Source organism: Flavobacterium sp. JAS, assembly GCF_020991455.1.
GTDB lineage: Bacteria > Bacteroidota > Bacteroidia > Flavobacteriales > Flavobacteriaceae > Flavobacterium.
The window spans coordinates 1-115,343 of record NZ_JAJMOX010000011.1 but is presented as its reverse complement, the minus strand read 5'-3'; the positions used below and the strand labels follow the sequence as shown (position 1 = coordinate 115,343).

General features: G+C 33.5%; 95 protein-coding genes, 1 tRNA gene and 1 other RNA gene (1 of these 97 running past the window's edge). 52 read left to right on the top strand and 45 right to left on the bottom strand.

Going from position 1 to position 115,343, the window contains the following annotated elements:
• Positions 1-1,005, top strand: the 3' portion of a protein-coding gene (locus LPB88_RS17440) for a DUF6493 family protein (RefSeq protein WP_230716927.1). It extends 2,088 nt beyond the left edge of the window; 1,005 of the gene's 3,093 nt are visible here — the last part of the coding sequence; the start codon falls outside the window, past its left edge; the stop codon is at positions 1,003-1,005.
• Between the two features lie 5 nt (positions 1,006-1,010).
• Positions 1,011-2,339, top strand: a complete 1,329-nt coding sequence (locus tag LPB88_RS17435) for an SWIM zinc finger family protein (RefSeq protein WP_230716926.1) — start codon at positions 1,011-1,013, stop codon at positions 2,337-2,339.
• A gap of 126 nt (positions 2,340-2,465) precedes the next feature.
• Here the strand turns inward: LPB88_RS17435 and LPB88_RS17430 are convergent, their stop codons facing one another.
• Together LPB88_RS17430 and LPB88_RS17425 are read right to left on the bottom strand one after the other, a co-directional pair.
• Positions 2,466-3,014 (bottom strand): hypothetical protein, encoded by a 549-nt coding sequence (locus LPB88_RS17430; protein ID WP_230716925.1) that lies wholly within the window; start codon positions 3,012-3,014, stop codon positions 2,466-2,468.
• On the bottom strand, positions 2,977-3,339 hold the full coding sequence (locus LPB88_RS17425; RefSeq protein ID WP_230716924.1) for a hypothetical protein: 363 nt from the start codon (positions 3,337-3,339) through the stop codon (positions 2,977-2,979). Before LPB88_RS17425 ends, LPB88_RS17430 begins: the two co-directional genes overlap by 38 nt.
• A gap of 999 nt (positions 3,340-4,338) precedes the next feature.
• Here LPB88_RS17425 and LPB88_RS17420 point away from each other — a divergent pair.
• A complete protein-coding gene (locus LPB88_RS17420) occupies positions 4,339-5,214 on the top strand; it encodes a chloride channel protein (protein WP_230716923.1) in 876 nt (291 codons plus the stop codon).
• Here the strand turns inward: LPB88_RS17420 and LPB88_RS17415 are convergent.
• The 10 genes from LPB88_RS17415 to LPB88_RS17370 all read right to left on the bottom strand — a co-directional run bounded on the left by LPB88_RS17415 (position 5,211) and on the right by LPB88_RS17370 (position 14,502).
• Positions 5,211-5,735, bottom strand: a complete 525-nt coding sequence (locus LPB88_RS17415; protein ID WP_230716922.1) for a nucleotidyltransferase domain-containing protein — start codon at positions 5,733-5,735, stop codon at positions 5,211-5,213. The two genes, LPB88_RS17420 and LPB88_RS17415, sit on opposite strands and share 4 nt — an antisense overlap.
• Before the next feature lie 154 nt (positions 5,736-5,889).
• A complete protein-coding gene (locus LPB88_RS17410) occupies positions 5,890-6,702 on the bottom strand; it encodes a hypothetical protein (RefSeq protein WP_230716921.1) in 813 nt (270 codons plus the stop codon).
• A gap of 139 nt (positions 6,703-6,841) precedes the next feature.
• Positions 6,842-7,642 (bottom strand): TatD family hydrolase, encoded by an 801-nt coding sequence (locus LPB88_RS17405; protein WP_230716920.1) that lies wholly within the window; start codon positions 7,640-7,642, stop codon positions 6,842-6,844.
• 160 nt (positions 7,643-7,802) lie between these two features.
• The gene (locus LPB88_RS17400; protein WP_230716919.1) at positions 7,803-8,675 is read right to left on the bottom strand and encodes an AAA family ATPase; all 873 of its coding nucleotides are present in this window, start codon (positions 8,673-8,675) and stop codon (positions 7,803-7,805) included.
• A 1-nt stretch (position 8,676) separates the two neighbouring features.
• Complete coding sequence (locus tag LPB88_RS17395; RefSeq protein WP_230716918.1) at positions 8,677-9,693, bottom strand: T4 RnlA family RNA ligase; 1,017 nt, start codon at positions 9,691-9,693, stop codon at positions 8,677-8,679.
• A 42-nt stretch (positions 9,694-9,735) separates the two neighbouring features.
• Positions 9,736-10,476, bottom strand: a complete 741-nt coding sequence (locus LPB88_RS17390) for a hypothetical protein (protein WP_230716917.1) — start codon at positions 10,474-10,476, stop codon at positions 9,736-9,738.
• Position 10,477: 1 nt separating this feature from the next.
• Positions 10,478-11,248 carry a hypothetical protein gene (locus LPB88_RS17385; RefSeq protein WP_230716915.1) on the bottom strand — a complete coding sequence of 257 codons (771 nt, stop codon included), beginning with the start codon at positions 11,246-11,248 and terminating at the stop codon, positions 10,478-10,480.
• Between the two features lie 64 nt (positions 11,249-11,312).
• Positions 11,313-11,840: a hypothetical protein gene (locus tag LPB88_RS17380; RefSeq protein WP_230716913.1), complete on the bottom strand. Its 528-nt coding sequence runs from the start codon at positions 11,838-11,840 to the stop codon at positions 11,313-11,315.
• A gap of 59 nt (positions 11,841-11,899) precedes the next feature.
• On the bottom strand, positions 11,900-14,140 hold the full coding sequence (locus tag LPB88_RS17375) for a hypothetical protein (protein ID WP_230716911.1): 2,241 nt from the start codon (positions 14,138-14,140) through the stop codon (positions 11,900-11,902).
• Positions 14,141-14,385: 245 nt separating this feature from the next.
• Positions 14,386-14,502, bottom strand: a tRNA-OTHER gene (locus LPB88_RS17370).
• 466 nt (positions 14,503-14,968) lie between these two features.
• Here LPB88_RS17370 and LPB88_RS17365 point away from each other — a divergent pair.
• From LPB88_RS17365 to LPB88_RS17340, 6 genes are all read left to right on the top strand, one after another.
• Entirely contained in the window at positions 14,969-15,583 is a 615-nt protein-coding gene (locus tag LPB88_RS17365; RefSeq protein ID WP_230716910.1) for a hypothetical protein, read from the top strand.
• 267 nt (positions 15,584-15,850) lie between these two features.
• Positions 15,851-16,864, top strand: a complete 1,014-nt coding sequence (locus LPB88_RS17360) for a YafY family protein (protein ID WP_230716909.1) — start codon at positions 15,851-15,853, stop codon at positions 16,862-16,864.
• Between the two features lie 246 nt (positions 16,865-17,110).
• A complete protein-coding gene (locus LPB88_RS17355; RefSeq protein ID WP_230716908.1) occupies positions 17,111-17,569 on the top strand; it encodes a MarR family winged helix-turn-helix transcriptional regulator in 459 nt (152 codons plus the stop codon).
• Positions 17,570-17,621: 52 nt separating this feature from the next.
• Entirely contained in the window at positions 17,622-20,012 is a 2,391-nt protein-coding gene (locus LPB88_RS17350) for a 3-hydroxyacyl-CoA dehydrogenase/enoyl-CoA hydratase family protein (protein WP_230716907.1), read from the top strand.
• A gap of 72 nt (positions 20,013-20,084) precedes the next feature.
• On the top strand, positions 20,085-21,266 hold the full coding sequence (locus LPB88_RS17345; RefSeq protein WP_041515965.1) for an acetyl-CoA C-acyltransferase: 1,182 nt from the start codon (positions 20,085-20,087) through the stop codon (positions 21,264-21,266).
• Positions 21,267-21,417: 151 nt separating this feature from the next.
• Entirely contained in the window at positions 21,418-23,223 is a 1,806-nt protein-coding gene (locus LPB88_RS17340; protein WP_230716905.1) for an acyl-CoA dehydrogenase family protein, read from the top strand.
• A 197-nt stretch (positions 23,224-23,420) separates the two neighbouring features.
• Here LPB88_RS17340 and LPB88_RS17335 read toward each other — a convergent pair whose 3' ends face one another.
• Positions 23,421-25,433: a BCCT family transporter gene (locus LPB88_RS17335; RefSeq protein ID WP_230716904.1), complete on the bottom strand. Its 2,013-nt coding sequence runs from the start codon at positions 25,431-25,433 to the stop codon at positions 23,421-23,423.
• A 283-nt stretch (positions 25,434-25,716) separates the two neighbouring features.
• On the opposite strand from LPB88_RS17335, the gene LPB88_RS17330 reads away from it, so the two are divergent.
• Positions 25,717-26,811: a glycoside hydrolase family 18 protein gene (locus LPB88_RS17330; RefSeq protein ID WP_230716902.1), complete on the top strand. Its 1,095-nt coding sequence runs from the start codon at positions 25,717-25,719 to the stop codon at positions 26,809-26,811.
• A 71-nt stretch (positions 26,812-26,882) separates the two neighbouring features.
• Here LPB88_RS17330 and LPB88_RS17325 read toward each other — a convergent pair whose 3' ends face one another.
• From LPB88_RS17325 to LPB88_RS17310, 4 genes are all read right to left on the bottom strand, one after another.
• Positions 26,883-27,371 carry a hypothetical protein gene (locus LPB88_RS17325; RefSeq protein ID WP_230716901.1) on the bottom strand — a complete coding sequence of 163 codons (489 nt, stop codon included), beginning with the start codon at positions 27,369-27,371 and terminating at the stop codon, positions 26,883-26,885.
• Between the two features lie 97 nt (positions 27,372-27,468).
• Positions 27,469-28,386, bottom strand: coding sequence for a transporter (locus tag LPB88_RS17320; RefSeq protein ID WP_230716900.1), 918 nt, complete (start codon positions 28,384-28,386; stop codon positions 27,469-27,471).
• 35 nt (positions 28,387-28,421) lie between these two features.
• Positions 28,422-28,940 carry a DUF4251 domain-containing protein gene (locus LPB88_RS17315; protein WP_230716898.1) on the bottom strand — a complete coding sequence of 173 codons (519 nt, stop codon included), beginning with the start codon at positions 28,938-28,940 and terminating at the stop codon, positions 28,422-28,424.
• A gap of 37 nt (positions 28,941-28,977) precedes the next feature.
• On the bottom strand, positions 28,978-29,415 hold the full coding sequence (locus LPB88_RS17310) for an META domain-containing protein (protein ID WP_230716896.1): 438 nt from the start codon (positions 29,413-29,415) through the stop codon (positions 28,978-28,980).
• Positions 29,416-29,625: 210 nt separating this feature from the next.
• Here LPB88_RS17310 and LPB88_RS17305 point away from each other — a divergent pair, with 210 nt between their 5' ends.
• Complete coding sequence (locus LPB88_RS17305) at positions 29,626-30,153, top strand: superoxide dismutase family protein (protein WP_089354302.1); 528 nt, start codon at positions 29,626-29,628, stop codon at positions 30,151-30,153.
• Between the two features lie 107 nt (positions 30,154-30,260).
• Positions 30,261-31,463, top strand: coding sequence for an LETM1-related biofilm-associated protein (locus tag LPB88_RS17300; RefSeq protein WP_230716894.1), 1,203 nt, complete (start codon positions 30,261-30,263; stop codon positions 31,461-31,463).
• A gap of 40 nt (positions 31,464-31,503) precedes the next feature.
• Here the strand turns inward: LPB88_RS17300 and can are convergent, their stop codons facing one another.
• The 4 genes from can to LPB88_RS17280 form a co-directional block, all read right to left on the bottom strand.
• Positions 31,504-32,139, bottom strand: coding sequence for a carbonate dehydratase (gene can, locus LPB88_RS17295; RefSeq protein ID WP_089354300.1), 636 nt, complete (start codon positions 32,137-32,139; stop codon positions 31,504-31,506).
• A gap of 121 nt (positions 32,140-32,260) precedes the next feature.
• Entirely contained in the window at positions 32,261-33,910 is a 1,650-nt protein-coding gene (locus LPB88_RS17290; RefSeq protein WP_230716893.1) for a SulP family inorganic anion transporter, read from the bottom strand.
• 82 nt (positions 33,911-33,992) lie between these two features.
• Positions 33,993-34,277 carry a hypothetical protein gene (locus tag LPB88_RS17285; protein WP_230716892.1) on the bottom strand — a complete coding sequence of 95 codons (285 nt, stop codon included), beginning with the start codon at positions 34,275-34,277 and terminating at the stop codon, positions 33,993-33,995.
• 132 nt (positions 34,278-34,409) lie between these two features.
• Positions 34,410-34,889 (bottom strand): Dps family protein, encoded by a 480-nt coding sequence (locus LPB88_RS17280; protein ID WP_230716891.1) that lies wholly within the window; start codon positions 34,887-34,889, stop codon positions 34,410-34,412.
• 107 nt (positions 34,890-34,996) lie between these two features.
• Between LPB88_RS17280 and LPB88_RS17275 the strand changes: the two genes are divergently transcribed.
• The gene (locus tag LPB88_RS17275; RefSeq protein WP_230716890.1) at positions 34,997-35,938 is read left to right on the top strand and encodes a LysR substrate-binding domain-containing protein; all 942 of its coding nucleotides are present in this window, start codon (positions 34,997-34,999) and stop codon (positions 35,936-35,938) included.
• 34 nt (positions 35,939-35,972) lie between these two features.
• Here LPB88_RS17275 and LPB88_RS17270 read toward each other — a convergent pair whose 3' ends face one another.
• Together LPB88_RS17270 and mnmD are read right to left on the bottom strand one after the other, a co-directional pair.
• A complete protein-coding gene (locus tag LPB88_RS17270) occupies positions 35,973-36,170 on the bottom strand; it encodes a hypothetical protein (protein WP_017496117.1) in 198 nt (65 codons plus the stop codon).
• A 166-nt stretch (positions 36,171-36,336) separates the two neighbouring features.
• A complete protein-coding gene (gene mnmD / locus LPB88_RS17265) occupies positions 36,337-37,002 on the bottom strand; it encodes a tRNA (5-methylaminomethyl-2-thiouridine)(34)-methyltransferase MnmD (RefSeq protein ID WP_230716888.1) in 666 nt (221 codons plus the stop codon).
• A gap of 306 nt (positions 37,003-37,308) precedes the next feature.
• Here mnmD and LPB88_RS17260 point away from each other — a divergent pair, with 306 nt between their 5' ends.
• Complete coding sequence (locus LPB88_RS17260; RefSeq protein WP_230716886.1) at positions 37,309-38,379, top strand: branched-chain amino acid aminotransferase; 1,071 nt, start codon at positions 37,309-37,311, stop codon at positions 38,377-38,379.
• Between the two features lie 235 nt (positions 38,380-38,614).
• On the opposite strand, the gene LPB88_RS17255 is transcribed toward LPB88_RS17260, so the two are convergent.
• Positions 38,615-38,995, bottom strand: a complete 381-nt coding sequence (locus LPB88_RS17255) for a nucleoside triphosphate pyrophosphohydrolase family protein (protein ID WP_230716885.1) — start codon at positions 38,993-38,995, stop codon at positions 38,615-38,617.
• Between the two features lie 441 nt (positions 38,996-39,436).
• On the opposite strand from LPB88_RS17255, the gene LPB88_RS17245 reads away from it, so the two are divergent.
• The 4 genes from LPB88_RS17245 to LPB88_RS17230 all read left to right on the top strand — a co-directional run bounded on the left by LPB88_RS17245 (position 39,437) and on the right by LPB88_RS17230 (position 42,112).
• A complete protein-coding gene (locus tag LPB88_RS17245; protein ID WP_230716884.1) occupies positions 39,437-40,570 on the top strand; it encodes an SRPBCC family protein in 1,134 nt (377 codons plus the stop codon).
• 72 nt (positions 40,571-40,642) lie between these two features.
• Positions 40,643-41,185, top strand: a complete 543-nt coding sequence (locus tag LPB88_RS17240) for an RNA polymerase sigma factor (RefSeq protein WP_230716883.1) — start codon at positions 40,643-40,645, stop codon at positions 41,183-41,185.
• A 33-nt stretch (positions 41,186-41,218) separates the two neighbouring features.
• On the top strand, positions 41,219-41,638 hold the full coding sequence (locus LPB88_RS17235) for a hypothetical protein (RefSeq protein ID WP_230716881.1): 420 nt from the start codon (positions 41,219-41,221) through the stop codon (positions 41,636-41,638).
• Between the two features lie 15 nt (positions 41,639-41,653).
• Complete coding sequence (locus LPB88_RS17230) at positions 41,654-42,112, top strand: sensor of ECF-type sigma factor (protein ID WP_230716880.1); 459 nt, start codon at positions 41,654-41,656, stop codon at positions 42,110-42,112.
• A 96-nt stretch (positions 42,113-42,208) separates the two neighbouring features.
• Here LPB88_RS17230 and LPB88_RS17225 read toward each other — a convergent pair whose 3' ends face one another.
• A complete protein-coding gene (locus LPB88_RS17225) occupies positions 42,209-43,270 on the bottom strand; it encodes an oxidoreductase (RefSeq protein ID WP_230716879.1) in 1,062 nt (353 codons plus the stop codon).
• 122 nt (positions 43,271-43,392) lie between these two features.
• Here LPB88_RS17225 and LPB88_RS17220 point away from each other — a divergent pair, with 122 nt between their 5' ends.
• The 3 genes from LPB88_RS17220 (at position 43,393) to LPB88_RS17210 (ending at position 48,157) form a co-directional block, all read left to right on the top strand.
• A complete protein-coding gene (locus LPB88_RS17220) occupies positions 43,393-44,673 on the top strand; it encodes a hypothetical protein (RefSeq protein WP_230716878.1) in 1,281 nt (426 codons plus the stop codon).
• Positions 44,674-44,807: 134 nt separating this feature from the next.
• On the top strand, positions 44,808-46,781 hold the full coding sequence (locus LPB88_RS17215; protein ID WP_110835666.1) for a KUP/HAK/KT family potassium transporter: 1,974 nt from the start codon (positions 44,808-44,810) through the stop codon (positions 46,779-46,781).
• A gap of 146 nt (positions 46,782-46,927) precedes the next feature.
• Entirely contained in the window at positions 46,928-48,157 is a 1,230-nt protein-coding gene (locus LPB88_RS17210; protein ID WP_230716877.1) for an RsmB/NOP family class I SAM-dependent RNA methyltransferase, read from the top strand.
• A gap of 341 nt (positions 48,158-48,498) precedes the next feature.
• Here LPB88_RS17210 and LPB88_RS17205 read toward each other — a convergent pair whose 3' ends face one another.
• Both LPB88_RS17205 and LPB88_RS17200 read right to left on the bottom strand, forming a co-directional pair.
• Positions 48,499-49,539, bottom strand: a complete 1,041-nt coding sequence (locus tag LPB88_RS17205; protein WP_230716876.1) for an AMP-binding protein — start codon at positions 49,537-49,539, stop codon at positions 48,499-48,501.
• Positions 49,540-49,546: 7 nt separating this feature from the next.
• Positions 49,547-50,476 (bottom strand): CPBP family intramembrane glutamic endopeptidase, encoded by a 930-nt coding sequence (locus tag LPB88_RS17200; RefSeq protein ID WP_230716875.1) that lies wholly within the window; start codon positions 50,474-50,476, stop codon positions 49,547-49,549.
• A gap of 148 nt (positions 50,477-50,624) precedes the next feature.
• On the opposite strand from LPB88_RS17200, the gene arsC reads away from it, so the two are divergent.
• The 3 genes from arsC to fumC all read left to right on the top strand — a co-directional run bounded on the left by arsC (position 50,625) and on the right by fumC (position 55,692).
• Positions 50,625-50,969, top strand: coding sequence for an arsenate reductase (glutaredoxin) (arsC, locus tag LPB88_RS17195; protein ID WP_230716874.1), 345 nt, complete (start codon positions 50,625-50,627; stop codon positions 50,967-50,969).
• A 96-nt stretch (positions 50,970-51,065) separates the two neighbouring features.
• The gene (locus tag LPB88_RS17190; RefSeq protein ID WP_230716873.1) at positions 51,066-53,531 is read left to right on the top strand and encodes an outer membrane beta-barrel family protein; all 2,466 of its coding nucleotides are present in this window, start codon (positions 51,066-51,068) and stop codon (positions 53,529-53,531) included.
• 775 nt (positions 53,532-54,306) lie between these two features.
• Complete coding sequence (gene fumC, locus LPB88_RS17185) at positions 54,307-55,692, top strand: class II fumarate hydratase (RefSeq protein WP_230716871.1); 1,386 nt, start codon at positions 54,307-54,309, stop codon at positions 55,690-55,692.
• A 159-nt stretch (positions 55,693-55,851) separates the two neighbouring features.
• Here fumC and LPB88_RS17180 read toward each other — a convergent pair whose 3' ends face one another.
• Positions 55,852-57,054, bottom strand: a complete 1,203-nt coding sequence (locus tag LPB88_RS17180; RefSeq protein WP_230716869.1) for an NAD(P)-dependent oxidoreductase — start codon at positions 57,052-57,054, stop codon at positions 55,852-55,854.
• Between the two features lie 240 nt (positions 57,055-57,294).
• Between LPB88_RS17180 and LPB88_RS17175 the strand changes: the two genes are divergently transcribed.
• Both LPB88_RS17175 and ssrA read left to right on the top strand, forming a co-directional pair.
• The gene (locus LPB88_RS17175) at positions 57,295-58,497 is read left to right on the top strand and encodes a serine hydrolase (RefSeq protein WP_230717039.1); all 1,203 of its coding nucleotides are present in this window, start codon (positions 57,295-57,297) and stop codon (positions 58,495-58,497) included.
• A gap of 67 nt (positions 58,498-58,564) precedes the next feature.
• Positions 58,565-58,960: a transfer-messenger RNA gene (ssrA, locus tag LPB88_RS17170) on the top strand.
• A gap of 571 nt (positions 58,961-59,531) precedes the next feature.
• On the opposite strand, the gene LPB88_RS17165 is transcribed toward ssrA, so the two are convergent.
• The gene (locus LPB88_RS17165) at positions 59,532-61,001 is read right to left on the bottom strand and encodes a DUF1254 domain-containing protein (RefSeq protein ID WP_230716868.1); all 1,470 of its coding nucleotides are present in this window, start codon (positions 60,999-61,001) and stop codon (positions 59,532-59,534) included.
• Positions 61,002-61,536: 535 nt separating this feature from the next.
• Here LPB88_RS17165 and LPB88_RS17160 point away from each other — a divergent pair.
• A complete protein-coding gene (locus LPB88_RS17160) occupies positions 61,537-63,144 on the top strand; it encodes a DUF1254 domain-containing protein (RefSeq protein WP_230716866.1) in 1,608 nt (535 codons plus the stop codon).
• A gap of 555 nt (positions 63,145-63,699) precedes the next feature.
• On the opposite strand, the gene LPB88_RS17155 is transcribed toward LPB88_RS17160, so the two are convergent.
• From LPB88_RS17155 to LPB88_RS17115, 9 genes are all read right to left on the bottom strand, one after another.
• Positions 63,700-64,251 (bottom strand): hypothetical protein, encoded by a 552-nt coding sequence (locus LPB88_RS17155; RefSeq protein ID WP_230716865.1) that lies wholly within the window; start codon positions 64,249-64,251, stop codon positions 63,700-63,702.
• Positions 64,252-64,270: 19 nt separating this feature from the next.
• Positions 64,271-65,290: a relaxase/mobilization nuclease domain-containing protein gene (locus LPB88_RS17150; protein ID WP_089350554.1), complete on the bottom strand. Its 1,020-nt coding sequence runs from the start codon at positions 65,288-65,290 to the stop codon at positions 64,271-64,273.
• Positions 65,287-65,664, bottom strand: coding sequence for a mobilization protein (locus LPB88_RS17145; RefSeq protein ID WP_089350555.1), 378 nt, complete (start codon positions 65,662-65,664; stop codon positions 65,287-65,289). Before LPB88_RS17145 ends, LPB88_RS17150 begins: the two co-directional genes overlap by 4 nt.
• Before the next feature lie 122 nt (positions 65,665-65,786).
• On the bottom strand, positions 65,787-66,719 hold the full coding sequence (locus LPB88_RS17140) for a toprim domain-containing protein (protein ID WP_230716863.1): 933 nt from the start codon (positions 66,717-66,719) through the stop codon (positions 65,787-65,789).
• A 271-nt stretch (positions 66,720-66,990) separates the two neighbouring features.
• Complete coding sequence (locus tag LPB88_RS17135) at positions 66,991-68,217, bottom strand: primase-helicase family protein (protein WP_230716862.1); 1,227 nt, start codon at positions 68,215-68,217, stop codon at positions 66,991-66,993.
• A gap of 80 nt (positions 68,218-68,297) precedes the next feature.
• Positions 68,298-68,576 (bottom strand): helix-turn-helix domain-containing protein, encoded by a 279-nt coding sequence (locus LPB88_RS17130; RefSeq protein WP_095928957.1) that lies wholly within the window; start codon positions 68,574-68,576, stop codon positions 68,298-68,300.
• Between the two features lie 104 nt (positions 68,577-68,680).
• Positions 68,681-69,346, bottom strand: coding sequence for a hypothetical protein (locus LPB88_RS17125; RefSeq protein ID WP_230716861.1), 666 nt, complete (start codon positions 69,344-69,346; stop codon positions 68,681-68,683).
• 1 nt (position 69,347) lies between these two features.
• On the bottom strand, positions 69,348-70,601 hold the full coding sequence (locus LPB88_RS17120; protein ID WP_230716859.1) for a tyrosine-type recombinase/integrase: 1,254 nt from the start codon (positions 70,599-70,601) through the stop codon (positions 69,348-69,350).
• A 234-nt stretch (positions 70,602-70,835) separates the two neighbouring features.
• Positions 70,836-74,303: a patatin-like phospholipase family protein gene (locus LPB88_RS17115; protein ID WP_230716858.1), complete on the bottom strand. Its 3,468-nt coding sequence runs from the start codon at positions 74,301-74,303 to the stop codon at positions 70,836-70,838.
• 471 nt (positions 74,304-74,774) lie between these two features.
• Between LPB88_RS17115 and LPB88_RS17110 the strand changes: the two genes are divergently transcribed.
• Entirely contained in the window at positions 74,775-75,593 is an 819-nt protein-coding gene (locus tag LPB88_RS17110; protein WP_230716857.1) for a helix-turn-helix transcriptional regulator, read from the top strand.
• On the opposite strand, the gene LPB88_RS17105 is transcribed toward LPB88_RS17110, so the two are convergent.
• Entirely contained in the window at positions 75,590-76,039 is a 450-nt protein-coding gene (locus tag LPB88_RS17105) for a hypothetical protein (RefSeq protein WP_230716856.1), read from the bottom strand. The genes LPB88_RS17110 and LPB88_RS17105 overlap by 4 nt on opposite strands.
• 177 nt (positions 76,040-76,216) lie before the next feature.
• Positions 76,217-76,900 (bottom strand): S24 family peptidase, encoded by a 684-nt coding sequence (locus LPB88_RS17100; protein WP_230716855.1) that lies wholly within the window; start codon positions 76,898-76,900, stop codon positions 76,217-76,219.
• A 235-nt stretch (positions 76,901-77,135) separates the two neighbouring features.
• On the opposite strand from LPB88_RS17100, the gene LPB88_RS17095 reads away from it, so the two are divergent.
• The 10 genes from LPB88_RS17095 to LPB88_RS17050 all read left to right on the top strand — a co-directional run bounded on the left by LPB88_RS17095 (position 77,136) and on the right by LPB88_RS17050 (position 85,105).
• Complete coding sequence (locus LPB88_RS17095) at positions 77,136-77,273, top strand: hypothetical protein (RefSeq protein ID WP_230716854.1); 138 nt, start codon at positions 77,136-77,138, stop codon at positions 77,271-77,273.
• Positions 77,266-77,541: a hypothetical protein gene (locus LPB88_RS17090; protein WP_230716853.1), complete on the top strand. Its 276-nt coding sequence runs from the start codon at positions 77,266-77,268 to the stop codon at positions 77,539-77,541. Before LPB88_RS17095 ends, LPB88_RS17090 begins: the two co-directional genes overlap by 8 nt.
• Before the next feature lie 22 nt (positions 77,542-77,563).
• A complete protein-coding gene (locus tag LPB88_RS17085; protein ID WP_230716852.1) occupies positions 77,564-78,280 on the top strand; it encodes a DUF3164 family protein in 717 nt (238 codons plus the stop codon).
• 122 nt (positions 78,281-78,402) lie between these two features.
• The gene (locus LPB88_RS17080; protein WP_230716851.1) at positions 78,403-78,603 is read left to right on the top strand and encodes a hypothetical protein; all 201 of its coding nucleotides are present in this window, start codon (positions 78,403-78,405) and stop codon (positions 78,601-78,603) included.
• Between the two features lie 85 nt (positions 78,604-78,688).
• Entirely contained in the window at positions 78,689-78,931 is a 243-nt protein-coding gene (locus LPB88_RS17075; RefSeq protein ID WP_230716850.1) for a hypothetical protein, read from the top strand.
• 342 nt (positions 78,932-79,273) lie between these two features.
• Complete coding sequence (nagA, locus tag LPB88_RS17070; protein WP_230716849.1) at positions 79,274-80,413, top strand: N-acetylglucosamine-6-phosphate deacetylase; 1,140 nt, start codon at positions 79,274-79,276, stop codon at positions 80,411-80,413.
• 272 nt (positions 80,414-80,685) lie between these two features.
• Positions 80,686-81,933, top strand: coding sequence for a hypothetical protein (locus tag LPB88_RS17065; RefSeq protein WP_230716848.1), 1,248 nt, complete (start codon positions 80,686-80,688; stop codon positions 81,931-81,933).
• A 14-nt stretch (positions 81,934-81,947) separates the two neighbouring features.
• Positions 81,948-82,955: an RNA-binding domain-containing protein gene (locus tag LPB88_RS17060; RefSeq protein ID WP_230716847.1), complete on the top strand. Its 1,008-nt coding sequence runs from the start codon at positions 81,948-81,950 to the stop codon at positions 82,953-82,955.
• A 371-nt stretch (positions 82,956-83,326) separates the two neighbouring features.
• On the top strand, positions 83,327-84,205 hold the full coding sequence (locus LPB88_RS17055) for an AraC family transcriptional regulator (RefSeq protein WP_230716846.1): 879 nt from the start codon (positions 83,327-83,329) through the stop codon (positions 84,203-84,205).
• Between the two features lie 72 nt (positions 84,206-84,277).
• Positions 84,278-85,105 (top strand): NmrA family NAD(P)-binding protein, encoded by an 828-nt coding sequence (locus LPB88_RS17050; protein WP_230716845.1) that lies wholly within the window; start codon positions 84,278-84,280, stop codon positions 85,103-85,105.
• Between the two features lie 317 nt (positions 85,106-85,422).
• On the opposite strand, the gene LPB88_RS17045 is transcribed toward LPB88_RS17050, so the two are convergent.
• The 5 genes from LPB88_RS17045 to LPB88_RS17025 all read right to left on the bottom strand — a co-directional run bounded on the left by LPB88_RS17045 (position 85,423) and on the right by LPB88_RS17025 (position 91,348).
• Positions 85,423-86,715 (bottom strand): MFS transporter, encoded by a 1,293-nt coding sequence (locus LPB88_RS17045; protein ID WP_230716844.1) that lies wholly within the window; start codon positions 86,713-86,715, stop codon positions 85,423-85,425.
• Positions 86,716-86,735: 20 nt separating this feature from the next.
• Positions 86,736-86,963: a hypothetical protein gene (locus LPB88_RS17040; RefSeq protein ID WP_230716843.1), complete on the bottom strand. Its 228-nt coding sequence runs from the start codon at positions 86,961-86,963 to the stop codon at positions 86,736-86,738.
• 6 nt (positions 86,964-86,969) lie between these two features.
• Entirely contained in the window at positions 86,970-87,566 is a 597-nt protein-coding gene (locus LPB88_RS17035; RefSeq protein ID WP_110835621.1) for a TetR/AcrR family transcriptional regulator, read from the bottom strand.
• Between the two features lie 212 nt (positions 87,567-87,778).
• Positions 87,779-89,233 carry a glycosyltransferase family 2 protein gene (locus LPB88_RS17030; RefSeq protein ID WP_230716842.1) on the bottom strand — a complete coding sequence of 485 codons (1,455 nt, stop codon included), beginning with the start codon at positions 89,231-89,233 and terminating at the stop codon, positions 87,779-87,781.
• Positions 89,234-89,746: 513 nt separating this feature from the next.
• Positions 89,747-91,348 carry a Na+/H+ antiporter gene (locus LPB88_RS17025; protein WP_230716841.1) on the bottom strand — a complete coding sequence of 534 codons (1,602 nt, stop codon included), beginning with the start codon at positions 91,346-91,348 and terminating at the stop codon, positions 89,747-89,749.
• Positions 91,349-91,757: 409 nt separating this feature from the next.
• Between LPB88_RS17025 and LPB88_RS17020 the strand changes: the two genes are divergently transcribed.
• The 14 genes from LPB88_RS17020 to LPB88_RS16955 all read left to right on the top strand — a co-directional run bounded on the left by LPB88_RS17020 (position 91,758) and on the right by LPB88_RS16955 (position 115,264).
• The gene (locus LPB88_RS17020; RefSeq protein ID WP_230716840.1) at positions 91,758-94,133 is read left to right on the top strand and encodes a mechanosensitive ion channel family protein; all 2,376 of its coding nucleotides are present in this window, start codon (positions 91,758-91,760) and stop codon (positions 94,131-94,133) included.
• A 91-nt stretch (positions 94,134-94,224) separates the two neighbouring features.
• Complete coding sequence (locus LPB88_RS17015; RefSeq protein ID WP_230716839.1) at positions 94,225-95,142, top strand: bestrophin family protein; 918 nt, start codon at positions 94,225-94,227, stop codon at positions 95,140-95,142.
• Between the two features lie 31 nt (positions 95,143-95,173).
• A complete protein-coding gene (locus LPB88_RS17010; protein WP_230716838.1) occupies positions 95,174-95,866 on the top strand; it encodes a response regulator transcription factor in 693 nt (230 codons plus the stop codon).
• Positions 95,856-97,223 carry a HAMP domain-containing sensor histidine kinase gene (locus tag LPB88_RS17005; RefSeq protein ID WP_230716837.1) on the top strand — a complete coding sequence of 456 codons (1,368 nt, stop codon included), beginning with the start codon at positions 95,856-95,858 and terminating at the stop codon, positions 97,221-97,223. Before LPB88_RS17010 ends, LPB88_RS17005 begins: the two co-directional genes overlap by 11 nt.
• A 586-nt stretch (positions 97,224-97,809) precedes the next feature.
• A complete protein-coding gene (locus tag LPB88_RS17000) occupies positions 97,810-101,025 on the top strand; it encodes a TonB-dependent receptor (RefSeq protein WP_230716836.1) in 3,216 nt (1,071 codons plus the stop codon).
• Positions 101,026-101,564: 539 nt separating this feature from the next.
• A complete protein-coding gene (locus tag LPB88_RS16995) occupies positions 101,565-102,155 on the top strand; it encodes a TetR/AcrR family transcriptional regulator (RefSeq protein ID WP_230716835.1) in 591 nt (196 codons plus the stop codon).
• 65 nt (positions 102,156-102,220) lie between these two features.
• Positions 102,221-102,670: a PaaI family thioesterase gene (locus LPB88_RS16990; RefSeq protein ID WP_176427490.1), complete on the top strand. Its 450-nt coding sequence runs from the start codon at positions 102,221-102,223 to the stop codon at positions 102,668-102,670.
• Positions 102,671-102,814: 144 nt separating this feature from the next.
• Positions 102,815-104,365 carry a DHA2 family efflux MFS transporter permease subunit gene (locus LPB88_RS16985; RefSeq protein ID WP_230716834.1) on the top strand — a complete coding sequence of 517 codons (1,551 nt, stop codon included), beginning with the start codon at positions 102,815-102,817 and terminating at the stop codon, positions 104,363-104,365.
• A 131-nt stretch (positions 104,366-104,496) separates the two neighbouring features.
• Positions 104,497-105,051: a GNAT family N-acetyltransferase gene (locus LPB88_RS16980; protein WP_230716833.1), complete on the top strand. Its 555-nt coding sequence runs from the start codon at positions 104,497-104,499 to the stop codon at positions 105,049-105,051.
• A 427-nt stretch (positions 105,052-105,478) separates the two neighbouring features.
• Entirely contained in the window at positions 105,479-107,041 is a 1,563-nt protein-coding gene (locus LPB88_RS16975; protein WP_230716832.1) for a histidine kinase, read from the top strand.
• A 105-nt stretch (positions 107,042-107,146) separates the two neighbouring features.
• The gene (locus LPB88_RS16970; protein WP_230716831.1) at positions 107,147-109,747 is read left to right on the top strand and encodes a zinc-dependent metalloprotease; all 2,601 of its coding nucleotides are present in this window, start codon (positions 107,147-107,149) and stop codon (positions 109,745-109,747) included.
• Positions 109,748-109,779: 32 nt separating this feature from the next.
• The gene (locus tag LPB88_RS16965; RefSeq protein WP_230716830.1) at positions 109,780-113,115 is read left to right on the top strand and encodes a SusC/RagA family TonB-linked outer membrane protein; all 3,336 of its coding nucleotides are present in this window, start codon (positions 109,780-109,782) and stop codon (positions 113,113-113,115) included.
• Positions 113,116-113,126: 11 nt separating this feature from the next.
• Positions 113,127-114,446, top strand: coding sequence for a RagB/SusD family nutrient uptake outer membrane protein (locus LPB88_RS16960; RefSeq protein ID WP_230716829.1), 1,320 nt, complete (start codon positions 113,127-113,129; stop codon positions 114,444-114,446).
• A 59-nt stretch (positions 114,447-114,505) separates the two neighbouring features.
• Positions 114,506-115,264: a LytTR family DNA-binding domain-containing protein gene (locus LPB88_RS16955; RefSeq protein WP_230716828.1), complete on the top strand. Its 759-nt coding sequence runs from the start codon at positions 114,506-114,508 to the stop codon at positions 115,262-115,264.
• Positions 115,265-115,343: the final 79 nt, after the last annotated feature.

Sequence of the window (115,343 nt, the reverse complement as noted above, 5' to 3'; positions counted from 1 at the left end):
CAGGTTAAAGGAGATATAAAACAGCTTTTATCGTTTTGTCTTGGTGTCGATGAAAAACTTAATTTAGATTCAACATCTTTATTCTCAAAACTATTGGCAACGATGGGTAAAACCACCAAAGAAACCGGAAACTTATCTCTGTGGGCTGTTGCCGCAAGAACGTTTTATCCAAACGATACTTTCCCTGAATTCGAAAATACGTACCTAAAAGACATTCCGTTTGTGGTTGCTCCTTTTAAACCTGAGGTTCAGTTTGAAGAAAAATGGAACGAATGGACGAATTATCAAACCAAAGAAAAAGAAAGAACGCCATCGTGGTATGAACTAGGATTTGACTTGCCGAATTATTCTAAAATCCCGAATTATTTGTTGTACAGCCAGGATGTTTACAAGAGATCAAACACTTGGGATTATAATATAAATTATGCAGGAAACACCTATTTCTGGCACAGTCTTACCCCGCAAAATTCAGATGCACTTGCATTGACTTTATTACATAATTGTAATATTGCCGATGGTGCAAAACCAGAATTAAAAGGTTTTCTCGACGTTATTAATAGACCTGAATTTCGATTCTCAGATATTAGTATACTTGTATATGCATGCTGCTTCTTTCAGGAAAAGAAAGATTTACGATTACTGGCATCTGAAGTTTTGATTCAGCTAATCGAAAAACAAGCCATTGATATTAAAACTCTTGCAAAGAAAATTGCGTATCTCGCAACCGAAAAATATGGAGTATTTTTAAGACTAGTCGACGGATTAATTGCCATAAAAGATGTTTCGCCATTGCACAATAATGCTTTATTGAAGTTGTTAAATTCCTTTTTTGAAAATCTTGATTTAAAAGAAAAATTGCCAACCAACTTCAAAAAAATAGTAGAAAACTATCTTGATATTTTAACGAAAACCAATCAGAAACCATCTGCAGAAGCAATTGTTTTCTTCGAACAATGGAAAGACAACGCATCGCTTAAATCATTGATTAAGCAAATTTTAAAATAAAGAAAATGACAGATCTAGAATATAATTATAAAGGAATTTCTACTTATAGTAAAACCAAAGGCATCAACAATCTGGTTCTCGCCCACCAAACTGAAATTGAAGAAGTCAATAACATTCCGTGTTTTTTCTGGGGAAGTCTGACTGATCCTTATGTTACCGCAAAATGCTGGACTACGATTGCTAAAGTCGTTCGTTCCAGTTTTGGGCCAATTCCGCCAAGTCTTCGTGATCCCATCGTTTCGGCAGGATCTGAGCGATTGCGTTTTGAAGGGTTTTCGTCTTGTAATGGTGTTTATGTAAGACTGGATATGAAACCTGAAGCGATTGACGGAGAATTTATCGCTAATGGAACTACGAATGTTGATTTTAATGATCCGATGCTGAATGCCTTAAATGCGATTCAGAAAAACGAAAAAGTAACACTTGCCGTTGGTCAGCAGGCCGTTCAGGTTATCACCAGCAAAGCGAAAGTGACGGAGAAAAAAGTGACTTTACCAATGCGCTGGATAAAAGGTTTAACGAGCGTTCAGTTATATCTGGCAGATATGGATATTAAGTTTGAATTGAATAAAATTCAAACGATCCAATTGTTTCAAAGTTTACCAAAAGGAACCGTAAAAGGCGATTTTTTCATTACCAAAAGAGCCGGAAAATTTATGTTTTCGACTTTGGCTACAGCTGACAGCGTTAGAATTGGAGGCGTACAAAGATTACGTTTGTTAGAAGGAATTCTGGCAATTGTAGATAAAATTTATATTTATGAATCATCAGACCAACAAACGTGCGCAATAGTGGCTGAATTTGGAAAAATGCAGCTTTTAATGGCTTTTTCCCCTGATTCTTATCGCGGATTCTCAGGTGAAGGAAATGTACTTGAAACCATGACCGAAAGCTTACCAATAGAATGGGTTTATGGTTTGAACAGTTTACTAAAATCGAATGAAACTTTTGACCCAACGATGCTTTCTATCGAAAATGATATCGATTTTGGCACCATGGACAATCTGACTTCGAATTTATCTTCTATGGGATTATTGGGTTATGATTTAAGTGAAAAAGCACATTTTTATCGTCGTCTTCCGTTTAAAACCGAACGTATTTTGTCGCTAAACCCAAGACTTAAAAATGCTAAAAAACTGATCGATAATGAAGACATCGAAATTGTAGAACGAAGAGCCAATTATATCGAAGCCAAAGTAAAAGGTTCAGGTGTTTTACACAAAGTCATTATCGATGATACATCACAAAAATGTACTTGCGATTGGTTTACCGCTTATCAGGGCAAAAGAGGAATTTGTAAGCATATTTTGGGAGTTAAGATGATGATTTCTTAAAATAACTTTTCAAATCAACTTGAAATAAAATAACGTAAAAAAGCCGTTTCATTATTGAAACGGCTTCTTTTTTCACCTCTACTAAAAAGTAATGAATACGATTTCTTTTAATTGACTAATGACACTTCAACTGCCTGAAATTGTAATTATTCTTCCGGGATGTATCTTCTCATCTATTTTTTTAGAAATTGCAGCTGCAAAATTTAGAAAAAGATTTCCTTTTTTGAGAACTGTTTTTGACTTTTTACTGTCAATTAATTTCTCTTTTTCAATGACTTCCTTCTTTGTTTTAGCAGTTTTCTTTGCCGGCTCAGCCGTATACTCTTCATGAAACTTTTTAAAAGGACGCGGATGGAAATCTACCATAATCGCTGCCAAATTGATAGCATCAATATTTGACGGATCTGTTTCGCCTTTAAAGAACGTTTCAATAGGTCTAAACTTATCTTTTTTTTCCTTAAACTTATTCTTTTTGGTATGATCAAAATCCAAACTCAATAAATTTCTGAAAACATTTAAGTCATCCTTAGTTGGGTTATTTTCGAAAATAAGCCAGCACAAATCACGTAGTTTTCCACGAGAAGGACTGTACAAATAATCAAAGTATTTTCCTTTTTTCTCTATCTCATATTTAATTTTAATCGCTTTTTTGTATTCTTTTAATATATTGCTCATAGTATATTTTTTTAAGAATTCCTGGGAACCTCAGAAAAACGCAATAATTCTGAGAATTAGGTTTTACCTGAATTTTAGTTCCGTATAATTCGTATGTTGTATTAATTTTATTTTTTAAATCTGCTTCCTGACACGAACTCTCGTTGGCAGGAATTGTATATTCTTTCGGGACATAGAATCTTTTATATAATCCTCCATTAATAATAGCTGAAAATCTAAAATCGATGGCGCCCAGGCTTCTTAGCCCTATATGTTCTACATTTATTTTATCTATTACTCTTGCTAAAAAAATTTGATTCTTAGCAGACTTGTGTATCTTTTCCATAAGTAATTCTTTTTAATTTATTTTGCCCCGAAGACGCAAAACACTAAGTTCTTTTTTCTTTGCAACTTTACACCTTTGATCCTCTAAGCCTTTGTCGCTTTGAACCTATGAACCTTTGAACCTAAAATAATTTTTTGACATAAAAAAAAGCACCCGATAAAAGGTGCTTCATAACAAATACGATAATAATTATCCTATTGCTTATATTGATGCACCGACATGTTAATCCATTCACGACCCGAATAGGCGTTTAGAGATTTGGCTATATTTATCTTAGTATTAAAATCCATTTTATATCTACTATTATATTTTAAAATTATTCTTGTTGTATGAAATCTTTGTTCACATTTGTTTGGCAAAGATAAAGTCTAAAAATTCAATTATCCAAATACTTTTTAAGATTATTTTTCTGACTATCAATTAGTTATACTTAAAATTAAAACAAAGAAATTCCTGTCCGCATACTAGTGCAGATCTCTTTTATTATCAAATGACTGTTTCTCAATCAGATTACTTTCCAAGATTATATTTGGCTATTTGGCTTAATCATTAAACATTTGGTTAATTATTTTTTTACTATTTTTAGTTAACGGTTATTTTTCTTTCATTTTTAAATATCTTCTTGTCCTGTTGAGTGTAGTCGAAACACTCATAAAATTGTCACACTGAGCAAAGTCAAAATGCTTTAAAACAAAAAAAGCATCCTCAAATAAGGATGCTTTTATATATTTATGTTGAGTTTAAACTCTAAAATCTAAATTTCAATTTCATAAAAATACTTATTGCATCCTGCCACTTCAGCTGGAAAATCTCCGGCTAAAAGTTCAAAACTTAGGATTGCTGAAAGTATCATCTTTATTTTTTGTTTCTATTATGAGTACAAAAGTAATTTATTTTTTTAACTAAAATACTATTGTTAAAAATTAGTTAAAGAAAAATTGCTTAGTATTTTAATTTGAATAAAAGTTTTGATTATTTTTATGACACTTAAATCAAAATATGAAAGAATATATCGATAGTATTGATTGGTCAGAAATTTGGGAATTTTCAAAACAATTTATTTTACCCAATATTGGTTGGTTTATTTTTTGGCTCGTTTTATTTATTATTCTGGGACTTATTCTCGGAATCGTTTTTAATGTGTTTCTCTACCGAAAAAACATTTTCACCCGTGACAGGAAATACTACAATTGGATTGCCAAACTCTGGATTCCGTATTTTATGATCGTATTTCTGTATTTCTCGGCTATGATTGGTCTTTTTTACGGAGGCCATTCAGTTTTGAAATCAGAAAACAAAAACATAACGGCTAATATTTATTCGAAAACTATTGGAACTACATTTTCATCTGAAAAAGAGAAGAAAGATTTTTTACATACACTTCAAACGCTATCCAATTCGTCTGAAGATGTGAGTAAATCCATGACCGAAGCATTGGCAATTTATATCAAACAAAATAACAGCGGTTTCTCTTCTGTAGATAATTTTAAAAATTCTTCGACTTCGTATTTGCTCAAAAAATATGAGTCAGAAGTTTACAGTGCGTGCGTATATGGTTTTATGAAAGTGGTTGACGATAAAGCGAACATGAAAAACGTAAAAGATATTGATTATACCGAATTCAAATCGCTTTTGCAAAAATTAGATCAAATCGAACCTCAACGAATTGAACTTTCGATTCAATCAGAAATGGGACGCAAATTGCAAGCTGTTTTAGATTATATTTTTAAGGAAATCCTGAAACATGAATTGTTCTTTTTCTTGTTGTTTCTGATTATTCCGTTTATTGAATATTTTATTTATTTGAAGTTTATAAAAACTAAGGAATCTGATTTAAACGGGCCGAAACCTGTTGACAATATAATTGTTCCCTAATTTCGATTAAAGTTTTTTATTGCTTTTTCTTCGTTAGGTTTTTCAGGCAAAATTGAAGTTTCATAATAATTTTCGATTGAAGCGATTAAACTATATGCCATTTCACTCAAATCATCGTATTCTTTATTTCCTGCTTTTATGTCGAGTAATTCTTCACGATTTGGAACTCTAATATTTAATTTTCCAGTTGAAAGAACTTGTTCAGAAGTGTGCAAAAGTCTTATCGTGTGCATCATGTTTTTGCTATCATAATTTTTATCATGTTTCTGATTCGTATTGTAACGATCTTCATTTCGCTTCTCGATCCAACTCCAATATTCTGTGTATTCTTTGCAATATTTAGAATATCCATCCTGGTTACAGGATAAATAACCGATTAACTTTTCGTTTTTAGGAATTGACGAAACCGAAACTTCATTGGAGTTTTCTTTTTGAATAATTCCTTTATAATCTAAAATTTTATTGTGATCATAAAAACAAAACAAACATTCCTTTTGAACTCGGTAAATTAACCAAACCACATTGTTCCTGATTTAGATTGTTTTCAAATATAAATAAACAAAAAGCCTTTAAACCCAGTAAAAAACACCTGATTTAAAGGCTCGGATAAAGTCATTCATAGACTTATCTTCTTCAATTTTTAGCTAAAAGAATCTATTAAAAGCAGTCCGGTTTTCAAACTAAAAAATCTGAAATCAGTCGTTGTTTGAATCGGTCTATAGGTTTCAAATCGACATTGGTATCTCCATTATGAATATCAAAAGGATCGTCTAGACCGCTAATTAATAAATACAAATAGCAAAATATAAATGTGATCGCAGAAGTCACCAAATAATCGGCTGAGGGGCTTTTGAATTTGGTAATCAGTAAAAGCGACATCACTATAAACAATATACTTTGTAGCAAAATATAAGCCGGCTTGATAAAGTTGTTTCTCGAAATCGTATAGGCACGCGTAAGTTGTTTTCGCATTGCATTGGTATTTTCCTGTATACCTTTTATGGCTTCTTTGTCGACACCTCTTTCTGCAAAATAATAGGCGATCTCATTTGATTTCCGAATTAAGGGAAAGATAACGGTAGAATCTTTTCCGCTGGAATATATCCATTCAATAATGCCATTGGTAATGGAAATCATTTCCTCGCGTAGAAAAGTGCTATTTAATTCTTCTTTGCACAAATCAGAAGTTCCAGTTCTTGGCGCTCTGAAAGCGAGATAAATCCAATCTTTAATCGCTTCTAAATTTGAAGCAACTTCTCCCGGGATTTTTTCACTTTCTTTAAAATCGGTCATGGTTGCAGCCAATAATAATCCAAACACAAAAAATGCTCCTGTGAAAATAATCGTAATATCTGATAATTCGATCAAATCGTGAAAATCCTGTCTGTAAAAAGAAAGATTTTTAAATACAAAATTTTTAATTACTAATATGGTTAATGCGGCAATAAATGACTTTATGATTATGGTTCTGTGCAGTACGAATTTCATTATTATTTTTTTAGGCAAATTAAATAATTTTTTATATCTCCCACTCTATTCTGATATAAATAGTGGCACATTAGGTATGAATCGGGATTTATAATTTCTTTCAACCCCAACTCACCAATTCAAAAGCGATCCCGAAACGCTAAATCCCAAAAAAGCTTTTCGCATTCTTCGTAGTTTCTTCCGCAACTATAATTCCCGAAACTCCCTTGAACTGTGCAACCATTGCTGCGACAAAAGGCAGAAAAACAGGTTCGCATCTTCGTTCGTGGTATTTCTTTAAAAGACTATTTGGAACATTCTTCGGGAGCATAAATGGCGCATCGGTTTCGATCATCATTCGGTCAAGGGGTACGTATTGAATCACTTCTTTTAAATGATCAAAACGTTTACTGTCTGAAATTGCTCCGGTAAAACCAAGGTAAAATCCGTTATCGAGATAGGTTTTGGCTTCCTGCAAATTTCCTGTAAAACAATGCACAACGACTTTTGGTAATTGTGGCAAATACTCTTTTGTAATGCCCATAAACTTTGTAAAAGCAGCTCTTTCGTGCAAAAACAAAGGTTTCTGAACTTCGATTGCCAATTCTAACTGAGCTTTATAACACGCTTCCTGTACATTTCTGGGCGAAAAGTCACGATCAAAATCGAGTCCGCACTCGCCTACTGAAACTACGTGTTTCTGCTTTAATAAATTTCTCAGTTTCGAAATGCTTTGCGCATCAAAACTCTTCGCATCATGCGGATGAATTCCTGCCGTAGCATATAATATTCCCGGATATTCTTTTGCTAATCGAGCAGATTCTTCGCTGTTTCTTATGCTTGTTCCGGTTAGTATCATTTGCGATACATCGGCATCTAGTGCGTTTTGTACGACATCGTCTATGTCGTTTTGGAATTGTTTATTGATTAAATTAATTCCAATATCTATGTATGCATTCATTTTTTTTAAGTTTCTAAGATTCTAAGAGGCTAAAGTTCTAAGTTTTTTTCTCGTTGAATCTTTATATTGTATTTTGTTATTTTTTTTGCCACTAAGGCACTAAGACGCAAAGTTTTTTTGCCTTAGTATCTTAGCAACTTAGAACCTCAGTACCTTCAAATTAAAAATCTCCGTAATAAACCTGAAAGCAAGGTAATTTCAGGTCATTTCTCCAGGTATCAACTACTTGATTTCTGTCGTCCAGAACAAATTCTACAAAGTATTTATCTTTGATGGATTCGTTGTAGATTTCGGTTTTTATAATGGAATCTTTTCGGCTGTCTTTGGTTTTTCTCATGATCAAAGCATCATATTCGATTTCATGTTTTTCAAGAAAACGCAACGTTGGATCTTTGTATCGGTCTTCTCTTCCCGAAACCAGCAATATTTCATAACCCAGTTTCTTGTAATTTCTCAAAACATTCGCCACCGGATTATTGATTTCGTCCTGATCACATTTACTGGCATCAAATGGATTTCGTCCGTTCATTAAAGCCAACGTTCCGTCAAGATCACAAATTATTGCTTTTGGTAAATCAGGATTTTGATCACGGTACTCAGGAGAATCTTTAAAGAATTGTCGGTGCATTTTCAGGATTACTTTTTCTCCAACAGGTCTCTCTCTCAAAGCATCTCTTTCGATACAAACCGCAACATCTGTATTGACTTCCATAACCTCAACTTCGACCTTTTCATTGAATTTTATGTTGTATTCCTGGACCAATTGTGAAACTCGTCTAAGATTTGTATCCGATAAATTGGTATCATCAATCACAACGCTTTTCCCTTCTTCCAGAGCTTTTGCGATCAATAAATCACGTACTTTTTTAACGAATTTTTCGTTGCTTTGACTGGTGTTTCCGTTGTCAAACATCGCACGCAAATCGTCTCTATTAATTCTTTTATAAGTTTCAGGATTATCTGCAATTATCTTTTTTGCCAAAGTAGATTTCCCACTTCCCGGCAATCCTTTCATTAAAATTACTTTTCTCATTTTATTCTTCTTCTCTATTAAACGGTTTTTCAAATGTTGGCCGAATCATTTTCCATATAATCACCGAATAATCTTTATTATTCAACATGGCAAACAATACGCCCGGATGTTGACAAGTCAGGAAATACAAAGCGGTTTCTTTGACCGTTTCTAATACTTTAAAATCCTTTTTGGCTTGATCTTTTATTACCGCATATTTAGTTTCTAAATCTTTTTTAGTTTCTTTTACCCAATCAAAGAACTCATCCGGAACACGTTCCAGGATTTCTTCCATTGGCTGATTGGTTTTCAAATATTCCCAGATATTCAAGTTAGAAACCTGAGTAATAATTCGGTGTAAACGAAGATACTCTTCAAATTTAATTTTCACTCTAAAATTGTTTGAATATTTAATAATAAAACCTTCTTTGTTCGCAATATCCATTTCTTTTAAAAGCGAAAGATCTTTGATTCCGTTATACTTCTCAACTACAGGAAAACCAAGATCTTCAAGGTCAAATTCTTCTCCAGATTGTGTATCAATAATCGCCAGTAAAACCAATTCTTCGGAAGCTCCATAATCTAAAACAATTCGGTTTTCAGGATAAATAATTTCGAACATATAGGTTTTGTTTTTATCCAAAAGCTCCCATGTTGTTTTGTATTTTCCGTGCAACATTTCATTCGCTTTATCCGATTGATCGCTCGAAAAAGAACCTCGGCTTGCGATAAAAGGAACGTCCTTTATCCAATACAAAATCCCTAATGAACCATCCATTTTATCGTAAACTTCAAAAGTGGTATCCGGAAGAACCTGATTTTCCATTTCGCCCAAATTGAAAAACTTAGGAAAAGGTCTTGCTATTACATTTCCGTTTCCGTCCAAAATTAAACCTCTGCAAGCTAAAGTAATCTCATTCCAGATTCTCTCAAATTGTGCGCTTTGTGTATAATTGTATATGTATAAATCATGTTTAGGATGTTTATTTATCCTTACATAATTTTTGAAAATCATCTCGTTTAAAAGTACTGTATTCATAAGTTCTAATCTTTAAACAAAGATTCAAAAACTACTGCGCAGTTAATTTGCGTAATTAAAATCATTTTCGTCTTCATACTTATGTCCAGACGTATTATTCATCGATAACATTCTTATTTTCAATAATTCAACAAATATTGAAAGCCATTTTTGCAAATCATTCAAATCGACATTTTCTTCTCTGGAAAGATATTTTCTTAGATCTGGAAAAGAAGCTGCAATTTGATTTTTAGTGTAAAGTTCTTTTCCTTCGCTAAGTGCAATTGTCTGCCCCAATTGAAAAGCAATTGATTTTAAAATATCCTCTTTCGCATTACCTTTTCCAAAAGAGGTTATTGTATTTAAATCTATAGTTTCTAAAGCCTGAATCTTTTCATCCAGATTTCCTTTTAAAGCTTTTTTTACCAAAACTCTGTATTCTGTTTTGCTTACAAAAGACAAGATCATCCTGGTACATCTCAAAAATTTCAGATCAATATCCCTTACCAATAGTTTTGTTATTTGATTCTCAAACTTTTGTTCGTGAAAATGATAAGTATAAAATAATGCATTGTTTAATTCGTCAGTTGTTCCTTTGTAAACCTCAACTAAATGATCGTTTTTACAAACAGCAAGATTGGCATTGATTTCTTTTTCAGGAAAGAATGACTTTATGGATGCGCTTAGTTCTTTAGATATTATTAATTTTTCTAATATCGTTTCCGGCATTTCTTCAACAAAGAAAACCAGATCAACATCAAGAGAATTTTCAGAACCAAATATTTGATAGATTGGTGATTTCATTTTAAAATTTTTCATTTAACATATCGATGCATTCATTATTACAAGTCAAAAAACCATTTGCCGATTTAAATTCTCCAAAATTATGAAGCAGTTTCAGCCAATGTTTGATATATTTTTGTAATATCATTTTATCTTCTGCCGAAATTGTTTTTCTATATATAAATGCATCCAAATCATCGAAATGGTTTACGAAATTCTTTTTGGTATATATTTCAATATCATTTTCGATTAGTGCGATATTTTGTCCGACATAAAAAGCTATAATTTTCCAAATATCTTCATCTCTCGTATTCTTCTGATGAAACTCTGAAAGTGAAAGAAAATCTATTTTGTCCAGTACTTCCAGTTTCAAATTAAAATCATGTATTCCTTTTATAATTGGTCGAATCCGAGTTCTATATTCTGTTCGTGTCAACATGGTCAAAACGGTACGAACGGCTTTGTAAATAGCCAGTGTTTTGTTTCTGATTTGTTTTTTGGTTATCGATAATTCATATTCCTGCTGATGTAGACTATAGGTTTCAAGCAATGCATTATTGAGAGAATCAATCCAGGATTTAGTGTAAATTGTATCCGAGATTATTCCTTTTTCGATTACCGCCAATGTTGCATTCCAATTCAGATTGTATTCTTTCAAAAGAAAAAAGACCTTATTTTTCCTTTCTTCCTGCGTTCCCGGCATATCTTCTTTTGGAACTATAATAATAACATCCTGATCTGTAGAATCATCAGAACCATAAATATAATACGGATAAGGGAAAGCATTTTTCATTTTGTAATTGCATTAAATGATGGCATAAATTGTTGCATCATTGTATGATTATTTCATATAATTATTAATATCTCAAAAATTCGTTCTTTAAATATTCCTCTAAATTGTTTCCATATACAATTATATCGGACCCCCAAGCCGAAATAACCGGTGAAAGATTTTTATTTTCAAAAACAACTAATGCTCTATGACTATAAATTGGAACGTAACCAACAATCTTAGAAACATCAAAACCTGATTCACAAAGAGCAGATTCTGCATATATCTTGTTTTCATTTATTTCTTCAACCAGCCATTTAGATTTCTCAATATCTCGCGGATATTGATAAAAACAATCATTAAATTTTATCTCATCTCCATCTGGATCTATTGAAATTTCTTTAATGTCAAATCCACCAATAACCAACAGTATTTCATGATAAATCTTTGGAAAAACAAACCCAAATAATATTTCCAACTTATCAATTTCTTTTCTGCTAATGCCTTTTAAAAATTTAGTATTTGGTTGAATTTGAAATCCATAAATATCATTTTGAAGTTTTATCTTTCTAAAATTCTTTTCAATCTTATATTTTAAATCATTAATTGTCATAATCTCTTGTTTATAAAGTTCAAAAACCACGAATCCAATTAAGAATCCGTGGTTTAAATTTAATCAATTAATAATTGCGTAACTGCCGCAGCATTTATTGCCCATTGTGCATCGTAAACCTCATCGGCATTTTGATCTTTGGTAATTGTTAAACCTTGGGCTTCCGCTTTAAGTTGTAACAAACTACCTATGTTCAATTTGCTGTTTAGTTTTGATAACAACGCCTGAACTCCTTTAAAATCCAAACCTTGAACAACTTGTCCTCCGAAGGTCATCTCTAACCAAACGATTTCTCTTTTGGCTACATCCAAAACTCCGAAAACCAAACCTTTCGCCACATTCTGCGTTACACGAACCTGATGATCTACACACGACGGATCGTATGCCACACCTGTTCGCTCCGAAATTTTCATCGGGTATTTGCTGTTCATCCAACCAACAATCAAATTTGGCGTAATACTTCCGTTGCTGTATGCATTGCAAGTAAAAGTTACAAATTTTGCATTGGCTTTCGCCAATTCGTCGATGTTGATGTTGATATATTCAGCTGTTCCAATTTTATTCGGAATACTTCTGATATCACCGCTATGCTGACATCCAGTGGTTGTCAATCGGCTGAAAGAACAGATATCCGACTTGTCTTCGTAAGCAATATGACAGCTTAAATCCATATCTAAATGCTGTGCAGGCAAATCCTTTCCCCATTGCATAAACAATCGCACTTCGTTTCCTTCAATTGGGAAACGTGTTCCCATTAAAGCAACTGGCAAATCCTGAACGGTATCACTTCGATCTCCTATAGAAACCGGAATATTAAATAATTGCGGATCGATATACATTGTTTTGTTTGTGTTAGAAACTGCTGCAAATCGTTTTTTCATGGCCAAAAGACATAATTTTTCGATTTGGTTTTTCATTTCTTCCAACTGAAAATCTTCGTACAATTTTAATAAACCGTTTGGTTCAACTCGCTTGTTTGTTCCGCCCAAAGGTTTCACGCTTCGCTGCATGTTTTTATCAAAATAATTTTGAGCATACATATTTAAGGTAAACACCAATCGAGCCGGAACTTTATCGATGATTTCTTCAAAATGTGCAATTGTTTCTTCGGCTCCAAACCATAGCATATTCGAAAATAACGAACGTGCAAACAATCCCGGACGTTGTTTCAATAATGCAAATGTTTTATCTGCATCAAATTTTAATCTTGAAGTGTTTACTTTACTTTGCCAAACATCATAAACCTGATTGTAAAATACATCCATTAAAAAAGCTAATTTTTCAAAACCTTTTCTTTTGCTGTATTCTGCCAAACGCAATGCTCGGATAAAACGAACCCACATTCCTCTTTTTGGATGCATGATTTCGCACATTGCTTCCACTTCTATATCCATATTATTCAACCAGGATGCGACCATCAAACATTCTTTTCGGGAATATTTAAGTTTCAAATCTTTTTGAGAGGCAACTCTCGCCTGCGCGCTTGTATTTAGAACATGGTGAAAATGCTGCGCATTTTTTGATACTCGTTTCACAATCGTTTTTGGCTCAATAATTTGAAGCATTCCGGTATTTTTATACCATAAGTATCTTAAGATATCTGTTGGCGTTTTTAAAAATTGAGACGCTTCGTCTTCTTTACCGTTTTCAATCAAAAGATCGATTACCAGCATTAAAGTTTCCTTCATTGCTATATCTGTTTTTGGCAAAGCCAAATATTTCATCGCTGTTTTTAAACTCTCTACCTGCGTAGCGTCTAAAGCAGTTTTAGATTGTAACAATGACTTGTAGAAATCTTCCAATTCTTTTTCTGTCCACAATTCAAGCATTTTTAATTTGCTTTCTTGTCCGAAGTTTTCGATTTTACCGAATTCAAATGGAGTTCCGCAAAACGGACATCCATTATATCTTTCTAAAGGAAAAGTATTATCTGGAATAATGTGTCCGCATTGTAAAGTTGTTCCGTTTTTAGTCTGGAAAATATTTCCGAAATACGTGATTATATGGTCCAAAACAGATTCTCCTGTTGGAACATTCCATTCTTTTACCAATGGTGTCCAGTTTTTATCTGTTCCTAAAACTTCTCTTAGAACTTCTAAAACCTCAACTTTATAATTCGGGTTTACATTGTTTAAAGCGTGTAATAACGATTCAGAAAATGTAAATCCTAGTTTTGAAACATTGGCTAATAAAACCGATGTTGTTCCTGATAAATTTTTAATGTCATTCGCAATCATTTCTGATGGAATGAAAATTGCGTTTTGACGCAGACTGATTTTTAATAATTCTTTTGTTTTCATTTTTTTTAATTTTTAAAATTTAGATAATTGTGTTTCTAGTTCTACCTAAAAGATTTGAAGTAAGAAACACTTGACCTTAAATCTGAGTGTAATGAATTAGCTAATTCAAAGTGACAGTTTGTTGGGTTTCCCCAGAAGTAAGCTAATCTTGACCCTCATTTTATTAATGATGATTTTAAAACTATGTTCGGATTCGAACCGAAATTAGCCGTGTTCTGAAGTAAGTTTTAATTGACCATTAATAGTGAAGCAGATGGGATTCGAACCCACGACACGGACATTAAAAGTGTAAGAAGTAAGTTTAGATTGACCTTTTAAGGATAATTTCAAAACTACCTGCTCTACCGCTGAGCTACTGCTTCAATTTAAATTGCGTTAACCGGTAATGGTATAAGTGTGTACGTGGAAAGTTTTTCGAAGTAACTTATACTTGACCTTGTTAACTCAATTTTTTATTTCAATGAACTTGTTGTTCCTTTTTGACATTACAAAGATTTCAATACCACTACGCAATTATTCTGCGCAGTAAAAAAATCTTTATTTTTTTGTGACCCTGATGAGATTCGAACTCATATTCCCTTTCGGGCATTGCGGCTCTAAATACGCTTCCCTACTTTCCTTAGCGATTTCGGTGCTTCTGTAAATTCTACCCATTAGTCCGCTCGGGTCTAACCGGAATATCCGCAAACTCTACAGCTCGTATTTTTCTGTAGGCTTTTCCTTTTAAGCTACAAGGCCTTTCGTTTTGACATTACAAAGATTTCAAAACCACTACGCAATTATTTTGCGCAGTAAAAAAAGAATTCTATATTTGAGTAAAACAAGAATATGAATCTAAAGGAAAAATATACCGAATTGCTTGCAAATATTGGCTTTGATGAAAAAGCAATTGAAAAAAAATGGTTTGATTTAGAAAAGGCATATTCTAAAAAATCTAGACATTATCATAATCTGACGCTTATTAAAGATATGATTGAATGTTTTGAAATGTATTTTGATAATCTCAAATTCCCAAATGAGGTTTTGTATTCGATCTTTTATCATGACTACATCTATATAAGCAGTAAAAAAGATAATGAACTCAAAAGTGCCGAGTTTGCGGTTAAGATTCTGCCGAAAGATTCTAATCTTAATTCGAAATTAGTATTTGATATAATTTGTGCGACGCAACTGCATCAGCATAATACGGTTGAAGATATTAATTGGCTGATTGATTTTGATTTAAAGATTCTCGCCAGAGATTGGTCGGAATATCAAATTTACTTTGAACAGATTAGAAAGGAATATCGCATTTATCCTGATTTTCTCTATAAACCGGGACGCGCAAAGGCTTTGAAACATTTTCTGGAGTATGAGTTCATTTTTCAAACGGATGAATTTAGGAATTTGTATGAAAAGAAAGCGAGATTTAATATTGAAAGGGAGGTTTTGTTCTTGACGTAAACGCGTGAGGCATAGAGGCGATATCCTTTTGTAAAGTGGAACGGAACAAAAGATAAAGCCGAAAGCCCGATTCGCCGCGGCGAAACACGCCCAAAATATACTAAGCTGAATTAATCGCGCAATCCCGATAGCTATCGGGAGCGAAGTCACCAAGTTTTTTTTATGCCACAGATTAAAGGATTAAAATGATTAAAAAAAATCTGCTCAAATCTGCATAATCTGCGAGAAACAAAAACTTCGCGACTTTGCGAGCAAAAACAAAATAATATGTCTCAAAACAAGAATGCCTTAATACGGTACAAAACGATAGACAAATGTCTACAAAATAAATATCGGCAATGGACTTTGGAGGATCTGATCGAATGTTGTTCTGAAGCTTTGTTTGAATATGAAGGCCGTGAAAACCCGATTAGTAAACGAACAATCCAAATGGATATTCAGCTGATGCGAAGTGAAAAACTGGGTTATAACGCGCCAATTGTGGTTTATGATAAGAAGTTCTATAAATATGAGGACGACGAATTTACGATTACGGATATTCCGCTGACAGAAACGGATATGAATGTTTTGACAGAAACGGTTTCGATGTTGAAGCAGTTTAAGGACTTTTCGTTGTTTAATGATGTATCGGATATTTTACAGCGTTTGGAGGATAAAATCTATTCGGAGAAATCGCATACGAAGCCTGTTATTTATCTGGATAAAAACGAAGGATTAAAGGGTCTGCATTATCTGGATGAGATTTATCAGGCGATTATCAAGAAGGTTGTGCTGGTGATTACTTATAAATCGTTTAAATCGAGGGAGGAAACTAAATTCCATTTTCATCCTTTTATTTTAAAGGAATTCAATAATCGATGGTTTTTGATTGGGAAAACTAAAGGTTCTCAACCCATTACGAATTTGGCATTGGACAGAATCATTTCGATCGACTACGATTTTAACCTTCCTTATATAGAGGAGGATTTTGATGCTGATGTATATTATCAGAATATTATTGGCGTGACGGTAAATTCGGGTTTACAACCCAGAAAAATTGAACTCTGGATTGATGCTGCCAATGCGCCTTATGTTTTGACCAAACCATTGCATCATACACAAAGGCTGATTAAGGAGAATGAGGATAAGAGTATTGTGGTTCATTTGTTTATTTCTCCAAATTATGAAATGGAACGCATAATTCTGGGTTTTGGAGATGGAATCGAGGTTCTACGTCCTGAAAATCTCCGGAATCGCATGAAAAAGATCCTTCAGAAAGCGATTTTACGATATGAAGAGTAAAGTTTATTCGCACTTTATTATAAGATTTTTTACATAAAGAAGAATTTTGAAGACTTTTTAAAGTAAAAAACGCTTTCAAAGTCTTAAAATTTGTTAAAATCTCAAAAAAGAATAGTATATTTCAATTAAAAACTAACCATAAACCCCTCTATTTCAGGGGAATTTTTTAAATAACCAAAAATTTATGATAAAATAATATGCATGCATAGTATTTTTTGATTATATTTGAAATCGATATAGTTACTTATGAAAGACAAAACAATAGATTATATTTTGAGAGCTACATGGCAAGCCGTATCAAGAATGTATAACGAGGAAGCTGCTAAATACGATGCCACTATGGCCACTGGATTTGCACTTTTGAGTATTGATAAGGAAGATGGAACTCCATCGACGGCTTTAGGGCCAAGAATGGGTATGGAAGCCACAAGCCTTACAAGAACATTGAAATCAATGGAAGATAAAGGTTTAATTGTTCGCAAAAAAAACCCAAGTGATGGTCGCGGTGTTTTAATCTACCTGACCGAATTTGGAAAAGAAAAAAGAGAATTATCTAAGAATACAGTTTTGAAATTTAATGAAACGGTTAGAAAACATGTTTCGGATGAAAAGCTGAAACATTTTATCGAAGTTTCGGAAATCATAAATGAACTTATTCACGATAAAAACATATTTAATCAAACAGAAAAAACAGGAAATGAATAACCTTAATTAATAAGGTACTTTCAAATTCAAACAAAAACAAACATTAACAAATATGAAACGCACAATTAAAAAAGTTGCTGTAATTGGATCCGGAATTATGGGTTCAGGAATAGCTTGTCATTTTGCCAATATTGGTGTTGAAGTTTTATTGCTTGACATTGTACCACGCGAGTTGACAGAAGCTGAAACTAAAAAAGGATTAACGCTTGAAAGTAAAGTTGTTCGCAACCGTGTCGTAAATGAGCACTTAGCGAATTCATTAAAATCGAAACCGTCTCCTATTTACAGTCAAAAATTCGCAAGCAGAATCACGACTGGAAATACGACTGATGATATGGCAAAAATTGCTAATGTTGACTGGATTATTGAAGTTGTAGTTGAACGTTTGGATATTAAAAAACTGGTATTCGAACAAATCGAGAAATTCCGTAAACCAGGAACTTTGGTTACTTCAAACACTTCTGGTATTCCGATTCATTTTATGAGCGAAGGTAGAAGCGAAGATTTTCAACAACACTTCTGCGGAACTCACTTTTTTAACCCTGCGCGTTACTTAAAATTATTTGAAATTATTCCTGGTCCAAAAACTTCTACTGAAGTATTGGATTTCTTAAACGAATACGGATCTAAATTCTTAGGGAAAACTTCGGTTGTTGCTAAAGATACTCCGGCGTTTATTGGAAACAGAATTGGTATTTACGGTATTCAGAGTTTGTTCCACTTGGTAAAAGAAATGGGATTAACGATTGAAGAAGTTGATAAATTGACTGGTCCGGTAATTGGTCGTCCAAAATCGGCTACTTTCCGTACAGTTGACGTTGTTGGTTTAGATACTTTGGTACACGTTGCCAATGGTATTTATGAAAACTGCCCAACAGATGAACAACACGAATTATTTAAACTTCCTGATTTCATCACAAAAATGATGGAGAATAATTGGTTAGGAAGCAAAACTGGTCAAGGTTTTTATAAAAAAGTAGATAAAGATATTCTTTCTTTAGACTTAGATACATTAGAATACCGTGCTGCTAAAAAAGCAAATTTTGCTACACTTGAACTAACAAAAACTATCGATAAACCTATCAATCGTTTTAAAGTTTTAGTGAAAGGAAAAGACAAAGCGGGTGAATTCTACCGTAAGAGTTTCGCTGGAATGTTTGCTTATGTGTCAAACAGAATTCCTGAAATCTCAGACGAATTATACAAAATTGACGATGCGATGAAAGCTGGTTTTGGATGGGAAAATGGTCCATTCGAAATCTGGGATGCCATTGGTGTCGAAAACGGAATCGAAATCATGAAAGCAGAAGGTTTAGCCCCTGCTGCGTGGGTTACTGAAATGTTAGCTTCTGGAAGCAAAAGCTTCTACTCTGTAAAAGAAGGAGCAACTTATTTCTATAACATTCCAACAAAATCACAAGTTAAAGTTCCTGGACAAGATTCATTTATTATTCTGAACAACATTCGCGAAAGCAAGAAAGTTTGGAGCAATAGCGGTGCAATTATCCAAGATTTAGGAGATGGAATTTTGAACTTAGAATTCCAATCTAAAATGAATACTATTGGTGGCGATGTACTTCAGGCTATCAATAAAGCAATCGACTTATCTGAAAAAGAATATCAAGGTTTAGTTATTGGTAATCAAGTAGCTAATTTCTCTGTTGGAGCTAATATCGGAATGATTTTCATGATGGCAGTTGAGCAGGAATACGACGAATTGAACATGGCAATTAAAATGTTCCAGGACACTATGATGCGCGTTCGTTATTCTTCTATTCCAGTTGTAGTAGCACCTCACGGAATGACTTTTGGTGGTGGATGCGAAATGAGCTTACATGCTGATAAAGTGGTTGCAGCTGCAGAAACTTACATGGGATTAGTTGAATTTGGTGTTGGTGTACTTCCTGGTGGTGGTGGATCTAAAGAAATGGCTTTGAGAGCTTCTGATTTATTCCGCAAAAATGATGTGGAATTGAACGTTCTTCAAGAGTATTTCTTAACAATCGCTATGGCAAAAGTATCGACTTCTGGTTATGAGGCTTTTGATACCGGACTTCTTCAACATGGTAAAGATGTTATTGTAATAAACAAAGATCGTCAGATCGCTGAAGCTAAAAAACATGCTTTGTTAATGGCTGAAGCGGGTTACACTCAACCTATCAGAAGAACTGATGTTAAGGTTTTAGGTAAACAAGCTCTTGGAATGTTCTTAGTTGGAACGGATCAAATGGAAGCTGGAAAATACATTTCTGAGCACGATAAAAAAATTGCTAACAAACTGGCTTATGTGATGGCTGGTGGTGATTTATCAGAAGCGACTTTAGTATCTGAACAATATTTATTAGATATCGAACGTGAAGCTTTCTTATCGCTTTGTACTGAGCGTAAGACTTTAGAGAGAATTCAATATATGTTAACTAAAGGAAAACCATTAAGAAACTAGAAACAAGAAGCAAGAAACAAGAAAAGTCTTTTCTCTTGACTCTTTCTTCTTTCATCTAAACAAGAAAAACAAATGAAAACAGCATATATCGTAAAAGCTTACCGTACTGCGGTAGGAAAAGCACCAAAAGGGGTTTTTAGATTTAAAAGACCTGACGAATTAGCAGCAGAAACTATTCAGTTTATGATGGATGAACTGCCAGATTTTGACAAAAAACGTATCGATGACGTTATGGTAGGAAATGCCATGCCGGAAGCAGAACAAGGACTTAACGTCGGACGTTTGATCTCTTTAATGGGATTAAAAGTAGAAGACGTTCCTGGGGTAACTGTAAACCGTTATTGCGCATCTGGATTAGAAACTATCGGAATGGCAACTGCTAAAATCCAATCAGGAATGGCAGATTGTATTATCGCTGGTGGAGCTGAAAGTATGAGTTTTATTCCGATGGGAGGTTACAAACCAACTCCGGATTATAAAGTTGCAGCTGCAGGTCACGAAGATTATTACTGGGGAATGGGTTTAACTGCTGAAGCGGTTGCAAACCAATACAAAATCTCTAGAGAAGATCAGGATGAGTTTGCTTACAACTCTCATATGAAAGCTTTGAAAGCGCAAGCTGAAGGTAAATTCGACAAACAAATCGTTCCGATTACTGTTGAACAGACTTTCATCAATGAAAATGGAAAAAAAGAAACTAAATCATATGTTGTAAAACAAGACGAAGGTCCACGTGCTGGAACTTCTGTAGCTGCTTTAGCAGGTTTAAGACCGGTTTTTGCTGCTGACGGAAGTGTAACTGCAGGTAACTCTTCTCAAATGAGTGATGGTGCTGCTTTTGTTCTAATTATGAGTGAAGACATGGTTAAAGAATTAAACCTTGAGCCAATTGCAAGATTGGTAAACTTTGCTTCTTCTGGTGTTGAGCCAAGAATCATGGGTATTGGTCCTGTAAAAGCAATTCCAAAAGCGTTGAAACAAGCTGGTTTAGAATTAAAAGATATCGACTTGGTGGAATTAAACGAGGCTTTTGCTTCTCAGTCTTTGGCTGTAATTCGCGAGTTAGGTTTAAATCCTGATATCGTAAACGTAAACGGTGGAGCGATCGCTTTAGGACACCCTCTGGGATGTACTGGTGCTAAACTTTCTGTTCAGTTATTCGACGAGATGAAACGCAGAGGTAACAAATACGGAATTGTTTCGATGTGTGTGGGTACAGGGCAAGGTTCTGCGGGGATTTACGAGGTTCTTTAAGACAAATACGTCTCTTTTTGTCATTTCGACGAAGGAGAAATCACACGCGCTAAGAACGCACTGTGTTGAAATACTGGATGTGATTTCTCCTTCGTCGAAATGATTGGAGATTCGATTATAAAAATATAAAAACATACAAAAAACAAAAGCAATGGCAGATACAATCGAAAAAAACGTAACCCGTGGTGGTCAGTTTTTAGTTAAAGAAACAAAATGCGAAGATATCTTTACACCAGAAGATTTCTCAGAAGAGCAGTTAATGATGCGTGACTCTGTAAAAGAGTTCGTTGACAAAGAATTATGGGCGCATAAAGATCGTTTTGAGAAAAAGGATTACGCTTATACAGAATCATCTATGCGTAAAGCTGGTGAACTTGGACTTTTAGGAGTTGCAGTACCTGAGGAATACGGTGGATTAGGAATGGGATTCGTATCTACAATGTTAGTTTGCGATTACATTTCTGGTGCTACAGGATCTTTCTCAACTGCTTTTGGTGCACATACAGGTATTGGAACTATGCCAATTACTCTTTATGGAACTGAAGAACAAAAGAAAAAATACGTTCCTAAATTGGCTTCTGGAGAATGGTTTGGAGCTTATTGCTTAACTGAACCAGGTGCAGGATCTGATGCTAACTCAGGAAAAACAAAAGCGGTTTTATCTGAAGATGGAAAATACTACTCTATCACAGGACAAAAAATGTGGATTTCGAATGCAGGTTTCTGTAGCGTTTTCATCGTTTTTGCTCGTATTGGAGATGATAAAAATATTACTGGTTTCATCGTAGAAAACGATCCGTCAAACGGAATTTCTATGAATGAAGAAGAGCATAAATTAGGAATTCGTGCTTCTTCTACTCGTCAGGTTTTCTTCAACGATACTAAAGTTCCTGTTGAAAACATGTTGTCTGAAAGAGGAAACGGTTTCAAAATTGCAATGAACGCTTTGAACGTTGGTCGTATTAAACTAGCTGCTGCTTGTTTAGATGCACAACGTAGAGTTACTACTAATGCAGTGAAATATGCTAACGAAAGAATTCAGTTTAATACTGCAATTTCATCTTTTGGAGCTATCCGTTCTAAACTAGCTGAAATGGCAACTAATGCATACGCCGGAGAAAGCGCTTCTTACCGTGCTGCAAAAGATATTGAAGACAGAATCGCTGCTCGTGAAGCTGAAGGAACAACGCACCAAGAAGCTGAATTGAAAGGTGTTGAAGAATATGCTATCGAATGTTCTATCTTAAAAGTTGCAGTTTCTGAAGACGTACAAGCTTGTGCTGATGAAGGAATTCAAATTTTTGGTGGAATGGGATTCTCTGAAGATACTCCAATGGAAAGTGCTTGGAGAGATGCTCGTATCGCTAGAATCTACGAAGGAACTAACGAAATCAACAGAATGCTTTCTGTAGGTATGTTGATCAAAAAAGCAATGAAAGGTCACGTTGATCTACTTGGACCAGCAATGAAAGTTTCTGAAGAATTAATGGGAATTCCATCTTTTGATACTCCAGATTTCTCTGAATTATTTGCTGAAGAAAAAGGAATCATTGCTAACCTTAAGAAAGTTTTCTTGATGGTTGCCGGAAGTGCTGTTCAAAAATACGGACCGGATTTAGATGCTCACCAACAGTTATTAATGGCTGCTTCTGATATCTTAATCGAAATCTACATGGCTGAAAGTACTATTCTTAGAACTGAAAAATTAGCCAAAAATCAAGGTGAAGCTAAAGTACAAGAGCAAATTGCTATGGCAAAATTATACTTATACAAAGCGGTAGATATTGTTAACTCAAGAGGAAAAGAAGGAATTATTTCTTTTGCAGAAGGAGACGAACAACGCATGATGTTAATGGGACTTAAACGTTTCACAAAATACACAAACAATCCAAATGTAGTAGCCTTAAGAGAGGTTATTACATCTAAATTAGTTGCAGAAAACGAATACTGCTTCTAATATAAAAATAGTTTTTAGCTTTTAATTTGTTTAAACCCGCACTAATCCGAAACAGTGCGGGTTTATTTATTCTATTTTTTACCGTAAAGTCATTTTACCATATAAGTTATGTAAGTTCATTTAAACATTACGCTTAGATCAAAACTCATACAGTGTTTACTTTTTACATTTAACCTTTCACAATTCACAGCTAACAATTAACTATTAGGTTTCATAATCAAATCATGATCTCCTTCAGAACTTAGATTTAGAAAACGCTCGTATTCTCTTAGAACGTCAGAGATAATGCCGTCTTTAGTCAAATATTGAATGTCATAACCCATACGGTGATCCCCAAAATAAGTAATTGGTAAAAAGACTACCTCAACATCAATATCCGGTGTATTTTCTTCTTTAATGAAGGTTTCTGAAACAGTCTGTGCCTGAGCCATTACACCATATTTAAAGTTTCGCAACTGATCGTATTTTATTTCTACCTCAACAGCTTGCTGCGGAGAAGAAAAGGAATTTATAGTGGCTTCAATATTATTCTTAGCCAGTTCGACCAATAATTCTTCAAAAGCTTTTTTCACAGTTCCATTCAAAAACTTATGAATATCTTTCTTTTTAGAAACCGTTACAATCTTTTCTAAATGTTCTTTCCAATTGCTATTATTCCAATTTAAACTCCCGTGGGAATATTTTTTGTCGCTATATTCACTATCTACAACCAGTGCTTTCCATAAATTATAACACAGCAGTGCCATAATAATTCCGAAGGGTAAAGCCGTAATTAAAGTCATTGTTTGAAGAGAAGCTAAACCTCCTGTTCGCAATAAACTTAAAGATAAAAGTGATAATAAAACACCCCAGAAAACACTTTGCCATTTTGGTGAACTTACAGCACCTTTAGACGCAATACCATTCATGATAAAAATTCCTGAATCGGCAGAAGTGATAAAAAACACGCAAATAATCAGAATTGATAAAATATTTAAGAAAGTTGTTAGTGGGAAATACGTAAAGAAGTTAAACAATAATGTATCGGGATTCTTAGCAAATTCGCTTAACGCTCCATGTGCTACGTGCTCATCAATCCACACCGCGCTGCTTCCGAAAACGGTCATCCACAGAAAATTAAAAAATGCCGGAATAAATAATACAGCCAGAATAAACTCTCTGATTGTTCTTCCTTTAGAAATTTTAGCAATAAACAAACCTACATAAGGCGCCCAGGAAATCCACCATGCCCAATATAAAATAGTCCATTTTGAAAACCATTCCTGGCTTCCTTTTTCGTAAGCATATGTATTAAATGTTAGTGATATAAAATGACTGATATAATGTCCTAAGCCTTCTGTAAAAGTACTTAGAATATAAATTGTAGGTCCTGCAATCAATATAAACAACATTAATAAAACGGCCATAATGATGTTTAACTCGCTTAGTTTTTTAACTCCTTTTCCTAAACCTGAAATTGCCGAAAGAACAGCAATTACCATCACTATCAAAACAATCACAACTTGATAATTAAAGCTAGATTCCGGAATTACACCAAGGCTCACTAATCCAGCACTTAACTGAACGACTCCAAAACCAAGCGTAGTCGCAATTCCGAAGAAAGTGCTGCACAGACCAAAAACATCGACAATATTCCCGAACCTTCCATGAATTTTACTTTTTAGAATTGGATAAAAGCCACTTCGAATGGCAAGTGGTAAATTATGACGGTACGCAAAATAAGCAAGAGACAAACCTACTACTCCATATATGGACCATGCATGAAAACCCCAATGAAAAAAAGTGTACAATTGGGCTTCTTTGGCTCGCAAATTTTCAGCCAGATTAGCATTTGCCGGCGTTGCATAATGCGACATGGTCTCTCCTACTCCAAAATACATTAAACCAATTCCCATTCCGGCGGCAAAAAGCATGGCGACCCAGGAAAAAAAAGAATACTCGGGCTCGGAATCATCTGCTCCTAATTTGATTTTCCCAAATTTACTAATGGCTAATGTGATCAAAAACAAAACAAAAACAGTTACCAATAAAACGTAAAGCCAGCTTAAGTTCTTAAATATGATATCTTTCACAAAATTAAGCGACTGTTCTGCTTCTTTCGAAAAAAAACCGCAAAACAATGAAATAGCAATAATTATGGTTAAACTTGGTAATGCAACTGATTTTGTAAAATTGGTATTAAAGACACTTGAGCTTTTGGATTTATTCATAGTAAAATTGTTTTGTCATCGTTATTATCTAAAGTAAAATCCGAAATTTAAATTCGGATTGAGGAAGTTTTTATAAATAGAACTTAGATAATTTCTATAGAGATGTATTGTAAATTTAGTCAAAAAGAAGCAATTCCCCCCTTAAATGCCGTAAAAATTGCCTTTTAAAACATAAAACGTAACAAATGAGCTTAATACTGTTCTTCTATTTAGCTTCTATTTAGCTTTTATTTTATTCGAAAAGTTTTATATTTAGCATTCTAAAAACTCAAAAAAACATACAATGAAACAAATTAATCTGCTTACTTTGCTTTTATTGTGTTTATGGATCACAAATACATTTGCACAAAAAAATAAAAAAATGGATATTATTGCTTATTACACTGGTGATGACAAACTAATTAATCAATACGAAGTAAACAAACTAAATCAAATCATCTTTAGTTTCTGTCATTTAAAAGAAGGAAAACTAAGTGTTGATTCTCCTAAAGATTCGACTACTATCAAATATCTGGTTTCTTTAAAAGCTTCAAATCCACACCTTAAAATTATTCTTTCGCTTGGTGGCTGGGGAGGTTGCGAGCCTTGTTCTGCAGCTTTTTCAACAGCTCAAGGAAGATCGACTTTTGCAAAATCAGTAAAAGAAGTGAGCAATTATTTTAAAGTAGACGGTTTAGATTTAGATTGGGAATATCCAGCAATTGAAGGCCTTCCTGGGCATTTGTATCAAGCTGCAGATAAATCTAATTTTACAGAATTAATCAAAATATTACGTTCTACTTTAGGTAAAAAATACGAATTGAGTTTTGCAGCCGGTGGTTTCCAAAAATATTTAGATGAATCTATTGATTGGAAAACTGTAGCGCCTTTAGTAAATCGTATTAACATTATGAGTTATGATTTGGTAAACGGATATTCTAAAGTTACGGGACATCATACTCCATTATACAGTACAAATTCAAAAGAAGAATCTACAGACAGAGCTGTTACCTTTTTATTGAAACAAGGAGTTCCTGCTGAAAAATTAATTATTGGAGGCGCATTTTATACCAGAACATGGAAAAATGTAGAAAATGTAAATAATGGATTGTACCAAGCCGGAGAACATATACCAGGTGTTAATTTTAAAAATTTTGCCACTACTTATACAGAAGCTAATGGTTGGAAATATTTTTGGGATGATAAAGCCAAAGCACCATATTGGTATAATGAAAAAGAAAAAACATTTGCTACCGGTGACGATTTAGCTTCTATAAAAGCGAAAACAGAATATGTTAAAGCTAAAAAATTAGGTGGAATCATGTTTTGGGAACTTCCGCTTGATGCTCCTCGCAACGGAATGGTAAATGCAATTTACGAAGTTAAAACAGCTAAATAAACTTGCTTAAAATAAAAGAAAGGCAGCTATTTAAACAAATAGCTGCCTTTCTCTTTATGTAAAAAATAAAATTACATTTGAACTTTACTCTTATCTAATTCTCCTATAAAAGGAATTGACTCTAGAGTCTCAGCTCTGATTATCGTTTGAAGATATATTTCTAACTGAATAAATTTAGCCGCATTTATTGCTCCAACAGCTTTTTTTACTTGTCCGTAAGTTTTTGAATATAATTTCTCATATCCCAAATGATTTTTTAAAGTTCCTGTTGCCAACTCATCCGCTTTTTCATCAGTAAGTGTTGCATAATTTGTGGCATAATCATTAATAAGTTGAAATTTCGCTTGTCCAAGTGCTTTACGTTCTGCTTCGTAATTGTCATAAACTTTTGTAAAAGCAGCAGATTGTGCATCAGACAAATTCATGTATTGTTTTACAAGATCGCTTTTTGATTTACCATAAATACTTTGCAAAACATCAACATCTTCTTTAAATGAAGATTGTGCATAAGAAGAAAAAGAGGCGATTGCCATAATAAGAATAAGACTTAATTTTTTCATAGTTCTAATATTAAATTTGTTCGTAAAAGGTTTCTTATTCCCAAATATACTGATTTTTAAAACATTAAAAAACAACTAAGTAAAAATATTCTTACTATTAGAAAAACGAGTATTGATAGGCAGCAGTCAAAGCATAATAGTTTAATCCATTGTTTGTATATGCTCCTACGTGATATTGAAATTTTATTGATTGTCCTTTAGCAATTGGTGTAGAAAAAGTTCCTCCTACCCTCCAATTGTCAATTTGGCTATCATCAGAAACTCCATCTGTTATTGTTTTTCCGCCAAAAAACCAATTGGTGTTAAAGCCAATCCACATGTGATTTTTAAAGTAATAACTCGCATGAGCCTGCAGGCTATAAGTTGGTTTTTGCTCTAACTTTTTTCCAAGAAAATCATTATTATTGGTATAAAACCAAATACCGCCATAAACCTCAGCATAAACATGGGCAAAACGTTTTGATATTCCAATTTCAGGTTTAAATCCCCAACGATTTGTACCTATATTAATTCGTTTGTCATCGTAATACTTACCGGTTGGAATTGAAGTCACGAAGCTGACCCCAAGAATTGTTTTTTGCTCGAACTTTCCAAATTCAGCTTTATCAAGAGCGGGAGAACCTAATAAATTGACTCCCAATCGTACTTTCATATCAGAAAATCCAGATCTTGAACCGTTTATATTATCGCCATTTACGTTTGCCGATCCATCCATAAAAGTATATGGCAGCGAAACCTGTACTCTTGCCAATTTATTTGACAATCCAAAGGTTCTAACAAAACTCGCTGCCAGATTATGACTCTGAATGGTGAAATCAGTAATAGGCAAAGAGGGTTCTGTTAGCACATTTCCGTCCATGTAGGCATATCCAACCCCAATTACATTTAGATTCTTTGGAACATTTGCATAAACTCTGGGCTCTAAATCCTGACTATAAGCTGATACTGTAATTAATAAAAGCATCGCTACCAGATGATACTTTTTAGACAAAACAAAAAAAGTTTTTTTCGGCATAAATAATATAAATTCGGGACACAATGGTTCGTATTCTACTTAGGGCTTGCCTCTGTTTTAGGAGCTTCAATAACCCCCTGATAAGAAATCGATGTTCTATTATTGCTATTAACAGAAAGCGTTGCTCCTCCATCATAAAAAACAGAAAACAATAAATCATAAACATCATCCTTACCTTTTACAGTAGCTTTGACGTTGTAACTTTTTTTCTTTTTTTCAATCTGAATATTCTCTGGTACTCCTTCAAACTTAATTCCGCCATCTCCACCATAAGCCACATTATAAGCACGCCCAAAAAATGGTAAATCACAAGTTGTTTTGGTTGTATTAAATTTTAAAAAATAAGTATTATAATCTAAATTAATTTGTCTTGTACCCAATGGTTGGGCTCTTTGTGCTTCAAAAACAAAATTTTTAGAGTTTATCAAACTATCTGTTTCTTTTTGTTTTTTTAATTCCCTTTCTGCTTTTAATTCTTTCTTTGTTTTTTCCTGTCCAAAAACAGCCATATTAAAAAAGCAAAACAACATCAACACCATTATTTTAGTTTTCATAAAACAATTATTTAATAAAGTTTAGAAAAGCCAGATTCTATTTTTTGGTAAATCGCATCATTGCAATATCTCCCGAAATAAAATGGAGCGTTTTACCATTATCTGTAACATCATACGAAGTGATTTTTGGTAATGTACTCATAAAAGTCTGTTCGCCTTGTTGACCGTCTACACACATCATTTTGGTCATTGCCATTGGTTGCGTAAAATCAATTTTGTTTCCGGTTACAACAAGTTTTCCTGTAAAGTTGTTACAGCTGCTGTTTCCTGAAACATGATTTTCTTTTAAATCGAAAGTAATTGTTGGTTTCTTATTTGGGTATAAACCATCAAAAGCAATTCTTGGTCCAGTGATGTAATTTAATTCCCATGTTCCTTCAAGTTTAGAAACCGAATCTTCTTTTTGAGTTTTAGAAGCATTACATGAGATTAAAACAACTCCTAAAAAAACTAAGGTTAAAACATTTTTTATCATAATTCTAAAGATTAAATTAAAAAACAATAAACACTAATTCTCAAACTTTTAAATTCGAAGCTATACGAAATTACATAATAAATTTTGGTTTTTGGCTTAAAGCGGAATTAAATTACAACCTGTAGTTTTAGTTTTTTTTAACTCTTGGCTTCAACCAATGTCGGAATTTTATGTTAAATTTACTTAATCTTTAATACAAAAGCCTCGTATATGAAAAAAATAATTGTTTCTTTCGCAATAATTACAGCCTTAGTTATTGGCTGTAAGACCAATACAAAATCAGCTGATGCCAAAACTTTGACTGTAGCTTTAGAGCCAAAAAGTAACAGTACCGTAAGCGGAACAGCAACTTTTACAGAGAAAAACGGAAAAGTAACTTTTACTGCAAAAGTGGCCGGTTTACAACCTGGAGTTCATGCCATACACATTCACGAAAAATCAGATTGTACTGCTGCTGACGGAAGTTCTGCTGGAGGACACTGGAATCCAACTTTCAAAAAACATGGAAAATGGGGTTCTGCTGAATATCATAAAGGTGATATCGGAAACTTTACTGCTGATGCAAAAGGTAACGGAACTATAACACTAACTACTGACGAATGGTGTATTGGCTGTGGAGATGCAACCAAAGATGTTTTAGGAAAAGGTTTAATCGTACATCAGGGAACTGACGATTTTACGACTCAGCCAACCGGAAATGCCGGCGGAAGGGTTGCTTGTGCAGGAATCATCAAATAAAAAAACACAATAACCACTATATTTTCACAAAATGTAGTGGTTATTTCATTTAAAATTAATACCAAAACAAGAAAAAGATATAGCTTTGCAGCTATAAATTAAAGTTAATGATTAACCCATCAGCTCCAGGTTGGATAGACAAATTTTTTAGTGAACAAAAGTTTTCAGAAGCCATTCCTTTTGAAACTTCAGATTCGTTCTATTATAAAGTCAGAGAAACCGGTTTTATTTATGGCCACATCATTGCTATAGATTCTCGAATTCCAATTCCTATAAAAGGCTGGTTTAAAACCGAAATTTCTAAAGTCGCTTTACTAAATACTTTGTACGGCGTTTTTTGTATCGAAAAAAGAAGTTTTGAACCTAATAATTTCATTACAGAGGTTTTAAAATTTTATAAAGAAATGAATCCTGAAGGGTTTAGTTTATTCAAGATTTTACTTCCAAAAGATACTCCTTCCCTATCTCTAGAGAACATTATAGATCAGCGCGTTCAGACCAATGACAGTATTATCAGTAAAAACTTTTCGCATTTAGTTACCAATGCACTTTTGTTTATTGATGTTTTGGCTTTCAGACAATATTTAGAACACGGATCGATTCCGGATAAATATTTAAAACGAATTGAAGAAACAGTTCTTGGTATTGTAGCTTTGGCTCTAAAAACCAAAACGATAAAATCTCAGCATGACGATTTACTAATCAAACTTTTTGAAGCTTCGATACGATATTCTAAATTTTCGAAAGTTACGGTTGATACATTAGAAACTTTACAACTAGACTATTTTATCAATAAACTGGAGCAATATTATTTAATCGATATGGCTGGAATGGCTTTATGGAGCGATGGTGTTGTAGAAAACGAAGAAGCTTATTTCTTATACTCATTGGGATCAATGATGCAAGTTTCAGATGAGTTTGTGGCCAAAAGCATTGAAACAACCAATACTTTTATCACCACTCATAAAAAGAAGATTCCGTATTTTAATTACTCTAATCCTGTAAAACATTTTTACGATCAGATGACACACAGTGTTGTAAAACTGATTATAAGAAACAAAAACAGACTAGTTAAGGAAATTGTTCAGAGTAAAGAATTAATGATTCTACTGGCTTACTCGACAACTAGAGATTTGGATGCTAAGGAAAAGAAAAAGGTAAAGAAACAACTTTTAGATATTTGCAAAACGATTCCGTCACTTACGATTTTTTTACTTCCCGGCGGAAGTTTATTATTACCGATCTTAATAAAGTTTATTCCAACAATGTTACCATCGGCCTTTAACGAAAATCTAGACGAAAATGAATAAAAAAAATCGCCCTTTTGAGGCGATTTTTTTGTTTTATGATTTATAGGTCTAATTGGTAAACCTCATCAAGCTCTTCATTCGAAGCGATATTTACATTCAAATCGGTTACAAAACCAGAATTCAAACCGTAAACCCATCCGTGAAGCATTAAGTCCTGACCGTTTTTCCAAGCTCCTTGTACAATCGAAGTTTTTGCTAAGTTATAAACCTGCTCTTTTGCATTGATTTCAACAAAAGCATTAAAACGCTCTGTTTCATCTTGAATAGAATTCAGGTATTTATCATGCAAACGATATTCATCTTTAATGTGACGAATCCAGTTGTCGATAATTCCAACAGATTGATTACCCATTGCAGCTTTTACACCACCACAACCGTAATGTCCGCAAACAATAACGTGTTTTACTTTTAGAACATTTACTGCATAATCCAGAACACTCAACATATTCATATCAGAGTGTACAACCATGTTTGCAATATTACGGTGTACGAAAACCTCACCTGGTTTAGCTCCGATAATTTCGTTTGCAGGAACGCGGCTGTCAGAACATCCAATCCATAATAATGGCGGTGTTTGACCTTTGGCTAAATCTGCGAAATAATTTGGGTCTAATGCTAGTGATTTCTCAACCCATTGTTTATTGTTTTCTAATAACTGCTTATAAAACTCTCTCATTTTTTTGTTTTTTGAATGGTATTTCTACATGTTTAAACATATCAAAATAACTTTACTGTAAAGTTATCTAATTTTTAATACTTCTCATACACAAGAAATACCTTAATTATAATTAATTTGTTTAAATGTTTTCTTTTACCGTTTCTTTTTTAACCAAAGCTCTTTTTGCAACATCATAATAATGCTCTATAGACACGTGATTACCCATATCCGGAGAATTTTCAAGCTGATAAGCTTGTTTGAATCCTTTTAGTTTCACTTTAATGTTTTGATCAACAGCGCGTGTTTCTTTAAACTCGCGAATTAAATCTAAAACATCGTGTGCAATGTACTCTGTATCATGTGCATTGATGACTACTTTACAGTTTTCAGGAATCTCGTTCAATGTCAGTTTAATAGCTGCTTTGTTTAAGAATGAAACTTCCTGAGCTAAATCGATATGAATAACGTCTCCGTCTTCATATTCTTCTTTTTTGAAGCTGTAAGCTCTTTTCAGGTTTCCTCTTAGTACAAAAATGATACTGATGATAATTCCTAAAGCAACTCCTTTAAGTAAATCTGTTGCTACAACAAATACTAAAGTTGCAATAAAGGGCACAAACTGGTATTTTCCTTTTTCCCAAAAATGAATGAAGGTTGCTGGTTTTGCTAATTTATATCCCACCAAAATCAACACAGTTGCCAAAGTTGCCAATGGAATCTTGTTTAAAATCATAGGAATTGACAAAACACTGATTAACAAAAGTACCCCGTGAATAATAGCCGACATTTTAGATTTTGCACCTGCATTATTATTAGCAGATGATCGAACTACAACAGAAGTCATTGGTAAACCACCTAAAAGTGAACTCACAATATTACCAATACCCTGAGCTCTTAGCTCTACATTTGTATTTGTATAACGTTTTTGAACATCCATTCTATCAGCAGCTTCGATACATAATAATGTTTCGATAGAAGCGACAATGGCAATTGTTATAGCTACCACCCAAACCTGCGGATTTGTAACAGCGGCGAAGTTTGGCGTGATTAGAATAGATTTAAATTCATCAAAAGATTTTGGAACTGGCAAAGAAACCAAATGTTCTTTTGCAATTGCCAATGAGCTTCCTGTTGAAACAAAAAATTCATTTAAAGCTATACCGGCAATAACGGCTACTAATGCACCAGGAATTAATTTCAATCGCTTTAAAAACGGAACTTTATCCCAAGAGATTAAAATCACAAGTGAAACCAATGAAATAACTACAGCTCCTAATTGAATGTGATTTAAAACATCGAATAAAAACGAAAATGAATTACTTCCGTCATTTTGTACAAATGCCTGATCACCCTCAAAATCTGCATCATAACCAAAAGCATGAGGCAATTGTTTTAAGATAATGATGATACCGATACCGGCTAACATTCCTTCAATTACATTTGTTGGAAAATAATTTGATATACTTCCGGCTCTTAAAAACCCTAATGCTAATTGAATTAGTCCCGCAATAAAAACAGACATTAAAAACACATCAAAAGCACCAAAATCAGTAATAGCAGTTAAAATAATCGCTGTTAATCCAGCTGCTGGTCCAGATACACTGATATGTGACTGGCTTAAATAACCTACCACAATACCACCAATAACACCTGAAATAATTCCAGAAAATAACGGCGCTCCAGAAGCCATTGCAATACCTAAACACAACGGAAGAGCCACCAAGAAAACCACTAAACCTGAAGCAAAGTCAGATTTAAGGTTAGCAAAAAGATTGATTTTTTTTGTCATAACACAATACTAAAAAAATTATTCATTAAAGATTCGCCGCACTTAGTCGAAAATGCAGTTTAGTTCAAAATAATCGGAAGTATTATGCCAAGTTTGGAGGTGGAGCAAAAATGCTCGGAGAAATATTGTCTAATTTTACAATATTTTCAGACACTATGGTTTTTTTTTCAATATAAACAGGCATTATAACTTCATGCTGAAGTATTGCCGCATAAACGGCAGCCTTAAGTTCTTTATGCGAGTGCTCCTCTTCAGAAAAACTGAAAAACATAGACGTATCATTACTTTTCTTCAACACCGTCACAATAGTTGGGGTAGCTAAGAAAGCAATAAATATGAATAATAATATGCGAGCGACTAATTTCATTGGAGCAAAAATAGTGTTAAACTGCTAAAATCAAAGCGTGAGGCCAAAAATTTTATACAAATTTAACAATCATAAAAAAACAGAATGAAGGCAAGCCAACATTCTGTTTGTATTTTATTCAGTAACAATTAATTACAACTCTTCTTCTAACCAGGCATTCATCATCCAGATCGTTTTTTCCTGCTCTGCAATGAAGTCACTCATCATAGAATTGGTTCCTTCGTCATTAATCTCGTCTGATTGTTTTAGAATTCCTCTTTCAATTTTCAATAAATCCGTCAAAGAATGAACAATTAACTGAACTGCTTTTTCATCGTTTGAGATGTTTTTTCCAACTGCCAATTTGTTGTTTTTTATATAATCTTCAAAAGTATGCAAAGGCGTTCCTCCTATTGTCAAAACTCTCTCAGCGATCAAATCTATTTTTAATTGAGTATCCGTGTATAATTCTTCAAATTTCACATGTAAATCAAAAAAACGTTTACCACGAATATTCCAATGCAATCCTCTTAAATTCTGATAGTAAACCTGAAAGTTTGACAATAGTACATTTAGTTCTTTTACTAACAATTCAGACTCTTTTACAGGTAATCCTAAAATATTTGTTTTCATAGTTATCGTTTTATAATATGTTTACTACAAATTTAAAACAACTTCTCAAAAAATAGTATCAGAAAAAATTATATTTTCTTATTTTTGCATCAAAAAATACTATCAAAATGACTATAACTCAATTACAATATGTATTAGCCGTTGCAGAGCATAAAAATTTTACACTTGCTGCTGAAAAATGTTTTGTTACTCAGCCTACCTTAAGCATGCAAATTCAAAAAATTGAAGAAGAACTGAATATTTTGATCTTCGACAGAAGTAAAAAACCTATTCAGCTTACTGATATTGGTCAGAAAATTGTTAATCAGGCCAAAAACATTGTAAATGAGGCTGACAGAATCAAAGACATTGTAGAACAACAAAAAGGCTTTATTGGCGGAGAATTTCGTTTAGGAATTATCCCAACAATTATGCCAACGCTTTTACCTATGTTTTTAAGTAATTTCATAAATAAATATCCAAAAGTAAAACTACTAATCGAAGAGTTAAACACGGATGAAATTATTGTCAAACTAAAAAATGGTCATCTTGATGCGGCAATCGCTGCAACTCCGCTTGAAGACGAAAAAATAAAAGAAATTGTTTTGTATTTTGAACCTTTCGTTGCTTATATCCCGGAACATCATGCAATTTATCAGAAAGAAGAAATTGAAGTTTCTGATCTAAACCTCAACGAAATTTTGCTTTTGCAGGATGGACATTGTTTTAGAGACGGAATTTTAAATTTATGCAAAAACGGTTCTGATATCGATCAGACTAATTTTCAGATTCAAAGTGGAAGCTTTGAAACCCTAATAAAATTAGCCGACGAAGGCTTGGGTACAACGTTACTTCCGTACTTGCACACCTTAGACCTAAAAGAGTCCGACAAACTGAAACTGCGTAACTTTAAGGAACCAAAACCTGCTCGTGAGGTAAGTTTAATTTACCCTAAGAGCGAATTAAAAATGCAAATCATTGACGCATTACGATCTACAATCGCTGGAGTTGTAAAAGGAGCAATTGTTTTTCAGAACGTTCAAATCATTAGTCCGCTACAAAAGAAATAAAAATAAAAAAGGAGCCAAATTGGCTCCTTTTTCTTTATACTTTAATTAGTAGTAAACTTTGTTTTAATTCTGGTTTTTCAATAATGAAATTTAATAACCATTCTTGCAATTGTTCCATTTCGTACGGTAACAGTGTTTTGATAGCTTTCTCTAATTCTTTACAGAAAAGTATCGGATCGAAACTTACTCTCTCAAGTATTGATTTCGTGTAATCAAACATCATTTTTGACATAATAAAATACGATTTTTGGGGGTTATCAATATTTCTAAACTCGCAACAAATTTAAACAAATATCATTCATGAAGACTCATTTTAACTTATTTTTTTAAAAACTTTAGCAACGAATACGTTTTCTTAATAAATATAAATCAATCTGTAATGATTCTAAACAACTCATTTAAACCTTTTTAAAGGCTCGGAACATCTCGCGCTTTCCTGGAGGCCCTGCCAATTTTTCGACCGTAAATCCAACTTCGATCATACTTCTTTTAACAACTCCGCGAGCGGCGTATGTTACTAAAACGCCATTTGGTTTTAAACTATTGTACATTTTTCTAAAAATTTCTGTACTCCAAAGCTCCGGCTGCACCCGATATCCGAAGGCGTCAAAGTAAATCAAATCAAAAATTTCAAAATCGTTTATTTCATCAAAAAATTGTTTCCTTTTGGTTAACGAAAAATTCGAAGTAATCACATTTTTCTCATTCCATTCGCATTCATGCATTTTTTCGAATATACCTTTATATTGATCTGCTTCTAATTCAGCAACATAATTCATTTCTAATACTTCTTTGGCATCAACCGGATACGCTTCTACCCCAACATAATCAATTTGTTGTTGCTTTGCGTTTGATTCTAAAAAAGTAATAAAAGCATTCAGCCCTGTTCCAAAACCAATTTCAAGAATACTTACCGGATTATTTTCAAACAATGAAAGTCCGTTTTTTATAAATACATGTTTTGCTTCCTGAATCGCTCCGTGCTTAGAATGATAACACTCATCCCACTCTTTTAAATGAATTGTTGTTGAACCATCCAGCGTTTTAATTATCTCTCTTTCCACTATTTATAAATTTGTAGTACATTTTTGTACATTTTCAAGCCATTTTATGAGTCAAATTTAGGCAAAACAAATGCGTAAAGCCTTAAAAATCCGTACTTTTTTCATAAATTCTTTATAAAATCGAGCATTTTTTTTGACTTTATTATAAGATAAATAAATCTCAGTTAAACGCACTAAATAATGCAGTTTTACTAAGCAAATTATATATTTTTACTTAATTTTGCATTCAATAAATCCTATTTTATACCAGATCATTACTTTAGATTTTTCTATTGAAATGAAAATTACATAAAAACTTACATTATTATGAGTACAACTCAAGCGAGCAAGATTGAAATCAGAAAAGCAACTTCGTCAAAAATAAGCGGAGTAGACTTTGAAAACCTAAGCTTTGGTGCTGTTTTTACAGACCATTTATTCGAATGTGATTTTAAAAACGGAGAGTGGTCAAATCCTGTCATTAAGCCTTATGCTCCAATTTTAATGGATCCTTCTTCTAAAGTCTTTCATTATGGACAAGCTATTTTCGAAGGAATGAAAGCTTATAAAGATGACAACAATGATGTTTGGTTGTTTAGACCAGATGAAAACTTCAAGCGTTTTAATAATTCTGCAGTTCGTATGGCAATGCCGGAAATTCCTGAAAATATTTTTATGGATGGTTTGAATGAATTATTAAAAATTGACCAGGAATGGATTCAAAAAGGAAACGGAAGCAGTATGTATATCCGTCCTTTTATGATCGCTACTGGTGCCGGAGTTATTGCAAATCCTTCTGACGAGTATAAATTCATGATTTTACTTTCTCCTGCAAAATCTTATTATTCAGGTGAAGTAAAAGTTATTATAGCTGAACATTATAGTAGAGCTGCAAACGGTGGAATTGGAGCTGCAAAAGCTGCCGGAAACTATGCTGCACAGTTTTACCCAACTAATTTGGCAAACAAAGACGGTTTTCAACAAGTAATCTGGACAGATGATGCAACGCACACTAAACTGGAAGAAGCTGGAACTATGAACGTTTTCTTTAGAATCAACGATACTTTATTAACTGCTCCAACAAGCGAAAGAATTTTAGACGGTATTACCAGAAAAAGTTTGATTGCTATGGCAGAAAAAGAAGGTCTTAAAGTAGAAGTTCGTCCTGTTATTGTTTCAGAATTAGTAGAAGCTGCTAAAAACGGATCTTTAAAAGAAATTTTTGGTGCAGGAACTGCTGCTGTTATTAGCGTAATCAAAGGATTCTCTTATCAGGATGTTTATTATGAAATGGCTCCTATTGAGAATACTTACGGTGCTCTTTTAAAAGAAAAACTAACTAATCTTCAAAATAAACTTTCTGAAGATACTTTTGGATGGACGGTAAAAGTTCAATAATCAAAAGATAAATATAAAAACAAACCCGACAGCTTAACAGTTGTCGGGTTTTCTATTTTATATAAAAAAATTTAAACACATAGAAACATAGATTTTTAATGTGTTTAAAAAGATTATAAAAAGAAACACGTTTCTCACACATAGCTATGTGTATTTAAATAAGTGAAACGTCTTTTTTAAAACACTATCAGAAACTATGTCCCTATGTGTTAAAACATTAAAGAACCTATAAATTCTACAAAAGTTTCGAAAAATCAGGTTTAAAATAATTCGGACCTTTCATCACTTTTCCGTCTTCTCTATAAATTGGCTGTCCGTCTTCGCCAAGTTTACTCATATTACTACGCTGAATCTCATCAAAAACAGCTTCAATTTTATCTTGCAAACCGTGCTCGATAATTGTTCCGCACAAAATATACATCATATCTCCCAGCGCATCAGCAATTTCGACCAAATCATTATTCTGAACCGCTTCAAGATATTCTTCGTTTTCTTCTTTCATTAAATTATAACGAAGCAGTTTTTTATTTTCTCCTAAATCAGCAATTGGAGTTTGACTATGACCTATTTTAAAAGCAGTATGAAATTCAGTTACCGCATCAAGTTGTTTCCTCATGATTTTAATTGATTAAATGAAGTGGCAAATTAGCAACAATTCATATACAATTCTCTAAATTTGTCAAAAATAATTTTTTACTATGTTTAGTCAAGGACAATTAATATTCGCACTCTGTTTTTTTATTGCATTTGTAATCGTAATGATATTTGCGTATCGAAAAGATCTCGCTTTACACAAAGTTTTCTACAAAGGAAATTATAAAGTATTAATTGTATTCCTGCTTTTTATAGCGATTTTATTTGTGATCAAATTCTTTTTCAAAAGATAAATCCTAAATAAAAATAAATCTCAAAAAAATTACAATGAAACTTCCCCAAAATCGTTTTATTTGAAACTTTTTTTGATCAAATAAATTTATAAAGTGTACTTTTATTGCGCCGCTATTAGTGCGACTAGTAATAAAATTTATAACTTTACGACACCAAACAACCTACTACAATGAAGATTCTAAAATATTTATTTCTTTTATTATTACTAAGCTTAGTTGCTCTTACTGTTTTTGTCGCTACCCAAAAAGGGGTTTTTTCTGTAGAAAGAAGCAAAGTGATCAATTCGCCAAAAGCAACTGTGTATAACTATGTAAATGATTTTAGAAATTACGAAGATTTTGAATCCTGGTCTGTAGAAGATCCTTCGATAAAAATGACATTCCCAAGTAAAACATCCGGAAATGGAGCTTCATTTTATTGGGTTGGAGCCGAAGGAAATGGAAATGCTATTACTCTTAAAACAAAAGACGGAGAAAGCATTCAGCAAAAAATGAAATTTGACGGAACTGAAACTGATGTTAACTGGACGTTTAAAGATACGCTTGCCGGAAAAACAAAAGTGATCTGGAAAGGAAGCGGAACAATGAGTTTTCTATTCAAAATTTACACAGCTTTAAACGGTGGTTCTGATAAAGTTATTGGAACTATTTACGAAAAAAGCCTTGCAAACATTGACAAGAACCTAGATTACGAAACAAAAACATACGCTATAAAAGTGAATGGAGTTGTAAAGAAAATCGAAACTCCTTATATCAAACAAACCTTTACAAGCGAAATTTTGAAAGTAAACAAAAATGCCAGAGTTGTAATTCCGAAGCTTATTGAGTTCAGCAAAAACAATGGTTTATCTACTAACGGAAAACCTTTCATTATTTACCATACTTACGACACTACAACCGGATTAGCAAAAGTTTCTATTTGTTTACCTACAAATAGAGAAATCATGACAACTTCAGGAAGTGATATTTCGGGCGGAAAACTAAATGGTTTCGAAGCTGTAAAAACAACTTTAACAGGAGACTATTCGCATACAAGTGAAGCAATTGCAAAAACAACAGCTTACATCAACAACGAAAAAATATATCCAGATTTAGCCTGGTCACATCTTGAAATTTTAACTATCAGCAAATTAGACGTAAAAAGCCCGTCTAAGTTAATGACCGAAATTTATTTTCCAACCAAACCAAAAGTGATTCCTGTTGCAAAAGTTCCGGTTTACAAACCACAAACAACAGATCCTACACAACCAAAACCTGCAGCAACTCCAGCGACAAAAACTCCTGAAGAAGAATCTGAATTTTAAAAAAAAAGCAAGACTGATTAAACCTTTTGTTTAAAATTCATTCTAATACTACAGTTAGATAAATCAAAAAGTTTGATAGACGAAAAGGAATTTATACAACAGTTACTAGATCCTAAAACGCAAAATACAGCGTTTCAAAAACTCTTGTCTGAATATCAAAAACCTTTGTATTCTCATATTCGAAACATTGTTTTGAATCATGATGATACAGACGATGTCTTGCAGAATACTTTTGTAAAAGTTTATCAATATCTAAAAAACTTTAAAGGAGAAAGTAAGCTTTTTTCCTGGATGTATAGAATTGCAACTAATGAAGCTTTGACTTTTTTAAGCCAAAAAGCAAAATTAAACGGAATAACATCTGAAGCACTCCAAAATAAAACCATCGACAATTTGAAAGCCGATGTTTATTTTGACGGAGACGAAATTCAGATCAAACTTCAAAAAGCCATAGTCACCTTGCCAGAAAAGCAACAATTGGTTTTTAAAATGAAGTATTTTGAAGAATTAAAATACGAAGAAATAGCAGAAATTTTAGGAACTTCAGTAGGCGCTTTAAAGGCTTCTTATCATCATGCTGTAAAAAAAATTGAAATATATGTTACATCAAATTAAACCTTTTGTAACAAAATCTATCTTATTGTTATTATGAAAGCATTTAAATTAGAAAACGAACCGAAAATACCAACCGGATTTAAAACTCCGGATCATTATTTTGATGATCTCTCGGCAAAAGTTTTACAACAGATTAACGAGGATAAAAGAGAAGTAAAAGTAATTCCGTTTTACAAACGTAAACGAGTACTTACAATGCTTGCTGCTGCCGTTATCGTTATTGCCTTAATGATTCCAATAGTAAACAATTACAACGCAACTTCTAAAGAACTTGACGAAGATACTTTAGAAACTTATTTAGCTTATCAGTCTAATTTGAATCAATACGATTTGATCCAGAATTTAGACTCTAAAGACATTCAAAAACTAAATAAAAATGTTGCCATAGAAGATGAAACTCTTGAAGATATTTTATCGTCAAGTCCAAATATAGAACATTTAATTTCCGAATAAAACAAAACTTAAAAGATGAAAATCAAAAAAATACTACCGATAATTCTGTTTTTAGTAAGCTTTTCGTTTTATGCACAAAACGGTAAAACAGATGAGAAACGCGAAAAAATTAAAGCTTACAAAGTCTCTTTTTTAACTACTGAACTAGAATTAACTTCTACAGAAGCAGAGAAATTCTGGCCCATTTACAATGCTTATGATGATAAGCAATTTGAATTAAAACATCAAAAGATGAAAATGTACTTGCAGCGATTAGATGATGATAACATCAATTCGATTTCTGAAAAAGAAGCAACATCTTTACTTTCTCAAATGGAAGGCACCGATAAAGAATTGTACCTTTTAAGAGTAAAATACAATTCAGATTTAAAAAAGATACTTTCGGCTAAAAAAATATTAAAGCTAAAAAAATCAGAAGACGATTTTAATCGAAAATTGCTAAAACAATACAGAGATAAAGCTGGTAAAGATTAACTACTAGCTCATTAAGAAACAACAGCGATAAGAACCCTATATAATAATACTTGCTTTATTATTTAGGGTTCTTATTATTTTAGGACTATTTAATCCTTATTTAAAACGTAGTCTTACCACTTTATTATGACCTGCAGCAATTGCCAGATTTCTATTTACAAATCGAATTGTGAAGAGTTTTGAATCTGTAGACAATTGCGTCCAGTTCTGTCCGCCATTTTGAGAATATTGTATACCTTCAGAACCTACGCAAACAATTTCTTTACCATTTCCTCCCGGAACATATTGCACGCATGATGCATAACCAAATCCCATATCCTGACCAATTAACTGCCAGGTTTTTCCGCCATCTTTAGTAAAGGCTTTATTATCTGATTTTTTGTTTGGAAGTTCATAATCACCACCGGCAATAAATCCGTTTTTAGAATCGTAAAAATCAGCTGTAAAAATACCCGTCATTGTTTTTCCGTGAACAATAGGAGTTTCTACTACTTTCCATGTTTTTGCTTTATCCGGAGAATAAAAAACACGCGCTTTTTTTCCTCCTGAAACCAGCCAGGTATCATCTCCTTTTATTACAATATTTGTATTACTTGCTGCAAAAGCTGCTTCGCCAGATGCATTTGTCGGTAATTTATCAGACAAAATTTTAGTCCAGGTTTCACCTCCATCACGAGTTACAATAATCGAAAAAGTATCTTCTGTAGGATCTCCAATAGCGATTCCTTCTTTATCATTCCAGAATTGCATACTGTCGTAAAATATTTTCGGGTTCACTTCTTTATATACCAATTTCACTTTATTTGTCTTTTTAGAAACAGAATAAAGCAATGCCGGATTACCAACACTTAATAAAAAAACATCTTTTGAAGTCTGAGCAATGCTTCTGAATTCTAATTTTAAAGTATCACGATAAATATGTTCTTCAAATTTTTCTTTTTTATCTAAATCATAGTATCCAAAACGAGAATTATCAGCTCCATACCAAATTTTATTTTTATCAATTGATATCGCTCTAATACTTATTTTATCCTGAAATAAAGTATCAATTTGTATGGATGTGAAACCATTATAAAACATCTTTTTATCACTAACACTCAGCGTTTTAAAAGACACAAATAAAATAAAAGCGCCACAAAACAATAATACTTTTTTCATATAGGTTAAGATTTATTTGTTGCTAAAATACAATTAATTCTAACATATCATTTAAGTTTTGTTTTTTTTTCTGGCACAGTAATTGGATATCATCAAAATATCAATCTTAATATGATTTTGCCATGAAAACGAAATTACTTTTAATAGCCATTATAGCATTAGGTTTTGCCTCTTGTACAGCACAAAGCCAAACTACTGTTTATGCAAAAAATTCAGATATCAGCGATAACTTAGATTTAAGAGCCGTTGCATCGATGTTTGGGGAATCAGCGAATCTTCAGGATTTTGAAAGACGTTTGAACGATCCAAAATATCAAATTTCAAATCTTGATTTAAATGATGACAATCAAGTTGATTATTTACGTGTTATCGAATCTGTAGAAAACAGAACACACGTAGTAATTATCCAGGCGGTTCTTGACCGTGATGTTTATCAGGATGTTGCTACAATTGATGTAGAAAGAGATAACTATAATAGAGTTAATGTTCAGGTTGTAGGTAACACTTATTTATACGGTGACAATTATATTTATGAGCCTGTTTACAGCGTAGCTCCAGTAATTTACAGTTCATTTTGGGTTACAAATTACAGACCTTACTATTCTACATGGGGATGGAACGTGTATCCAACTTATTATGCTGCATGGAGACCTTACCCAATTTACAGATATAGAAACAACATCGATATTTGTATCAATGTAAACAACCGTTACAATTATGTAAACACAAGAAGAAGTTATGTTGCACCGGTTTTATACCAATCAAGACGTACTTACGGTTATGAAACAAGACGTCCGGATTACGGATTTTCTCAAAGACATTCTAATGTAACTAACAGATACGATTTAGATCAAAGACGTGTTGCAAGCAGAGATTACAACAGAAACCAAAGTTCTTACGATACAAATAGATCAAACACAGGAAGAGCAACATCGACAGATTATAGAACTTCTACAGGAAGAACTTCTAATTCTACAGATTACAGAACTCCAAACAGAACTTATACTGACAACAGAACAAATTCTGATAGAAGCTACAACACAAATCGTGTAAGTACACCAAGCAGAGATAACACTGCTACAGTAAGTAATCCTGTAAGAGTTGATAATAGTAGCAACAGAAGAGATTACAGTCAAAATAATGGAAGTTATTCAAGAGGAAATTCACAAAGTACTATGAATACCAACAGAGTTTCAACTCCAACTCCACAAAGAACTGAATCCCCAAGAAGCTATTCTGAAAACAGAGGTTACTCAGAAAACAGAGCAAGTTCAGCGAGACCACAAAGTTCTCAAAACACACAACGCTCTGAAGCTCCAAGAGCTAGCCAGGAATCAAGAGGAGGTCAACCACAAAGAGAAAGTGGTTCTAACTCAAGAGGTAATGGCGGAAGAAGAGGTTAATATTAAAACCGCATTTTCAGATAAAAATCTAAAGCACAATTTAACGATTGTGCTTTTTTTTATCTTTTTAATTATAATTGACTCTAATTTGTTTTAAAACAGTAAATTTGCAACCGTCTTTTATAAAAACATACATGAGCGCATCGCATAAAAACTTACATAGTAAGTTATCTATAGGAGGTTTATTAATAACATTAGGAATTATTTATGGAGATATTGGTACTTCTCCATTGTATGTAATGAAAGCCATACTTGGCGATTACGCAATTAATGCCGATATTGTTTTAGGAGGTATTTCTTGTGTTTTCTGGACATTGACTTTGCAAACTACAATTAAGTATGTACTTATCACCTTAAGTGCCGATAATCACGGTGAAGGTGGAATTTTTGCTTTATATGCCCTGGTCAAGAAAACAAAAATTCAATGGCTCATTGTGCCCGCCATTATTGGAGGGAGTGCTTTACTTGCCGATGGTATTATAACACCGCCAATCTCGATTTCATCTGCTGTTGAAGGTATTAGAGCTTTCTATCCAACAATGGAAACACAAACAATTGTTTATATTGTTATCGGGATTTTATTTATTCTATTTACCATTCAACAATTTGGAACTAAACTGGTTGGGAAATTTTTCGCCCCAATGATGTTAATTTGGTTTGCGATGTTGGGAACACTGGGAGCAATTCAAATCATGAATCATCCTGAGGTTATAAAAGCGGTAAATCCTTACTACGCTTATCATTTATTATCAATTCACCCAGATGGATTCTTTGTTCTTGGATTTGTATTTTTATGTACTACAGGAGCTGAAGCTTTGTACTCTGATATGGGACACTGCGGAAGAAAAAACATCAGAATTAGCTGGATTTTTGTAAAAACTACTTTAGTACTAAACTACTTTGGTCAGGCAGCCTATTTAATTCACCATGAAGGAAGTACATTACAACAACTAGGCGGAGAAAACGGAAATCCGTTTTACCTCATCATGCCACATTGGTTCTTGCCATTTGGTATCGTAGTTGCAACTCTTGCTGCGGTAATTGCTTCTCAAGCACTTATCAGTGGATCATTTACTTTGATTAACGAAGCAATGCGTTTGAATTTCTGGCCAAAAGTAAAGATCAAATATCCTACAGAAGTAAAAGGACAATTATATATTCCGTCAATTAACTGGTTATTATTCTTTGGTTGTGTTGGAATTGTTTTACACTTTCAAGAATCCGGAAATATGGAGCATGCCTACGGTCTTGCTATCATTCTATGTATGATCATGACAACTATTTTACTTAATTATTATTTGATAATGAAAAGAGTAAAACTGTATTTGATGGTGCCATTAATTACGATTTATTTATTAATTGAATTTAGTTTCCTTTTTGCAAATATTACAAAGTTTGCCGAAGGTGGTTACGTAACATTAATCATTGCAATAATGTTGATTTCGATCATGACCATTTGGTATTTAGCTAAGAAAATCAACAAAAGCTACACTAAAATTATCAAGATTGACGATTATAAGAAAGTATTGATGGAACTAAGCGAAGACTTATCTATCCCAAAATATGCAACGCATTTGGTTTATATGACTAATGCAAACCGTGTAGATGAATTGGAGGAAAAAGTTATTTATTCGATTTTACAAAAACGCCCAAAAAGAGCTGATATCTATTGGTTTGTACACGTAAACATTCTTACTGAACCTTATAAAACACAATATAAAGTTACCGAAATTGCTAAAGACGATATTTACAGAATCGATTTCAACTTAGGCTTTAGAGAACCTACAAAAATCAATTTGATGTTTAGAGAAGTAATTCGCGATATGGTAAAACGCGGTGAAGTTGATATCACTAGCCGTTACGAATCTTTGAACAAAAACAATATTATTGGTGATTTCAAATTTGTATTGTCTGAGAAATTCTTATCCAATGATAATGATTTAAGATGGCACGAAAATATTATCATGAACTCTTATTTCTTCATCAAGAAACTGAGTTTATCTGAAGAAAGAGCTTTTGGTTTAGACAGTAGTTCGGTTAAAATAGAGAAATTCCCAATGGTGCTTCACGCTCCGGAAAATATCGGATTGACCCGAATTATAAAATAAATCATTTATAAATACATTCAAAAAACACTCTTTTAAACTTTATCAGAGTGTTTTTTTTCTTTTTAAAAGAAAGTTAAAACAACAATCAAAATTAAAAATTTAACTTTCAATCAATTAATAGTACCTTTGCAACTCAAATAATTAAAATGAGATTACACAGAAATTTAGTTTATACTACCATCGATTCTTTAAATGCAATTTTCAATGAAGGAGAATATGCAGACAAAGTGGTAGCTAGAGCCTTAAAAAAAGACAAACGTTGGGGAAGTTCTGACAGGAAGTTTGTTGCTGAAACGATATACGAAATTGTTCGTTGGAAAAGATTATATGCAGAAATTGCTGAAGTAAAAGAACCTTTCGATAGAGATAATTTATGGAGAATGTTCGCAGTTTGGGCAGTTTTAAGAGGATATCCAATTCCGGATTGGAGACAATTAGAAGGAACTCCTGAAAGAAAAATAAAAGGACGTTTTGACGAACTTTCAAAAGTTAGAGCACTTAAAGAATCTATTCCGGACTGGATGGACGAATTGGGAGTTAAAGAACTTGGAGAAAAAGTTTGGTCGACAGAAATTGCCGCTCAAAACCAGCCAGCAAAAGTTATTTTAAGAACTAACACCCTTAAAGGAACTAAAGAAAGTCTGAGAAACACGTTGATGGATTTAAATATTGAAACAGAATATTTAAAAGATCAGCCCGAAGCTTTAGTTTTAAAAGAAAGAGCAAATGTATTTTTGACCGATGCTTTTAAACAAGGACTTTTTGAAGTGCAGGATGCAAACTCACAATTAGTAGCCGGTTTTCTTGATGTAAAACCAGGAATGCGTGTTGTAGATACTTGCGCCGGTGCCGGAGGAAAAACTTTGCACATTGCTTCTTTGATGGAAAACAAAGGACAATTGATTGCAATGGATTTATACGAAAGCAAACTAAAACAATTGAAATTAAGAGCTAAAAGAAATGGTGCTTTTAATATCGAATATCGTATTATCGACACTACAAAAGTGATCAAAAAATTACACGAAAAAGCTGATCGTGTTTTAATTGATGCGCCTTGTAGCGGTTTAGGAGTTTTAAAAAGAAACCCTGATGCGAAATGGAAATTACAACCTGAATTTATTGATAACATTCGTAAAGTACAGGCAGAAGTTTTAGAGAGCTATTCTAAAATTGTAAAACCAGGCGGGAAACTAGTTTATGCAACGTGTTCGGTTTTACCATCTGAGAATCAAGAGCAGGTAGAAAAATTCTTAAAGACTGAAATCGGAAAGCAATTTACTTTTATAAAAGATCGTAAAATATTGGCTTCTGAGTCTGGTTTCGATGGATTTTACATGGCCTTGTTAGAACGTAAAGATGCCGTAATTAAAGAGTAATTAATTACTAAATAATATAAAAAAGCCTTTAGATTAAATTTCTAAAGGCTTTTTTTTATACTATGACAAATCTACAGGACACATATCTGGGGAAATTAAACAATATGTTGGTATATTGTAGGGGCTACAACTTGGTCGATTAACAAGAGGTTTAGAACAGTCCATTTTGTAACCATTTAAATAATAAATATAATTACCACCTTTAATTTGTTTTAGTTCATCCTTGCTTAGCACCTGAACATTTGGAAGATTTAGAATAAGCTTCATAGGTATCTTGTTTTTAAGTTAATACCTTTAAAGATAGCTAATTTTTCTTACATATACAAAAGCACTAAAAAAAATTAAGATAAACTAGGTTTACGCAACAACTTCCCATTTTCGTTCTCTTTAAACTTCGGAACAAAAACAATTTCTTTAGGTTTTTCAAATTTCCCCAGAGTATCGAAAAAGTCAAGAGCAAATTCTTGTTTTTCTCCTTCGATAACTAAAATTAATTTTTCTCCCAAAACTGTATCCGGAATTCCGGTCACAAAAAATCGGGCATCAATTTTTCCAATAAGCTTTGCTTCAATTTGCTCTGGAATAAGCTTTACTCCACCGCTATTTATTACATTATCAATTCTTCCCAGAAAGATAAATTGATTTTCATTTATCAACTCTACAAGATCATTGGTAACAATTGGTTCGTCAGAAATAGAAGGAACAGAAATTACTAAACAATCGCGATCATCTTTAGCAATTTTTACATTTGGCAAAATCGAAAATACACTCTCACCTACTCTTTTAGCAGCAATATGCGTGATTGTTTCGGTCATTCCGTAGGTCTCGTAGATTTCGGTTTTTAATGGTAACAATTTCTCTTCGAGTGCACTGTCAATTTTAGCACCGCCGATAATCAGTTTCTTCACATTTTTCAAACCTTCAATAGAATTCTGAACTTGTAAAGGTACCATCGCTACAAAATCATATTTAGTCGAATTATTTGCTAAAGGTTCTGTACTTGGCGAAACAATATCAAGATCTAAGCCTAAAATCAAACTTCGAACTAACATCATTTTACCCGCTATAAATTGGGCCGGTAAACACAATAAAGCTTTATTTCCGGGTTCTAAACCAAAGAAATCTCCAGTTGCCAATGCAGACTGAATCATGGCTTGTTTTTCTAACCTTACAAGCTTAGGGAGTCCAGTTGTTCCGGAAGTTGTCATTTCGATATAATCCTTATCATCGAACCAATCCAGTAAAAACTCACCAATTATTTTCTCGTAGGCATCACCTTCTTTGATATAACTATATCCTACTCGCCCCAAGTCTTTTCCGTTTAAATGGTAGCCATTTAGCTTAAAATAATTATGTACATTTTTATGTGTTAACTTTGACATGATAGTGTTAATTTGGTGATTGTAAAACATTTATTTTACCCGTTAATTTTTCTTTCCAATTGGTCCAGTTGTATTTTTTGCTGAAAATAAAAAGCATAATTGGATAAATAACTACAACTGGTAAAATGACATCAAAACCTGCAGAAGGTTCCGACATATCTTTAAAAATAGAGTTCGTCTGAAAAACAGACCAATCTGTTGTTACTAACAAAGCTCCAATCAAATTGTTGGCGGCATGAAACCCTAAAGCCAATTCCATTCCTTCATCCATAAGAGTGATTATTCCTAAAAACAAACCAGTTCCTATATAATAAACCATAATAATATTCCCCATTTTGGTTACTTCAGGATTGAACCAATGCATAGAACCAAAAATAAGCGAGGTCATCAAAAGCGGAAACCACTTATTTTGAGCCAGGTTCGCAAACCCCTGCATCAAATATCCTCTAAACACATACTCTTCAGTACTGGTTTGAATCGGTATGAATATTGTTCCAATAAGCACTAAAAGTAAAAATGGAACTAATTTAAAATTCCACTGAAAATTCTCCGGAGACTTAAAATAAACAAATAAGAAACTCAATATTGTGAAAAAAGACCACAAAAAGAATGAAAACAAAATACGATTCCAATCTATTTTTCTTCTGGATGTCGTAACAGATAAAAGCGTCTGATTGTGCAGATACTTTACAACAAACCAAACTGCTGCAAATGCAAAAACAAAAGAAATCATAACCAGAAACAAAGTAACATTTGGCTCAAACATTTTCATTGCAGTATCATTATCGCCAGGAAAAGATTCTTTACCATTATAATTAAAATAAACCGCCAATGTAAAAGGAATCTGACCAATAAACGAGGCCGTAATAATAAAAACTGATCCTATCAAATATTTCCAAAAACTATTTTCAGGTCTAATTCCTTGTTCTAAAAACATATATTTAAAATTTTAAAAATGAGAAAAAATATCTTTTACAGATCCTGCCTTAAAAGACATTTAGTTTAATAAGTAAATCTTATTTTTGGTGTTGCTAAAGTACCAAAATTTTACTTTAACTTAGTTAGAACACCTTAAATATAATAAAATGATACAAATTTACCATAATCCTCGTTGCGGAAAATCAAGAAATTGCTTAGCTTTTATTGAACAAACTGATCAAAAATATGAGATTATTCCTTATTTAACTGAGACTCCAACATTTAATGAGTTAAAAGATTTACTTGAAAAATTAAATTTAGATCCGGTTCAATTAGTTCGAATAAAAGAAAAAATATGGATTGAAAATTATAAAGGAAAAGAATTGACTAACGATCAAATTATTCAAGCAATGATTGATAATCCTATTTTAATCGAACGCCCAATTGTCATCAAAGACGGAAAAGCTATTATTGGCCGTGATTTAGATCTCGTTGCTTCTTTTTTAGATTAGCTACAAAGACTCATATTAACATTTTTTTGTGATTTCTTTCATTAAACCAAAAGGGACATTTGTGGTCTAAGAAGAATAAAGAAACCAAAAAAAGCAATGAAAAACATCAAATTTGCTGTATTACTTGTATTCCTTTTTACAAGTTTTTACAATTATGCGCAGCAACCACCAGCGGGCAAAAACAAAGTAAAAGTTACCGGAAAAGTTTTCGAAAAAGTAAGTAAACAACCTCTTGAATACGCAACGATTTCGTTAATGGCTCCAAATGACACAAAAGTTGTTGCAGGAGGAATTACGAACCCAAAAGGAGAATTCGAGGTTGCTGTAGTTCCTGGAACTTATGATATAAAAGTTGAATTTATTTCGTTTAAAGCCACTGAAATTAAAGGAAAAAATATTTTAGGAGATACAAATCTAGGAGCTATAAATTTATCTGAAGATGCAGCACAATTAAGCGAAGTTGTCGTTCGTGCCGAAAAATCTACAGTAGAAATAAAACTGGACAAAAAAGTTTACAACGTTGGTCAGGATATGATGGTAAAAGGAGGAACTGTAAGCGACGTTCTTGACAATGTACCTTCTGTTTCTGTTGACACTGAAGGAAATGTGAGTTTAAGAGGAAGCGATAATATCCGAATTTTAATTGACGGAAGACCTTCAAACGCAATCAACGTTGCCGAAGCGTTACGCCAACTTCCGGCTGATGCCATTGACAAAGTCGAAGTTATTACCAATCCATCTGCACGTTATGATGCAGAGGGTGGATCAGGAATCATCAATATCATTCTTAAAAAAGGAAAAAACCAAGGTTTAAACGGAACTTTTATTGCCTCAACCGGGATTCCTGAAACGTATGGTTTAAGTGGAAATTTAAATTATAAAACCGAAAAATTAAACTACTTCACCACTCTTGGATACAATCACAGAACAAGCGAAGGTGCAGGTTTAACCAATACTGAATATCTTGATGCAAACGGAAATCCAAAAGGATATCTGGATGAAGATCGTGATACTAAAAGAACTTCTGACGGATTTAACGGAAGAGCCGGTATAGAATGGACCGTTGCACCAAATACTTTCTGGACAAATGCTATTAATTACCAAAAGAGTTCTGGTGACACAAGAGATTACATCACCTATAGTAATTTTGACGCAGCGCACACTTTTACAGGTAACTCATACCGATTAAATGATGGTGTTACCGGAAGCGAAAATGTAGAATATACCTCGAACTTAATCAAAAATTTCAACGATAAAGGACACAAACTTACTGCCGATTTATCGATTTCAAGAAATACAGACGATAGTAACAGTACCATTACTGCATCACCAAATTTCAATACTACACTGAACGATCAGGTTCAAAAACAAGTACAATTACAAGCAGATTATGTATTGCCTTTAGGCGAAGGAAGCCAGTTTGAAGCAGGATACAAAGGAAGTTTTGGCGACCTGAACAACGAATATGTAATAACAGACAATCTAGGTAAACCAGATCCTGATTTATCAAATACTTTAGAATACAAGGAAAACATAAACGCGCTTTACACGCAATACGGTTTCAAGGTAAACAAGTTCTCTTATTTATTTGGTCTACGTTGGGAAGACACCAACATTCAGGTTAATTTATTGGACACTAATGATTTCAACACTAAAAAATACAACAACCTATTTCCAAGTGCGTTTGTTAGTTATGAAATCTCAGACCAAAGTAATTTCACAGCAAGTTACAGCAAGCGTTTAACAAGACCTAGAGGACGTTTCATGAACCCTGCAACAAATTATTCCAGTAATGTTAATATCTTTCAGGGAAATCCTGATTTAGATCCTTCTTTAACTGACAAATACGATATTGGATACATCAAACGTTGGGAAAAATTAACGTTCAATACCTCAGCTTATTTTGAAAATACAAAAGACGTTTTCAGTTTCGTGAGAACTCCAAACGGCCAGGAAGTAGATGGAATTCCGGTTATCTTAAGCCGTCCAATTAACTTAGGGAGAGAACAAAAATTTGGTTTTGAGTTTACTCTTAATTATACACCATTCAAAGTGTGGAGAATCAACAGTAACTTCAACTTCTATAACGTAAAAACAACAGGAGAAAACACTTATACAGATACTAACGGAAACACAGTTGTACAAAATCTAGACAATCAAGCCAATACCTGGTTTGCCAGAATCAACTCAAAATTGACTTTGCCATACAAAATAGACTGGCAATTAAGCGCCGTTTACAATGGTGAACAAAAAACAGCTCAGGGTAAAAACTTAGGTCAGTTTGGTATGAATACCGCTTTTAGCAAAGACGTCTTAAAAGACAAAGCAACAATTGCATTCAATATTAGTGATATTTTTAACTCAAGAATCATGAAGTCATATACTTACCTTCAAAATGATGTGACAAATGAGAGCCAAAATTCCTATAGTGAAATGCAGTTCCGTAAACGCCAGTTCAACTTATCGTTTACCTATCGTTTCAACAAAGCTAAAAACGACAGAGATAAAAATGCAGCACCTAAAAATGATGGTGACAATGGTGGAGGAGATTATCCTGGATAACATACATTAAATTCCAAATTTTTAAATTCCAAATTCCAATTGTAAGACTTAATAAATAGGTTTTAGAAAATTGGAATTTGGTTTTTTTTATTGAAGCTGGAATTCTTTTGATTGGAATTTGGAATTTAATTTTCGGCAATAAAAAAAAGGACTCGTATAAACGGGTCCTTTCTTTATGAAGTCAATTTAAAATTAAATTGATTGCTCTTCTTGTCTCTTTTTTGCTCTTTTCTCTTTGAACATTTCCCAGCTTGCTCCCGTAACCCAATAAGATACGAAACCAACTAAGAAAAACATCAACCAAAACCCTATAGTTAGTATGGTCAAGAAAAGTAAAAAGCCTAAGTACTGTGAAAATTCAAACATGTTTTCCGGAATTTTTGAATGTAAGGACAAATGTAAGTTTTATATTTTTCGTTAGCAATAAAATCCAAATCAATTTTCGTAAAATCACAATTATCCGTATATTTAAACTCATTTTAAATAAGGGTTTTTCACGATTATTATTTAACTGCCTAAACAAGAAGAATATGAGTGTTTTCAGGAGCTATTTCCCGCTATCCGTTACAATCTTTTATATTTTTAAAGAAAAAACATAAAAGAATTTTCACTACTATCGGGGCTAGGCACTCGTTTCCAAAAGAAAATTTTAATATCAAAATAAAAAATCCGTTTTAATCAGCGCTTTTACGAAGTAAATCCGTGTCATCCGCGTTCAATTTACCACTACATTTTACAGAATACATTTTACACATAACATCATATATACAACAAAATGAAATACAGAATAGAAAAAGACACCATGGGCGAAGTTCAAGTTCCTGCCGATAAATATTGGGGAGCACAAACCGAACGTTCAAGAAACAATTTCAAAATTGGACCATCGGCATCAATGCCAAACGAAATCATTGAAGGTTTTGCTTATCTAAAAAAAGCTGCTGCTTATGCCAATTTTGATTTAGGCGTTTTACCAATCGAAAAAAGAGATGCGATCGCAGCCGTTTGCGACGAAATTCTGGCCGGACAATTAAACGACGAATTTCCGCTTGTAATCTGGCAAACCGGTTCAGGCACACAAAGCAATATGAACATAAACGAAGTTATCGCCAATCGTGCACAAGTTCTAAAAGGATTCAATATTGGCGAAGGCGAACAATTTATAAAAGCAAATGATGATGTTAATAAATCGCAATCATCAAACGACACTTTCCCAACCGGAATGCATATTGCAGCTTACAAAATGATTGTTGAAACGACAATTCCCGGTGTCGAAAACCTACATTCGACCTTAGTCAAAAAAGCAGCAGAATTTAAGGATGTTGTCAAAATTGGTCGTACACATCTTATGGATGCAACGCCATTAACATTAGGACAGGAAATTTCAGGATATGCCGCACAATTATCCTTCGGATTAAAAGCGCTTAAAAATACTTTAGTCCATTTATCAGAAATCGCCTTAGGCGGAACCGCTGTTGGAACGGGATTAAATACACCAAAAGGCTACGACGTAAAAGTGGCCGAATATATTGCAAAATTCACCAATCATCCTTTCATCACAGCCGAGAATAAATTTGAAGCTCTCGCTGCACATGATGCAATCGTTGAAACACACGGAGCTTTAAAACAATTGGCAGTTTCTTTAAATAAAATTGCAAACGACGTCAGAATGTTAGCTTCCGGACCACGCTCAGGAATTGGAGAAATCCACATTCCAGAAAACGAACCAGGATCTTCCATCATGCCCGGAAAAGTAAACCCAACGCAATGTGAAGCCTTAACAATGGTTTGTGCACAAGTAATAGGGAATGATATGGTAATTGCGGTCGGCGGAATGCAGGGACATTATGAACTAAATGTTTTTAAACCTGTAATGGCAGCTAACTTCCTGCAATCGGCAAGACTTTTGGGTGATGCTTGCGTTTCATTCGACGAACATTGCGCACAAGGAATCGAACCAAACTACAAACGAATCAAAGAATTAGTAGACAATTCATTGATGTTGGTTACCGCTTTAAACACCAAAATTGGATATTATAAAGCTGCCGAAATTGCACAAACCGCACACAAAAACGGAACAACTCTTAAAGACGAAGCCGTTCGCTTGGGTTATGTAACTCCCGAAGATTTTGACGCTTGGGTAAAACCCGAGGAAATGGTTTAATTGTTTTGTTTGAAAAAGTTTCAAGTTTCAGGTTTCAAGTTCTGGATCGCAGAACTTGAATATAAACTTTTTAAATAACAAAAAAAGAGGTGTAAAACTTAAAGTTTTACACCTCTTTTTTTAACTTGAAACCTGAAACCTGAAACTTGAAACTTTTTTCTATTTCCCGTCTACATAATCTTGCAAATAACTAAATCTTTCGGTTAACTTTCCGTTTTCAGTTATTTTTGCACGTTTTAGGATTCCGTCTTTGTCATTATTAAAGAAAGCAGGAATTACGTGTTCCATAAATTGTTCTCCAAAACCTTCACTTGCATCTTTTGGAATTTCGCATGGCAAATTATCAACCGCCATTACTACAACTGCAGCCGGATGAAAAATATCAACCTCTTTATCTTCTAAAGGAAAATAACCATATAAAGGTTCTGCAATTGTTGACGAACGCAAAGTACAAGCAATTGGTCCGTTTACATCACACGAAATATCAGCAACAACTTTTAGTTTGCAATCATTTGCATTTAGCATTTCTTTTGTCAAAATCACTGGCGCATCACTTGAATAAAAATGACCTGCAAAATAAATATCTGAAACTTTAGTAAATTTTTCGAAATCAGAAACATAAGCTTCCGGATGACCAATAAAATCATTAAAATCTATAACCTCACCGTCAATTCTCTTATTATATTCCAGAACATCCAATTGTACATAAACTGCCTGCGTGTAGTTCTTAGTTAGATAATTATCAACCGTAATTTCTTTTATTTTTATAGCATCCAGAATTTCTTTAGCTCCACTTCCCACCTTTCCGGTTCCAGTAAGGACAAACTTTAAAGCTGGCATTGTAATACGCTTTAAATGCTTAATTAAATCGTCTTTTCCGGCAAGAGTTTCTGCTTTTGGCAATTTAAATAACTCAAATTTTATCCCAAAAGCGCGAATTCCGTTATAAACACCAACCATTCCGGCATATTTTCCAAAACCTATTAAACGGCGATTCTCAACATCAACAATAGTTTCATGATCGTACAAATCGATATTTTTCTCTAAAATTGCCTGCAGTAATTTTCTATTATAAGGTTGTTTTTTTATAGTATGAGAAAAGAAAAAATAAGCTTTATTTGGAATTAAATTTTCTACAGGAACTTCTTTCACACCAAATAAAACATCACAATCAGAAACATCATCTGTAACTGTAATTCCCATACTTTTATACTGAAGGTCTGAAAAAATTCTGATATCTGAACTTTCTACCTCAACAACAGCATCGTGATACAATTGTTTCAGTTTTGCTAATTCACTTGGAGCAAAAACAACTCGGCGATCTGGTGGGCTTTTTCTTTCTTTTATGATTCCAAATTTCATTTAAATAGGTTTGAAGTAATTATTAATATAACTTTTTACATCTTATTTGTTTCAAATATAACAATTTTAGTTAAAGTTTTGTTGCAGAATTACAATTTAGAATGTTTACAAACCGTTAAATACTGACAAACAATCAACTAATTAAACAAAATCCTAATTTTTTGTTAAAACATGCTTTTAAAGCATCTCAAAAGGGCAAATCATAAATATTGAATTCGATATATTTGTTTTTCAAGAATGATGCAAATGAATTTCCTTAAAAGAACAAATATACCACAAATACTTTTTCTAATTTTAGTTTTAAGTTCATGTGGAAAAGATAAAAAAGCGAGTATTGACAAAGCTTCGACAATAGAAGATACCTTACCAAAAATGAAGCCTTTAGGTCCTGAAAAACGACTTACTCAGGCCTATATAAATTCAGTAACCGGAAGAATAAATCACTTTTATAACAAAAACTGGCCAAACAATAGTATGAATGGAAGTTTTTTGGTCGCCAGAAACGGCCAAATTATCTTTGAACGCTATAATGGTTATGCCAATAAAAATGAAGGAACCAAAATAACAGCTAATACTCCTGTACAAATTGCTTCAGTGAGCAAAGTTTTGACTGCAACAGCGGTTTTAAAACTTGTAAACGCTGGTAAAATTGATTTAGATCAAAAGGTAAACACTATTCTAAAAACATTTCCTTATGAGGATTGCACTATTAGAATGTTATTATCTCATAGAACCGGAATGCGTAATTATGCTTATTTTACAGACAGAGACAAATCGGTTTGGGACAGACATAATCAGCTTACGAATAAAGATATCTTAGATATTCTAGCCACAAAAAACATTGGGTTAGAATCTAAAACCGGAACACGTTTCAGTTATTGCAATACAAATTATGCAATGCTTGCCCTAATCATTGAAAAAATCACCGGGCTTACTTATAAAGAAGCAATGTCTCAAATGATTTTCAAACCTTTAGGAATGACTCATACTTATGTTTTTGACGATGACAAGGACCGAAAAAAGATTGTGCCTTCTTATAAAGGAAATGGTGCAGAAATTGGTTTTGATTATCTGGATAATGTTTATGGAGATAAAAACATCTTTTCGACCGTACGAGATCTTTTAAAATTCGACAGAGCCAGAAATTCACCTGACTTTTTAAAACCCGCACTTTTAAAACAAGTTTATACTGGTTATAGTAACGAGCGCAAAGGAGAAAAAAATTACGGGCTTGGTATTCGAATGATTAATTGGGAAACCGGACAAAATTATTACTTTCACAATGGATGGTGGCATGGCAATACCTCATCATACATCCCATTGATGAAAGAACATGTAACCATAATTGCGTTATCTAATAAAATGACCAGAAACACTTATGCTGTTCGTAAACTGGCGCCTGTTTTTGGTGATTATCCGTTTAATTTTAAGGATGAAGAATAATATTATTTTTGTGTAAATTTTATTACCAAAGTATCTTCAAATAGTATAAATTTGCAAACTCATTTTTGGGGTCGACTGGTTTTGACAGCAAGTCGAATTGAAAAGTAAGCACGTCGAGCATTGAGACCTTGCTCGTAAATATAAGATCTTACAATTTTACACGGCGAAAATAACTACGCTTTAGCTGCATAATCTGAATTATAGTAAGATTAGCCACGTCCCTATCAGATAGGGAAGCTGGATTCTCCTTGAAAGCCTTGGTTTGTGGCGGTCAGTATAGGGGAACCGTAAAAATAGACCTAGATTTCCATGAGCTTCGGGTGGAATTCGAAATTAAGAAGATAAGTGTTGAGTGGTTGTTCCTGACCTAGCTTAACATCGAAAATCCAATCAGGAAATAAACGTGTAGAAAGCTCTTTAGTTGCTTGTTTGGACCCGGGTTCGATTCCCGGCGACTCCACAAAAAAGCCTGTAAACTCTTTGTTTACAGGCTTTTTGTTTTTTAGTTGACAATTTAGTTGATGTTTTCATTGTTAATAAAAACAATTCGAGAACTCTTCCTCTTACAAATTAAAAACATCTCTTTACAGTATTAATCAATAGAAACTATCTTTCAATACAAAAAATATGAATTAAGTTAATTTCACACTTCCAGAAATTAACTGAACATTCTTGAGTAAAGCAAAAGGTATTTCAGGTACAATTAAGATATAGATTGAAGTAGTATGATTAAAAAAGTAAATTAATTTTTAATTATACTGGGAAAAATCAAAATCTTTATTTTTTATTGGTAAGTCTTCATAGATCGATTTTTTAAACTTAAAATATAAAAATCTCTTAAACACTACATTGCCCAACTCAGAAGAAAAAACACGAGGAGGTATATAAAGAAATTAAGAGTGCATATACTACACCCTTAACTTTGTTTCCTCTTTTGTAGGGAGATCTACATTCTTTTTACAACAAAAAAGCAATTAAACCAATCATAGAAAGGCTGTGTTATTCATTTTGCTTTATAGATTATGTTTTTTTTCTTATTTCACTTCTTTAATATCGTCCATTTTCCAGCTTTTATCAAAATAAGCTGCAGTTGGTCCATAAAAACGCATGTAGGTAAACCAATGTTTTCCAGGTAAAGTTTGAACCCAATTTTTCTCTTTTCCCGCTGGTGCTTTTGGTCCAAAATATAAATCAACTGATCCGTCGGCATTTTTGATTAAGTCTTTACGAGAAGATAAATCGGCGTTTTTTTGAGCATTATCAATTAAACAACGTGTTGCTACGTCATAAATAGTAATCGACCAGAAATTAACTGCCGGCGGATTTGCAGGAACATTTAATGTGTAGTTTTTGCTTCCGTCCAGCCAATTTCCATTGTTATCATAATAAGATCCCAGATATGCTTGACCTACATTTGGTATTTTTGTAATCATAGCTTTTGAGTACGTAACTGCTTCATAGAAATAAGAACTTCTTTCAAAAAATTCATCATAAGAATCAGCATGTTGCGATGGATCTTTAATAACCATTACATAATCCCATTTTTTATCCGGCCAATGTTTTACGTCCTTAAAACGTTTACTGAATGAATTTGCCATTGCCATTTGCTGCCCTTTCTCAGCAGCAGCAATTAGGATTTTCTTCTGATGTTCATCCGGGCTAAAAGGTTTTCCTTTTTCTATGCCAAGGTTTTTAAGCCACTCCATAAAAAAAAGATCACGTTCTTCAACAGGTTCATTTTGCAAAATAGCATGAAGTCGTTCCCAATAGGCAATTCCGGTTGGCTGAATTCCGTACCATTTTTTTCCTGCCGGCGGACTTACTACCTTTGTTGGCGTTGGATTAGCACGTTTATCATAAGGATAAATTTTTACCTGTTTCAACAATGTCTCGGTCACTTTTGGGTCCGGATCTAAAGCTCTAAATCCAAAAAACATATTAACCGTATTACAAGGAACTATAAAATAACCTGCCGGTTTAAAATCTTTCATCGTTGGTGGTACTAATATGTATTTACCTCCTTTTCCTTTATCTGGTCCCATTTCTCCAATAACAGCCTGCTCTCTTTGCCAGAAATCTGCAAGTCCTCCAGCTGTATGTCCGGCTGGCATTTCGATAACTGTTGGTCCGTTTGCGGCTAAGTCAATAAATGACATAATGTAAGGTGTTGTTGCATTACCCGTTAAAATCCCTAAACGATCATTGTATGAATTATAAAAGACCAAATCATTACTCGATGCATTAAATGTTTTGTAATGAATATTTTGCCATTCTGCGAAAGCCACAATTGGCAATCCCCATAAGTAACATTGTGTGGCCTGCTGAAAATCCATTTCATCGAACAATAGTGGAATAGATTCTTTTGAAGGCAGTTCTCCATCCATTGTAATTTTAGCATCAGTTTGAGGTTTAGATATCGTAACTTCATTTGAGACTGCATTTCTTTGGCATCCCTGATTTAAAATCAAAGAAGTTATCAGAATAACTAGATATTTATTTTTCATACTTAAAAATTTATTTATTCTTTGCTTTAAGACTTATTAAATAAAATTACATATGATTTTTTAAACGGGCATTTCTAAACTTGTTTCATTTTATAATTTGAAACAAGTTTTATCAATGTTACGGTTTCAAAAATCTCTATTCGAGTTTAAATTATCTTAAGCGTTCGAATCGTAATTCAGAAAAAAAGAATTGTAAAAACTTAAAAAAAATGTTCAAATATTCAAACTAGAAATGTTAGATTTTCTCAAATGTTCTAATTATGAAATTTCAAAATCAGATATTCCTCTATTTAATAAATTCATGATTAAATTAGAAAATAGAACTTCATAATACTTCACCGGTAGTATAAAACTGAGAAAAAATAATCTGTTAAGGGGGAATATATACACCGCTAAACAACCAGCAATAAATTTAAATTCTGGTTTCATATTATAAGTTGAAACGGATTAGACTGTAGATAAAAACTAGGGTTTTTAGTACTTATTGTACTTTTGTTAGAATTCAATGAATTATTAATCAATTAAAAATGAAAAGATGAAAAAAACAATCAAATCATTATTAATAATAGGCAGTATATCTTTAATTAGCAATGCACAGGTACCAAAAAGCACTTTACAATCTATTTCTACTCCTGATGAAGTTCAGTCATCGCTCGGTACATTAAATTTTAAGGATGGCATGCCGGATGCCGCAACTGCACAAAAATTATATGACGAAATTGATTATGTGCATGGTGTCGATGCATTTATAAATGGATATGCAGCTGTATCCCAGTATGCAATAATAAACGGATTTAAAAAAGCAGGGATAAACGATAATGATGTGCTTGTTTTCTCGGGACTTATGGACTCAAAATCTCTTTTTCTTACCGCTAACGCAGATACTTACTATTTCTGGACTTATGCTGATTTAAGTAAAGGGCCCATCATTGTTGAGACACCTCCGAATACTTTAGGTGTTATTGATGATATGTTTTGGGGTTGGGTTACTGATTTTGGATTGCCAGGTCCTGACCGTGGTATGGGTGGAAAATACTTAATCGTGCCACCGGGTTACAAAGGAACTTTACCTGAAGGGGGATATTTTATTTATCATAGTAAAACCATGCAAGTGGGAATTTTAGGAAGAGCATTTTTAGAAAATAATGACCCTAAGCCTACAGATGAAAACGTAAAAAAGAATTTAAAAATATACTCTTATAACCCTGGAAGCTGGGGTTCAAGTATTGGCTCTTTTTTAAATGGACAGTCAACGCTTGCACCTATTTCTAAACCAAGTGATTTAAAGTTTGTAGAAGGAACGGGAAAAGAAATGAACACCATTCCTCCTGCTGATTATTCTTTTTTCGAAATGTTAAACAGTGCAATTCAAGCTCAGCCTGCTAATGCTTTAGATCCTGAAATAGCAGGTTATTTGGCTTCCATTGGTATTGTAAAAGATAAGCCATTTACTCCAAATGAAAGATTAAAAAAAATACTGATTAAATCTGCAGCAATGGGCAATGCAATAAGTCGTACGATCTCTTTTACACCAAGGCCAGAAGAAGGATTCAATTATTACGGCGAAGATAGCCATTGGGTAAACCCTTTATTTGTTGGTGGTTATGAGTTTCAAACTCCACCACCGATGATTACAAAAGAAGGTGTAAAACAATTTCCTGATGATGGTGCCAAAAAATTAAATGCCCGTATTGGTATGTTTTATTCTGCCACTGGTATTACACCGGCTATGTGTATGCGTTTAACAAATATTGGTTCACAATACTTAGGTAATTTTTTCGATTCAAAATCTGTAGCATTAAATGGAGCAAAAACATATAAATTGACATTGCCTGCAAATATTCCAGCAGCCAAATTCTGGTCGTTGACTTTATATGATAATCAAACAAGATCAATGCTTCAAACTCCGCAGCGTTATCCAAGAGCTGGAAGTCAAAGTTATCCTACACCTGCAGTGGTAGCAAATTCAGATGGCACTTATACAATTTATTTTTCTCCAAAAAAACCAGCAAATGTTAATGAGGGTAATTGGATTCAAACGATTCCTGGAAAAGGTTGGTTTACATTATTAAGGTTATACAGCCCACTACAGCCTTTCTTTGATAAAACATGGAAACCAGGAGAGATTGAAGAAGTGAAATGATTAGAACGAAAAATTAAATTTCTTGTTTAGATAATTTAAATCTCTCCCTTTTACATCTGATTCAATTATTCGTTTTCTATAAGTTTTGAATTGGCTAGAAAGATCATACAATCCCATTAAACGAAAAACCTCCAAAATCATATGACTTTGGAGGTTTTTAATTTATGATGAACATAAAGGTTTCAAATCACAATTACATATTTGATATTAGTTAAAAAATTGAATCTAACTATTTTTTTTTAAAAAATTTAAGTTAAATTATGTTTGTTAATATTTTCTTAAACAGTCCGTTTTCATACTTTAACAAAATTTTATACTCCTATCAAAAAAGCACTACGGTTTGTTTGCTATATTTTGCAAAAATTTGTCCCTCTGCTATACCTCAAAATACGGTAGACCTACTAAACAGTAAGTTGCCAATTTCTGTATCGGGAAAAATAAGTCTTAATTTTTAAATGCAGCCTACCATTTTTTAAGACAAAAAATCCTTTATAAATCTCCAACTTTATTTACTTAATTGAATAAAAGAAATTATTTTAATTCAAGTTTCCATCGTCATTTACTTTCTAGAGAGTTTACATATGCCTTTTTCATAAGCTTTTTAGTTTCTTTATCATTATTACTATACATATATTCCCAGGCTTTCCTTATCCTATCGTTTTGAATTTGTTGCATTTCAATTTCTTTGTTATTGTCGCTATAATGTATTCCCCAGTTGTAAAGATTGCTTAGGGCTACCATTATAACAAGCCATAAAAACCACCTTCCAAAAACAATTTTATAAAACAGTTTTGCATCTTGTTCTGGAAATAACAAAATCTGAAATTTCCTAACGATACTTTTTGGCTGCCTGCCAATCATAAATTTAATATCTAGGAAGCCTTTTTGCAGGATAGTCTCTATTGCTTTAATATCCAATGTCTCTGAAACACTTTTTGCTGTATTATCCTCCTTTTTAAAGGCATCTATTTTATTGCCTACGTTATTAACTGCAATAACAAGCGCCTCAATATGTTGATTATTTGTTTTCTGTTCCTGTGTAAATTCCTCCAATACTAATTGTAATGTTTCTCGTTCTATATATCCTTTGTTTCCATCTGTTTCCATACTATTATTTTTTAAAATATTATCTCCTTAATGATGACTTCTTTTTTTTCTTTTGGAGTCTTCTCATTAATTCAGGATCAATATAATCCGGTTCATATTCAGAATTCGTTAGCTGACCTGTAAACCCTAAAATCTCTTTAACAACTTCCTCCCCTGTTCTACCTGAGTTATAGCTTTGCTTTTCCTCGTTTTGCTTTCCAGTATTGAAAGAATTGGATATTGACTGCCTGTCTTTATTATGTTTTTTTTCTTCTCTTGTATTTTTTATCACAAGTTGCTCTTTATGGCGTAATATCTTTTCAATTTTTGTTAATGAAAAACCAACTTCGCTCCCCTTTATTTTTACTTTTTTATCATCTATAAAAGAAATTCCCCTGCCTTTAAGAACTTTATACCCCAAATCTCTCATCTGTCTCTCAAATGATAAATAAGAACTGACAGACTTTAATGTCTGTTGGATATCTGCTTTTAGTTTTTCTTTTCTACTGTCATGACGAGGCAATAACCTGTCTTTAGGGGACAGGAATGCTCTTGGGCTTAATACTTCTTGAAGACCGTATTTCTTTTCAAGACGACGACAAAGTTCAGCCATGCGTTTATAGCTATTGCTGTCATTGGCTACTTTGCCGTCAAATCCAACACGATTGGCTGCAATATGAATGTGTTGCTCTTTGGTATCCTTATGCAGTACACAGATGTATTGGTTGTCTGCTATACCAAACTCCTTAGCGCATTCTCTGCCAACTTCTCTCAATTGTTCTTTGGTCAATGTATCTTCCGGGGCTAAACGCAGGGTTAGATGCAACATTGGTTTTTCAATACGCCTGCTTAATTTTCTAACATCCTTAAACTGCCCAGTAAGCTCATATTTGTTTCCGAAGCATTTATTGTATTCTAATACTTCTGCACGCTCTTTATGCTGTAAATGATCTTGCATTGCAAGTGCAAGCTTTTTCTCTTCGGACAATTCTCTTTTATCTTCCAGACAGTAGCTAATGCAATGGTAAAAAGAGCTGCCTATGCTTACATGACCTATCATGACATAAAGTTTTTAATTTGGACAGCAAGATCTTTAACCTGACCTGACTGCACTTTTAATTCTGCCCTTTCAAGCGGACTTAATTCATCATTGCTATTTCTCTTTTTAGCAATTTGGTTCAGGTTGGCTGCCATATGGTTGAGCACTCCGGTAAAGCTTAGAATTTCTTTTGGAAGAGCTTTATTTCTGTAATCTATCTTTGCTGTGAGTCCAATTTCACGAAGGTATTCGGAAACGGTAAGATTTGCTTTTTTAGCTTTGGTTTCAATTATTTTACGCTCGTAGAGTGTACATTTAATTGCCATAAGCTGATCTCTTTTTACAGCCTTTTTGGGTCTACCTCCTGTATTTTTTTTAATTTCTTTCTCTTCCATAGTCTCTTATCATTTATTTTTTGAATGCGGCAGCATGAAAAAAATCCTCTCAACGAATGTGATAGCATGAGGGGAGCCAGCGTTTTGGTTTTACCAAAACATAGCTGGCTACCACTCGGACGTCATATAGATCTCCTAAAATTATGACCTTGTTTAACTTGCTTTCCCTGGTTTAACCATTCGTTTAAATCTTTCTTTTGCTCATATAAAAAACTTTGGTTGGTATATTTTGTAGAATCTCTTTGTAGAGCTTCATTAGTACATTTTACACCTCCTGTATCTCTGTCTAAATAGAGATCAACTCTCTCATGTTTTTCCATTAATTGCATAGACTTCTTAAAAAAAGACAGTGAATTAAGTATCAGGAAATTTGTTTGTTGATTAACTGATTTTTGATTCATCATTTTATAAGAGAGGTAGTCAAAAAAGCCTTCAAAAACGACTACTGATTTTGCTTGGGCATCTATGAAAGTGATGTCTTTTGGTGAGCTGCTACCTTTAAAATTTTCACTACGTAATTCATATCCTCCTGAAATATTCTGAAATCCAATTGCAATATACTTTCGATTATTTAAACAAAAATCAACCTCTTTGCAATGTTGTCTCGCGATCTCTTGTGAAATGCTTCGGTTATTTAAATAAGCTATCAACAACTTATTTTCCAATGTGCGTACATCAACAATGACAATTTTATCAAGAGGATTATCTTTCTTTTCATTTGCAATTCTTAGACTTGAATACTGTCGATTGTCATTCTTAAGTGATAAACTTATACCGGAGGAAATACTTTTACCATTTAAAAGTTGTAAAAATTCAGAAACTGTACATCTAAAATATTCAATCCCGAAATCAACTACATTTCCCCCCTTGCCTAATCCATGGTCATACCATGAATTTAATTTTTGATTTACTTTAAAAGAGGGTGTGTTTTCATTTCTAAATGGTGATAGATACCAATAATCCTGATTTTTTATTTTTGATGGCTCATGCCCCAATGTTTTAAGATAATTGACTAAATCAATTTGATTTGCAATTTTACAATTGAACTTTTCCATAATTGTTTTTTTTTAATAAATCTTCTATTTGATTTCGCACAAGTCTGTTCATTTGCCAATGAAAAAAAGAAATATAATTTTTACTTTTTTTGATATTTTGATGCAAATACCACCTAATCCATTGATTATATTAAGATTACATTGCATCAATAGCTACATCAATGCATCACTTTATTTTTGTCCTGCATCAGTTTTGCATCAAAAAAGATTGTTTTTTAGTTTGATGCAAGGTTTGATGCAGATCTCTTTAGCTCAATTACAGGACTTTATATTAATTTTGCATCAAAGCATCAAATATTTTATAAAACAAAATCTTTTTGATAGTATAAAAACGTCCTCTTCGATCTACTTTCACATATTCACCATGCGACAATAATTCAATTCCACAATAAGATTTCGTATTATCTTCAGGAGTAAAACCCCATCGTTTCAGAATATTTCTTATTTCATTAGCAGAAATATTTATTCTGTTATTTTGCCTCCTCAGTAGAATGAAAATATCATTAGGAGCCAATTTCAACTCATCCTCTTCCATTTTTTCAAAACACTCATGTATCAATTCAAGCATCAGAATTTCTTCTTTATTTCGATTTACAAGCTTTAACAAGGAAGCGGTCATAATCTGTTCGGGTTTAAACCACATTCTCGTTTTTTGCTCGGAAAAATAATTTCTCATTTGCAGGTACTTTAAGAAATACGGAATTTCTTTGTTCAGTTTTTTAAGAAAGAATACATCTTCTGTATTTATAGTGCGAATTTTACGAATCCAAAAACGGATTTCCTCCTCGTCTATTTGAATAAAATTATCTTCATTATTAGAACAAAGAATAAATTTTGCAAAGAATTCAATTTCTTGTCGATCCTTTCCTTTTGCTTCTACTTTATCTTTGTCAGTCGTAGAAAGGTACTTTAAACGTTCTGTAATTTCTTTTTTATCAAAAAACACTTCATCAATCGCTACAAGTAACATACTCGCCCAATCAGAATTAAACTGCGACCCAAATGAATCGCCTTTTATGTAAGTCATATTCATTCCAAAAATTGCTTTCAACCACTTTATAAAAGAGCTTTTTCCTGTCGATCGCTCTTTGCTTACCAAACAAAGAATTGGCAATGTTTGCGTAGGTTTTTCATATAAAAGTTTTATATAGTCTAAGCCTAATTGCGTTTGATCTCCAAAAATATGTTGAATAAATTGCAGTGAATTTGGAATCAATTTTTCGAGTTCATGAATTGAAAAATCCTTAGCTATTGGTTGGTTAGGCAGTTCATGATAGGTATTATAGAAATCATCTACAATTTGCTGGTAACCAAAATGATTCGGAATACAGCAAAAACCATCTAATTTGGATATATCGTTTAAAAACGATTTTCCATGATCTGAAATGATTGTTTCACGATTCCACCGAACCATCACTTTTACTTTATCGCCAGATATTAAAGGTTTATCTATAATTTTGAAATAGGAAGTTCCTACTCGTAAATATTTTTCTTCCATTTTGTGCAATGTTTTTTATTGTATATATAGTGTATACAATAGGTTAGATAATAAAAAAACAAGTATAGAAATGATGCTTTCTATACTTGTCTTTTATATTTCAGGGATTTTACTTCATTAAGAGAGTCAAATAACTCTTCGTGATTTATTAAAATTCTTCTCCCAATAGAAGAAGCCTTAATATTACCATTTTCAATGTGGTTTCTAATGGTCTGGCGATCCACATGCAAGAGTTCTGCCGCTTCTTTGACAGTATACATGTTATTCGATAAATCTTTCTCTGGTTTAGTAAGAAGTTGTGCAACTAAACCTTTTAGCTCTTTCAATTCTGATTGAATTGTTTCAAATGGATTTTGCATAAAATTGTAGATTTAATTTTTTACAATTTTATAACTTAATCATATTAATTATAATTTATTTGTATTCAATATCTTCAATTGAATTCAATTGAAAATGAGTTGAATTATATTTGGTTAAAAATGGAATAATCATTTTCATAATATTTTTCATGATGTGCTTTAATTAGATTATTTTCCTTGGAAAGATCATATTTTGTTAGCATCGTTGAATTAATTTTAATATCTAAAAATTGGCTAGAAACCTCACAAAAATTTTTGTTTTCAATTGTGTTTTTAAAATAATTATTCTCTTTTAACTTAGAAAACAATAAAGCGAAGTATAAAATTTCTTTTTCTTTGTACAACCACTTACAATTTTGGTCAATTAATCCAATTTTAATGGCATTATTTTTAAAATTCAAATAACACAATTCATCTTTAAAAAAATTTTTAAAGCGAACTTCTATTGTATTATTTTCATCATTCGAAAAATCATAATTTACTATTGCTGAATTTATTTTATTCCTCTTATCAGTCTTATCAATCAAAAGACGAAAATATAAAACAACCATAATTGCTGCCGAAAACGTTATCCCTATAGCAACTAGTCTAAATATTCCTTCTGATTTCAGAAAAACATTTTCGAAAAAATAAAAAGCAATCAAAAAAAGAAAAACCATAATAAGAATAACTACACCTAATTTAATTTCACTATTAGTATTCTTATTATCAAGAGGCTTTAAATCAATAAATTCTGATTTCTTTTTAAAGTATTTCTTTTTAAAATCCATACTAAACGATTTTCAATTTCAATTCAACATTAAAAACTTCATCCATGGCTTCTTTTTTCTCTGGTTCACTAATCTGATAATATTGATTCAAAGTTTTCATATCGTTGTGTCCAGTTATAGATGCAATTAATTTATCACTTTTACCTTGTCTTTTCATCATAGTAATAAAAGTTCTTCTTGCTGTATGGGTACTTATTCTATTGTAGAAGAACATTTCTTCTTTAATATTTTCTTTCCCTTTAGTTGTAACTTTTTGAACTTTATTATTGTATTCCATCTCCTGAAATACTTCTTTTATATATTTATTCTGTTTTTGATTGGCAATTAAAGGCAGTTTATAATCATATTTTAATAAAATATATCTAGAAATATTGGTTAAAGGTATCTCTCTGGTTTCTTTAGTTTCATCTTTATTTTCTTTTAATAAAATAAAATCATTAGTTACATTACTTCTTCTTATCAAAGATAATTCACCAAAACGCATACCAGTTACACAAGCAAAGACAAAAACATCACGAACTTTCCCTAGCTTTTCACTTTCAAATTCGTGTTGCATCAACTTATTCAAATCATCAATTGTTAATGCAATTTGATTTGTAATTACTCTCTCAACTTTTTTAAATTCTGTAAAACTATCATTATAAGTGAATTTATTTTTCCTAGCCCAAAACATAAAGGTTTTGAAAAGCCCTAGATTTCTAGCATAAGTATTATTAATATGCTTTAAATCATCCATACAATAGGAAGTGAATTCACGATGAAATGTTTCATCGATCTTACTAAATGTCAATTTGAATTTTCTAGCTGCTTCAAATTTTTCTAGAATATTCTTTATATTTTTATACCTTTTAATTGTTGACGCCGACCATTCTTTGCCTTTTTCCTTTTCGGCTGTAAACTCATCATACGCATCAAAAAATGTATTTTTCCCAGACGGAGCTTTTTTAAATTCTTCGTCAAAAACTTTTTTTAAATTCTTCGAAGTAAAAGGTTCATTTATTCTTTTATACAAGCTTTCTGTTTCAAGAAATAAATCAGAATATCGATTCATCTGAAGTTTTATACTTTGAACAAATTTTGATTTCTTTTTCCCATTTACAAAAGGGAATCTATTTTCAAAGTCCCAATTTTCAGGTATTATTTTCTCACCAGTTGAAAAGACAAATTTCTTATTCTCATTTTTAAAATAGCATGAAAATAAAATCAAAGTTTCTTTATCACTCTTCGGCTCTTTAAGATTAAAAGTGTATTTCATCAGTTGACAATTTAGTTGACAATAATGCTATATTTAGTTATAAAAACTTAGTTATAACAAATATAAGAATTACTACAAAACAAGCGTTTCTTATTGATAATCAATTATTAACAACCAACTCTGATATAATTAGCGCTATAGCCGGCGACTCCACAAAAAAAAATCGCAATCACCTAACATTATGGTAATTGCGATTTTTTATTTTTATAGTTTAGCCGACATTCTTCCGACAATTTATGGTAGATATAATTGTGAAATAGTTTTAATTGAATCATAACCTAACTTGCGATAACTCTCGAACTGCGCTTCATCAAAAAATTGATCTCCTGTTGACTGTTGCGGGAAATCTTTATTCGCTGAAGCATACTCTTTTACATCTACAGATTCTTTTTCCGTTATAACTGTTTTTATATATATGATTGTGCCCGGCTGTTTACCAGCTCCCGGATATACAATAGTTCCCTTGGCAATATGTTCGGTTTTATCCTTGATTTTATCAATTTCGACACCAAAATCAATATCAACACCAAAATCAATACGACACCTTCTAATGGCATTTGCAAGTCCTTCGCAAGTGTTTTCCTGATCCTGCTCTGCATCTCCAATCAAAATATATTGACAACGTCTTCTAACAAGCTCATATAATCCCATATTATCAAAATGGCCACCATCAGAAAGACATACGTATTCCATATTAATATCAGATTTACCAATAAGATCCCGCATTAAATACAAAAGACCAAAATTTGGGTCAGGATTCTTCCATTTATCAAGTCTTGGGTTACCAATCCACCAGCCAAGACGTAAATTAAACAATGTAAGTAAAAATGCCATCGTAGCCGAAGAATGATACCCCCAGTTAGGATTAATTGCAGCACCTGATATAGCCATAGCAGTTCCTAATGTAGGCCCGCCTTTCTTATTAGAAAACTTATCTGTTGGCCTATAACCATATTCATATACATGGTCAATATTATAGGTGGAAGAACGTGTAGGACTAAAATCATACCCACAATATAATGGAGAAAAGACAAAAGACTCACCCATACGATCTTGTCTATCCAAAGCGCTCACTACTGTGGCATTTAGTGTGGAATTGATAAGAGGAAATGGTCCAAAATAACCATTATCCGTTTGCATCGAAGATAGCAAAAGATCATCATTGGCATCGAAACCGGTAAATATGTTAGCTGTTTTTATTCTATCTTCCCTGCTTCGTGTTGCTCCTAGAAAAGCACGGATTAACCTGTTTCTGTAGAAGTAATGAAGTGAAAATTCATTTACTCCAACACGCCAGCTTAACAATAAAGTAATAGCTGCTAAAATTAAAGTCACAAAAAAGTTTCCCCAAGCCTTATCCTCTATTCGTATTCGCCCTGAAAAAAAATCACAATTTTTTATTATTTCCATAATCCAGGAACCTATAAGCAATATCCCAATCATAAAAACAAAAGGTATTACTTTTAGTATTATAGTAATATAGCTTTTCGTAGTAGTTTTGGTTTCATCTTTAGATTCAAATGCTTTTTTTAAACCCCATCCCATAATTGCTGTCCAACCACTCCAAGCCCAAACGACAGACCATACAGAACTATTATTATTCCGTAAACTTACCATATAATTATTCCATAAATCTGGCATAATCAGGGCTGCAAAGCTCACAATCATCCAAAACAGCATGAAGCGATGAATGTAACCTCCCATCCTGCCCCACCATTCTCTTCGATAATCAGGAAAAAGATTACCCATAAGCGCCATTCTAAGAATCACGGCTAATGAAAATATCTCAAGGATTATTGGTATACCAATAACCAAAAATATTTTATTAAAATCTATTCGCACTTTATCTGAAAAATCATAAATACTAATTATATTCAACCAGAAAAACATTAAAAGAAATACCAATAGAGCTGAAGCAGCCAAAGTAGATCCTATGATTGCAAACAGGATTTGTCCAGAAAGATTTTTATCTTTAGTATCTTCCTTTGTGTCGACATTTTTTCTTCCAATTTCCATCAGATCCCATCTTTTATGGTAATTACCACGAAGAGCTACTAAAAAAAAGGCAAGAAAAGCCGAAGAGAAAACATACATCAAAAGCGAACTCCTATCATCACCTGGCGGTGGCGCTTTATATGCAGCAAAATAGGTGCTAATAACTAATGCACTAATTGCACCCCAAAATACTAGTAAGTGCGGAATTAAATTTGTCTGGTTGAATTTCCATGTAAAACGCATTATTAATTTATCAACTTGCTTGAGACATCCTTTGTTTGACTCTTTTTTATTAATATTATAAAAAGAACGCATAGCCGTTGCAACCAAAAACCCTCCTATTATAAACATAAAAAAACTGAAGCAAAAAATATGAAGAGCATCCTGTTGATTCATATTTTTTTTAATAAAAATCCAAGCCGAATAAATATTGGAAATAAATGATAAGACTGTCAAAAGACTTAACAACAAAATTACCTGATTAACAAATGTATTACGGAGCCAGGTCATTCCGGATGTCCATGCATCAGAAGACATAATGCTAACATTAGGAGATAAATAATTACTGAACATCCTAAGCCATCTAATAGGACGAACTTCATCAGCTAAAGGATCTTGAGATTTTCCAGGGCAAAGACGATCATTGATTTTACTAAAAGATCCTGACCTGTGTACCCATGAAGTAAACCAAGAACCAATATAACCACCACCTGATACAGTAGACATGTAATCAAATCTGTAAAGTACATTTAAACTCGCCAATTTTTGTAGTATTCCCAAGTTAAAAGTAGCAGATCTAATACCTCCACCTGACAAGGCAATTCCCATTAGCTGCATTTCGCCTGCTTTTCCCATGGGATCAAAAACCTCTTCTTTTTTATCGGAAAACAATAAAGATGTATCCCTTTGTGGATCACCTTCTTTCGAGGTAATATTAAATTCTGTATTCCTAGATACTCTAGCTTTAGAAATCTCAATTAACTCTTCTCTGAACAAAGTTTCAAAAGGAAGGGAAAAGTCCTGATCTTTTAGCTCATCAAGTAATCTCTGATCATTTTCAAGGTAATTTTTGGCATCTGTTCTCCTGGTTGACCAGAATAAAAAATGCAGATTTCTATCTGAAAATTCCAGAAGATCATAATTATTACATGTTTTACCTACTCCCGAATCCTCCTGAGGCAATTTTGTATAGAATTGGTAGAGTCTTATAGTGTAACCTAATTTACCTTTTCCCGCCATTGCTAAGATTATTTGCAGTGGCATATATTGCAATATCTCTACAAGTTTTAGCCGTTTTTCTGATTGCTTATACAAAACACTCCTTATTGCCTGTCGCCAGAAAAAGGGTGGCCTAAACAAAACGAGTTCATTAGTTTCTTCCCCAGATTGTGATTTATCAGCTATTTTCTCATTGACTGGTATATTACTTGACAACCAATGCAAAAGCGAAACTGTTCTGTCCAAGTATACTTTGACAAATCTATCAGTATCGTCTTTTGTGGGGCTATGCCAGACCAAATCAATTATTTTCTCTTTTTGATGAACTGTCAAATCCTTAATAGGTAATTCGGCTACCTTAATAAGCTTCCAATCGCTTTTCTTTATCAAATCTTTCGGAAAAACGATATCAGATTTACTTTTTAAAATATCCTGAAATAGTGTAATATAAGAGACTGCTTCTGCGGTAAGATCGGTTACTATGTCCATATTATTGTTATTTTAGCTAACCTAAATACGAATGAATATTTGGAAGTATCTATTTTGTTTTTTAGATACCAATGTAAGACCTCAAAAAATATCGTCGACTATGGTAGTTTACCGACACATTTGTAATATTTCAAACCAAAAAACACCTAACACACTGAAATACAAACACAAAGCTAATATTTTAAAAAAACACCTACACGAGTATAAGTACCTGTTTTTGTACATAATCTCTTAAATTTATCTAAAAATTAGATATTGAACTCAAGTCAGATCCAGTTCACAAAAAAAAATCGCAATTATCAAAATGTTAAGTAATTGCGATTTTCTATTTAATATCTTATCCAATATTTAGTCAGCATCTTAAAAATTTACTTTTTAAGATTATATATTATTTCATATTATATTTTTTTATAATTTAGAACATGCTATTAATCAAAAGATTAACCCCTAAACTATAGCAAAAATAATTGTATGGAAATTTTGCCTTCCGCGAGTTTAGCGCCGTTTATAAAGAATTATACCCTTGTTACGATTGAAAAAAGTCTTGACAACGAAGTTTTTTACCCAAGCGGATATGTTGATTTTATTGTCAATATCTCTGAAGGAGCCGCTGCAACTATTATCAACGGCAAACGAAAAGATACGCCATCCATAGAACTTCTGGGACACCTCACCCTTCCTACCCGACTTACAGTAGCGCAAGGCACATCAGTACTTATAGCCCGGATTTACCCGCATGCAAGTGCACTGTTTTTCTCTGATCCCTTGTCCGAATTTACAAACTACGCCACCGATATGTACGATGTGGCATTGGGAGAAAACAGGGAATTATACGATCGTATTATGGAAACAGACGGACTCGCCAATAAAATTGCGATCTTAGAAACCTACTTTCTTCAACAACTCAAAAAAAACGAAACCCGATTAAAAAAAGTGTCGATGGTTCAGGCTCTGAGTCAGCAGATTTCCCTCGATCATCAGCAATTGGATTTACCTGTCTTAGCCCAACAATCAGGATTATCAGAAAGATATATCCAAAAACTTTACTTGTCAAATATTGGTATCAGTCCTGTGGCATTTACATCAGTATTGCGATTTAACAAAAGCTTGCAACTCGTACTCAATACTACACAATCGTTGACCGAGATAGCTTACGACTGCGGGTATTATGATCAGGCGCATTTTATCAAAGAGTTCCGAAAATTTACCGGTATTACTCCTTCTGCCTCCAGAAACTCTCTGATAAAAAATGGCACTGATTTTCAACAGGCCGTAAACATTGGCTTCTAACTTTTCGCCGGACGGTTGCTGCTAAACATGTCGCGGTACATCTTCCAGCCGTCCTTTGTGTTTTTCCAGATGACCATTATCCTTCCGTCGTCCAGTTTTTTACCATCCATATCAGTCATCTCGTAAAAACTTTCCTCTGTTACAAATGTTTTCCCATCTCCATACAAGTGCTGGATCGTAAACTTAACATGCACCTTAGGTCCGTCTTTAAAAAATGCAAGTATTTGCGAACTTCCACATGCAGGTGCAGCATTAGGCGGAAACAAACAAGCATCTTCAGCATACCTGGTAAGAATAGATCCGTCGTTTTTGTTCGCGAGATCTGCATAGATCTCATTGCTGGCTTCTATAGCCTTTCTGGCAGCTTTTAATCCAGAGTCTGTAGTTTGAGCATTACACCAGAAGGTAAGCATTAATAATCCGTTTAAAATAAGTGATTTTTTCATTTTTATAATTTTTATAGAAACAAAGTAAATCATTCCGGCAGGCAGGAAATTGTAAAATTACGAACAACTATTATTTTCGGTATTTCAAAAAAAAATCCCGCAAACAATGTTTACAGGATTCATTTTTAGACTTCAACCAGAAAATTTCCGATTTCTATATTTGCTTTATAAAACAATCTACATCATCGTATTGATACGAATACTTGCTTTAATAAGTGCTAATGCCGAGATTTTTGAAATATGAATATCTTTGGGCTGATGATGCGAATTTTGACTTACAAGCCTCACAAATTCGTGACCTTGTTCTGATTTCTGAACATACTTCACCGTAATATATTCTTCCCAGTCGTTTAATTTGACACTTAATAAATACATTTCGCCAAAAAAGATATTCTCAAACTCCGTTTCTTTATATAAAATTATATCACCGGATTTAAGCAACGGATACATACTGTCTCCTGTTACAGAAATAGCTCCATCACATTTTGGCAGATTCGGAATCTTGATTGTATCCAAAATTCTTTGTGGTTTTCCGCTATTGAATAACTCTCTTAAACCAGCAACTGCTTCAAGATCATACAATGGTATTTCCTGACTCACATGTAAGGAATCAACCGTTTTACGATCCGTATTCATTATAACAATATCTGTACTATTTTCCTTTAACATTGGTCCGTTTCCGGTAAGTAACCACTCTGAATTAACCTCTGGAAAATGATGTAATATTTTACACGCTTTGTCCGTTCCCATGTTACTGCTGTTATCTAAAAACTTATTAGAAAAACCCAAATCATTACAAAACTTATACTTCGTAATCCCTTTATAATCAAGGTATTCTTTCATTCTTTCAGTCGATCCCATAAAATGATGTAATTTTTTACGTTAATTATTTGTTTTGATGTATTATTTTACATTATATTTGCAAAGTAAAGAAATAAAAAAATGAAAATAAAATATTTCAGCACAAAATTAACAATCAGTAAAAACATTGAAACAAAACAACACTAAAAGCATCCAAAAATGATTACAAAACATTATTGAAATGCCTACTAATAAAAATATTTAAAAACCAAAAACACTAATTAATCTTAACAAAATGAAAACGAATCAAATTGAAGAAAAAATTCAGGAACTGGAAAACTGGCTGATTGAAAACCCCAATAGTACCGAAAGAAATTTAATAGAATCTGATATTAAAAAATTACGAACCATCTTAAAACAAAATCATGAGTAAAAAACGAATCGAAGAACGTATTGCTTTATTATATCTCGCACTCCAGTTCTGTTCAGAAAAAATAAAAACTTTTACTTCCGGAGAAAGAATCTGCATTAACCAGGAACGTTTTCAATGGATGCATATTCTGGAAGATGAAACAGCTGTTCCCCGACCGGTTTCATCCAAAATCGAAAGCAAAATAAATGACATTTCAAGACTTGCTCTGTTGCATAATTTCAAGCCTTATTACGAAGATCCATTAAAAGAAGAAAACGAAGTCGCATAACAAATTTTAAAACCAAAAAACTATGAACACATCAATTGCAAACACAAAAAACCAAGTTATAGATTTAACACAATTTTCGGCAAACCAACTAAAAGAGGCTTTAATGAAAATAGAAAACAAAAAGAATGAAGAAAGAGATGCTTATAAACAACTGGTAGCCGAAACGATTCCTAAAGCACTTTTAAAATTGCACAAAACTTCTGAGATGATTAGTAATGTAAAAACAGAAACTTTTCAGCTTTTTGAAACTATTCTTGATTTAAAAAATCAGGTTTATGGCTTTAAGGAAAAGCAAATGTCGCATACGTTTTCTAATGATAAAGAAGAAATTACAATTGGATATCGCATTAATGAAGGCTGGGACGATACGGTAACTATTGGTATTGAAAAAGTTCAAAATTATATTTCATCGCTTTCTACCAGTAAAGAAACGGCTTCGTTGGTAAAAATTGTTTTTAACCTTCTAAAAAAAGATGCTAAAGGAAATCTAAAAGGATCAAGAGTTCTGGAATTGCAAAAACTTACCAAAGAATTTAACAATGAAGAATTTACTGATGGAGTAGAAATTATTGCATCTTCTTTTAAACCTGTACGTTCAAGCTGGTTTATTGAGGCAAGCTTAATTAATGAAAACGGTACAAGAACTAATATTCCGCTGTCTATGTCATCAGTAGATTTTTTACACGGATATGCTTTTAATTTCTTTAATCAACAAAACGAACAGACAAATGCAGCCTAATAACGACATCTACGCATCAGTGCTTTTAGCTATTTTATTAATCACTACTAACTTAAAACCAATCCTGCAATTTAGAGAATGGCTTTATTTTAGAATCAAAACAATCTTTAAACAATATATAAATGAGCGTAAAAATAAAACCTATTACAGATCATGAAAGCTATGAGGTAAACAATAATACTGTTTTTAAAGATAGCTTTGGAAACTGGAACTGCAAAAATGATCTGTCAAACAAAGAACGCTTCGCTTTTAATCAATATGAAAATATAGTAATTAAAAATCCGAGATTTAAAAAACACACTAAAGCCAATTACAAAGGCTAATCACAAACTAATATTCATTCTCTAAAATTTACTCTTCTTCTAAATATCTTCCATTATTTTTTTCACTCAATAATACCACATCATTATGCCAATATCTGCAAACAGAAGCCTCGGAATTCAAAAAAACAAATTACTACGCTATAAACTCATTAAAGAATTATATCAAAAACACAAAACTGAAGATATCCCTACAACAGTAGTGTGGCGCAAATATATTTCTCCTGTTTATCCAATATCACGAACTACATTGTATGAAATTCTTTGCACACCCATAACTATAGAATTAAAAAGAATTGAGGAGCTTATGGGAAATCAAAAAAAAGCATAAAATATTACACAAAAATACCTTGTTCTATTCTTCCGTTCTAACACTATAAATCAATTTTGAACACGAATTTATTTCGCTTGTTTGACTTTCAGTCTCAGGTCACTAATCCGTTTGTGAAATTCGTGTTCAAAATTTTTAGATGCTAACAGCATTGTTTTATTATGTGTTTTTTCTCAGAAAATCAAAATTAATCTGCAATACTATTTTGTATATTTCAGTCTAAATTAGTTAACAAATGCCCCTGATACCTTTATCTTTAGAAAATATTTTATCTAAAAAAAACATCAGTTCAACTAATCATACTGGACAGGATTAATCCGGCTGAAAACAAAAATATAAAAAATGAAACAAGCAATTATCAATGCGACCGTGCACACTGGTGATGAAATCATTTCTAACGGAGTTATTATCATCGAAAACGGAATCATTCTTTCTGTTCAAAATAAAATTCCAAATGGTATTGAAACGATTGATTTAAAAGGAAAGCATATTTCGGCAGGTTTTATAGATATTCAGATTAATGGTGGAGAAAAGCTTTACTTCAGCCAGGCACCTACCGAAGAAACAATTCAGGATATTTATGATTCCAGTTTAAAATATGGTACAACTCAAGTTCTTCCTTGTTTAATTTCTTCGTCTAAAGAAACGATTCTACAAGGAATTGAAGCTGTTTGCAATTACAGAAACAAACATGATAATGGCGTAATCGGGATGCACCTGGAAGGTCCGTTTTTGAATCCCTTAAAACGTGGCGCGCATAGTGTTGACCAGGTTCGGAAACCAACAAATACAGAGCTTGAAGAAATTATCAGATTAGGAAAAGATGTTATTAAAGTCATTACAATTGCTCCGGAATGCTTTACTGATGAACAACTGAATATGCTGCTGGAAAGCGGCATTCAAATATCGATTGGGCATTCGACTGTTACACACAAAGAAGCTCAGGTTTATTTTTCGAAAGGCATCAAACTCGTAACACATTTATTCAATGCCATGACACAGTTTGGGCATCGCGAGCCGGGTTTGGTTGGCGCAAGTCTTGAAAACGAAAATGTATATACTCCCGTTATTTTAGATGGTGCACATTGTGATTATGCCGCAGCAAAATTGGCATATAAACTAAAACAGGATAAATTCTTTTTGATAAGTGATGCCACCTTTTTAGGTCGGAAAGTAGAAAACTTTAAGTGGGACAATTTTGATGCGCACTTAGACAATGGCTTTTATAGAAATAACGACGGGAATTTGGCAGGAGCCACAATCTCAATGTCAGAAGCCGTACAAAACGCATACAATCACTTAAATGTTTCGGCAGATGAAGCTATCAAAATGGCAACTTCGCGCGTTGCAAGCGCAATTGGTTTAGAAAATAAATTCGGGAAAATAAAAGTTGGATTTCCGGCTAGTTTTGTTCAGTTTAATGATGATCTATCTGAAATAGAAACGTTGAGTTTTTCTAAAATCACCACAACTAATTCCTAAAAACAATCACTTTGAATACTATAACCTTTAATTTTTAATCAAAATTAAAATATTTTTAATCAAATTTGAAAGTCTGTATTCTAATTCCTTTTTACATTCGTTTTAGCAACAAATTAAGGACAAACGAACAATTTCAGAACATCAAAAATCTAAAAAAACCTACTTTTATAACAAATTAAAATCGCGATTTTCCGTCAATATTCTTGTTTTACACAAGGATATTGATAGTTTTGCGTTTTAAAATTAAACCCCCAAATTTAACCCCAAAACCTATGAGAAAAACCATTTCTTATTGTTTGCCTTTTATCATTTTCGCAGGCTTGCTTTTCAGTTGCAGCGATGATGATTCAAAAGGAGAAAACTACAAAGCCAATTATTTAGCAAGCATTGATGCAACAAATTTACCTGCAGGTAATAAACCAATGACTATGTTTGAAGACGACGAAAGTTCTTCAAAAATGTATGACAACAAAGACCGTTGGTTTCGCGTCAATCAACCCATGCAAGCGATCCAGAAAGGAAAAGATTCTGTGCAAATTTCCCTTTATTCGCCTGTTGGACTTACTGATGTAAAAGTCTATGCAAAATTACCCAACTACGACAAACGATTTGTAATCTATGAGTTTACAAAAGTTCCGGCTTTTCATCGTTCGTTTCACCAGCTTCCTTTGGTAGAAGGAAAACATGATTACAAACTAGAAGATGGTAAAACGGTTACTATCGATAAAATTGACGGATTTTCGTCTGGTGCGATCCAGTTTTCAGTAGAATCGAGTGATCCTTTATTCGAAAAATTCAAAAAGATAAAATCAAATCGATTAGTACAATTCAGCACGCAGTACCACCTTAATAATCCTGCTGATGATCCTAATAAATTTTTACCAATGAATCCTGTTTTGGCCAAAGAAGCCATTACAATGATTATCAATTATTCGTATGCGATAAGTCATCCTTTGTACTATGACACGTTTATGAATTTTGATCAATTCAAAAAAGAACAGGCAGCAGCAGCGGGAACAACAACCGTTAATGGAGCATTGAACTGGCACGGAAATACAGACGATGATGCTGTAAACGGTGTTTATGATTATTTGACAAAAGCCCAAATTGAAACGGCTTATAACACTTACATCGACAGCCGAACTTTGAATATGGCAATGGTCGGAGGAGGTTCGGCATGGGGTGGCGGTGCATTAGCTTCTCAATGGGAATCTGGTTATGTATCCGGACACTGGAAAGGTGAAATGTCTGTTTGGTCACACGAATATTCACATCACAGTGGTTACAGTCACAGTAGTAATCTTGCCAATAGCGGCGAAGGAGGAGGTCAACAGGAAATGTTAACCGAGTTTTACAAATATCTGATTTACTTAAATGATCTTCCTTTTATCGATCCGGAGATATTAAAAACTTATACAAAAACGGCTTATTTAACAGGTACATACAAAAAACCTGTATTTACTATTAATCCTAAAAATTCATTTTTAGTAAAATATAAAGGAGAAGGAAAATGGAAATAACCCGCAAAACTATCATGAACAAAATACCTTTTTTCATAGCATTACTTTGCCTTTTTACCAATTGCAGCAAAGATGACAATCAAAACGATAATTCGCCACAATACAATTACTACTATCCTACTGACGAAGCTTCAATCACTGCAAGCAAAATTGGCGACGGAACGGGAACATTAGATCCTAAAGGAATTACAATCGCAAACAACAAATTGTACGTTTGTAATGGTGAGGTGCTTGAAATTTTTGATGCTCTGACTTTGGCACATTTAAAAACAATCACAGCTTACACAAAAGGTACAACGACAATTCCGTTTACCAAAATTTCTTCGGTTAGTGTTGATAACGGACGTATTTATATCGGAAGTGTTGATTCCAGACTTTTCGTAATGGACGAAACTACAAATGCCGGAATCACTACAGTTGGAAACGGGCAATGGTGGACAACTTTTGTACACGTTTTTGGAGTTGTCGTAAAAGACGGATTAGTATTTGTAAAAGAAAAAAATACAACTATTAAAGTTTTTGAAACAACACAAATCACTGAAACCAGTAATTGGGATTTAAAACCAATTGCGATGTTAAACACATTAAACGGTTACGATCAGGTTTATTCTTTGGATGTTGAAGCCGGAAATTTAGTAGTTGCCGGAAGAGATGCTAAAAGCTATTTGTATTACAGTATTGCTGCTATTAAAGCCAACGCTGCGGCTTCGTTGACTGAACCAATGAAACCAACAAACACTACTTTTGATGCAAAACCTACTGCAATCAGTTTTAGTAAAGATTGGGCCATTACATCAGAAAATATCGGAGCTTTAAATTATTTGCGTCTTTATCCAAAAGCAGAATTTTTGGATAAAAAATACACCGCAAGAGTTAATGCTTCTGATATTATGGGAGAAAATCCATTTGGAACCATTGTAAGTACAGCACAACTTAATGATCGTCTTTTCTTGTCTGATAATACAAACCAAAAAATTAGAATTATTAAGCTAAATCAATCTGCAATTACAGAACATAAATAGACTTAATTCTATAGTTTTCAATACTCAAAAGGGAATAGTTTCAGTACTATTCCCTTTTTATTTTAGAACAATTAACGAAATGCATCGATTCAAAACTTTGATAATTATAAATGCCGAATTAAAAATAAATGGTAACTTTTCATGCTTTTTTAAGACAAATATATTTGTATTATACGATCGCTAAAAGTTCTACTTAACACATAGAAACATAGATTTTATGTATAAAAAAGAAAACAAAAAGAAACATATTTCTTTCACATAGCGCTCTATGTGCATTTAAATAAGTAAAACGCCTTTTTTTAGCGTATAGAATCTATGTTTCTATGTGTTGAATTAATTTAGCCAATACAGTTCCAAATATCTAAAAACCAATGACAACAGATATCATAGAATTAAATGACTTTATTGTTTTAATCGAACAATCCAACACCTCTAAAACTTTTGTTCAGAAGTGTGAAATTGATGGCGATGCTGTTGGTTTTGCCTTTTATGGTTCGGGAAATGTCGAACTGGAAATCAAACATAACAACCAAACCAAATATTTAACAAATACAACAGGTTTGGCAATTTGTTTTTTTGGAAATCAAAAAGTAGAATTCGCCCATAAAATAGAACCCGACAAACCACTGCAGTCGATCAGTATTTTTACCAAACCCAAAAAACTCCATTCTTTACCACAAGCCGAAAAAGAAATTTTCGAAAATTACCTTCCGGAATTATTACATCCGAAAGAGCATTTTGTAGAAGGTCCATCCTTTTATATGACGCTCGAAATGCAATTGGCGGTCCAGAAAATCTTCAACACCACTTATACAGGCAATACGAGATTGTTATTTTTAAAAAGTCAGATCAATGAATTATTGGCACATTTCTATGCACTTTTAGCCACAGAAACAAAAATTGACTTTTCGGAAATAGACAAAAACAAATTGTATAAAGCCAAAGAAATTGTCACGACCAGTTATTCAAAACCACCTTCGATTACCCAATTATCTAAAATGGTTGGTTTGAATAGCAATAAACTAAAAAAGAATTTCAAAGAGCTTTTCGGAATTCCTGTTTTTAAATATGTACAGGAAGAACGACTTCACAAAGCATATGAATTACTCCGCGAAAGCGAAAAAACAGTACAGGAATCCGCTTGGGAAGTGGGTTACGAAAGTTTAAGTTCGTTTTCGAATGCCTTTCATAAAAAATTCGGAATGCGTCCCAATGAAGTTCGGCAACAATTCCTTTCAAACAAATCTTAATTCTTTTCAGACAAATGATTCTTTTTTAATGATTGCAACTTTGCATCAGTAATCAATTAAAAAACTATTGTCATGAACAAAAAGAAAATTTTAGTCTTGGGATCCAACGGAAAAACAGGACGCAGAGTAGTCGAAAGATTAGAACAAGTAGAGAATATCGAAATTCGTTTAGGTTCCCGAAATGAGAAAATTCCATTCGATTGGGAAAAACCAGAAACCTGGGAAGCAGTTCTTGAGGATATAGATTCGGTTTATATTACTTTTCAACCCGATTTGGCAATTCCTTCAGCAGAAGATTCAATTGAGAATTTCACCCGTCTTGCCACAAAATTAGGCGTACAAAAAATGGTTTTACTTTCCGGAAGAGGCGAAAAAGAAGCACAACTTTGTGAGGAAATGGTAAAACAAAATGCCAAAAACTGGACGATTATTCAGGCAAGCTGGTTCAATCAAAACTTTAGCGAAAGCATCTTTTTAGATCCAATTTTAGCCGGAGTTGTTGCCTTACCAAGAGCAGAAGCATTGGAACCTTTTACTGATGCCGATGATATTGCCGATGTCGTTACAGCAGTACTATTAGACGACAAACACAACGGACAAACCTATGAATTAACCGGTCCGAAACTTCTAACTTTTAAACAAGTCATTAAAGAAATCGCTGAGGTTACCGGTCGAAATATTACTTTTCAACCCTTAAGTTTAGAAGAATACAACAAAATGTTAGTAGAATATCAAGTTCCCGAAGATCATATCTGGCTCGTAAATTATCTTTTCGAACAAGTATTAGACGGACGAAATTCAACTATAACTTCTGACATCGAAAAAGTTCTGGGCAGAAAAGCAAAAGATTTTTCCGCTTACGCGAAAGAAACAGCCCAAACCGGAATCTGGAATTCTTGAAGGCATTAGCCACGAAAGCACAAAAGACACGAAGTTTATTTTGTTTTTTTGTCATTTCGACCAGAGGGAGAAATCACATTAGTAATTCGACAAAGATTAGCAATTGCAGCGGCGGAGTTTCGTGTGTGATTTCTCCCTTCGGTCGAAATGACAAGATTGTGGTTACTTTATAAAATCCTTACACAATCAATCATTCACACAAAAACAAAAACCCGCATAAATCCGTTTAATCCGCCCAATCCGCAGGCCATACAAACAAAAAAAAAGCTTGTCTATTACAGACAAGCTTTTCTATTCTTAAGCGAAATATTCTTCGCTTAACTTTCTATTTCTACTTCAACAGCCTCTTTTACTTCAACAATATCTTTTACTTCAACAGCATCTTTCGATTTAACCATCTGGCTTACTCTCCAGATAAAAAATATGCTACAAAGTGTAATTACCGCAATTACATATCCTAAAATATCATAGTTTTCTAATGGTGAAGTTTTTGTTTTTTGGTGCACAATAAATCCGGCACAAACCGCTGCGATTCCGCCGGCAATTTGTTGTAAAGAAGAAGATATTGACATATAAGCGCCACGATCTTCCAAGCCCGGAATAGCAGTATTAAGCGTTGTTGCAGGAATCATACGACTCATGATTCCCATAAACAAAATCATATTAATCACTACAATTTCCCAAAGCGGAATTGGATTTAAGTTCGTATAAATCAAAATCATAATAATAGAAAGTATCGAACCCGCAGCAAACAATTTGAACTTGCTTACTTTATCACTTAATTTACCAACCAAAGGCATTATAAAAAGTACCGAAAGTCCGGTAAAGAAAAATACCATTGGCAATTCGAGCTGGCTAATATGTATATTATTTACTAAAAATGCGCTCCCAAAAGGCTGTAGCATAAAACCTCCAACCGAAAGAAAAGCAATAGAAGCAAAACCAACTTGATAACGTTTATTGCTCAAAGTATGCCAAAGATGCAAAAACGGACTTTTGTCTGTTTGTACCTCTAAATGTTTTGTGATGGGCTGCATTTGCGTAATAATTGCAATAAGAATTAAAACTCCCAAAACGGCAATCATAATAAATGCCGAATGCCATCCCCAATTGTTGGCAAAATACAATCCAACCGGAATTCCTAAAATTTGACTTGTAGCAAAAGCCATTTGAATGAATCCCATAACACGTCCTCTTTGGTGAATCACAAATAAATCGGTCACAATTGCCAAAGAAACAGAACCGATTACACCGCCAAAAAGTCCGGTAACGATTCTCGCCATCAACAACATCATATAACTTGTTGAAAGTGCACAGAAAACGGTACCAATAATGAATCCTGTATAAAAGAAGATTAAAAGTTTTTTTCTGTCAAATTTATCAGCAAAACCCGCCGCCATTAATCCCGAGATTCCGGCACTAAAAGCGTAAGCAGAAACCGCAAAACCAAAGTTTGCAGTTGTCATATTCAGGGTTTTCATTAAAATATCTCCCAGTGGAGAAATAACCATAAAATCAAGTATTACTGTAAATTGCAAAAGCGCTAATATCGCAATAATGATTTTTTGGTGAGAAGTAAAAGCGGGGCTGTCCCCAGAAATTTTTTCCATATAAATTGGTTATTTTTTGATTAAGATAATTCCTGGCACTCGTGACCAAATTCATTGATCATTTCGATAATGGCGTCAGGTTTCAATACATCCGATACGACGCGAAGCACGCAATCAACATCTTCATGATCGATGCTCCATTGTTGTATGTCCGAATGATTATCCAGTGTTCTGTGCATATCGCAATCTGGATTGATTTGTTTAATATTTGTTTTGAAAATGTGTATTCTGTTCAAATTCGTTTCCATAATTTTTCATGGTTTTAGTCCTTTAATTGTACCCTTAAAAGCCTCTTTCATAATCTCCTTGGTAAGCTTAAACGGTTTTCCTCCCATACTCTTACCTTCAGTATGCATATTCAACAATGTGTATAACGGTCCGTAAGCGACAGACCAGAAAGCTTCAAATGTCATCGGGACCAGTTCCTTATTACGAAGTCCGTTATCCATAAACTCATTCATAATCTTTCTAAATTCTGCAAACTCTTTAATAGAAGCCAGAATAGTGTCTGAATGAGGCGAATGTTTAATGATTTCAAAAAATGCAACTTCTTTCGGATATTTCATGGTAAAGTTGGCGCGGTTTTCCCACTGTCTCCATAAACCTTCCTCAAATGACATTTCGGACGAAAAATTTTTTACGGTACTGGTAAAAAATTTCAGTGCAATAATGGCACCTATTTTCTGAATCAAATCATCCTTGTCTTTGTAATAAATGTAGAGCGTGCCAACAGAAATCGAACAGGCCTTCGCCAGCTTGTTCATACTGAAACCTTGAAACCCGTCACGCACAATTTGATCGATTGCCGTTTCGATTACCAATTTTTCTTTGTCAACATCTCTTACTCTCATACTGATTATTTTTGACAAAGATAAAATAATAAATGAATGAACGTTTTTTTATTATTGATTTTTTTTTCAGAATAATTTACAACGACAAACCTGACAGGTTTAAAAATCGGTTCAAACAAAAAATTCACTCCATAAAAAAACTCCTGCTCGGGGGAACAGGAGTCATAAAAAAACAAATTAAATTTCTATTTTTTTAATTACAATTATCTTATTTAGACTAAGCCACGAGTCAACCAGCCTCTTTTATTCGCGGTAACAATGGCGTAGGGTGTGATCCAGAATAAACTGAAGGTGTAAAAAACACTATAAGAATACGCCCAAAGCGAATCGGCAAGATTGTATCTTTTAGCATAAAACAACACCGGAAAACTCGATACGATTAAGATTCCCAAAAGGGTAGAACTTAAAAATAATAGTGGATGCATGGCGATAAAAACAAACATAAAGATCATAAACGGATACGCCATAACAATTTTCAAAGCTTGGTTGAACCATAAAAGTCTGCCACCAAATTTAGATCCTTCTCTAAAATCTGTAAAAACATATTTTGCCATTGCAATATTCTCACGCACATTACTTCTGCTCCATCTAATGAACATTTTGTACAATCCAGTATATTCTTCCGGAACGTTTGTTAGTACGTATGCATTTCTCTGAAACAATACATGCTGACCTTGTTTCAAAATCATATTTGTCATTGCACGATCTTCACCAATATCAGACGGTTGTCCCATAAAAGTTTGGTTGATCCATTCGTCCAGACAAGCAAAAACCGAAGTTTTTCTATAAGCCGCAGCCGCTCCCGGAGTACAAAGAACCGAACCTAATTTACTTTCGGCAGAACGCATGAATTCAAAACTCATTACGAAACTTACGTTAAGCATTTTTGGCAAGATTGCCTTTTTACTGTTCAATACATGAACGTTTCCGGCAACTGCACCACATTTTTCGTCAACTACAAACGGACTAACTAAGTTACGTAGAGTATCTTTTTTAACAATTGAATCACTATCAACCGTTACAAAAATTTCTCCCATTCCCAGTTCGAATCCACGGTGAAGAGCGTGACGTTTTCCTGCATTTTCAGGTTGCTGAAAAATTGTCAAACGATCTCCCAATTTTATTTTGGCTTGTTGCATCCAGTACCAGGTATCATCTTTACTTCCGTCGTCAACGGCCAATATTTCAAGTTTATGTGCTGGAAAATCACTTTCGGCCAAACTCAATAAAGTATCCCAAACCAGTTTTCCTTCGTTGTACGCAGGAACGATTACGGTAACAGTTGGTAACATTTCATCCGCAACCGATTCGATTGGTTTGTAGTTAAAAAACAAGTATAAATTATACAGAAATACTCCTGTTTGAAAGAAAAATAATAATCCTGCCACTATCAGGAACGGAAGTCCCCAGGAAGAATTCATTCTATCGATCTGAAACTGATCAAAGTCGGATTGTAAATAATATACAGAGTATGCTCCAACAAACATTAAGGCAAAGGTGCTCACCAACACAAATAATCCAAACTTACTTTTGGTGCGCTCACTTACTTTTTTTACTGCTGAATTGGAATTGTTAATACGAAAAATGGAACCATTTAAGGCGTGTTCGTTATTGCTATTTGAATTTGAAGTATAAAATTGTTCTGATGTTAAGGTTTCACTTTTCATATGACACTACTTTTGATTGCTATGTATGGGCTTTTATTTAAAAATGCTTCCCTCCGATTCTATTTTCATTATCGGAAAGGATTTCACTTATTCCCATTTTGCAAGCCACGTGCCATAATCACTTTTTACTGGATTCTAGCGATTTAGCTTTCTTGAGTAGTTTTTGAGTGTATAATTATTATACGTTTTGGTATACAGGTTACAGATTTTGTTGCCTTTTTAGAGATTTTTTGAGTTGAGGTTTTGCAGGTGATTTTTAGACTTCTTATTGTCATCCTGAGCGTCCCGAAGCTTCGGGAGAAGGTTTTTTTTTGGAATTTGGGAGTTATTCCGAAGTTTTAGGATTGGAATTTAATTTTCTGGAGTTATTTCCAGCCATTCGCTATATCTTTTCCTTGCTAAAGGAGCAAGAAAAAGGATGCCGCTTCTGTCTGGGCTAGGGAGAAATTTAGGCTTAACAAGAAATTTATGAAGACAAATGTTATTGAAAATTTAATCTTCAAAAAAATAAAACTAATCCTCATACATCTCCATCCACAACCTAGTCTCCTCCAAATCCAACTCCTTCTCAATCTTTCTAAAAATCTCTTCATTGACAGAACCCGATTTATGCATCGATTCTAATTTGTTGCGTTCAACATTCAAAAGATCGATTTGAAGTTTAGTAAAATCGTTGAAAATCTCACCTCCCATCAATTTACCTTTTCCAAAGAAATTGGCTGGAAGTTCCGTTTTTTGAAGCCGATTGAATTTTACTTCGTATTTGCTTTTTATGTTGTGGAGTAAGTCGTCATTGAGTAAGGAAAAATTATCTTCGATATGGGTAATGGTTTGCGAAACGATAATGTTTCGGATCTCGTATTCTTCGGCAAGAATCGAGTATTTTTCAATTTTTAGTCTTTTAATTAACCATGGTAATGTCAATCCCTGAATGACTAAAGTGGAAAGTATCACACAAAAAACGAGATAAATGATGAGGTTTCGGAGCGGGAAAACTTCTGTTTTATTCATCATTAACGGAAGCGCCAATGCAGCCGCCATCGATACTACGCCACGCATTCCGGACCAACCAAAAACAATCATGTTCCTGAAATCGAATTCTTCCTGCAAACGGATCTTTTTACTAATGTATCTTGGAAGTAAAGTTGCCGGAATAACCCATAAAAAACGCACCAAAATCACGACTAAACTTACCGAAGCGCCCCAAACAAACAACGACCAACCCGAATAATCGCCAATTCCTTCAATAATTTGTCGTAACTGTAATCCGATTAAGACAAAGATCAAACCGTTTAAAATATTCGTTAAAACACTCCAAATCGTTCCAGTCATGATTCGGCTTTCGTGTGTAAAAATAGTCCCCGATCTCGCCGAAAGAAAAAGTCCTGTGGCAACTACAGCAAGAACACCGGAACATTCAAAATGTTCAGCAATTAAATAAGATGCAAAAGGCGTCAGCAAAGTTAAAGTAGCCTCGATAACCTCATCGCAAACAAATCTTTTATGAATAAAACTCATCACATATCCAACAACTAAACCAATCGCAATTCCTAATACAGACATTACCACAAAGTTTAATCCTGCTTGCCAAAGCACAAAATTTCCGGCAGTAATTGCGGTCAAAGCATATTTGTAAGCGACCAAACCACTGGCATCATTCACCAGACTTTCGCCTTCGAGAATCGCAATTAATCTCGGGTGTAAACCCAAACCTTTTGTAATAGAAGTTGCCGAAACTGCATCAGGCGGCGAAACAATTGCCCCCAAAAGAAAAGCCAACGGCCAGGAAATATCATCGATCAACATATGTGCGGCAATAGCAACGGCAGCTGTGGTAAACAAAACCAAACCAACAGCCGCAAGTGTAATTGGCCGAATGGTTTGCTTAAAATCGGACCAACTGGTGTACCACGCAGCGTGGTATAAAAGCGGTGGTAAAAAGACAATAAAAACCACTTCGGGACTTAAAGCAATTACCGGAAGTCCGGGAACAATACTGATAACAACACCACAAAGTACCAACACTATAGGAATGGGAAAATTGTACTTTTTACTAACAAGACTTAGGAATGCGACTCCAAATAGTAACATGATAATTATGGTAATATTCTCCATTTTGCAGTAGTTTTTTTTGTATTTTGGTGGTATAAGAGTACGAATATAATATTTTTAAAGTTTTCTTTTTACTTCTCTCTTTTTTGCTCGCAGATTTAGCAGATTAGGCAGATTTTTTTCTGTTTTGTGTTTGCTTCCCTTTGTCTTTTTTGCCGCTCCCGAGACTTCGGGATAAATGGGGTAAAAAGATTATTCCTTGTAGACTTTAGTCTATGTGAATTCATGCAAAGTAAATCCAAAACGAGAATCCAATCTTTGTCGAGCTTCTCACGAGGATTTCTCCTTCGTCGAAATGACATATTGTACATAAGCTTCGTGAATCTGCGACTTTTGCGAGATTAATCACAAACTCTCTTTTAACCAAATTTTATCATACTCTTCATCATAAATACTGCAAAAAAAATTACATTTGAAGCTTAAATTTATGACTCAAATTATGACTCAAAAAAGATATTCGATTTGTTTACTTGCCTTATTAGCAGTCTTATTTTACACACCACTCGCCTATTCGCAAACGGCTCCTCCAAAAAAAGAAAACCGTACTAGTCTTTTTCAGGAAAGTGCTACGGATAGTGATTATTTAATGGCGATTGAAAAAGCCGGAGAAGTGCTGGAATCCGCTCATAATGACACCGAATTTGATGGAAACAGTCACCATTTATTTGGTGATATCAAAAGAACACAAAGCAAACTTGATCTTATTCTGGAGAGTTTAAAAGGTGCAAATCCTAATGTGCGCAATCAGCAAATGTATCGTATTGTGCTGAAGGAAATTGAGCAGGAACTTGAAGAACAAAATAAGGGTATCAATTCGCGCAATCTGGCTTTGGAAAAAATCAAAACCCGTGTAATTGATTTGCGCAAGGACAAAACCTTAATGGCACTTCTTAAGGATACAATCCGTCGCAAGCAGTTTAAAAAAGAATTTGCCAATCTTAAAAACAGATATCTAAGCACGGACAGTTTAATGACCAAAAATCAGGGTATTTTAAACAAAAATAAAAGACTTACTGTCGAAAGAAAAATTGCCGTTTCGAATGCTTTAATTACTGTTGAAAGCAAACTTGAGCAGTCTGGAGTAGGTATGCTTAAAGAAGATTACCCAACTTTGTGGAGCAAAAACGATTCGACAGCTAAAAAAATAGTAGGCAAAAACATCAAAGCCAAGATCATTATCGAAGAGAATGTCGCCGCCTATTATTTAAGTTACAGAGCCGGTGGTTTAATTACATTGGTTTTATTAATGGGATTATTGGGCTGGTATATTTCCCGAAATGTAAAATACCTCAAAAGCAACGGTCATGACGAAAATCTATCTCAATTTAACTTCAAATATTTAAATCGAGGTGTTATAATTCCGGTTGCTGTCATTGGACTTAACATTGCTGTGGTGAGTAATTTATATGCTCCGGCATTGTTTATAGAATTGATTCAGCTTGTGCTTCTGGGGCTTCTTACGGTTCTTTTTAAGAATAAATGGTCGGCGGTGGCCATGAAAAACTGGGTATATCTTTTAGTTTTATTCTTTATTTTATGTTTTCTGGACTTGTTTATTGCAGTAGGATTTATTCAGCGTTGTGCTTTTATTGTGATCAACATTTTGGGAATTCGCTATGGTTTGGTTCAAATTAAAACTTTAAAAGAACAGCTTTATATCAAAGGATTTTTTAAATGGGCGACGATCATTTTTATTGGTTTGAATGTCCTGTCGATTTTGAATAACCTTTTCGGAAGAGTTTCATTGGCCAATATGTTAAGTCTTACGGCTTTTATATCGCTAACGCAAATTGTGGCTTTAAGCGTGCTTTTGAAAATTGTTTTAGAAGTTATTCTTTTACAGATTTATACCACCAGAATTAAACGTGACATCGAAAAGATTTTTGATCACGAAAGCCTGTCTGCCACACTCAAAAAACCTTTCATTATCATAATTAGTTATATGTGGATTGTTGTAATCGCAGCTAACTTAAATATTTGGGAATCGCTGCGTGCCGGTTTAGCCTCATTATTAAGTCATCCAAATACAATTGGAAGCATCACTTTTACTTTAGGAAACATTGTATTGTTCTTTATCATTATTTGGGTAGCGCATTTATTGCAGAATTATGTAGCGTACTTTTTTGGCGAAATTGACGATGAAAATGAAGAAAACGTCAATAAAAGACAACATTCTAAATTACTCATTACAAGACTTGTGGTATTAATTGTTGGATATCTTCTTGCCGTTGCCGCATCCGGAATGCCATTAGACAAACTAAGTATTTTGTTAGGTGCTTTAGGTGTCGGTGTTGGACTTGGATTGCAAAGCGTGGTTAACAATTTCGTTTCAGGTATTATTTTAATTTTTGATAAACCGATACAAATTGGAGACGTTATCAATATAAGTTCTGACTCCGGTCGTGTAAAATCAATGGGGTTGCGAACTACCAAAATCAATTCAGCAAATGGTGCCGAAATTATTATTCCGAATGGTAATTTATTGTCCCAAAACATTACCAATTGGACTTACACCGACAATTTTAAACTGGTAGAGGTTGCCATCGAAGTTAGCGGCGAAATTATGCCGGAAGAAATTAATACGCTAATATTAGAATCTCTGGAAAGTATGGAATTAGTTAATAATACTAAGCCTCCCCAGATTTATTATACCGCTATTGCCGATGGAAAATTCAAATTACAAGTAAAATTCTGGTGCAGTATTTACCGTACCGAAGAAACAATAAGTAGTGCAAGACAAATGCTTTACAGTAATTTTAAAGCTAAAGGTTTGACTTTATCTACCTAGAAAAAATATTTCAATTTCAAAAGCCGTCTTATTGCTATAATCTGACGGCTTTTTTAATTACTTTTATAACATCGAATTTCATTTTTTCCAAATGATTATAAAGAAAAAGAATACCTGGTTTAAAATGCTCTTTGAATGGAGAGGTTCTGTTTTACCGCAACTCCTTCCGAGGCTTCTATTATTGCTTTTATTTTCGCTTCTCGTTGTTTATTTTAAGCCTTATCTTCTTGAATATAATTTACATATTAATCCTGCCATTTTCACTTTATTCGGAATTGCGCTGGCTATATTTTTGGGCTTTCGAAACAACGTGAGTTATGATCGTTTTTGGGAAGGTAGAAAACTTTGGGGCGCCTTATTAAACGACACCAGATCTCTTGCCCGACAAAGCATTACACTAATTAATGACAAAGAATATGAAGCCAAACGAGAAAACTTCACCAACTTACTTATTGCATTTGTCTATAGTTTAAAACATCAGCTTAGAGAAACCAATTCTGAACAAGATCTGAATCGATTACTTCCTAAAGAGTTTGCGGATCAGCTTAAAGAAGTAAAATTCAAACCTATAATTATTTTAAGAGAATTAGGAATTTGGGTCAAAAATGCCAAATCAGAAAACAAAATCGACAGCATTACCCAACTTGCTTTCGAAGAAAATCTGAACAAACTATCTGACATTGTTGGTGGATGTGAACGAATCGCAGGTACACCAATCCCTTATACTTACAGCGTATTGTTGCACAGAACCGTTTATATTTATTGCTTTTTACTGTCTTTTGGTTTTGTTGAAACAATGGGTTGGATTACACCTTTTATAATTGTTTTTATAGCCTATACTTTTGTAGCTCTTGAAGCAATTGCCGATGAATTAGAAAATCCGTTTGGTTTGCAGCCCAACGATCTTGCATTAGACGCAATGTCGCAAATGATCGAAAATACCTTGTTAGAATTAAACGATAAAAAAGTAAATCCAGTAAGTCATACTAATGCTTATTGTATTACTTAAATGATATTGCACACCCCAATTATATTCGGTTATGAATAGAGTATTATTAGTTGAAGACGATCCCAGAGTCGCTTCTTTTATTTCGAGAGGGCTTGAAGAAAATCTCTATCAGGTTAAAACGGTTTCAAAAGGTTATGACGCCATCAATGAAGTCATGGAAAATGATTTCGATATTATTATCCTCGATATTATGCTTCCAGATATTACCGGATTTGAGGTTTGCGAAGTTTTACGAAATAGAAAAATAATCGTTCCAATACTTATTTTAAGTGCATTAGATACTCCGCATGAAAAAGTAAAAGGATTACAATCTGGTGCCGATGATTATTTGGCAAAACCTTTTTTGTTTGAAGAACTTCTGGCGAGAATAAACGCTCAGCTTCGTCGTGCCGAATTTAGTACCGGAATATTAGACTTTCAATCTTATGCTGGAATTGAGATTAATATGAAGGAACAAAGCGCCACAAGAGACGGAAAAGAACTCAACTTATCATCGAGAGAACTTAAGCTTCTAATCTTTTTTATGAAAAACAGAGAAACTGCTTTATCACGAATTGCCATTGCTCAAGCGGTTTGGAATCTCGATCTTGACATGAATTCTAATACTGTAGATGTTTATATCAATTATCTTCGAAATAAAGTCGACAAAAACTTCGCTACGCCATTAATTCATACCATAAAAGGAACAGGATATATGCTGAAACAAAAAAGTCATGAATCTTAAAAACAAACTGGCGATTAATTCCAGTTTGCTCTTTGCTTTTACGGTTGGACTTGTAATGGCGGGCTCTTTCTTACTGTTCAGAACTCACATGAAAGATCTTTATTATGATAATCTTGAAGATCATGCGATGACAACGGCTCTTTTTTACTTCGAAAAAGATGAAATCAAAGAAATTAGCAGTGAACGTTACCATCAAATTGAACTGCAATACAATCGGATCAATAATGAATCGATAAGGGTTTATGATGCCAAAACCAAAAAGCTTTTCGTACACGATAATATTGATATTCAGCTGAGTGATCAATATTTGGATTTAATCCAAAAAGATAAAATTTTACATTTTAAAATCAACGGAAGGCAATTTGTAGGTTTATTTTACAAAGACAATCAGGGAGATTTTATTATTGTAGTTTCGGGAATTGATCGTGCAGGAAACCGACAATTGGAGATTTTGGGCATTATGTTTATTCTTTTTTATCTCGCCGGAATTCCGATAAATTATCTTTTGGGAACATTTCTTGCCAAACAAACTTTCCTTCCTTTTGAGCGTGTTATTGCAAAAGTAAATACGATAACGACCGAAAATCTTCATTCGAGATTAGAAGTGCCTCAAACAAGCGGAAAAGATGAAATTAAAGAACTTATTACCACTTTCAACTATCTCTTAGAAAGATTAGAAAGCGGAATCATGATTCAGAACAACTTTCTAAAAAACGCTTCGCACGAACTAAAAACACCGCTTACGATTATTATTGGAGATATTGATGTTTCGTTGCAGCAGCCAAGAACCAACGAACAATACGAGCAAATTCTAAAATCGCTAAAAAAAGATACGTTACATTTAAAATCTACTTTGGACAGTCTTTTAGTATTATCAGGACTGGAACTTTCCGAGCCTCAGCAAATGGAAACGGTCAGAATCGACGAAATCTTATGGAATGTTCTCGAAAAGAAAGCCATAGAATATCCCGAATCTAAAGTTTCGGTAAATTTTGATGCTATTTCTGATGATGAAGATTTGCTTTCCATTCATGGCAATAAACACATGATTTTTATTGCATTGTATAATATTCTCGACAACGCCATTAAGTTTTCTTCTCCTGAACAAGTTGCCGTTTTTGCTTTTTCGAAAGAAGGAAAGCTTCAGGTAAAAATTACAGATAAAGGACCGGGAATTTCAGAAAATGATAAAGAATCTATTTTTGATCTCTTTTTCAGAAGCGATAATACACGCCATATTCAGGGACAGGGATTAGGGCTTTTCGTAACAATGCAAATATTAAAACTTCATACGATTAATGTCATAGTCGATTCGGAGTTAGAAAAAGGAACTTCGATTTCTTTGGTATTTCCTTAAATAATTAATGCGCTGGTTATAATTTACTAAATAGAAACATAGGATTTGGATCGAAGAGCGCAAGTATCTTTAATTTTAAACCTTGATAAATGGTTAAAAAGAAATTACGTAACATAACCACAATCATTGTCATCCCGAGGAACTAGGGATCTCCGCAAGAAACTAACACACAGTATTTTCCTTAGATTGTCGAGCTACTCGCGGAGATCCCTCGTTCCTCGGGATGACAAAAATGCGCAGACTAACTTTGACAAAGAGTTGAAAACCTAAAAAAAATTAGATTTTTTTCTTTACAATGCATTTTTTCAATTCGAAAGTATCATTCCGGAATTCTTATTTTTACAATCGGTAACGTTAATTTAACACTCTAATCTTTCTCTAATCTAATTCAAATACAAGACTAATCTACTTATTTTTAGCATTTTGAATAAACAATTGATTTTAAAGGCCTAAACACTTTAAACAGAAATAACACGTTCGTAATTTTACGTTAACAATGAATATTTTTATCATTTTAAGTTAACAAAAGCGTTAAATCCGATCGAAACAAACTGGGTTTCTTTGTCAAATAAAAACTAAAAACAACATGACAAAACTAAAACTCTTTTTTTCGGCATTTATGCTTCTTGTTATGGGAAACATTTTTGCTCAAATTACAACCTCATCGTTATCCGCAAAGGTTAATGATGGAACCAGCCCACTTACTGAAGCTGAGATTACATTAACACATTTACCTACAAACGCAGTTTACAGAGCTACAACTGATAAACAAGGTAGATTTAGTTTCGAAAATTTAAATGCCGGAGGTCCTTACGAACTTGAAATTAAAAGTTCCGGAACCAAAGATTATTCTAATGCACAAATATTTTTATCACTTGGCGATAATGATTTACCAACAATTGTAGTTAGCAAAGCAGACAACAATGTATTGGAAGAAGTTGTGATTACAAGTTCTAAACCGTCATCAAAAAATAACGGAACCAATATTAGTGAAAAACAAGTAAATGGTCTTCCGTTAATCAACAGAGGAATTCAGGATGTTACAAAACTAGTTCCACAGAGTTCTAACAACTCCTTTGCAGGAACCAATTTCAGATATAATAACGTAACAATTGACGGCTCTATAAACAATGATGCAATTGGTTTCAGCCCATCTTTAGGTGGTCAATCCGGAACTTCTGGTATGCCTGGAAGCAGTACACGATCAAATTCTATAAGCTTAGATGCAATTCAGGATATTCAGGTTTATATTGCTCCTTACGATATTAAATTAGGAAATTTTCTTGGAGGAAGTGTGAATGCAGTAACTCGCAGTGGTACAAATGAAGTGACAGGATCTATTTACAGTTATGGAAGAAGTGCTGCAATTACAGGTCCAAATAATGCCGGTGACGGTTCAAAAATGCCAAGTTCATTTGGCGATTATCAAGTTGGTTTCAGATTAGGTTTACCAATTGTTAAAGACAAACTTTTTTTCTTTACCAATATGGAATATGCAGAAAGAACGGATCCATTATTTTACAATGCAGGACAAACAGATTCTAACGGAAAACTGACTTCATTAGTTGATAATGCTACTGCAGATCAGATTTCGAATTTCGTAAAAACAAACTACGGATTTGATATAGGAAGTAACGGTGCGTACAATAATTTTGCAAAAAGTCAAAAATTCTTCAATAAATTAGATTGGAAAATTAATGATAAACACTCTCTTTCGTTAAGAAACAATACGGTAATTTCTCAGGCTTCAAACTTAGAGCGTGATGCGGCAAATTTTAGATTTTCAAGCATGGATTTTACGCAGAAAAACCAATCTATTAGTACGGTTTTAGAATTAAAAAGTCATTTCAACAGCCAATGGTCAAACTCCTTTATTGTAAGTTACTCAGCAATTAAAGATTATCGTGATCCAAAATCAAGCAATATCATGTTTCCCCAAACAGAGATTGGTTATAACGGAGGAACTATTTTCTTAGGAAACGATCGTGAAGCAACAGTATTTAACATGAAACAAAATACTGCTGAAATCACAGACAACCTTACTTATAAAACAGGAAATCACACGTTTTTATTTGGTACGCACAACGAATTTTACGACATCAATTACGGATTTGTAAATTCGCTTAATGGAAGAGTTTCATACAAATCTCTAAATGATTTCTTCAATAAACTTCCTTCTCGTGTTCGTGGAACGTATCCTTTTGATGGTTCTACAAGAGATGAGATTTTCAACAATCCATATGCTAAATTCAAAGTAAACTTATATAGTGTTTATGCACAGGATGAGATCAGAATTGGTAGTAAATTGAAAGTTACTCCGGGTGTAAGAATCGATTATACAGACTTGCCAAACAAACCAAAATTAAGCCCGCAAGTTCAAAATTCTCCAGCAGATCCAAACTATGGCACAACGTATAATTATACTCCATTAAGCCAAATAAATAACAACTTCTTCAGCACTGCATTAGTGTCTCCAAGAATTGGATTTACTTATAATGTTGACGAAGATAAAACATTAGTGATAAGAGGCGGATCAGGAGTATTTACAGGACGTATTCCATTTGCATGGTTAGGATATGCGTACTATAATGACGGTGTAGGTTACGGAAGTTATGACAAAAACAACTTAACTCCGGCTCAGGTTGCAGCAGCGGGAGATCCATTGGCAACAAACGGATTAAACGGATATCATGATGCAACTCCAAAGGTTCAGGCAGATTTAGTAGACAATAAATTCAAAATGCCGGCAGTTTTAAGAAACTCATTGGCAATCGATAAAATCATTGACGGATACAAATTTACAACCGAAGGTATTTACACAAAAGTGATTCGTGATCTTGAATTTCAACAAGTTAATAAGTTAGACAATCCAACTTATTTCTCTTACGATACCAATCACCAAATGCCAATTTATGCGGCAAATATCAACCCAGCTTTTTCAAATGCTTACTTGTTATCGAACACTAGCAAAGGTTACAGATACAGTATTACGGAGATGGTTTCAAAAACATACGATTTTGGTCTTAACTTTATGGTTGCTTATACTTATGGAGATTCTCGTGACGTTACAAACGGAATTCGTAACTCTATGGAAAGTAACTTCCAAATGAACCAATCATTGACACCAAATGATCCGCAATTGGCAACTTCAAACTTTAATATCAAACACAGAATCGTTTCTAATGTTGGATATGCTGTAAAATTAGCTGATAACAATACTTTCTCTGCTAATGTATATTTTAATGCACAATCAGGAAATCCGTTCTCATGGGGATTTGTAAACTCAACAATTGCAGGAACTGGGCAAGCGGCAGGATTGGCTTATGTCTTTAAAGATGCAGCAGAAGCAGCTAAATATATTGGCGTAAGTTCAGCAGGAGTTCCATCGGCTACAGCAGCACAACAAGTAGCAGATTATGAAGCTTTCGTTAACGGAAATGATTATTTGAAAAGCAGAAGAGGAACTTTCACTGAAAGAAATGGTGATACAACGCCATGGAATATTCAGGCAGATTTGAAATTAATGGATGAAATTAAAGTTACAAAAGTAGGTACATTCCAAATTTCATTCAGCATGGCAAATATTGGAAACTTAATCAACAAAGATTGGGGAAGAAGTTACTTTGTTCCAAATACATACAATTCAACAGCGAGCCTTGGTTTAACAAAATCAGGAAACCTAGGAGGTGTAGCTACTGGTGATCCAACATATACTTTCCAAAAACCAACATCTACGCCATATACTGTAGATCAGTTAGCGTCAAGATTTCAGGGACAATTGGGGGTTAGATATTCGTTCTAACAAAGACAGTGTTTATTTTTTATTTTTTTTGTCCGCCAGTTTCAATTATGGAACTGGCGGACTTGTTTTATAGAAACTCCATAAACCAGCTTGCAAGTTTTAATTCACTAACACATAATCCCAATGTCATTAAGTTAAGCTTTCTTTTAGCAAATTATTCTTAATCTTTTTCTCGCAGACGCAAAATCGCCAAGTTTTTTTGCCACAGATTGTACAGATTAAAAAGATTTTGTTTCACGCAGATTATGCAGATTTTAGCAGATTTATTATAATTAAAATCTGTATAGATCTGCTTAAATCTTTTTAAATCTGCGTGAAAGACTCTTAGCAAAATTCAATGCATATCTTAACAGCCACAAAGAAAATGAGATTAGACTTTGCTATTTTGTGCCTTTGCAAGAGATTTATTCGTCATATTATTATAGCTTTTAACTTAATGATACATTGATTTTCTCGGCTATGTGTTTAAAATAATTCTCAAAAAATAAAAAACAATTATACCGATTGGTATATATTTGCATTGTTATATTTTGATTATCATGAGTAAAGCCGAAAGAACCAAGCAATTTATTATCGAACAGACTGCGCCTATCTTTAATATGAAAGGATACAGCGGCACGTCTATGAGTGATATTACAGAAGCGACCGGACTTACAAAAGGCAGTATTTATGGTAATTTTGAAAATAAAGATGAGGTTGCTCTTGCCGCATTTAAGTACAATGTGAAGAGATTGCAAGATGCTTTTACACAGGAAATCGAGAAACAAAATACCTTTAAAGACAAACTACTGGTTTATCCCCGACTCTACTCTAACTATCTGGATCTAAGAGTAACAAAAGGCGGATGTCCAATTTTAAATACCGCTACAGAAGCTGACGATACACATCCGATTCTTAGAAAAAACGTAGAAAAAATTATCCTTTTTTGGAAAAGAAAACTGATTCAATTCATAGAACAAGGCATTCTTTTGGGCGAGTTTAAAGCCAAAGAAATAAATCCGGAAAGAACAGCATTGACGATAATTGCCCTTATTGAAGGCGGCGTAATGATCTCAAAAATAACAGGAGATTTAAAAGATTTATCGACTGTAATGCTTTCCGTAAATAAGGTCATCGAAGACTTAGAATAAAACAACAACTATTTTTTTATTACAAAATATACCGATTGGTATAATAAATTAAAATCAAAACTAAAATGGAAACAATTTCAAGATTACAAGAACTCCAAAACCACATTGACAAAGAATTTACCGCTTCGCCATCGCCTTTTATGCTCTGGATGCGACCTGTTGTAATTGCAGCCGAAGAAGGAAGTGTAACTTTTAAATATCTAATTAGAGAAGAAATGTCAAACCCTATTAAAACATTGCACGGTGGCGTTACAGCAGCAATTGCAGACGATTGCATTGGTGCAACCATGTTTTCTTATAACGAAAACAGTTTTTATGTTACGATAAATCTTGTAGTTGATTATTTCGCTCCAGCGAAAGTTGGAGACACTATTTTTGCCAAAACAACTGTCATCAAAAAAGGAAAACAAATGGTCAATGCGCAATGCGAAATATGGAATGAAGATCAAACCAGATTAATTGCCAGAGCTTACACCAACCTACTTAAAACAGATCTTTCCAAAAGAAATTCTTAAGTCGGTATAATTAATCTCGCAAAGCACAAAGCTTAAACACAATATTGTCATTTCGAGGATTTCTCCTCCGTCGAAATGACAAAACCCTTGAGATAATACTTTTTTTTTAATCAAAAATATACCGATTGGTATAATTTAATAATTATGACACCTTTTCAACGAAAACTACTCATTTTTACCGTAATTCTGGCTGCAATTATGGAGCTTATTGATATTTCGATCGTCAATGTAGCCTTATACCACATGAGCGGAAACCTGGGCGCAACTCTCGAAGATACTTCGTGGGTAATTACCGCTTATGCAATCGCTAACGTAATCATCATTCCGATTACGAGTTTTTTAAGTGCCAATCTCGGAAGACGAAATTATTACATTGGCTCTGTAATTCTTTTTACATTTTGTTCTTTCATGTGCGGACATTCCTCTTCTATTTGGATGTTGGTATTTTTCAGATTTTTACAAGGAATTGGCGGAGGCGCACTTTTGTCCATATCGCAGGTGGTCGTATTTGAACTTTTTCCAAAAGAAAAACAATCAACCGCGGGTGCTTTATTTGGAGCAGGAATTTTTATTGGTCCAACAATTGGTCCAACTCTTGGCGGTTATATTACTGAAAACTATGATTGGCCGTGGATCTTTTTAATTAATATCCCGATAGGAATTCTGGTTGCTATTTCTTGTTACTTTCTCCTAAAAGAACCTCCTGTAAAACCCGAAAAAGCAAAAGTCGACTGGACCGGAATTGCACTTCTCGCAATTGGAGTTGGTTCTCTGCAAACTGTTCTCGAAAGAGGCGAAGTCGAAGATTGGTTCGAAACCCGATACATTATTGTTTTAACTGTTATTGCCGTGACCACTTTATGCCTCTTTATTTATTGGGAATTAAAAGTGGATAAACCCGTAGTGAATCTCAGGGTTCTTAAAAGTAAATCTCTTATTATAGCCGCAATTCTAACATTTGTAACCGGTTTCGGAATGTTTATTTCTATTTATCTGAGTCCCGTTGTTGTGCAGCGACTTTTAAATTTTTCGCCTTATCAAACGGGTTTGCTTTTGCTTCCCGGCGCTTTAATGGCATTGCTCGCCCTAAAAATATGTGGTACATTATTACAAAAAGGCGTATCTCCGGTTGCGATTATTGCTTTAGGCTTTGTGCTCTTTATTTATTTCAACTGGCGAATGTCCGGCATAACCTTAAACACCAGCGCAGCCGAAGTTTCAACGGCACTTATTTTTAGAGCGCTTGGTCTTGCTTTGCTTACGGTTCCTCTCACAATGCTAGCCGTTTCTTCACTTAAAGACAAAGATGTTGGTCAAGGTGCCGCTTTAAATAATATGATGCGTCAGCTTGGTGGTTCTTTTGGCGTATCGATTATAAACACTTATATCGCACATCGTTTTGCCGATCATCGAAACGTATTAATTTCAAATGTTACGCCAGATAATGTAAAAGCAATGGATAGAATTAATGCGTATATAAACTATTTTCAGCATAAAGGTTTTGCTTACAATGAAGCCAAAATAAAAGCATTAAAACTGATGGAAAATGTCATACTCAGACAATCGTCGTTATTAAGTTACAGAGATGCTTTTGTAATTGTTGGGTTATTTTTTGTGATCACATTGCCGCTGTTATTATTCGTAATGAACAAATCAAATAAAGTAAAACCTGGTGTTATAATTTCTGATCATTAAGCATTTTCCATTCTAATAAAATACAAAACCAACATCATGTTCAATTTCAAACATTATGTTAATTAGTGTTAGAAATTAGAACTAACGCTAAAAGTTGGCGTAATTTTGTAATTCATAAAAAATACAGATAAATGATTATTAGAAAAGCCACTCAAACCGATTCAGAATTTATTGCACCATGTTTGTTATTGGCAATGGAAGACATTATCTATAAATTTATTGGAAAGAAAGATTACGATAACGCCCGAGACTTTTTACTGTATTTTGTAGAAAAAGAAAACAATCAATACTCGTATCAGAATTGTTTTGTAGCCGAAGAAAACAATGAAATTATTAGCGTGGTAAATATTTACAACGGAGCTGATTTAATCACGTTGAGGTTACCAATTATCGAATATGTTCAGGCAAACTTTAATCCCGATTTTAATCCTGAAAACGAAACCCAAAGCGGAGAATTCTACATTGATTCTTTGGGCGTGAATCCAAACCATCAGGGAAAAGGCATCGGATCAAAACTACTGCAATTTTTGATTGAGGAATTTGTAACCAAGAATAATCAGACTTTAGGTTTATTGGTCGACGAAGAAAATCCGAATGCTAAAAAATTATACTTAAAACTAGGTTTCAAATCAGTTGCAACTAAAACTTTGGTTGGAAAAACGCTGGAACATCTTCAAATTGGTTAATTGTTTTTTTTGTTTCAGGTTTCAGGTTTCAGGTTTCAGGTTTCAGGTTTGAAATGAGAATAGAAACTCTTTATGATTTAACCGCAAAGAGCGCAAAGGTTATGTAAAGTTCGCAAAGTTTTAATACAAAGCTTTGCGAACTTTGCGTTTTCATAAAATCTTGCTTGGCAAAAAAACTTTGCGCTCTTTGCGATAAAAATCCACACAAGCCTGACACCCATTTCAAACTTGAAACCTGAAACCTTAAACAAAAATAGCCCTTTCTCCCCCTTAACAAGATTTTTACTAAATGCATCCACGAAATAAGTGCTAACTTTTTATAACTAAAACGGTATCAGTCAAAAAATTCTATATTTGCACTCGAAAAAAAAATAATACCACATTTCTGTAAGAGCTTTAAGGTGCCCTTACCTTTTAATACACATCCTTGAAATTTACATTTAAAAATACTTTTTCCGGTAGGAACTTCTTCATTTTAGGAATCATTTTCATTATTCTTACGCTGCTTTCTATTTATATATTAAGTGGTCTAATAACTCAAATCACCGAAAAAACGAATAGTGAAACTCAAAATCGCAGCGTTCTGAAAAAACAGGAAGTGATGGCAAAGGAGTTGTCGCATTTTCTTGAAACTAAAAATGAGCTAAAACGTATTGTTGAAATGAGCAATACCAAAAACTTATCTGATAATTTAAAAGTTTTAAGCTCAATTCATGCCAACGACAGTCTTGTCAAAAACAACTGGTTTCAGATTAATAATCAGAAAATAGAATTCACTACTTCTAAAAACAGTGAAAACTTAGAAACTTCTATAAAAGATTTTATTGCTAAAAACGGAACGCAAAACGAGTTTAATAGTATTGTTGAAGATCATCAGAATTTTTTCTGGCGTATTTATTATAAATATGTAGCCACAAATGGCACTATAATTCGATACGGATATGATATTGATTTGCAATCACTGCAAACTTACTTTTCGACGGTAGATCAAAAAGTGTCCAATTATGCTTTTGTGTTTGATAAAAAAGGAACGATCCTTTATCATCCAGAAATAAAATTACTGAAGAAGAATATTTTTAAAATCACCGACATGTCTGCTCACGATACCACTTTTACGGATATCGACAGCTTTAGCAAAAAAACCGCACTTTCAGAATATCTAGGTCTGGACATTGTACGATACACCAAACGATTGAACATAAAAGGAACAAATTGGTATTTGTGTGTCAATTTTCCTAAAAAGGTTTCAACCGAAGATGTAGATGCTGTAAAAAAATATGCTTCGCTAATTTACTTTATTACAACTGCACTCTTAATTGTGTTCTTTTATTTATTTACCATTTTCACGCGCAGAACTTTTAAGGAAAAAGAAATCTTATCACAAGAGAAAAACAAACTTCTTCTTGAAAATGAAAAGATAAATAAAGAAAAAGCATTAATCCAACTCCAACAATTAAAGGAGCAAATTAATCCGCACTTTTTATTTAATTCTTTGAATTCGCTTTATATGCTTATTGAAAGTAATACGGGAGTGGCGCGAAAATTCACCCTGAATCTTTCTAAAATTTACAGATACCTGATTAATCCGCCACTTAATAATATTGTGACGGTACAGGAAGAATTGCTTTTTATCGAAAAATATATCTTTCTTCAACAAACCCGATTTACTGAAGAATTTGTCTTTACGATTACTATCGAAGATGAAAGCATATTGGCTAAGAAAGTTCCCTATTTAGCTTTTCAAATTGCGGTTGAAAATGCCATAAAACACAATATCGCTTCTGATGAAAATCCGTTGAAAATAACCATTGCTATTAAAGAAAATGTTGTAATCATTACCAATAACTTAAACGAAAAGCAAAACTTTGGAAAGGAATCTAAGTTTGGTCATAAATACTTAGAAAGTATCTACAATTACTATTCTAAAAAGGACTTTAAAACCTTCAAAAAAGACGGAGATTTTACTTGCATTTTACCCTTAATTGGATAAAAAAAAACATTCACTCCCAAAAAAAAGCCACTCACTCCTTTTTGTTTTTTTTAACAAAGCCGACATTATATTTTTAGCATAAAATTAACCTAAAATTAACTTTAAATGGGGAAAAAGGCATTGTTGAGAACCCTAAAAATCATCTTAGTACTGGCGCTATTATTTAGTACCGGAACGATGGTTTCTCAAAAAAAGAATAAAAAGAACAAAGAAGATAAAACTGAAGAGGTTAAAGATTCAATTAAATCTCCAAAGGGGAAAAAATATAATGATCTTGTAAAACAAGGAATTTTCAAAAAAGGATTGTTCAATACGATTCAGGTAAAAACGGATCTTTATTTAGAAATAAATGATTCCCTTTTTCAAAGAGAATTTTTAGTGGTAAATAAAATTTCAAATGTTCCTTTACCAGTTAATGAAGCAGGATTAAATAGAGGAATGAATTACGAAAATAAAATCATCACCTTTCATAAAGATCTAGTTGCAAAAAAAGTTTGGGTAAAATCATCAGAACCTAAAGTTTCATCTCCGGCTCTCGATGCTATCACCGCTTCTGTAAACAGTAACTTTTCTGAATCTATTATAGAGGTCTTTGATATCGAAACAAAAAATAACGATTCGACTTCGATTGTTATTAAAGTAAATAAAGTCTTTGACGGAAAACAAAAAAGTTTCAATGATGTGTTAAGCAACATTGGTTTTGGCGGATCTGTAAAATCGGACTTATCGTATATCGAAAGTGTAAAAACTTTCCCTAAAAATATTGTGGTTAAATCCCAGCTTACCACTTCTGTAAGCGAGGGCGGTCCTGCTCTGTCTGTTACAATTGGGGTTACTTCTAATATTATATTATTGGACAAAGTGCCTATGCAACCTCGTTTTGCAGATAAACGTATTGGATATTTTTCAGAAAAACACTGGTACTTTAATGACAGCCAACATGCCGTTCTTGAAAAAGAATTAATCACGCGTTGGAGATTAGAACCTAAAAAAGAAGACATTGAAAAATACAAAAATGGCGAATTAGTAGAGCCTAAGAAGCCCATTGTTTACTACATCGATCCATCGACTCCTAAACAATGGCGCTCTTATATTATAGAAGGCGTTCGCGATTGGCAAGTGGCTTTTGAAAGAGCAGGTTTTAAAAATGCTGTAATCGCAAAAGAACCTACTGCAGATGATACTGATTTTGATATTGATGACGTACGTTACTCGGTTATCACTTATGTGGCTTCGCAAAAATCAAATGCTATGGGACCTGCAGTTGTAGATCCAAGAAGTGGAGAAATCATCGAATCTGATATTATCTGGTGGCATAATGTAATGACTTCATTACAAAGCTGGATGCGTATTCAGACCGGAGCAATTGACCCAAAAGCAAGAGGAAACAAATTTAGTGACGAACACATGGGTGAAGCTATTCGTTTTGTATCGTCTCACGAAGTTGGACATACTTTTGGTCTGAAACACAATATGGGAGCTTCTTTTGCCTATCCGGTAGAATCGTTAAGATCTGTAGCTTTTACGGCAAAAATGGGCGGAACTGCTCCGTCGATCATGGATTATGCGCGTTACAATTATATTGCTCAACCCGAAGATCATGTAGAAGCAATTACACCAAAAATTGGTGAATACGACAAATATGCTATCGAATGGGGTTACAAATGGTATGCAGATCAAACTGAAGAACATACAGAATTAAACAATCTGATTGCAAAACATCAAAATGATCCTCTTTATTTCTACGGTGAACAACAAGACAGAGAAAATACTATAGATCCCCGCTCACAATCTGAAGATTTAGGTGATGATGCTATGAAAGCCAGTGAATATGGTCTTAAGAATCTAAAAAGAGTGGTAAGCAATATTCTGGAATGGAGTTATGATAAAGACGAATCTTATTACCAAACCGGTAAACTTTACATAGGTGCTATTGGTCAATGGAATTTGTACAACTATCACGTATTAAACAATTTGGGTGGTATTTATTTGAATACAACTGTTCACGGTGATAATAAAGCAAGTTATGTTCCGGTTCCGGCTGCAATACAAAAAAGAGCTGTAGCGTATTTATTGAAAAACGCGATTGCGCTTCCGGAGTGGTTATTTTTTAATCCGATTTTGGATAAAACAAATCCACTGCAAGATTCGCCGCTAGGACCATTTGAATATACGCCTTATACATTGGCAAGAGAATTACAATACAGTGTTTTCTATAGTATGTTAAGCGATGATCGTTTATTGAGAATGACCGAAAACGAGTTGTTTCAACGTAATGGTACTAAGGAAAATATATTTACGGTTACCCAATTATTCCAGACACTACGTCAAAACATTTTTGCTTCAACCATACAAAATAAGTCACTTACGATCCTTGAACGTTTGACTCAAAAAAATTACGTAGATGTATTGATTGTTTCGACAAATAAACTTTTTGAAAAGACTGATGCTAAAAAAGGAATTCAGTTAAACGAAAATTTAAATATGCCGCAATTATGTGATTATCTAGATAATTCAAAAATGGCACGTAACATTAATCAGTCTTCTTTAAAAAGAGTTACAGAAGTTACTTCTGATAAAAAAGGCGAATTGAATCAGATTTTACAATTATTAAAATCTAAAAGAAGTATTGGAAATCAAGAAACCAAGAATCATTATTTCGATTTGATTCAACGTATTGAAAGAGCATTAAACAACACATTATAAAATTTTTAACCAAACTCCAAACACAAAACCTAATGAAAAATTTATTTTACATGCTGAGTTTCCTTCTTACCCTATCCGGGTATGCGCAGGAAAGGACAATTAAAGGGATCGTAGTTGATTCCAAAGACGGATTGCCGATACCGGGAGTTACTGTTTTTCTTGAGAACAGTTCCGTATCAAACAATACACAACAAAAAGGTGTAATTCACAGTGCGAGTCTAGGAACCGTAACTGATTTTGATGGTGCATTTGAATTTAGAATTAACAGCAACATCAAAAGTTTAAGAGTAACTTATATGGGGTACCAGCCTTATACGATTGATATCACTGCTCAGAATAATTACACTATTTCTTTAAAATCTGATGTAAGCGAATTGAAAGAGATTGTGGTAACAGGTTACCAAAAAATCGAGAAAAGAAAACTGACTTCAGCTATTGCAACAGTTGAGATGGCAGATATTCAACAAGCGGGTGTTGCCAGTTTAGATAAAATGTTAATTGGTCAGGTTGCGGGTGTTGCCGTAACACAACAAACAGGAGCTCCGGGAACAATCTCAAAAATCAGAATTCGTGGTACAGCATCACTTTCAGGTTCTGCAGATCCGTTATGGGTTTTAGACGGTTTGCCTCTTGAAGGAAATGATGTTCCTAAAAATTATGACAAAGACAATATTGATGTATTAACTAACTTTTCTATCGCAGGATTAAATCCTGACGATATCAAAGATATTACGATATTAAAAGATGCTGCTGCAACGGCTATTTACGGAGCAAGAGCTGCAAATGGAGTTATAGTTGTAACCACTAAAAAAGGAAAAAAAGGAAACATGAGAGTAGATTTTAATGTGAATACTTTCGCTACTCAAAAACCTAATTTTTCTAAATTAAACCTTTTAAACTCTTCTCAAAAAGTAGATTTAGAACTTTCGCTAGCTTCTAGAGAAGATTTGACTTACAGAGACACAAACGGAGAAATTTCCCGTATTCTTAACCAGGCTAATGAATTAGGAGCCTTTAGATCGGGAGGTTTTTCGTCTCTAAGTCCACAAACACAAAATTCTATCAACGCTTTAAGAAGCAACAATACAAATTGGGGTGATTTATTGTACCAAAGTGCTATAAATACTCAATACGGATTAAGCTTGTCAGGCGGTGGAGAAAAATCTGATTACTATTTCTCTTTAGGAGCTTTTAATGAAGAAGGAACTACTATTGGAACTGGTTTCAACAGATACAACCTTACTTTAAAAAACAACTTTGATATAACAGATAAATTCCATGTTGGTATCGGACTTTTTGGTACTCAAAGCGATACAGAATCTTATATTACAGATACAGATGCTTTTACAAATCCTGCAAACTACTCCAGAAATGCAAATCCATATTTGACTCCATACAATGCTGACGGAAGCTACAAATATGACAAAGACATTTATGGATATTCAGATCGTTATGTTCCTTTTAATATCTTAGAAGAAAGAGAAAACACTTCTTATGAATTAAAAACAAGATCTATAAAAGCAATACTTGATGCTGATTATGCTATTACAAAGGACTTAAAAGTAAGTTCACAAATAGGCTTACAGTTTGATAATAATTCATCTGAAAAGTATGCCGGTAAAGAAACTTATTTTACCAGAAAAGAAAGAGAAAAATCACGTGTATTCAAAAACGGTGTTCCTACTTATTTCCTTCCTGATGGCGGAATTATTCAAGATTCAAACACAGATTTTTTCCAATACAACTGGAAAACAATGGTAAACTATAGCACTACTCTTGGTCAAAAACATGAGATAGAAGTTATGGCCGGAAGTGAATTGAGAAAAAACCATAGTACTTCTGTTTCAACAAAAGGTTTTGGTTATGATCCGAAAACATTGACTACAGCTCAAATTATTTTCCCAAATGCAGATACTGCCGCTAATGCGAACTGGAGAACTTATTTGAAAAATGAAAACGAAAATGCATTTGCATCATTTTTTGCAACCGCATCTTATACCTATGACAGAAAATATACTTTCTTTGGAAGTGTGCGTTACGACGGTTCAGATTTATTTGGAGCAGATCCTAAATACAAATACTTGCCATTATGGGCTGCTTCTGGTTCTTGGTTAGTATCTCAGGAAAACTTCTTAAAAGACAGTAATGTGATTTCTAATTTAAGATTACGTGCTTCTTACGGTTTACAAGGAAATATTGACAAAAACACGTCACCTTATGTAGTTGGACAATATAAAACTGCTGTTATTTTACCAGGACAAACTGAGCCTACTATTGACGTAGCTTCTCCTCCAAATGATAAATTAAGATGGGAGAAAACAACCAATACTAACTTTGGTTTAGATCTAGGTTTATTCAATAACCGTGTGAGTATTGTAACTGATGTTTACGGAAGAAAAAGTACTGACTTAATTGGTTTACAATCTCTGCCTCTTGAAAACGGATTTGAATTTACAAACGCTAACTGGGCGCAGGTAACTAACAAAGGATATGAAATCGCTTTGTCTACGCAAAACATAAATCACCCAAATTTTAAATGGAGTACAACAATTAATTTCTCTCATAATAAAAGTAACGTAGATCGTATTCAAGTAAAATCTAACGAATTTTTACCATCCAGAGAAGGACTCCCGGTTAATGCAGTATTTGCATTAAAAACTGCAGGAATTGATGAAAATGGTTTCCCTTTATTTGTAAATAAAAAAGGAGAAACTGTAAACTCACAGACCTTTTTTGCCCTTTTTGACCCCTACGCAGATTTTTTACCGGGAGAACTTGCTGAAACATCTCTTAATCCAGATCAAATAAAAGAGTTGTTTACTTATGTTGGAGATTTAGATCCTAAATTTACTGGTGGTTTTACCAATACTTTTAAAGTACAAAATTTTGATCTTACAATTGCAGCTACTTTTAACATCGATCAAACTGTTGTTGAAAAACCAAATTATAACGGAGCAATTGTAGACCGTGGTCAAAATTATACTACTGATATCCTTAATGCATGGTCACCTACAAATACCAGTTCTAACCTACCTGGTATTACTAGTGCGACTTCCGGAACAGGAGATTCATGGATGGCTTATAAATTTTATAACAGAGGAACTCCAATCGATACTTACAAGTACTTGGATACATGGGTTCACGACATGAGTTTTATGCGTTTGAGCAGTGTTCGTTTTGGATATTCTTTACCTAAACAAGCACTTCAAAGCATCCACATGGAGAATGTTAGATTTAGTATCGAAGGAAGAAACTTATTTGTAATTAGTTCTGATTACAAAGGTTATTTTGACCCGGAAACTTTCGGAAATATCTATGCACAACCAATCCCAAGATCAATTTCTTTAGGATGTAACCTAACTTTTTAAACTGATTTAAAATGAAAAATATATTAAAATACGCATTCTTTTTTGTTGCAGCCTGCACTACAATAAGCTGTGACGACTATCTTGACGTAAAACCTGTTGGTAAAGTAATTCCGGAAACCTTAACTGATTTTAGAGCAGTATTAACCAAAGGATATTTCGTTTTTCCAAGACATAAATCACTTGCTTCCGTAAGAGGAGACGAAGTGTTACTAGATGAGTCTGGTGGTGATTTTTCATACTATAGAGATGCTTACCTCTGGAATGATTCGAATCCTGACCGAGCTACTTTTACTTATCCTTATGCAGCTTTGTACAACACTATTTTCTATACGAATGTTGTTATCAACGATGCCAGTAAAAAATTGGATGCTTCACCAGAAAAAGACCAATTACTAGGAGAAGCTTATGCATTAAGAGCTTATACTTATTTTGATTTGATTAACTTGTTTGGAAAACCTTATAATGCTGCAACAGCTGCAACAGACAGAGGTGTGCCATTGGCTTTAGAAATAGATTTAGAGCAAGTTTATACTCCTCAAAGTGTAGCGGTAATTTACCAACAAATTCTTGCTGATAAAGAAGAAGCTAAAAAATTGCTAAACTTAAACACTCAAACAAAAGGAATCAATTATCGTTTCTCTAAAGCGGCACTTTATGCTTTTGAATCTCGTATTTTCCTATATCAAAAAGAATGGGCAAAAGCAATCGAAGCTGCTGATAAAGCAATGACGTACAAAAACACTTTAACCGACTTAAACGCTACAGCTGTTTTACCTAATTATTATGATGGTGTAGAATCTATAATGGCATTAGACGATACTTTTCATAATGATATAAAAGGAGCGACAAATGCTGCACCAACGTTAACAGATGCTTATGATAAAACAAATGATTTACGTTTTGCTTTGTACTTTCAAGCAAGCGGAAGTGATTTCAGGTTTAAAAAAGGTGGAGAAATTAGCCAAAAATGTTCTTTTAGAACCGCTGAATTATATTTGACAAAAGCAGAAGCTTCGGCACAATTAAATGATCTTGCAACAGCGAGAACAACAGTTCTGACTTTTATCAAAAACAGATACAATACAACTGGCTATATTACATTGAGTATAACTGTTGATGCAATGACACAAGCAGAGCTTCTTGATTTTATTGCTCAGGAAAGACAACGCGAGTTTGCTATCGAAGGTCACCGTTGGTTTGATTTAAGAAGAACTTCTCAAAAACAAATCATACATACTATAGATGGAAAAGACTATACATTGATCGAAAATGATCCACGTTATACGATACCATTTCCTAAAGATGCACGATTAAACAATCCTGAATTGTAAATGAATTAGCTCCGTTTTTAACGGAGCTTTTTTTTTAACTTTGCCCAAAAACAAACCAAATGAAAATTGTCGTTATTGAAGACGAACATCTTGCTTCAAGCTATCTGAAATCAATTCTGGAACAACAAACTATAATTTCTATCAGCGAAATTTCGGTGCTGAAATCTGTAAAAGACGCCGTTGCTTTTTTTAAAGTAAATACAGTAGATCTTGCTTTTATGGATATCCATTTGGGAGACGGAAAAAGTCTGGACATTTTTGAGCAGACTCTTGTTTCATGTCCTGTTATTTTTATCACCGCTTATGATTCTTATGCGGTAAAAGTTTTTAAACATTTCACGATCGATTATCTTCTAAAACCTTATGAAGAAGAAGAATTATTGGAGGCTTTAATCAAATATAAAAACATAAAAGAAACCTTTAATACCAGCTTAATAGTTGAATCGCTTGTAGAAATTGAAAACCAAAACAACATTCAACATCACTTTTTGGTAAATCACAGAGACAAACTCATTTCTATAAATGACACGGCGATTACTTATTTTTTTGCCACAGGAAAACATCTGTTTATCCATACCAATTCAGGCAACAGTTATTTGTACAATAGTAATCTAAAGGATTTAATCAATAAACTTGATCCCGTTCTATTCTTTAAAGTGAATCGGAAATATATTATCAACCGTCATCACATTCAGGAAATCATTAAACATTCGAGTCAAAAAATCGAATTGCTTTTAAATGTTTCTATTCCGGATAGCGAACCTATTATTTTGAGCAAAAAAGAAATTAATAATTTTAAAAACTGGCTGGATTCCTAAACAGAAGAAAGCAACTTATAAATTGTACTGTCGTAATCTTAACGAGATTTATATTTCCAAAAAAAAAGCACTCTTATAG

Excerpts from the sequence above, each read along its gene's own strand:
- LPB88_RS17095 (WP_230716854.1), top strand. The coding sequence starts at position 77,136 with ATGAAAACGAATCAAATTGAAGAAAAAATTCAGGAACTGGAAAACTGG.
- fumC (WP_230716871.1), top strand. The coding sequence starts at position 54,307 with ATGAAATACAGAATAGAAAAAGACACCATGGGCGAAGTTCAAGTTCCT.
- LPB88_RS17270 (WP_017496117.1), bottom strand. The coding sequence starts at position 36,170 with ATGTCAAAAATGATGTTTGATTACACGAAATCAATACTTGAGAGAGTA.
- LPB88_RS17000 (WP_230716836.1), top strand. The coding sequence starts at position 97,810 with ATGACAAAACTAAAACTCTTTTTTTCGGCATTTATGCTTCTTGTTATG.
- LPB88_RS17420 (WP_230716923.1), top strand. The coding sequence starts at position 4,339 with ATGAAAGAATATATCGATAGTATTGATTGGTCAGAAATTTGGGAATTT.
- LPB88_RS17155 (WP_230716865.1), bottom strand. The coding sequence starts at position 64,251 with ATGGAAACAGATGGAAACAAAGGATATATAGAACGAGAAACATTACAA.
- LPB88_RS17040 (WP_230716843.1), bottom strand. The coding sequence starts at position 86,963 with ATGGAAACGAATTTGAACAGAATACACATTTTCAAAACAAATATTAAA.
- LPB88_RS17385 (WP_230716915.1), bottom strand. The coding sequence starts at position 11,248 with ATGAAAAATGCTTTCCCTTATCCGTATTATATTTATGGTTCTGATGAT.
- LPB88_RS17025 (WP_230716841.1), bottom strand. The coding sequence starts at position 91,348 with ATGGAGAATATTACCATAATTATCATGTTACTATTTGGAGTCGCATTC.
- LPB88_RS16970 (WP_230716831.1), top strand. The coding sequence starts at position 107,147 with ATGGGGAAAAAGGCATTGTTGAGAACCCTAAAAATCATCTTAGTACTG.
- LPB88_RS16980 (WP_230716833.1), top strand. The coding sequence starts at position 104,497 with ATGATTATTAGAAAAGCCACTCAAACCGATTCAGAATTTATTGCACCA.
- LPB88_RS17400 (WP_230716919.1), bottom strand. The coding sequence starts at position 8,675 with ATGAGAAAAGTAATTTTAATGAAAGGATTGCCGGGAAGTGGGAAATCT.
- LPB88_RS17160 (WP_230716866.1), top strand. The coding sequence starts at position 61,537 with ATGAAAAAAACAATCAAATCATTATTAATAATAGGCAGTATATCTTTA.
- LPB88_RS17425 (WP_230716924.1), bottom strand. The coding sequence starts at position 3,339 with ATGGAAAAGATACACAAGTCTGCTAAGAATCAAATTTTTTTAGCAAGA.
- LPB88_RS17280 (WP_230716891.1), bottom strand. The coding sequence starts at position 34,889 with ATGAAAACAAATATTTTAGGATTACCTGTAAAAGAGTCTGAATTGTTA.
- LPB88_RS17085 (WP_230716852.1), top strand. The coding sequence starts at position 77,564 with ATGAACACATCAATTGCAAACACAAAAAACCAAGTTATAGATTTAACA.
- LPB88_RS17190 (WP_230716873.1), top strand. The coding sequence starts at position 51,066 with ATGAAAAACATCAAATTTGCTGTATTACTTGTATTCCTTTTTACAAGT.
- LPB88_RS17110 (WP_230716857.1), top strand. The coding sequence starts at position 74,775 with ATGGAAATTTTGCCTTCCGCGAGTTTAGCGCCGTTTATAAAGAATTAT.
- LPB88_RS17045 (WP_230716844.1), bottom strand. The coding sequence starts at position 86,715 with ATGGAAAAAATTTCTGGGGACAGCCCCGCTTTTACTTCTCACCAAAAA.
- LPB88_RS17060 (WP_230716847.1), top strand. The coding sequence starts at position 81,948 with ATGAACAAAATACCTTTTTTCATAGCATTACTTTGCCTTTTTACCAAT.
- LPB88_RS17355 (WP_230716908.1), top strand. The coding sequence starts at position 17,111 with ATGAAAGACAAAACAATAGATTATATTTTGAGAGCTACATGGCAAGCC.
- LPB88_RS17330 (WP_230716902.1), top strand. The coding sequence starts at position 25,717 with ATGAAACAAATTAATCTGCTTACTTTGCTTTTATTGTGTTTATGGATC.
- LPB88_RS16985 (WP_230716834.1), top strand. The coding sequence starts at position 102,815 with ATGACACCTTTTCAACGAAAACTACTCATTTTTACCGTAATTCTGGCT.
- LPB88_RS17105 (WP_230716856.1), bottom strand. The coding sequence starts at position 76,039 with ATGAAAAAATCACTTATTTTAAACGGATTATTAATGCTTACCTTCTGG.
- LPB88_RS17050 (WP_230716845.1), top strand. The coding sequence starts at position 84,278 with ATGAACAAAAAGAAAATTTTAGTCTTGGGATCCAACGGAAAAACAGGA.
- LPB88_RS17335 (WP_230716904.1), bottom strand. The coding sequence starts at position 25,433 with ATGAATAAATCCAAAAGCTCAAGTGTCTTTAATACCAATTTTACAAAA.
- LPB88_RS17405 (WP_230716920.1), bottom strand. The coding sequence starts at position 7,642 with ATGAATGCATACATAGATATTGGAATTAATTTAATCAATAAACAATTC.
- LPB88_RS17235 (WP_230716881.1), top strand. The coding sequence starts at position 41,219 with ATGAAAGCATTTAAATTAGAAAACGAACCGAAAATACCAACCGGATTT.
- LPB88_RS17360 (WP_230716909.1), top strand. The coding sequence starts at position 15,851 with ATGTCTCAAAACAAGAATGCCTTAATACGGTACAAAACGATAGACAAA.
- LPB88_RS17325 (WP_230716901.1), bottom strand. The coding sequence starts at position 27,371 with ATGAAAAAATTAAGTCTTATTCTTATTATGGCAATCGCCTCTTTTTCT.
- LPB88_RS17285 (WP_230716892.1), bottom strand. The coding sequence starts at position 34,277 with ATGAAATTAGTCGCTCGCATATTATTATTCATATTTATTGCTTTCTTA.
- LPB88_RS17090 (WP_230716853.1), top strand. The coding sequence starts at position 77,266 with ATGAGTAAAAAACGAATCGAAGAACGTATTGCTTTATTATATCTCGCA.
- LPB88_RS17180 (WP_230716869.1), bottom strand. The coding sequence starts at position 57,054 with ATGAAATTTGGAATCATAAAAGAAAGAAAAAGCCCACCAGATCGCCGA.
- LPB88_RS16990 (WP_176427490.1), top strand. The coding sequence starts at position 102,221 with ATGGAAACAATTTCAAGATTACAAGAACTCCAAAACCACATTGACAAA.
- LPB88_RS17200 (WP_230716875.1), bottom strand. The coding sequence starts at position 50,476 with ATGTTTTTAGAACAAGGAATTAGACCTGAAAATAGTTTTTGGAAATAT.
- LPB88_RS16965 (WP_230716830.1), top strand. The coding sequence starts at position 109,780 with ATGAAAAATTTATTTTACATGCTGAGTTTCCTTCTTACCCTATCCGGG.
- LPB88_RS17290 (WP_230716893.1), bottom strand. The coding sequence starts at position 33,910 with ATGACAAAAAAAATCAATCTTTTTGCTAACCTTAAATCTGACTTTGCT.
- arsC (WP_230716874.1), top strand. The coding sequence starts at position 50,625 with ATGATACAAATTTACCATAATCCTCGTTGCGGAAAATCAAGAAATTGC.
- LPB88_RS17075 (WP_230716850.1), top strand. The coding sequence starts at position 78,689 with ATGCCAATATCTGCAAACAGAAGCCTCGGAATTCAAAAAAACAAATTA.
- LPB88_RS17120 (WP_230716859.1), bottom strand. The coding sequence starts at position 70,601 with ATGAAATACACTTTTAATCTTAAAGAGCCGAAGAGTGATAAAGAAACT.
- LPB88_RS17410 (WP_230716921.1), bottom strand. The coding sequence starts at position 6,702 with ATGAAATTCGTACTGCACAGAACCATAATCATAAAGTCATTTATTGCC.
- LPB88_RS17225 (WP_230716879.1), bottom strand. The coding sequence starts at position 43,270 with ATGAAAAAAGTATTATTGTTTTGTGGCGCTTTTATTTTATTTGTGTCT.
- LPB88_RS17115 (WP_230716858.1), bottom strand. The coding sequence starts at position 74,303 with ATGGACATAGTAACCGATCTTACCGCAGAAGCAGTCTCTTATATTACA.
- LPB88_RS17125 (WP_230716861.1), bottom strand. The coding sequence starts at position 69,346 with ATGGATTTTAAAAAGAAATACTTTAAAAAGAAATCAGAATTTATTGAT.
- can (WP_089354300.1), bottom strand. The coding sequence starts at position 32,139 with ATGAGAGAGTTTTATAAGCAGTTATTAGAAAACAATAAACAATGGGTT.
- LPB88_RS17210 (WP_230716877.1), top strand. The coding sequence starts at position 46,928 with ATGAGATTACACAGAAATTTAGTTTATACTACCATCGATTCTTTAAAT.
- LPB88_RS17140 (WP_230716863.1), bottom strand. The coding sequence starts at position 66,719 with ATGGAAAAGTTCAATTGTAAAATTGCAAATCAAATTGATTTAGTCAAT.
- LPB88_RS17015 (WP_230716839.1), top strand. The coding sequence starts at position 94,225 with ATGATTATAAAGAAAAAGAATACCTGGTTTAAAATGCTCTTTGAATGG.
- LPB88_RS17065 (WP_230716848.1), top strand. The coding sequence starts at position 80,686 with ATGAGAAAAACCATTTCTTATTGTTTGCCTTTTATCATTTTCGCAGGC.
- LPB88_RS17215 (WP_110835666.1), top strand. The coding sequence starts at position 44,808 with ATGAGCGCATCGCATAAAAACTTACATAGTAAGTTATCTATAGGAGGT.
- LPB88_RS17135 (WP_230716862.1), bottom strand. The coding sequence starts at position 68,217 with ATGGAAGAAAAATATTTACGAGTAGGAACTTCCTATTTCAAAATTATA.
- LPB88_RS17310 (WP_230716896.1), bottom strand. The coding sequence starts at position 29,415 with ATGATAAAAAATGTTTTAACCTTAGTTTTTTTAGGAGTTGTTTTAATC.
- LPB88_RS17345 (WP_041515965.1), top strand. The coding sequence starts at position 20,085 with ATGAAAACAGCATATATCGTAAAAGCTTACCGTACTGCGGTAGGAAAA.
- LPB88_RS17305 (WP_089354302.1), top strand. The coding sequence starts at position 29,626 with ATGAAAAAAATAATTGTTTCTTTCGCAATAATTACAGCCTTAGTTATT.
- LPB88_RS17395 (WP_230716918.1), bottom strand. The coding sequence starts at position 9,693 with ATGAATACAGTACTTTTAAACGAGATGATTTTCAAAAATTATGTAAGG.
- LPB88_RS17100 (WP_230716855.1), bottom strand. The coding sequence starts at position 76,900 with ATGGGATCGACTGAAAGAATGAAAGAATACCTTGATTATAAAGGGATT.
- LPB88_RS17030 (WP_230716842.1), bottom strand. The coding sequence starts at position 89,233 with ATGAAAAGTGAAACCTTAACATCAGAACAATTTTATACTTCAAATTCA.
- LPB88_RS17275 (WP_230716890.1), top strand. The coding sequence starts at position 34,997 with ATGACTATAACTCAATTACAATATGTATTAGCCGTTGCAGAGCATAAA.
- LPB88_RS17300 (WP_230716894.1), top strand. The coding sequence starts at position 30,261 with ATGATTAACCCATCAGCTCCAGGTTGGATAGACAAATTTTTTAGTGAA.
- LPB88_RS17230 (WP_230716880.1), top strand. The coding sequence starts at position 41,654 with ATGAAAATCAAAAAAATACTACCGATAATTCTGTTTTTAGTAAGCTTT.
- LPB88_RS17010 (WP_230716838.1), top strand. The coding sequence starts at position 95,174 with ATGAATAGAGTATTATTAGTTGAAGACGATCCCAGAGTCGCTTCTTTT.
- LPB88_RS17245 (WP_230716884.1), top strand. The coding sequence starts at position 39,437 with ATGAAGATTCTAAAATATTTATTTCTTTTATTATTACTAAGCTTAGTT.
- nagA (WP_230716849.1), top strand. The coding sequence starts at position 79,274 with ATGAAACAAGCAATTATCAATGCGACCGTGCACACTGGTGATGAAATC.
- LPB88_RS17390 (WP_230716917.1), bottom strand. The coding sequence starts at position 10,476 with ATGAAATCACCAATCTATCAAATATTTGGTTCTGAAAATTCTCTTGAT.
- LPB88_RS16960 (WP_230716829.1), top strand. The coding sequence starts at position 113,127 with ATGAAAAATATATTAAAATACGCATTCTTTTTTGTTGCAGCCTGCACT.
- LPB88_RS17205 (WP_230716876.1), bottom strand. The coding sequence starts at position 49,539 with ATGTCAAAGTTAACACATAAAAATGTACATAATTATTTTAAGCTAAAT.
- LPB88_RS17145 (WP_089350555.1), bottom strand. The coding sequence starts at position 65,664 with ATGGAAGAGAAAGAAATTAAAAAAAATACAGGAGGTAGACCCAAAAAG.
- LPB88_RS17220 (WP_230716878.1), top strand. The coding sequence starts at position 43,393 with ATGAAAACGAAATTACTTTTAATAGCCATTATAGCATTAGGTTTTGCC.
- LPB88_RS17165 (WP_230716868.1), bottom strand. The coding sequence starts at position 61,001 with ATGAAAAATAAATATCTAGTTATTCTGATAACTTCTTTGATTTTAAAT.
- LPB88_RS17380 (WP_230716913.1), bottom strand. The coding sequence starts at position 11,840 with ATGACAATTAATGATTTAAAATATAAGATTGAAAAGAATTTTAGAAAG.
- LPB88_RS17035 (WP_110835621.1), bottom strand. The coding sequence starts at position 87,566 with ATGAGAGTAAGAGATGTTGACAAAGAAAAATTGGTAATCGAAACGGCA.
- LPB88_RS16995 (WP_230716835.1), top strand. The coding sequence starts at position 101,565 with ATGAGTAAAGCCGAAAGAACCAAGCAATTTATTATCGAACAGACTGCG.
- LPB88_RS16955 (WP_230716828.1), top strand. The coding sequence starts at position 114,506 with ATGAAAATTGTCGTTATTGAAGACGAACATCTTGCTTCAAGCTATCTG.
- LPB88_RS17130 (WP_095928957.1), bottom strand. The coding sequence starts at position 68,576 with ATGCAAAATCCATTTGAAACAATTCAATCAGAATTGAAAGAGCTAAAA.
- LPB88_RS17260 (WP_230716886.1), top strand. The coding sequence starts at position 37,309 with ATGAGTACAACTCAAGCGAGCAAGATTGAAATCAGAAAAGCAACTTCG.
- LPB88_RS17080 (WP_230716851.1), top strand. The coding sequence starts at position 78,403 with ATGAGCGTAAAAATAAAACCTATTACAGATCATGAAAGCTATGAGGTA.
- LPB88_RS17435 (WP_230716926.1), top strand. The coding sequence starts at position 1,011 with ATGACAGATCTAGAATATAATTATAAAGGAATTTCTACTTATAGTAAA.
- LPB88_RS17005 (WP_230716837.1), top strand. The coding sequence starts at position 95,856 with ATGAATCTTAAAAACAAACTGGCGATTAATTCCAGTTTGCTCTTTGCT.
- LPB88_RS17315 (WP_230716898.1), bottom strand. The coding sequence starts at position 28,940 with ATGAAAACTAAAATAATGGTGTTGATGTTGTTTTGCTTTTTTAATATG.
- LPB88_RS17430 (WP_230716925.1), bottom strand. The coding sequence starts at position 3,014 with ATGAGCAATATATTAAAAGAATACAAAAAAGCGATTAAAATTAAATAT.
- LPB88_RS17175 (WP_230717039.1), top strand. The coding sequence starts at position 57,295 with ATGCAAATGAATTTCCTTAAAAGAACAAATATACCACAAATACTTTTT.
- LPB88_RS17255 (WP_230716885.1), bottom strand. The coding sequence starts at position 38,995 with ATGAGGAAACAACTTGATGCGGTAACTGAATTTCATACTGCTTTTAAA.
- LPB88_RS17365 (WP_230716910.1), top strand. The coding sequence starts at position 14,969 with ATGAATCTAAAGGAAAAATATACCGAATTGCTTGCAAATATTGGCTTT.
- LPB88_RS17055 (WP_230716846.1), top strand. The coding sequence starts at position 83,327 with ATGACAACAGATATCATAGAATTAAATGACTTTATTGTTTTAATCGAA.
- LPB88_RS17340 (WP_230716905.1), top strand. The coding sequence starts at position 21,418 with ATGGCAGATACAATCGAAAAAAACGTAACCCGTGGTGGTCAGTTTTTA.
- LPB88_RS17320 (WP_230716900.1), bottom strand. The coding sequence starts at position 28,386 with ATGCCGAAAAAAACTTTTTTTGTTTTGTCTAAAAAGTATCATCTGGTA.
- LPB88_RS17350 (WP_230716907.1), top strand. The coding sequence starts at position 17,622 with ATGAAACGCACAATTAAAAAAGTTGCTGTAATTGGATCCGGAATTATG.
- LPB88_RS17150 (WP_089350554.1), bottom strand. The coding sequence starts at position 65,290 with ATGATAGGTCATGTAAGCATAGGCAGCTCTTTTTACCATTGCATTAGC.
- LPB88_RS17375 (WP_230716911.1), bottom strand. The coding sequence starts at position 14,140 with ATGAAAACAAAAGAATTATTAAAAATCAGTCTGCGTCAAAACGCAATT.